This is a genomic window from Burkholderia sp. Bp9140 (assembly GCF_003853425.1).
Lineage (GTDB): Bacteria > Pseudomonadota > Gammaproteobacteria > Burkholderiales > Burkholderiaceae > Burkholderia.
The window spans coordinates 1-115343 of sequence record NZ_QTPQ01000011.1 but is presented as its reverse complement, the minus strand read 5'-3'; the positions used below and the strand labels follow the sequence as shown (position 1 = coordinate 115343).

At 66.8% G+C, this 115343-nt stretch carries 100 protein-coding genes and 2 pseudogenes (1 of these 102 running past the window's edge); 48 read left to right on the top strand and 54 right to left on the bottom strand.

Annotation, left to right across the window (positions count from 1 at the left end):
• From DIE21_RS11805 to DIE21_RS11750, 12 genes and pseudogenes are all read left to right on the top strand, one after another.
• Positions 1-1033, top strand: the 3' portion of a protein-coding gene (locus DIE21_RS11805; RefSeq protein WP_124497870.1) for a thiamine pyrophosphate-binding protein. The gene continues 638 nt to the left of window position 1, outside the view; only the last 1033 of its 1671 coding nucleotides appear in the window; its start codon lies off the left edge, out of view; it ends in the stop codon at positions 1031-1033.
• Positions 1026-1865 (top strand): aspartate dehydrogenase, encoded by an 840-nt coding sequence (locus tag DIE21_RS11800; RefSeq protein WP_124497869.1) that lies wholly within the window; start codon positions 1026-1028, stop codon positions 1863-1865. Before DIE21_RS11805 ends, DIE21_RS11800 begins: the two co-directional genes overlap by 8 nt.
• Before the next feature lie 98 nt (positions 1866-1963).
• Complete coding sequence (locus DIE21_RS11795) at positions 1964-3454, top strand: aldehyde dehydrogenase (RefSeq protein ID WP_124497868.1); 1491 nt, start codon at positions 1964-1966, stop codon at positions 3452-3454.
• Positions 3455-3472: 18 nt separating this feature from the next.
• Complete coding sequence (locus tag DIE21_RS11790) at positions 3473-4435, top strand: VOC family protein (protein WP_124497867.1); 963 nt, start codon at positions 3473-3475, stop codon at positions 4433-4435.
• Positions 4432-5676: an NAD(P)/FAD-dependent oxidoreductase gene (locus DIE21_RS11785; RefSeq protein WP_124497866.1), complete on the top strand. Its 1245-nt coding sequence runs from the start codon at positions 4432-4434 to the stop codon at positions 5674-5676. Before DIE21_RS11790 ends, DIE21_RS11785 begins: the two co-directional genes overlap by 4 nt.
• 38 nt (positions 5677-5714) lie before the next feature.
• Complete coding sequence (locus tag DIE21_RS11780) at positions 5715-7115, top strand: MFS transporter (RefSeq protein WP_124497865.1); 1401 nt, start codon at positions 5715-5717, stop codon at positions 7113-7115.
• Positions 7116-7180: 65 nt separating this feature from the next.
• Positions 7181-7390, top strand: a pseudogene (locus DIE21_RS11775) (N-acetyltransferase); the annotation flags it as partial.
• Positions 7391-7491: 101 nt separating this feature from the next.
• Positions 7492-7719 (top strand): DUF3079 domain-containing protein, encoded by a 228-nt coding sequence (locus DIE21_RS11770; RefSeq protein WP_124497864.1) that lies wholly within the window; start codon positions 7492-7494, stop codon positions 7717-7719.
• 194 nt (positions 7720-7913) lie between these two features.
• Positions 7914-9581, top strand: a complete 1668-nt coding sequence (gene hcp, locus DIE21_RS11765) for a hydroxylamine reductase (protein WP_124497863.1) — start codon at positions 7914-7916, stop codon at positions 9579-9581.
• A 13-nt stretch (positions 9582-9594) separates the two neighbouring features.
• Entirely contained in the window at positions 9595-10617 is a 1023-nt protein-coding gene (locus tag DIE21_RS11760) for a 2Fe-2S iron-sulfur cluster binding domain-containing protein (RefSeq protein WP_124497862.1), read from the top strand.
• Positions 10618-10740: 123 nt separating this feature from the next.
• Complete coding sequence (locus DIE21_RS11755; RefSeq protein WP_124497861.1) at positions 10741-11142, top strand: PPC domain-containing DNA-binding protein; 402 nt, start codon at positions 10741-10743, stop codon at positions 11140-11142.
• A gap of 65 nt (positions 11143-11207) precedes the next feature.
• A complete protein-coding gene (locus DIE21_RS11750; protein ID WP_148092754.1) occupies positions 11208-11624 on the top strand; it encodes a tetratricopeptide repeat protein in 417 nt (138 codons plus the stop codon).
• Positions 11625-11805: 181 nt separating this feature from the next.
• Here the strand turns inward: DIE21_RS11750 and DIE21_RS11745 are convergent, their stop codons facing one another.
• From DIE21_RS11745 to DIE21_RS11730, 4 genes are all read right to left on the bottom strand, one after another.
• A complete protein-coding gene (locus tag DIE21_RS11745) occupies positions 11806-12054 on the bottom strand; it encodes an adhesin (RefSeq protein ID WP_124497859.1) in 249 nt (82 codons plus the stop codon).
• Positions 12055-12724: 670 nt separating this feature from the next.
• A complete protein-coding gene (locus DIE21_RS11740; protein WP_124497858.1) occupies positions 12725-13159 on the bottom strand; it encodes a universal stress protein in 435 nt (144 codons plus the stop codon).
• Between the two features lie 524 nt (positions 13160-13683).
• Positions 13684-14292 carry a short chain dehydrogenase gene (locus DIE21_RS11735; protein ID WP_124497857.1) on the bottom strand — a complete coding sequence of 203 codons (609 nt, stop codon included), beginning with the start codon at positions 14290-14292 and terminating at the stop codon, positions 13684-13686.
• A 129-nt stretch (positions 14293-14421) separates the two neighbouring features.
• The gene (locus DIE21_RS11730) at positions 14422-15132 is read right to left on the bottom strand and encodes a GntR family transcriptional regulator (RefSeq protein ID WP_124497856.1); all 711 of its coding nucleotides are present in this window, start codon (positions 15130-15132) and stop codon (positions 14422-14424) included.
• Positions 15133-15476: 344 nt separating this feature from the next.
• Here DIE21_RS11730 and DIE21_RS11725 point away from each other — a divergent pair, with 344 nt between their 5' ends.
• From DIE21_RS11725 to DIE21_RS11690, 8 genes are all read left to right on the top strand, one after another.
• Positions 15477-16265 carry an aldolase gene (locus DIE21_RS11725; protein ID WP_124497855.1) on the top strand — a complete coding sequence of 263 codons (789 nt, stop codon included), beginning with the start codon at positions 15477-15479 and terminating at the stop codon, positions 16263-16265.
• A 32-nt stretch (positions 16266-16297) separates the two neighbouring features.
• A complete protein-coding gene (locus tag DIE21_RS11720; protein WP_260432440.1) occupies positions 16298-17629 on the top strand; it encodes an FAD-binding oxidoreductase in 1332 nt (443 codons plus the stop codon).
• Between the two features lie 21 nt (positions 17630-17650).
• Positions 17651-18526, top strand: a complete 876-nt coding sequence (locus tag DIE21_RS11715) for a dihydrodipicolinate synthase family protein (protein ID WP_124497854.1) — start codon at positions 17651-17653, stop codon at positions 18524-18526.
• Between the two features lie 80 nt (positions 18527-18606).
• Entirely contained in the window at positions 18607-19458 is an 852-nt protein-coding gene (locus DIE21_RS11710; RefSeq protein ID WP_124497853.1) for a glycine betaine ABC transporter substrate-binding protein, read from the top strand.
• 98 nt (positions 19459-19556) lie between these two features.
• Entirely contained in the window at positions 19557-20651 is a 1095-nt protein-coding gene (locus DIE21_RS11705) for a glycine betaine/L-proline ABC transporter ATP-binding protein (protein WP_260432439.1), read from the top strand.
• Positions 20652-20674: 23 nt separating this feature from the next.
• A complete protein-coding gene (locus tag DIE21_RS11700; RefSeq protein ID WP_260432437.1) occupies positions 20675-21490 on the top strand; it encodes a proline/glycine betaine ABC transporter permease in 816 nt (271 codons plus the stop codon).
• Positions 21491-21500: 10 nt separating this feature from the next.
• On the top strand, positions 21501-22343 hold the full coding sequence (locus tag DIE21_RS11695) for a proline/glycine betaine ABC transporter permease (protein ID WP_124497851.1): 843 nt from the start codon (positions 21501-21503) through the stop codon (positions 22341-22343).
• A 91-nt stretch (positions 22344-22434) separates the two neighbouring features.
• Positions 22435-23910 carry an aldehyde dehydrogenase family protein gene (locus DIE21_RS11690; protein ID WP_124497850.1) on the top strand — a complete coding sequence of 492 codons (1476 nt, stop codon included), beginning with the start codon at positions 22435-22437 and terminating at the stop codon, positions 23908-23910.
• A gap of 259 nt (positions 23911-24169) precedes the next feature.
• Here the strand turns inward: DIE21_RS11690 and DIE21_RS11685 are convergent, their stop codons facing one another.
• The 5 genes from DIE21_RS11685 to DIE21_RS11665 all read right to left on the bottom strand — a co-directional run bounded on the left by DIE21_RS11685 (position 24170) and on the right by DIE21_RS11665 (position 31454).
• Entirely contained in the window at positions 24170-24793 is a 624-nt protein-coding gene (locus DIE21_RS11685; RefSeq protein ID WP_124497849.1) for a TetR/AcrR family transcriptional regulator, read from the bottom strand.
• A 97-nt stretch (positions 24794-24890) separates the two neighbouring features.
• A complete protein-coding gene (locus DIE21_RS11680; RefSeq protein ID WP_124497848.1) occupies positions 24891-25526 on the bottom strand; it encodes a TetR/AcrR family transcriptional regulator in 636 nt (211 codons plus the stop codon).
• A 22-nt stretch (positions 25527-25548) separates the two neighbouring features.
• A complete protein-coding gene (gene adeC, locus DIE21_RS11675) occupies positions 25549-27033 on the bottom strand; it encodes an AdeC/AdeK/OprM family multidrug efflux complex outer membrane factor (RefSeq protein WP_124497847.1) in 1485 nt (494 codons plus the stop codon).
• Between the two features lie 11 nt (positions 27034-27044).
• Positions 27045-30197 (bottom strand): efflux RND transporter permease subunit, encoded by a 3153-nt coding sequence (locus DIE21_RS11670; RefSeq protein ID WP_124497846.1) that lies wholly within the window; start codon positions 30195-30197, stop codon positions 27045-27047.
• Between the two features lie 15 nt (positions 30198-30212).
• The gene (locus DIE21_RS11665; protein ID WP_124497845.1) at positions 30213-31454 is read right to left on the bottom strand and encodes an efflux RND transporter periplasmic adaptor subunit; all 1242 of its coding nucleotides are present in this window, start codon (positions 31452-31454) and stop codon (positions 30213-30215) included.
• Positions 31455-31889: 435 nt separating this feature from the next.
• On the opposite strand from DIE21_RS11665, the gene DIE21_RS11660 reads away from it, so the two are divergent.
• From DIE21_RS11660 to DIE21_RS11645, 5 genes are all read left to right on the top strand, one after another.
• Positions 31890-33374, top strand: a complete 1485-nt coding sequence (locus DIE21_RS11660; protein ID WP_124497844.1) for an amidase — start codon at positions 31890-31892, stop codon at positions 33372-33374.
• A gap of 246 nt (positions 33375-33620) precedes the next feature.
• On the top strand, positions 33621-34313 hold the full coding sequence (locus DIE21_RS11655) for a hypothetical protein (protein WP_124497843.1): 693 nt from the start codon (positions 33621-33623) through the stop codon (positions 34311-34313).
• Between the two features lie 119 nt (positions 34314-34432).
• A complete protein-coding gene (locus DIE21_RS11650; RefSeq protein WP_124497842.1) occupies positions 34433-35266 on the top strand; it encodes an arylamine N-acetyltransferase in 834 nt (277 codons plus the stop codon).
• Between the two features lie 42 nt (positions 35267-35308).
• Positions 35309-35434 carry a hypothetical protein gene (locus DIE21_RS37750; RefSeq protein ID WP_260432434.1) on the top strand — a complete coding sequence of 42 codons (126 nt, stop codon included), beginning with the start codon at positions 35309-35311 and terminating at the stop codon, positions 35432-35434.
• A gap of 10 nt (positions 35435-35444) precedes the next feature.
• Positions 35445-36305, top strand: coding sequence for a class I SAM-dependent methyltransferase (locus tag DIE21_RS11645; protein ID WP_124497841.1), 861 nt, complete (start codon positions 35445-35447; stop codon positions 36303-36305).
• Between the two features lie 15 nt (positions 36306-36320).
• Here the strand turns inward: DIE21_RS11645 and DIE21_RS11640 are convergent, their stop codons facing one another.
• The 5 genes from DIE21_RS11640 to DIE21_RS11620 all read right to left on the bottom strand — a co-directional run bounded on the left by DIE21_RS11640 (position 36321) and on the right by DIE21_RS11620 (position 43536).
• The gene (locus DIE21_RS11640) at positions 36321-41162 is read right to left on the bottom strand and encodes an NAD-glutamate dehydrogenase (RefSeq protein WP_124497840.1); all 4842 of its coding nucleotides are present in this window, start codon (positions 41160-41162) and stop codon (positions 36321-36323) included.
• A 159-nt stretch (positions 41163-41321) separates the two neighbouring features.
• Complete coding sequence (locus tag DIE21_RS11635; protein ID WP_124497839.1) at positions 41322-41543, bottom strand: hypothetical protein; 222 nt, start codon at positions 41541-41543, stop codon at positions 41322-41324.
• A 105-nt stretch (positions 41544-41648) separates the two neighbouring features.
• Entirely contained in the window at positions 41649-41837 is a 189-nt protein-coding gene (locus DIE21_RS11630; protein WP_014898956.1) for a 4-oxalocrotonate tautomerase, read from the bottom strand.
• 54 nt (positions 41838-41891) lie between these two features.
• Positions 41892-42668 carry a class II aldolase/adducin family protein gene (locus DIE21_RS11625; RefSeq protein WP_124497838.1) on the bottom strand — a complete coding sequence of 259 codons (777 nt, stop codon included), beginning with the start codon at positions 42666-42668 and terminating at the stop codon, positions 41892-41894.
• The gene (locus tag DIE21_RS11620; RefSeq protein ID WP_124497837.1) at positions 42643-43536 is read right to left on the bottom strand and encodes an urea transporter; all 894 of its coding nucleotides are present in this window, start codon (positions 43534-43536) and stop codon (positions 42643-42645) included. Before DIE21_RS11620 ends, DIE21_RS11625 begins: the two co-directional genes overlap by 26 nt.
• Before the next feature lie 255 nt (positions 43537-43791).
• Here DIE21_RS11620 and DIE21_RS11615 point away from each other — a divergent pair, with 255 nt between their 5' ends.
• Positions 43792-44346: a putative glycolipid-binding domain-containing protein gene (locus DIE21_RS11615; RefSeq protein WP_124497836.1), complete on the top strand. Its 555-nt coding sequence runs from the start codon at positions 43792-43794 to the stop codon at positions 44344-44346.
• On the opposite strand, the gene DIE21_RS11610 is transcribed toward DIE21_RS11615, so the two are convergent.
• The 5 genes from DIE21_RS11610 to DIE21_RS11590 all read right to left on the bottom strand — a co-directional run bounded on the left by DIE21_RS11610 (position 44307) and on the right by DIE21_RS11590 (position 49586).
• Positions 44307-45218, bottom strand: a complete 912-nt coding sequence (locus DIE21_RS11610; RefSeq protein ID WP_124497835.1) for an alpha/beta fold hydrolase — start codon at positions 45216-45218, stop codon at positions 44307-44309. The two genes, DIE21_RS11615 and DIE21_RS11610, sit on opposite strands and share 40 nt — an antisense overlap.
• Before the next feature lie 4 nt (positions 45219-45222).
• Complete coding sequence (locus DIE21_RS11605) at positions 45223-46128, bottom strand: metal-dependent hydrolase (RefSeq protein WP_124497834.1); 906 nt, start codon at positions 46126-46128, stop codon at positions 45223-45225.
• Entirely contained in the window at positions 46125-47063 is a 939-nt protein-coding gene (locus DIE21_RS11600; RefSeq protein WP_124497833.1) for an SDR family oxidoreductase, read from the bottom strand. Before DIE21_RS11600 ends, DIE21_RS11605 begins: the two co-directional genes overlap by 4 nt.
• Positions 47064-47084: 21 nt before the next feature.
• Positions 47085-48668 carry an NAD(P)/FAD-dependent oxidoreductase gene (locus DIE21_RS11595; protein ID WP_124497832.1) on the bottom strand — a complete coding sequence of 528 codons (1584 nt, stop codon included), beginning with the start codon at positions 48666-48668 and terminating at the stop codon, positions 47085-47087.
• Between the two features lie 246 nt (positions 48669-48914).
• On the bottom strand, positions 48915-49586 hold the full coding sequence (locus DIE21_RS11590; RefSeq protein WP_124497831.1) for a lysoplasmalogenase: 672 nt from the start codon (positions 49584-49586) through the stop codon (positions 48915-48917).
• On the opposite strand from DIE21_RS11590, the gene DIE21_RS37745 reads away from it, so the two are divergent.
• A complete protein-coding gene (locus DIE21_RS37745; protein WP_260432432.1) occupies positions 49576-49698 on the top strand; it encodes a hypothetical protein in 123 nt (40 codons plus the stop codon). The genes DIE21_RS11590 and DIE21_RS37745 overlap by 11 nt on opposite strands.
• A gap of 219 nt (positions 49699-49917) precedes the next feature.
• Here DIE21_RS37745 and DIE21_RS11585 read toward each other — a convergent pair whose 3' ends face one another.
• The 4 genes from DIE21_RS11585 to DIE21_RS11570 form a co-directional block, all read right to left on the bottom strand.
• The gene (locus DIE21_RS11585) at positions 49918-50898 is read right to left on the bottom strand and encodes a sulfonate ABC transporter substrate-binding protein (protein WP_124497830.1); all 981 of its coding nucleotides are present in this window, start codon (positions 50896-50898) and stop codon (positions 49918-49920) included.
• Between the two features lie 123 nt (positions 50899-51021).
• On the bottom strand, positions 51022-51870 hold the full coding sequence (locus tag DIE21_RS11580) for a MerR family transcriptional regulator (protein WP_124497829.1): 849 nt from the start codon (positions 51868-51870) through the stop codon (positions 51022-51024).
• Positions 51871-51879: 9 nt separating this feature from the next.
• Complete coding sequence (locus tag DIE21_RS11575; protein WP_124497828.1) at positions 51880-52440, bottom strand: GNAT family N-acetyltransferase; 561 nt, start codon at positions 52438-52440, stop codon at positions 51880-51882.
• 101 nt (positions 52441-52541) lie between these two features.
• Complete coding sequence (locus DIE21_RS11570) at positions 52542-53450, bottom strand: LysR family transcriptional regulator (protein ID WP_124497827.1); 909 nt, start codon at positions 53448-53450, stop codon at positions 52542-52544.
• A 125-nt stretch (positions 53451-53575) separates the two neighbouring features.
• Here DIE21_RS11570 and DIE21_RS11565 point away from each other — a divergent pair, with 125 nt between their 5' ends.
• Positions 53576-54574, top strand: coding sequence for a quinone oxidoreductase (locus DIE21_RS11565; protein WP_124497826.1), 999 nt, complete (start codon positions 53576-53578; stop codon positions 54572-54574).
• A 93-nt stretch (positions 54575-54667) separates the two neighbouring features.
• Here DIE21_RS11565 and DIE21_RS11560 read toward each other — a convergent pair whose 3' ends face one another.
• The gene (locus tag DIE21_RS11560) at positions 54668-56182 is read right to left on the bottom strand and encodes an MDR family MFS transporter (RefSeq protein WP_124497825.1); all 1515 of its coding nucleotides are present in this window, start codon (positions 56180-56182) and stop codon (positions 54668-54670) included.
• A 228-nt stretch (positions 56183-56410) separates the two neighbouring features.
• Between DIE21_RS11560 and DIE21_RS11555 the strand changes: the two genes are divergently transcribed.
• Positions 56411-57970 (top strand): methyl-accepting chemotaxis protein, encoded by a 1560-nt coding sequence (locus tag DIE21_RS11555; RefSeq protein ID WP_124497824.1) that lies wholly within the window; start codon positions 56411-56413, stop codon positions 57968-57970.
• 51 nt (positions 57971-58021) lie between these two features.
• Here the strand turns inward: DIE21_RS11555 and DIE21_RS11550 are convergent, their stop codons facing one another.
• Both DIE21_RS11550 and DIE21_RS11545 read right to left on the bottom strand, forming a co-directional pair.
• Positions 58022-59689 carry an ATP-binding domain-containing protein gene (locus tag DIE21_RS11550; protein WP_124497823.1) on the bottom strand — a complete coding sequence of 556 codons (1668 nt, stop codon included), beginning with the start codon at positions 59687-59689 and terminating at the stop codon, positions 58022-58024.
• Positions 59690-59811: 122 nt separating this feature from the next.
• Positions 59812-60666 carry a helix-turn-helix domain-containing protein gene (locus DIE21_RS11545; protein ID WP_124497822.1) on the bottom strand — a complete coding sequence of 285 codons (855 nt, stop codon included), beginning with the start codon at positions 60664-60666 and terminating at the stop codon, positions 59812-59814.
• A gap of 532 nt (positions 60667-61198) precedes the next feature.
• Here DIE21_RS11545 and DIE21_RS11540 point away from each other — a divergent pair.
• The 8 genes from DIE21_RS11540 to DIE21_RS11510 all read left to right on the top strand — a co-directional run bounded on the left by DIE21_RS11540 (position 61199) and on the right by DIE21_RS11510 (position 69123).
• A complete protein-coding gene (locus DIE21_RS11540; RefSeq protein WP_124497915.1) occupies positions 61199-61408 on the top strand; it encodes a hypothetical protein in 210 nt (69 codons plus the stop codon).
• Between the two features lie 332 nt (positions 61409-61740).
• A complete protein-coding gene (locus DIE21_RS11535) occupies positions 61741-62016 on the top strand; it encodes a hypothetical protein (protein WP_124497821.1) in 276 nt (91 codons plus the stop codon).
• A 77-nt stretch (positions 62017-62093) separates the two neighbouring features.
• Positions 62094-62321 (top strand): hypothetical protein, encoded by a 228-nt coding sequence (locus tag DIE21_RS37185; RefSeq protein ID WP_185642756.1) that lies wholly within the window; start codon positions 62094-62096, stop codon positions 62319-62321.
• A gap of 499 nt (positions 62322-62820) precedes the next feature.
• Positions 62821-64155 carry an FAD-binding oxidoreductase gene (locus DIE21_RS11530; RefSeq protein WP_124497820.1) on the top strand — a complete coding sequence of 445 codons (1335 nt, stop codon included), beginning with the start codon at positions 62821-62823 and terminating at the stop codon, positions 64153-64155.
• A gap of 90 nt (positions 64156-64245) precedes the next feature.
• On the top strand, positions 64246-65340 hold the full coding sequence (locus DIE21_RS11525) for a TrkA family potassium uptake protein (protein ID WP_124497819.1): 1095 nt from the start codon (positions 64246-64248) through the stop codon (positions 65338-65340).
• Positions 65341-65485: 145 nt separating this feature from the next.
• Entirely contained in the window at positions 65486-66964 is a 1479-nt protein-coding gene (locus DIE21_RS11520; RefSeq protein ID WP_124497818.1) for a sensor domain-containing diguanylate cyclase, read from the top strand.
• A gap of 285 nt (positions 66965-67249) precedes the next feature.
• A complete protein-coding gene (locus tag DIE21_RS11515) occupies positions 67250-68677 on the top strand; it encodes an MFS transporter (RefSeq protein ID WP_124497817.1) in 1428 nt (475 codons plus the stop codon).
• Between the two features lie 113 nt (positions 68678-68790).
• A complete protein-coding gene (locus tag DIE21_RS11510; protein WP_124497816.1) occupies positions 68791-69123 on the top strand; it encodes a cupin domain-containing protein in 333 nt (110 codons plus the stop codon).
• Positions 69124-69136: 13 nt separating this feature from the next.
• On the opposite strand, the gene DIE21_RS11505 is transcribed toward DIE21_RS11510, so the two are convergent.
• The 3 genes from DIE21_RS11505 to DIE21_RS11495 all read right to left on the bottom strand — a co-directional run bounded on the left by DIE21_RS11505 (position 69137) and on the right by DIE21_RS11495 (position 72073).
• Positions 69137-70114, bottom strand: coding sequence for a helix-turn-helix domain-containing GNAT family N-acetyltransferase (locus DIE21_RS11505; protein ID WP_124497815.1), 978 nt, complete (start codon positions 70112-70114; stop codon positions 69137-69139).
• A 139-nt stretch (positions 70115-70253) separates the two neighbouring features.
• Positions 70254-71012: an SDR family oxidoreductase gene (locus tag DIE21_RS11500; RefSeq protein WP_124497814.1), complete on the bottom strand. Its 759-nt coding sequence runs from the start codon at positions 71010-71012 to the stop codon at positions 70254-70256.
• A gap of 116 nt (positions 71013-71128) precedes the next feature.
• Positions 71129-72073, bottom strand: a complete 945-nt coding sequence (locus DIE21_RS11495; protein WP_124497813.1) for a LysR family transcriptional regulator — start codon at positions 72071-72073, stop codon at positions 71129-71131.
• Positions 72074-72246: 173 nt separating this feature from the next.
• Between DIE21_RS11495 and DIE21_RS11490 the strand changes: the two genes are divergently transcribed.
• Positions 72247-73461: an NAD(P)/FAD-dependent oxidoreductase gene (locus tag DIE21_RS11490; RefSeq protein ID WP_124497812.1), complete on the top strand. Its 1215-nt coding sequence runs from the start codon at positions 72247-72249 to the stop codon at positions 73459-73461.
• A gap of 113 nt (positions 73462-73574) precedes the next feature.
• Here DIE21_RS11490 and DIE21_RS11485 read toward each other — a convergent pair whose 3' ends face one another.
• Both DIE21_RS11485 and DIE21_RS11480 read right to left on the bottom strand, forming a co-directional pair.
• On the bottom strand, positions 73575-74975 hold the full coding sequence (locus DIE21_RS11485; RefSeq protein WP_124497811.1) for an LLM class flavin-dependent oxidoreductase: 1401 nt from the start codon (positions 74973-74975) through the stop codon (positions 73575-73577).
• On the bottom strand, positions 74972-76237 hold the full coding sequence (locus tag DIE21_RS11480; protein WP_124497810.1) for an acyl-CoA dehydrogenase family protein: 1266 nt from the start codon (positions 76235-76237) through the stop codon (positions 74972-74974). Before DIE21_RS11480 ends, DIE21_RS11485 begins: the two co-directional genes overlap by 4 nt.
• 294 nt (positions 76238-76531) lie before the next feature.
• Here DIE21_RS11480 and DIE21_RS11475 point away from each other — a divergent pair, with 294 nt between their 5' ends.
• Positions 76532-77770 carry an SfnB family sulfur acquisition oxidoreductase gene (locus tag DIE21_RS11475; protein ID WP_124497809.1) on the top strand — a complete coding sequence of 413 codons (1239 nt, stop codon included), beginning with the start codon at positions 76532-76534 and terminating at the stop codon, positions 77768-77770.
• A 103-nt stretch (positions 77771-77873) separates the two neighbouring features.
• Here DIE21_RS11475 and DIE21_RS11470 read toward each other — a convergent pair whose 3' ends face one another.
• Positions 77874-78809: an esterase family protein gene (locus tag DIE21_RS11470; RefSeq protein WP_124497808.1), complete on the bottom strand. Its 936-nt coding sequence runs from the start codon at positions 78807-78809 to the stop codon at positions 77874-77876.
• A 61-nt stretch (positions 78810-78870) separates the two neighbouring features.
• Complete coding sequence (locus DIE21_RS11465) at positions 78871-79974, bottom strand: OpgC domain-containing protein (RefSeq protein ID WP_124497807.1); 1104 nt, start codon at positions 79972-79974, stop codon at positions 78871-78873.
• 379 nt (positions 79975-80353) lie between these two features.
• Between DIE21_RS11465 and DIE21_RS11455 the strand changes: the two genes are divergently transcribed.
• Complete coding sequence (locus tag DIE21_RS11455) at positions 80354-81508, top strand: porin (RefSeq protein WP_124497806.1); 1155 nt, start codon at positions 80354-80356, stop codon at positions 81506-81508.
• Between the two features lie 47 nt (positions 81509-81555).
• Here DIE21_RS11455 and DIE21_RS11450 read toward each other — a convergent pair whose 3' ends face one another.
• Positions 81556-82467, bottom strand: coding sequence for a LysR family transcriptional regulator (locus DIE21_RS11450; RefSeq protein WP_124497805.1), 912 nt, complete (start codon positions 82465-82467; stop codon positions 81556-81558).
• A 144-nt stretch (positions 82468-82611) separates the two neighbouring features.
• Here DIE21_RS11450 and DIE21_RS11445 point away from each other — a divergent pair, with 144 nt between their 5' ends.
• Both DIE21_RS11445 and DIE21_RS11440 read left to right on the top strand, forming a co-directional pair.
• Entirely contained in the window at positions 82612-83628 is a 1017-nt protein-coding gene (locus tag DIE21_RS11445) for an aldo/keto reductase (protein WP_124497804.1), read from the top strand.
• Positions 83629-83770: 142 nt separating this feature from the next.
• The gene (locus DIE21_RS11440) at positions 83771-84520 is read left to right on the top strand and encodes a sulfite exporter TauE/SafE family protein (protein WP_124497803.1); all 750 of its coding nucleotides are present in this window, start codon (positions 83771-83773) and stop codon (positions 84518-84520) included.
• 12 nt (positions 84521-84532) lie between these two features.
• Here the strand turns inward: DIE21_RS11440 and DIE21_RS11435 are convergent, their stop codons facing one another.
• Together DIE21_RS11435 and DIE21_RS11430 are read right to left on the bottom strand one after the other, a co-directional pair.
• Positions 84533-84919 (bottom strand): ester cyclase, encoded by a 387-nt coding sequence (locus tag DIE21_RS11435; protein WP_124497802.1) that lies wholly within the window; start codon positions 84917-84919, stop codon positions 84533-84535.
• 52 nt (positions 84920-84971) lie between these two features.
• Positions 84972-85865: a LysR substrate-binding domain-containing protein gene (locus DIE21_RS11430; RefSeq protein WP_124497801.1), complete on the bottom strand. Its 894-nt coding sequence runs from the start codon at positions 85863-85865 to the stop codon at positions 84972-84974.
• 535 nt (positions 85866-86400) lie between these two features.
• On the opposite strand from DIE21_RS11430, the gene DIE21_RS11425 reads away from it, so the two are divergent.
• The 3 genes from DIE21_RS11425 (at position 86401) to DIE21_RS11415 (ending at position 89354) form a co-directional block, all read left to right on the top strand.
• Positions 86401-87240, top strand: coding sequence for a peptidoglycan DD-metalloendopeptidase family protein (locus tag DIE21_RS11425; protein ID WP_124497800.1), 840 nt, complete (start codon positions 86401-86403; stop codon positions 87238-87240).
• A 208-nt stretch (positions 87241-87448) separates the two neighbouring features.
• Entirely contained in the window at positions 87449-88348 is a 900-nt protein-coding gene (gene bla / locus DIE21_RS11420; protein ID WP_124497799.1) for a class A beta-lactamase, read from the top strand.
• A 133-nt stretch (positions 88349-88481) separates the two neighbouring features.
• Positions 88482-89354 (top strand): LysR substrate-binding domain-containing protein, encoded by an 873-nt coding sequence (locus DIE21_RS11415; RefSeq protein ID WP_124497914.1) that lies wholly within the window; start codon positions 88482-88484, stop codon positions 89352-89354.
• Positions 89355-89379: 25 nt separating this feature from the next.
• Here DIE21_RS11415 and DIE21_RS11410 read toward each other — a convergent pair whose 3' ends face one another.
• From DIE21_RS11410 to sapR, 13 genes are all read right to left on the bottom strand, one after another.
• Entirely contained in the window at positions 89380-89715 is a 336-nt protein-coding gene (locus DIE21_RS11410) for a type 1 fimbrial protein (protein WP_124497798.1), read from the bottom strand.
• Between the two features lie 375 nt (positions 89716-90090).
• A complete protein-coding gene (locus tag DIE21_RS11405) occupies positions 90091-90345 on the bottom strand; it encodes a GlsB/YeaQ/YmgE family stress response membrane protein (RefSeq protein ID WP_124497797.1) in 255 nt (84 codons plus the stop codon).
• Between the two features lie 159 nt (positions 90346-90504).
• Entirely contained in the window at positions 90505-91449 is a 945-nt protein-coding gene (locus tag DIE21_RS11400) for a fimbrial protein (RefSeq protein ID WP_260432426.1), read from the bottom strand.
• A 63-nt stretch (positions 91450-91512) separates the two neighbouring features.
• Positions 91513-94110 carry a fimbria/pilus outer membrane usher protein gene (locus tag DIE21_RS11395; protein ID WP_124497795.1) on the bottom strand — a complete coding sequence of 866 codons (2598 nt, stop codon included), beginning with the start codon at positions 94108-94110 and terminating at the stop codon, positions 91513-91515.
• 210 nt (positions 94111-94320) lie between these two features.
• Positions 94321-95061, bottom strand: a complete 741-nt coding sequence (locus tag DIE21_RS11390; protein WP_124497794.1) for a molecular chaperone — start codon at positions 95059-95061, stop codon at positions 94321-94323.
• Positions 95062-95173: 112 nt separating this feature from the next.
• Entirely contained in the window at positions 95174-95725 is a 552-nt protein-coding gene (locus DIE21_RS11385; protein WP_124497793.1) for a fimbrial protein, read from the bottom strand.
• 412 nt (positions 95726-96137) lie between these two features.
• A complete protein-coding gene (locus tag DIE21_RS11380) occupies positions 96138-96914 on the bottom strand; it encodes an ABC transporter ATP-binding protein (protein WP_124497792.1) in 777 nt (258 codons plus the stop codon).
• Positions 96911-97825 carry an ABC transporter ATP-binding protein gene (locus DIE21_RS11375; protein ID WP_124497791.1) on the bottom strand — a complete coding sequence of 305 codons (915 nt, stop codon included), beginning with the start codon at positions 97823-97825 and terminating at the stop codon, positions 96911-96913. The genes DIE21_RS11380 and DIE21_RS11375 overlap by 4 nt, the downstream gene beginning before the upstream one ends.
• Position 97826: 1 nt before the next feature.
• Positions 97827-98741: a nickel transporter permease gene (gene nikC / locus DIE21_RS11370; RefSeq protein ID WP_124497790.1), complete on the bottom strand. Its 915-nt coding sequence runs from the start codon at positions 98739-98741 to the stop codon at positions 97827-97829.
• Positions 98742-98807: 66 nt separating this feature from the next.
• Complete coding sequence (locus DIE21_RS11365; RefSeq protein ID WP_124497789.1) at positions 98808-99878, bottom strand: ABC transporter permease; 1071 nt, start codon at positions 99876-99878, stop codon at positions 98808-98810.
• 10 nt (positions 99879-99888) lie between these two features.
• A complete protein-coding gene (locus DIE21_RS11360; RefSeq protein WP_124497788.1) occupies positions 99889-101490 on the bottom strand; it encodes an ABC transporter substrate-binding protein in 1602 nt (533 codons plus the stop codon).
• 65 nt (positions 101491-101555) lie between these two features.
• Positions 101556-102119, bottom strand: a complete 564-nt coding sequence (gene ddpX, locus DIE21_RS11355) for a D-alanyl-D-alanine dipeptidase (protein ID WP_124497787.1) — start codon at positions 102117-102119, stop codon at positions 101556-101558.
• 17 nt (positions 102120-102136) lie between these two features.
• Positions 102137-103018 (bottom strand): sap1 transcriptional regulator SapR, encoded by an 882-nt coding sequence (gene sapR / locus DIE21_RS11350; RefSeq protein WP_124497786.1) that lies wholly within the window; start codon positions 103016-103018, stop codon positions 102137-102139.
• An 84-nt stretch (positions 103019-103102) separates the two neighbouring features.
• Between sapR and DIE21_RS11345 the strand changes: the two genes are divergently transcribed.
• Positions 103103-104074, top strand: a complete 972-nt coding sequence (locus DIE21_RS11345) for an Nramp family divalent metal transporter (protein WP_409364631.1) — start codon at positions 103103-103105, stop codon at positions 104072-104074.
• A 76-nt stretch (positions 104075-104150) separates the two neighbouring features.
• Here the strand turns inward: DIE21_RS11345 and DIE21_RS11340 are convergent, their stop codons facing one another.
• From DIE21_RS11340 to DIE21_RS11320, 4 genes are all read right to left on the bottom strand, one after another.
• On the bottom strand, positions 104151-105740 hold the full coding sequence (locus DIE21_RS11340) for an ABC transporter substrate-binding protein (RefSeq protein WP_124497785.1): 1590 nt from the start codon (positions 105738-105740) through the stop codon (positions 104151-104153).
• A 137-nt stretch (positions 105741-105877) separates the two neighbouring features.
• Positions 105878-106210 carry a sugar ABC transporter ATPase gene (locus DIE21_RS11335; protein ID WP_124497913.1) on the bottom strand — a complete coding sequence of 111 codons (333 nt, stop codon included), beginning with the start codon at positions 106208-106210 and terminating at the stop codon, positions 105878-105880.
• A 325-nt stretch (positions 106211-106535) separates the two neighbouring features.
• Complete coding sequence (locus DIE21_RS11325; RefSeq protein WP_124497784.1) at positions 106536-107456, bottom strand: bestrophin family protein; 921 nt, start codon at positions 107454-107456, stop codon at positions 106536-106538.
• Positions 107457-107468: 12 nt separating this feature from the next.
• Positions 107469-109793, bottom strand: coding sequence for an FdhF/YdeP family oxidoreductase (locus DIE21_RS11320; protein ID WP_124497783.1), 2325 nt, complete (start codon positions 109791-109793; stop codon positions 107469-107471).
• A 155-nt stretch (positions 109794-109948) separates the two neighbouring features.
• Between DIE21_RS11320 and DIE21_RS11310 the strand changes: the two genes are divergently transcribed.
• On the top strand, positions 109949-111370 hold the full coding sequence (locus tag DIE21_RS11310) for a PLP-dependent aminotransferase family protein (RefSeq protein WP_124497781.1): 1422 nt from the start codon (positions 109949-109951) through the stop codon (positions 111368-111370).
• A 67-nt stretch (positions 111371-111437) separates the two neighbouring features.
• Here the strand turns inward: DIE21_RS11310 and DIE21_RS11305 are convergent.
• A pseudogene (locus tag DIE21_RS11305) lies at positions 111438-112178 on the bottom strand (mechanosensitive ion channel family protein); the annotation flags it as partial.
• A gap of 301 nt (positions 112179-112479) precedes the next feature.
• On the opposite strand from DIE21_RS11305, the gene DIE21_RS11300 reads away from it, so the two are divergent.
• The gene (locus tag DIE21_RS11300) at positions 112480-115143 is read left to right on the top strand and encodes a DDE-type integrase/transposase/recombinase (protein WP_124497780.1); all 2664 of its coding nucleotides are present in this window, start codon (positions 112480-112482) and stop codon (positions 115141-115143) included.
• Positions 115144-115343 lie beyond the last annotated feature (200 nt).

Below are 115343 nucleotides of genomic sequence, written 5' to 3'. Positions count from 1 at the left end.
CGGCGGTGCGCGCCATGCGCGTGCGGAAGTCGAACGCCTCGTGAAGCTCGGCTTCGGCGTCGTGACGAGCGTGCAGGGCCGCGGCGTGCTGCCGGAAGACCACCCGGCGACGCTCGGCGCGTTCAACGTGCATTCGGCCGTCGAAGCGTTCTACAAGACCTGCGACGCGCTCGTCGTGGTCGGCTCGCGCCTGCGCGGCAACGAGACGCTGAAGTACAAGCTCGCGCTGCCGCGGCCGCTGTTCCGCGTCGACGCCGACGCGCTCGCCGACAACCGCGGCTATCGCAACGAGCTGTTCGTGCACGGCGATTCGAAGCGCGTGCTGGCCGAGCTGGCCGACCGCCTCGAAGGCCGCCTGTCCGTCGATCCGCAGTTCGCGGCCGATCTCGCGGCGGCGCGCGAGCAGGCCGTCGCCAGCGTGGCGGAGGGCCTCGGGCCGTACAAGACGCTGGTCGACACGCTGCAGGGCGCGGTGGGCCGCGACTACAACTGGGTGCGCGACGTGACGATCTCGAACAGCACGTGGGGCAACCGCCTGCTGAAGATCTTCGAGCCGCGTGCAGGCGTGCATGCGCTCGGCGGTGGCATCGGCCAGGGTATCCAGATGGGCATCGGCGCGGCGCTGGCCGGTTCGGCCGCGAAGACGGTCTGCCTGGTCGGCGACGGCGGCCTGATGGTCAACGTCGGTGAGCTGGTGACGGCCGTGCAGGAAAACGCGAACGTGATGATCGTGCTGATGAACGACCAGTGCTACGGCGTGATCCGCAACATCCAGGACGCGCACTACGGCGGCCGCCGCTGCTTCGTGCAGCTGCACCAGCCCGATTTCGCGCAGTTCTGCGCGAGCTTCGGCCTCACGCACTACCGGATCACGTCGCTCGACCAGGCGGAAGCGATCGTGCGCGAAGGGATCGCGAAGGAAGGACCGGTGATGGTCGAGGTCGACATGCTGTCGGTCGGCTCGTTCGCATCGGCCTTCGCGGGTCCCCCGGTGAAGAAGGAGGAAACGCCGTCGGAGCGCCAATATGCTTAACGGACGCAACCCGGGCCACGCACACGCGCATGCGCCCGTCGACGTCGTGATGATCGGCTTCGGCGCGATCGGTGCCGCCGTGTATCACGCGGTCGAGCACGACGCGTCGTTGCGCGTCGCGCACGTGATCGTGCCCGAGCACCAGCGCGAAGCGGTGCAGCGTGAGCTCGGCGGTGCGGTGGAGGTCGTGTCGTCGGTCGACGCGCTGGCCCGCCGCCCCGAGTTCGCGCTCGAATGCGCCGGACACAGCGCGCTCGTCGATCACGTCGTGCCGCTGCTGAAGGCCGGCACCGACTGCGCGGTCGCGTCGATCGGCGCGCTGTCCGATCTCGCGCTGCTCGACGTGCTGTCGCAGGCCGCTGACGAAGGCGACGCGACGCTCACGCTGCTGTCCGGCGCGATCGGCGGGATCGACGCGCTGGCGTCGGCGAAGCAGGGTGGCCTCGACGAGGTGCTGTACGTCGGCCGCAAGCCGCCGCTCGGCTGGCTCGGCACGCCCGCGGAGGCACTGTGCGACCTGCGCGCGATGACCGAAGAGAAGGTGATCTTCGAAGGCACCGCACGCGATGCCGCGCGGCTGTATCCGAAGAACGCGAACGTCGCGGCAACCGTCGCGCTGGCGGGCCTCGGCCTCGACGCGACGCGCGTGCGCCTGATCGCCGATCCGGCCGTCGCGCGCAACGTGCACCGCATCACCGCACGCGGCGCATTCGGCGAGATGTCGCTCGAGATGAGCGGCAAGCCGTTGCCCGACAACCCGAAGACGTCCGCGTTGACCGCGTACTGCGCGATCCGCGCGCTGCGCAATCGCGCGGCCCGCTGCGTGATCTGAACGGACAACCCGGCCGGTCCGGCCATCCGGGCCATTGAACGGCCGCCTGCGCCACGGCACGGGCGGCTGCGCAGAGACAGATTTGTGGGACTTGTGACATGACTCCATTCGATACGCGCCTCGTACCCGACGGCGACATCCTGATCGGCGGCGAGTGGCGGCGCGGCCGTGGCGCGCCTTACGCGAGCCTCTATCCGGCCGACCAGTCGCTGAACATGGAAGTATCGACGGCGAACGCGGAAGACGCGGCCGAAGCCGTCGTGGCCGCCGACGCCGCATGGCGTCGCGCCGACTGGGCCGGGCTCAAGCCGCACCAGCGCGCGCTGGTGCTGTACCGGATCGCCGACCTGATCATGCAGCGTCACGAGGCGCTCGCGAACCTGCAGCGCCGCGACAACGGCAAGCCGATCGGCGAGACGCGCGTGCTGGTCGCGAGCGCGGCCAATACGTTCCGCTATTTCGCGGCCTGCCTCGAGACGCTCGACGAAGAACTGACGCCGTCGCGCGGCGAGTACCTGACGATGAGCGTGCACGAGCCGATCGGCGTGATCGCGGCGATCACGCCGTGGAACTCGCCGATCGCATCCGATGCGCAGAAGCTCGCGCCGGCGCTCGCCGGCGGCAACGCGGTGGTGCTCAAGCCGGCCGAGGTCACGCCGCTCGTGTCGCTCGCGCTGGCCCGCATCTGCGAGGAAGCCGGCGTGCCGAAGGGCGTGCTGAGCGTGCTGCCGGGCAAGGGCTCGGTGATCGGCGACGTGCTGGTGCGGCATCCGCTCGTGAAGAAGGTGTCGTTTACCGGCGGCACCGAAGTGGGTCGCGGCATCGCGCGCATCGCCGCGGAGAAGCTGATGCCCGTGTCGCTGGAGCTTGGCGGCAAGTCGCCGACGATCGTGTTCGACGACGCGGATCTCGATCACGCGGTCAACGGTGTGCTGTACGGCATCTTCAGCTCGTCGGGCGAGGCGTGCATCGCGGGTTCGCGGCTGTTCGTGCAGCGCGCGGTGTACGACGAATTCATGCAGCGCCTGGTGGCCGGCGCACGCAGGCTGCGCGTGGGCGACCCGACTCGGCCCGACACGCAGATGGGTCCGCTGATCACCGCGAAGCATCGCGAATCGGTGGAGCGCTACGTCGCGCTCGGGCTGGAGGAAGGCGGCCGCCTGCTGTGCGGCGGCGAGCGGCCGACGGGCGACGGGCGCGAGGACGGCTTCTTCTACCAGCCGACGATTCTCGAAGGCTTGCCGAACAGCGCGCGCATCTGCCAGGAAGAAATCTTCGGGCCGGTGCTGGTCGCGATGCCGTTCGACGACGAGGCATCGCTGATCGCGCAGGCCAACGACAGCGTGTTCGGCCTCGCCGCCGGCATCTGGACGCGCGACTACAAGCGCGCATGGCGCACCGCGCGCGCGCTCGAGACGGGCACCGTCTGGATCAACACGTACAAGCTGTTCTCGATCTCCACGCCGTTCTCGGGCTGGAAGGAGAGCGGGATGGGCCGCGAGAAGGGGCGTCTCGGCATCCGCGAGTACATGCAGCAGAAGAGCCTCTACTGGGGCTTGAACGACGCGCCGCTGCCGTGGGCGAACTGAGCGAAGGGGAATGACGCAATGAGCATCTTGGGTATCGAGCAGATCACGTACGGTGTCGACGACCTCGCGACGTGCCGGCGCTTTTTCGCCGACTGGGGGTTGAAGGAAGTCGCGCACGACGACACGCGCGCACGTTTCGAGACGCTGAACGGCTGCACCGTGCTGGTCGTCAAGGCCGACGATCCGTCGCTGCCGCCCGCGTTCGAAGCGGGCCCGACGCTGCGTGAAGTCACGTGGGGCGTCGCGACGCAGCAGGAAGTCGACGCGCTGCGCACGAAGCTGGCCGGCCAGCCCGGCTATTACGCGCAGGACGATGCGGTCGGCTGCATCGATCCGAACGGGATGGCGATCCGCGTCGAGGTCACGCGCAAGCGCGCGCTCGACATCACCGGCTCGCCGTCGAACGTGTGGGGCTGGACGGTGCGGGTCGACCAGCCGAGCGCGATCTATGCGCGCGCCGAGCCGGTCGAGGTCGGGCACGTCGTGTTCTTCACGAACTGCCTCGACGCGCAGGAAAAGTTCTATCACGAGCTGCTCGGCTTCGAGACGTCGGACCGCTATCCGGGCCGCGGCGCGTTCATGCGCTGCGCGCCGCACGGCGGCCACCACGACCTGTTCCTGCTCGCGCTGCCGAACGGCAAACGCGGCCTGAACCACGTCGCGTTCACGGTGCGCGACATCCATGAAGTGTTCGGCGGCGGCATGCACATCGACCGCTGCGGCTGGGAAACGCAGCTCGGCCCGGGTCGCCACCCGGTGTCGTCCGCGTACTTCTGGTACTTCCAGAATCCGGCCGGCGCGCTGATCGAGTACTACGCGGACGAGGACGTGCTGACGCCCGAGTGGCAGCCGCGCGAATTCGAACCGGGCCCGACCGTGTTCGCCGAATGGGCCGTCGACGGTGGCCTCGACGGCAACACGCGCCGGCAGAAGAACGCGAAGGCGCCGGAAGGCAAGTTCATGACGGAGCGCAAATCGTGAGCGAAGCGAACCCGCAGGAATCGGCCGCGCCGGGCACGGTCGTCGTGATCGGCGGCGGCCAGGCCGCCGGCTGGGTGCTGAAGACGCTGCGCGCGGAAGGGTTCGCCGGGCGCCTCGTCATGATCGCCGACGAGCCGCACCTGCCGTACGAGCGTCCGCCGCTGTCGAAGGCCGTGCTGGCCGGCGACGCCGACATCGAGACCGTGCGGGTCGTGCGCCCGGACGAATTCGACGCGCTGAACGTCGAGGCGTGGCAGCCGGAACGCGCGGCATCGATCGATCGTGCACGTCGCGTGGTGAAGACCGAAAGCGGCCGCGAGATCGACTACGACCGCCTCGTGATCGCGACCGGCGGCACGTCGCGCCGCTTGCCCGATGCGATCGTGAAGACGCCGAACCTGCACTACCTGCGCACGCTCGACGAAGCGGCCGCGCTCGGCGAGAAGCTGCGTGCGAGCCAACGCGTGCTCGTGATCGGCGGCGGCTGGATCGGCCTCGAGGTCGCGGCGACCGCGCGCAAGCTCGGCGTCGAAGCGGTTGTGGTCGAGGGCGCGCCGCGTCTGTGCGGGCGCTCGGTCCCGCGGATCGTGTCGGACTTCCTGCTCGACCTGCATCGCGCGAACGGCGTCGACGTGCGTCTCGGCGCGGCGCTCGCATCGCTCGACACGCAACCGGACGACGCATCGAAGGTGCGCGCGACGCTCGCCGACGGCACGACGATCGACGCCGATTTCGCGGTGGCCGGCATCGGCCTCGCGCTGAACGCGTCGCTGGCGAGCGACGCGGGGCTGGCGATCGACGACGGCATCGTCGTCGATGAATTCGGCGCGACCAGCGATCCGGCGATCTTCGCGTGCGGCGACGTCGCGAACCATCACAACGGCTGGCTGAAGCGGCGCGTGCGGCTCGAATCGTGGGCGAACGCGCAGAACCAGGCGATCGCGGCCGCGAAGGCGGTGCTCGGCGTGCGCGCCCCGTACGCGGAGATTCCGTGGTTCTGGTCCGATCAATACGACGTGAACCTGCAGATCCTCGGCGATCTGCCGGCCGATGCGCAGCTTGTCGTGCGCGGCGATCTTGCCGCGCGCCGCGCGACGCTGTTTTTCGTGGGCGATGGGCATGTGAGAGGTGTCATCGCCATCAACAACGCACGCGAGCTGAAGCTCGCACGCAAGTGGATGAACCAGGGCCGGGCAGTGGATACGGAAGCCCTGGCAGACACGACCAAAGCGCTTGCCTGACCGGCCAGGACGGCCAAAAGATCCAGGAGACAACCCGCATGAGCACTTTCGACAACGTCGTGGCCGGCAGGGCCACGATGGAAGCTGCCGCCTCCACGCCCGGCGCGATCATCGCGCGGCTCGAGCGGCTTCCGGCCAACGCGATGCAGATCCGCGCACGCGTGCTGATCGGCACCGCGACGTTCTTCGACGGCTTCGACGTGATCACGATCGCGGCGACGCTGCCGCTGCTGATTCACAAGTGGGGGCTGTCGCCGACGCAGATCGGCATGCTGATCGCGTCCGGCGCGATCGGCCAGCTGATCGGCGCGTTCCTGTTTCCCGCGCTCGCGGAGAAGCATGGCCGCGTGAAGGCGATCGCGTGGAGCTCCGCCGTGATCGGCATCACCAGCATCGCGTGCGGTTTCGCACCGACGTTCGAGGTGTTCGTGCTGCTGCGGATCCTGCAGGGGCTTGGGCTCGGCGGCGAGCTGCCGGTCGCGGCGACCTACATCAACGAAATCACGCGCGCGCACGGTCGCGGCCGCTTCGTGCTGCTGTATGAAATCGTGTTCCCGATCGGCCTGCTGGTATCGATGGCGCTCGGTGCTTGGCTCGTGCCGCGGTTCGGCTGGGAGATCATGTACTTCGTCGGCGGGCTGCCGCTGATCCTCGCGCTGGTGCTCACGCGCCTTGTGCCGGAGTCGCCGCGCTGGCTCGCGTCGCGCGGACGGCTCGCGGATGCCGGGCGCGCGGTCGGTGCGTTCGAAGCGTCGGTGCGCGGCGAGCTGCCGCCGGTCACGCAGGTGGCCGCGTTCGACGAGATGGTGCGTCAGCACCCGAAGCGCCGGATGAGCGACCTGTTCAGCGCCGCGTATCGCAAGCGCACGCTCGCGGTGGCGACGCTGTGGGCGACCTGCGGGTTCATCCAGTACGGGCTGTCCACCTGGCTGCCGACGATCTACAAGAATTTCTATCACGCGCCGCTGCAGCTCGCGCTGAATCTCGCGGTGATCGGCTCGGTGATGGGGGTGCTCGGTTCGCTCGCGTCCGCGCTGCTGGTCGACAAGCTCGGCCGCAAGCCGGTGATCGTGTGGTCGTTCGTGCTGTGCGCGCTGTCGCTGGCGCTCGCGGGCATCTATCACGCGTCGTCGGTGTATGTCGTCGCGGTCTTCTGCTCGCTGTCGCTCGGGCTGATGGCGTCGGGCTTCATCACCGCGTACGTCTATACGCCGGAGCAGTATCCGACGAGCATCCGCGCGTCCGGCTGCGGGCTCGGCAGCGCGTGGCTGAAGATCGCGTCGTTCGCCGCACCGATGATCGTGCCGCACGCGATCATCGGCGGCAATCTCGCGCCGGCGTTCTACCTGATCGGCATCGTGCCGCTGATCGCGGCGCTGACCGTTCATTTCGTCGGGATCGAGACGAAGGGCAAGGTGCTGGAGGCGCTGGAAGCGTAAGCGCGGCCGGCTGCAACGGCGGACATGGAAGGCCCGGGCAATTGAACTGCCCGGGCCTTTTGTGTCTGGGCGAATGCGTGCCGTTTCATGCGCATGAGCAACGCCGGCGAGCCGAGATCGGCTTCGGCCTGCGTCGCCGGTACTGGCGCGGCGGGTATATGCGCGAGCGGCTCGGCTTCGTCAGGGAAGGGCTGCTGCACGAAGGCCGGATCGTCGGCGACGGAGTGGCGGACCGCGCGCTGCACGGGTTGCGCGCGAGCGATCGACGCGGGTGATGCTGCGCCTCCGCTGCGAACGAATGTCGCATCGGCATCGTTTCGCGGTGGACTAGAGTCGAACGGTAGCGGACGCAACGATACCGGGAAGACGACGAATCATGGCCAAGAAATTTCCGCTGCATCCCAACCATCCGGAGCGGATCTGCTGGGGATGCGACAACTACTGCCCGACGCATGCGATGCGTTGCGGCAACGGCTCCAGCCGGACCCAGCACCCGTGCGAACTGCTCGGCGAGGACTGGTATCGCTACGGCGACTGGGGCATCGATTGCGAGGATGACGAAAGCGAAAAGGCAACCGCAGCGCCGGCGGGCGGGCAGTCGTAGCGACAAGTTGTCTCACCGTGCGCCGGTGGTTTGTTGATCTGCGTCACGGTGGCCGAAGGTGCGCCGAAACATCATGCGAAAAGATGCATAAAGCAAGCATCTTGAAGCGGGCGGGATGCCCGGCGGCCTGGAACACGCTTCCAGCCTGTCGTCCGAACCGGCCCGCGCCCCCATGATCGACAAAGGAGAACACCGTGTTTTGCTATCAATGCGAACAGACCGACCGGACCGGCGCACGGCCCGGCTGCGCGTCGGCGAAGGGCAACTGCGGCAAGGACGAGACGACGGCCGACTTGCAGGATCTGCTGATCCATGCGGTGAAGGGCATCGCGCAGTACGGCGCGATCGCGCGCACGATGGGCGTGCCCGACCGCGAAGCCGACCGGTTCGTGCTGTACGCGATGTTCACCACGCTGACCAACGTGAACTTCCATGCGGCGCGCTTCGTCGCGCTGCTGCGTGAGGCGGCGCAGACACGCGATCGCGTGAAGGCCGCGTGCGAAGCGCATGCACGCGCCGTGGGCACGGCCGTGCCGGTGCTGCAGGGGCCGGCCGCATGGCAGCCGGCCGACGATCTGGCCGGCTTGCTGAAGCAGGCGGCGACCGTCGGCATCGACGCGGGCCGCGACACGGTGGGCGCGGATATCGTCGGGCTGCGCGCGCTGGTGCTGTACGGGCTGAAGGGCGTGTGCGCGTATGCGCATCATGCGAAAGTGCTCGGCTACGAACGCGACGACATCTACGAAGGCGTCGAGGCCGCACTCGCGTTTCTCGCAAGCGATCCCACCGGCGTCGACGCGCTGCTCGCGCAGGCGCTCGATCTCGGCCGGCTGAACCTGACGGTGATGGAACTGCTCGACAACGCGAACACAGGCCGCTTCGGCGTGCAACAGCCGACCGCCGTGCGCGTGTCGCCGGTGGCAGGCAAGGCGATCCTCGTGTCGGGTCACGATCTCGGCGATCTGCACGCGTTGCTCGAACAGACGGCGGGCACCGGCATCCAGGTCTACACGCACGGCGAGATGCTGCCGGCGCACGCGTATCCGGCGCTCAAGGCGTTCCCGCATCTGGCCGGCAACTACGGCGGCGCGTGGCAGGACCAGCAGAGCGACTTCGCGCATTTCCCCGGGCCGGTCCTGATGACGTCCAACTGCATCATCGAGCCGCTGCCGCAATACCGGCAGCGCATCTTCACGACGGGGCCGGTCGGCTGGCCGGGCGTGCGCCATCTCGAGCATCACGATTTCTCGACGCTGATCCGCGCCGCGCAGGCACTGCCCGGGTTCGCGGCCACCGCGCCGGAGGAGACGATCACCGTCGGGTTCGGCCGGCATGCGGTGCTGGGCGTAGCCGACAAGGTCATCGACGCGGTGAAGGCCGGACAGATCCGTCACTTCTTCCTGATCGGCGGCTGCGACGGCGCGGCGCCGGGGCGCAACTACTACACCGAGTTCGCGGAACAGGCGCCCGACGATACGGTCGTGATGACGCTCGGCTGCAACAAGTACCGCTTCAACCGGCACGCGTTCGGCGATATCGGCGGCATTCCGCGCCTGCTCGACGTCGGGCAGTGCAACGACAGCTATTCGGCGATCCGGATCGCGACCGCGCTCGCCGATGCGTTCGAATGCGGCGTGAACGACCTGCCGCTGTCGCTCGTCATCTCGTGGTTCGAACAGAAGGCGGCGGCCGTGCTGCTGACGCTGCTCGCGCTCGGCATTCGCAACATCCGGCTCGGACCGACGCTGCCGGCGTTCGTCACGCCGGGCGTGCTCGCGGTGCTGGTCGATCAGTTCGGGATCCAGCCGATCGGTGACGCCCGTACGGACCTGGCCGCGGCGCTCGCGCGCCAGGCTGCGTGAGCGGGATCGTTCGATGAGCTACCGGATCGAGATCACGACGCGCGACGGCGTGCCGTTCGGCTTCGACTGCGAGCCCGGCCAGGATCTGCTCGCGGCGGCCGCGCAAGCCGACATCACGCTGCCGTCGCAATGCCGGCGCGGCAGCTGCGGCGCATGCCAGGCGACCGTTGTCGACGGCCCTTACGAGATGCAGGCGCACAGCGCCGACGCGTTGCCGGCCGGCCAGCCCGGCGCGGTGCTGCTGTGCCGGACGACGCCGCTCGGCGATCTGCAGGTTGCCGCGCCGTACGACCGGACCAAGGTGCTGCTGCAGCCGGTGCCCGTGCGCACCGCGCGGATCGCCGTGCTCGATACGATCGCGCCCGACACGCTGCGCGTCGAGCTGCAGATCGAGCCCGACGACGCGTTCGGCGCGGCGGCGGAGTTCGAGGCCGGCCAGTTCGCGGAGCTGGAGGTGCCGGGCAGCGGCTTGCGCCGGCCGTATTCGCTCGCGAACACGAGCAACTGGGACGGCCGTCTGGAATTCCTGATCCGGCTGCGGGCGGGCGGCTGGTTCTCGACCTATCTGCGCGAGCGCGCGCAGCCCGGCGATCCGCTGACCGTGCGCGTGCCGATGGGCGGGTTCGGCCTGTTCGCGGACAGCCTGCGGCCGCGCTGGTTCGTCGCGGGTGGCACGGGGCTCGCGCCGATCCTGTCGATGCTGCGGCGCATGGCCGAGTATCAGGAGATGGGCGACGCGCGGCTGTTCTTCGGCGTCAATGAGGAAAGCGAACTGTTCATGCTCGACGAGCTGGAGCGGTTGCGGGCCGAGTTGCCGCAGCTGCGGGTCGATCTGTGCGTGTGGCGACCGGGCATCGAATGGGCCGGGTTCCGCGGGACGCCGGTCGATGCGTTGCGCGCGGCGCTTGAGCAGGCGGACGTGCTGCCGGATGTCTACGTATGCGGGCCGCCGCCGCTCGTCGAAGGTGCGCGGGAAGTCGCCGTTGCGGCCGGCATGCCGGATGCGCAGTTCGCGAGCGAGCGGTTCACCGTGTAAGGCGGGCGTCGCGCGTGGCGGTGACGCACGCGCGGCGTTCCATCCGGCAGGCGGCCGCTTGCCGGATTGCCTGGTCGAACGTACTCTTGGTCGGAACCTTGGCCCACCAGCAGGTTTTCGACCATGCAAGCCCATCCTTTGCGCCTTTCTCCCGGTGACGATCTGCGCGCTGCCATCGAGCACGCATTGCGCGGGCTCGGCGCGCACGCGGCATTCGTGATCCAGGGGATCGGCAGCCTGAACGTCGCGCAATTGCGCTTTGCCGGCGTCGACGCACCGACCGAACTGCGCGGCGACCTCGAGATCCTGACGCTGGCCGGTTCGGTCTCGCCGGACGGCGCGCACCTGCACATGTCGGTGTCCGACGCACAGGGCCGTGTGTCGGGTGGACACGTCGCGAGCGGCTGCGTGGTGCGGACGACCGCCGAGATCCTGCTCGTGCTGTTGCCCGCGCATCGCTTCTCCCGTGAACCCGATGCGGGCACCGGGTTCAATGAATTGACGATCCGGCACGAGGGGGCATGAATGGCGAACGCCCGGTGCCGGTTGTGTCCGGACGTCGGTGAAAGCCGATTCGACACGACGATTCGATGCGTCGCCGCATGTCGAGCGAGGTGACTGTGAACGCTCAGTGCAGGATGCTCGTGACGTCGGCGCGAACCCTGGTCGATCGAACCTGGACGAACGATCCGGTGCCGTACGACGCGCTGCTTGGGGAAGCCCGGGCGTTGCTCGAAAGGGCGCTCGACGACAATCCCGACGAGGTCGCCGTGTTGACCTGCCTGGGGGCGGTGCTGTGCGGCCTTCGACTGCATGCCGAAGCGCGCGAGTACCTGGTGGAGGCGATCCACCTGGGATCGACGGACAGAAACACGTATTTCAACCTGTTTGTCGCGATGCTCGAGCGTTCGAGCATGAACGAAGCGCGGGCCGTATTGAAGCGTGGTGCGGCGTTCACGGCCGATCCCCTCACATGGGAAGCCTATTTCGATCCGCATGCGATGTAGGCGGCGGAGCGGGGCGATCGCGGTTCATTGCATCGAGGATCGCGAACCGACGTTCGACGTTGCCGGTAGTTGCGTCAGTCGAAGCATCGATCGGGAAAATGACGGCAAACACCGGAAACCGGCGCGGCATCGACTCGGGCGGCATGACGTACCGGCAACCTGCACCGCATGCCGAACCGCGTCAGTGCTTCGCCATCGCGACATCCTGATTGCCGCGCCCACTTACCAGGCAGCCGGACATGAAGGCCTCGCTCTGGCTGCTGGCGGCCGCGTTGCCGAAGCCCCGGCTGAGCGCGTCGTATTTCACCTGCTCGGCGCCCTGCGAGCACGCCGTCGGGCTGGCGTCGCGGCCTTGCGCGTGCAGCAGCGCGCGGTCGCCGATCAGGTAGGCCAGCAATGCGAAAAAAGCAATGTGTACGGCGCGTCTCATGATTCGTCTCCTCGTCGCTCGAGCGTAACGCGGACACGTTCGGCGAAGCACTTGGGGCTTCCCCCGGTAAACGTCTGTTGAAAGACCGGCTGGCCGGGCTGATCGCATCCTTTTTTTAACTGCGCGAGCAGGGAAAAAGGGTGGCAGTCGGCCGGACCGGCGGGCGATTGACGCGAGTTTGACGAATGTCAGTGTGCGGGCAGGGCGAGACGGTCGCGCTACCGGTCAAAGCGATAGCATGAATGCATGTTTAACGGAGCGCGATGTGCTGCAAGCGATGGACGCACCGGTTCCGGGTGAAGCAGGCTCGTATCGAACATCCCTGTCGAAATAGTGAGGAATCCAAATGCTCAACGTCTCTTCCGTCCTGATCAGCATGGCGCCGTTGTGGGTAATTCTGCTGGGCGCGTCTTCGTTGGCGACCTATCTCGTCTTCGTGCGCAAGGCCATCAAGTAACCATGTCGGCGCCGTGCGAAGGCGCACGTGTGGCGCATCGCGGCGTTCGTGCATGGCACACGACGGCTTGGCGTCGTGCAGGACGCATCGTTGCGTCGCCCCAAATGAAACGACCCGCCGAAGCGGGTCCATGACGACCTGGTCGCGCTGCGCGCATCGAGGTCTGCGGCGCGGTGCCGCCACCGCGACGGCGATGTGGCGGCGTTCAGCCGTTTAATGCACCGCCGTCACCGGCACATTCGAGATCCGCACGAGCCGGTCCATCACGCTGCGACGGAACATCGACAGCAGCGCGTGAAACGGATCGTGCCGCGGCGCGACGACGACGATTTCGTCGCAGCCGGTCTCGGCCGCGACGGCCGCGATCGTGTCGGCCACCGGCCCGACCTTCTTCACGATGCTGTATCGGACACCGGCCTCCCGCAACACCCGCTCGGCCATCGCCAGATCGTCGCACGCGAACTTGTCCTCGATCGAGCGCAGCCGCGACAGCGGGTGAAATGCCTCGAGCCGCGTCGCTTCGAGCGGCGCCTGTACGTTGATCAGCACGATCTCCGACGCGCACCGTTCGCGATACAGGAAGGTCGCGTGGCGGACCGCCTGCAGCGAGCGGGGCGAATGACCGACAGGAACCAGCAGCTTGAGCATGGACGATGCCCCGGAGTCGAGATGTTTCCAGCGTAGCGCGCCGCCGGAACGCCCGACCTAAAGAGATCGCGCGGCCGCATAAAAATGTCGTCAACGTAGGCCGTTGCGTGGCGCGCCTACTAGAAATATAAGAAATTTCAAGTTTATGCGCATAAACGTTTTCATCATCCGGTCGGCCAGTCGGCTATGGGCGTACAACAAGGTCTGCGGGAACGTAAGGCCTGCCGTTCGAATGCAACAAAGTCTGCGGCAACGGGATAAAACATGCTGCGTCGCGGCAATATTTGTGGACTAGGCGCTCTGCAAATCCAGACGTCCCCCCGCTACCATCGTCACGGGACAAAAGGCAAAAGTCTCACGGAGATTGCCGCTGAGTACTCACACTAGGATAGTTATGAAAACGGCTTGAGTTCGATGTCCCGAATGGATCTGCCGATCTACAACTTGTCCCGTGGGCGGACGCCGGGCGGCAGCAACAGAATTCGACCGCAGGGGCCGTGCAACCGACATGTCCATCGCGCAAATTAGCAGTAGCCGACTCGATAAACGCGTCCCGTCTCCGGGCCCTCAACGCTACGCACGTACGCAAGTCCAACGCGGGCTGAACTGACGGGCTCGAAACCGGGGAAGGCTGCGCTGAACAGTTCAACCGACTCTTCGAGCATGGTCGGGCTGACCAGATTGATCCGCATCCCGCGCTTTAGGTCGACGGCCGCACCTCGTACAAAACCCTCCAGTGCGAGGTTGACACACGAGGCGTTCGATCCATCGCGAACCGGCTCGTGAGCCGAGATACCGCTCGTCAGCGTGAACGACCCACCGTCGTTCAACCATGACTGGCCAACGAGCACGGTATTGACCTGGCCCATGAGCTTGTCGTGAAGGCCGATCAAGAAATTTTCGGACGTCATCTGTTCAAAGGGCCCGAAATGCACGGCACCCATCGATACGATGAGATGATCGACCTTGCCGATCGACTCAAAGAGACGCTGAATGTCCTTCGGATCGGTGACGTTCACCCGCCTGTCGCCTCTCGTTGCCCCGACTTCGATAATCTCATGCCGAGGCCGTAGCGCAGCGACCGCGGCTTTTCCGATAGTTCCTGTCGCGCCTATTACGACGATCTTGCTCATTTCAAACTCATAAATTAGTAACGCTAAAGAATATAAACGCCGCCTGTTAACGATGGTGCAATCATTATCGGCTGAACGGTAGCGGGTGGGCTGTGCTCGACGCTTGCTCCATTGCGCCAACGATGCGCGTCAGCCCGCACTCATCTGTTCGCGGCGTTCCGAGATGATCTTCTCGTAATCGATCTCAAGGCTCTGCTTGTTTATGTGCTCTGTCCATACGCGTTCGAGCTCGGCCAGGTCGCCTTTCTCGACTGCGTCATAAACCTCACGGTGCTCATCAACTGTCTTGCGCAGGTCAGCCATGCCGGTCGTCAATCCAAGAATGATGACCAACTGTCGTGCGGTACCTTCCCAGAGATGTCGGACCGCCTCATTGCCAGCGATGTCCACAATTTCCCTGTGAAAGGCGACGTCCGCCAGTGCGAGCTCATAGTAGTCCTGGCGCGTCACCATCAACTCGATGACGTCAATGCGATGTCGAAGGCGCTTTAGAAACTCCGGTGACTTTTGTTTTCCCCCTTCGACCATCCGGCGCAGCGCAACCAGTTCAAGCGCAATGCGTGCTTCGAGTAGATCCCTGACTCGTTCCCGCGTAACAGGTGTCAGCCGGATGCCTTTGTTGGGAATGCTGCTTACGATGCCCTGCATCTCAAGCATCCGTAGCGCTTCCCGCACGGGTACGCGACTCACCCCGAGCTTTTCGGCGATCTGGGACTCGATAATTCGATCACCCGGCAAGATCAGCCCTCGCGCTGCCCCGGCAACTATCGCGTCTACAGCCGCATCAACCATCGTGCGAGCCCGCACAGGCTCCCAGACCGGGGTTGCTCGATTATTCATCGCTTCTCTCTCATTGCCACTTGGCACCGACTCCGACGCGGATCAGCATAGTCCAGTTTCTCACGATTGTATACATGGATGCAATCGTGCAATGCGGGCGGCTGTTAAGCATGTGCTTGCAACACGCGCCTCTTCTACGTGGACTCCGGTGTTTACCCGTGAACCGCGCGTTAACCACTACGGTGATTTTTCGCCCGCCGCTTGACACGTGTATTCTGTCACGATTGTATACACGTATGCATTGTTGATTGAATGCAGCAGGAAGCCGGGTGATGCAAGCGCCCCGGCGCATTGCAACAAGGGTCTCTTTGACCTTTAACAGCCAGCGAAGCGAGGAAACGGCTATGGCAGTCGAACTTGTTGTGAAAAATGAAGGTGCGTCCACCGCGAACATCAGCGTCGATACAGCGGAAATCTGGCAGGCGCGAGTCGATCTTGCCGCGGCACTGCAGATCAGCGGTTATCACGGATATGGCGAGGGAATCGACAATCACTTTTCCGCAGTGGTGCCGGGCCGTTCGGACCTCTTTCTGATCAACCCCTACGGATTCGCGTTTCGGGAAGTGACGGCGTCGTCGATCGCGGTATGCGACTTCAATGGCAACGTCTTTGCGGGGGCAGCGCGTCCGGAGGCGACGGCTTTCTGGATTCACGCGCGCATTCACATGCTGCGCCCAGACATCAAGGCGTTGTTCCACACGCACATGCCGTACGCAACCAGCCTTTGCATGATCGATGCAGATCCGTTCGACTGGTCTTTGCAGACTTCGATGAAGTTCTACGGCCGTATTGCAATCGACCGTGATTACAACGGCTTCGCCCTGAGCGAGGACGAGGGCGACCGGATCGCTAAAGCGATGGGGACGAAGGCGATCGCTTTCATGCAAAACCACGGCGTGACCGTTGGCGCGCCGACCATCGCGGAAGCCTGGGACGACCTCTACTACCTCGAACGGGCCGCCGAGACGCAGGTGAAGGCGATGAGCACCGGGCGCAAGACCGTACCGGTTGACTTGGACATCGTCCGGAAGGTTGCAGAGGCCGAACGTGCGTGCGCGCACGATACAGCGCGGCTTCACTTCGCAAGTGTGAAGAGATTCCTGGACAAGCAGAAATCAGACTACGCGAGTTGATATCAAGGGGATCAATCGTGGTTGCTCGAACATTGAACAAGCGCATCGCAGTCGAACCTCCGAAGCCGGAAGCAACGCCGTCGGGCTGGTACCTGACCTCCGGCCCAGACCTTCCCCTGAATGCGCAGAAGGGTGACGTCAGTTGTGACGTTCTGGTGATCGGCGCGGGCTGGATGGGCCTCCACGCTGCCCGTCGTTATGCTGAAATCCGGCCACAGGCGAAGGTGGTGCTCGTCGATGCGGGACGAATCGGGAACAATGCATCCGGCCGCTGTATGGGCTTTGCGATCAACCTTTCGCACAACCCGCGCAAGCGTGATTTCCTCGAGGACGAGCAGGGCAATCGGGACGAATTTCACGTCAATTCGGAAGGCACCGAGTATCTGAGAACAGCCGTCGAAGAACTCGGTGTTGACTGTGACTGGGACCCGCAAGGCAAATATCATGCAGCCGCCACAGAAAGTGGCGTCGCCGACCTTGTTGCCTTCTCGAAGGCGCTCGACAGCCTCAAAGAGCCGTACAGCTGGGTAAGCCGCGAGGAGATGCAGGCGCTTACCGGAAGCAAGCATTACATTCGTGCGATTCATCAGCCGGGCACCGTGCTCCTTCACCCGGCCAAATATCTCAAGAACATGACTCGCAAGCTGCCGGCAAACGTCACGGTGTATGAAAACACGCCGGTCACATCGGCTGTGTTTGGTCAGTCAAGCCATACATTCGAAACACCGAATGGCACCATCAGGGCTCGGCAGGTGATCCTTTGTACTGCTGCTCATTTGCAGAACTTCGGCTTCTATCCGAAAACGGCAATCCCTGTCTACACCTACGCGAGCATGACGCGGCCGCTCACGGCGAGTGAACTCGAGCAAGTGGGAAACCAGCGGACTTACGGACTGATTCCCGCGAATAGCTTCGGCACCACAGTACGCCGCACTTTCGACAATCGTCTCTTTTTGCGTAACGTCTACAACTATGCAGACCACTTCACCGCGACGCTGGACAAGGTGATGAGTGCGCGAGAGCAGCAGCAGGTTTCCTTCAGACGCCGCTGGCCTGAACTGTCAAAGATGGGCTTTGAGGCGAGCTGGGGAGGCATGTTCACCCTGTCGCAGAACGGGGGAATGGTGTGGGGCGAGCTCGCGCCGAATGTGTACGGAGCGGCCTATTGCAACGGCACGGGCGTCGCACGCGGGACCGCCTTCGGAAAGGCCGTAGCGGAGCTCGCTGCAGGCGAAAGCAGCCGGTCGATTGAAATCTTGAGAAGGAAGGCGCCGCCGCGTCGGGCATACCCCGAGTTCATCACCTCGACAGGCGTCAATGTCGTGACGGGATGGCGGTTCAGGAAAGCAGGCATCGAAGTTTAAATTCATCAAGTGAGGTCTTAAATGGCAAAGCTGCTGGCAGGTATCAATCTCGCAATGCAAACCCCGTTCAACGCGGACGGTTCGATCAACTTCAATAGCTTCGAAGCGCTCATCGACCAATACATCGACGCCGGCGTTCACGGACTCGTGCTCGGCGCAGGGACCGGTCAACACCCGTATCTCACCGAGGCCGAGTGCAACAAGCTGTACGAAGTCGGTGTCAAGCGTATCAACGGTCGTTGCAACATCATCTGCCAGACGTCGGCCCTGATCGTGGATGAAGTGATCCGTCGGTCGAAGCACGCTGAGGCCATTGGAGCAGACGCGATCATGGTGCTTCCGCCGTACTTCGAAGGCCCCGCTGATGATGACGGCCTGCTTGCGTTCTACGAGGACGTTGACTCTGCGATCAAGGTCGATATCGTTGGCTACAACATCCCGCAGTCGACCGGAATCTCGGTTTCGACCTCGCTACTCAAGCGTCTGGCTCAGCTGCCGAATTTCAAGTACATCAAGGATAGTGGCGGCGATCTGGTCACGCACCAGGAATACCTCCAGACCAACGTCAACGTTCTGAACGGTGCAGACCCGATCGCGCCGTATGCATTCATGGCTGGGGCCGTGGGCACCATCTGGGGCGCGGCCAACTTCATGCCGAAGGAAGCGGTGGCGCTGTACAACCTGGTTCAGGAACAGAAGATCACCGAAGCGCTGCAGCTCTGGAAGAAGATGCTGCCCTCCATCCTCTACGTCTGGCGCAACAACTACCTTCCTTCCGTCGTGCATGCGGCGCACCTGCGCGGCTTCGGTACAGGCAATGTGCGTCGCCCGCTGCGTAAGCTGAACGCCGAGGAAGAAAAGGCGCTGAAGGAGGCGCTCGCACCGCTGCTCGGTTGATCGGCGGCGATATCTTCTGACAGTCGGCCGCATTCGCCACCAAACCAAGGTCATTAACCCGCGTTACAGAAGGACAAATCATGCGCAAGCTATGGAATCTGTTATTCGCCGTCGCGTTGATGTTCAGTTTTACCGCATATGTGAATGCGGCCGAAACAAAGGAACTCAAGATCGGCACGCTCGGCTGGGAAGATGTTGGAACGATCTCCTTGATTGGCAAGCGCTTCCTCGAGAAGGAGGGCTATTCCGTCAAGGTTACGACGTTCGCTGACTGGGGCGTCGCATTCGCCGCACTCACACGCGGTGACGTGGACGTGATGATCTCCCATATCAACTACGTCACGGCGGACTACTGGGCGAAGAACAAGGATCGCCTGGAGAAGCTTGCTCCGGTATCGCACGGCAACATTCAGGGCATCGTGGTGCCCAACTATGTGAACATCAAGTCGATCGATCAGCTGAATTCGATCAAGGATCAGATGGGCGGGAAGATTATTGGCATTGAGCCGGGCTCCGGTGCCATGCGCGAAGCGCATCAGGCGGTGACCCAGTACGGTCTGCAGTACAACCTTGTCGACGGGAGCACCGCAGCGATGACCGCCGAGTTGCAGTCATCCGTCGAGCGCAAACAGCCGATCGCCGTGATCCTCTGGGACCCGTCGTGGCAGTTCAAGAAGTTTCCCGTGAAAATGCTCGAAGATCCGAAGCATGTTTTCGCACCGACGCAGACCTACTACTGGATCGCCAAAAAGGGCTTCGCTGCAGCCAACCCTCATGCCCGTGAAGTCCTGGCGAGTATGTTCGTGCCGATCGAAGACGTCGGAACGATGACTGTCCGGATGAAAGACGGTTTGACCATGGATCAGGCTGTCAACGAATGGTGGCAGCAGCATCAGGTGCTGGTCAACAAGTGGTCCGTGATGTCGAAGTAAACGCAAGAGGAAGGGGCCGGCGGCCGGTTGATGTCCGAGAACTGCCTCCGGCAATTGGCACCCCACGAGAGCCTTTCACTTCGGATGGAAGTATGAACATGATGAACGACATTGCCCACGGGAAGCAGTCGGCGATCGTGGAGTGCCGCGGTGTATGGAAGATTTTCGGCAACGAAAGTCCGTCGGCCATGGAAGCCGCAAAGAGTGGTCGCTTCGGAAAGGACGAACTGCTTAAACGGCACGGTTGCATTGCCGCCGTTGCCGATGTGACATTCTCGGTGGCTGAAGGCGAGACATTTTGTATTATCGGTCTGTCCGGCAGTGGCAAGTCAACCCTTATCCGTCACTTCAACCGGCTCATCGACCCGACCAGTGGCGAGGTGATCGTACGGGGCAAGAACATCTGCAAGCTCCCATACCCGGAACTGCGCAAGCTGCGCTCTTCATGTATCGGTATGGTATTCCAGCAAGTGGCGTTACTGCCGTACCGCACCGTGCTCCAGAACGTGATGCTTCCGCTCGAAGTGCAGGGGTTGTCGGCGTCCGAATGTCGGCAGAAAAGTCAGGCGGCGCTCGCCACCGTCGGGCTCGGCAGCTGGGCAGATCGCTATCCGAGAGAGCTGTCGGGGGGCATGCAGCAACGCGTCGGCATCGCACGCGCGCTCGCGGCCAATCCGGAACTGTTGCTGATGGACGAGCCGTTCAGCGCGCTTGATCCACTGATCCGCAAGCAGCTCCAGATCGAATTCAAGCAGCTATCCACGAAGCTCAAGAAAACGACGATCTTCATCACGCACGATATAGAAGAGGCCATCCGCATCGGCGATCGCATTGCGATCATGCGCGAAGGAAAGATCGTTCAGATTGGTACGCCAGAAGAGATCGCGCTAAGCCCGGTGGATGACTACGTCACCAGTTTCATGGAAGGGATCTCGCGCCTCAAGCTGGTCAAGGCAAACTCGGTAATGCAACCGCTCGCTGCGGGGCGGCAGCCGGCTGAATCGCAGGCGAGCGTGGATATCAACGCCGACCTGGAAGAGATGATCGACCTGTCGCTCGCGAAGGGTAGCGAGAGCCTGACAGTCACCCAGCATGGATGCGTGGTCGGTACGGTCAGCCGGGAGGCAATCCTGAAAGCCGTACGCGGCATCGATGTGCGAACCGAGCGCTCGGGCGCCCTTGCAACCAATTGATGGATGGTGATGCGATGGCAAGCATGACAGAAGTCTTTGATGGGGCTGTCGATAACAGCCTCGGGTGGCTGACCGATCACGCCACGAACGTTTTCAACGGCCTGAGTTACGTTCTCAACGCGGCGTTCAACGGTATCAATGGATCCCTGACGTTTGTGCCATGGTGGGTCGTGGCTCTGGTCGCGGCAGTTTGCGGTTGGCGATTCGTCGGTCGCACGTTTGCCATCACGGCATTGATCGGGTTGTGGCTATGTCAGGCAATGGGGTTGTGGGCTGAAACCATGAGCACGCTGACACTCGTGTTCAGTTCAACGCTGCTTGCACTCGCGTTCGCGATCCCTGCGGGCGTCCTGCTGGGTCTCACCTCACGGTCCATCAAGGGCGTTGAGGTCTTTCTCGACTTTCTCCAGACAATGCCGCCGTATATCTACCTGCTTCCGGGTATCGCCTTGCTGGGTTACGGTCCGGCAACCGCAATGTGGGCCACATGGATCGTCGCGATTCCACCTGCAATGCGTCTTACGGCACATGGCGTACGTATGACGCCGATCCAGTACAGGGAACTGGGAACGGCTGTGGGTATGAACGTATTCGATCACCTTTTCAAGATTCGTGTGCCATTCGCGCGCCCGTCGATCTTCGCAGGAATCAACCAGAGTCTGATGCTGAGCTTCGGTATGGTGGTCATCGCAGGCATCGCCGGTTCGGGCGGGCTGGGCCAGGCAATTTACGATGCGGTTCGCAAACTGGAAATCGACCATGCGGTGAACGCAGGGATCGCAATCGTTGTTGTCACCATCGTACTGGACCGTTTTTCGCAACGGCTCGGTCAGCGATAAGGAGCGCGTGATGGAGTCACTGCACGTTTCACCCGGGGCGGTCGTCGCGCCCGTCCTGTCATACCTGAACGTTCACCATCACGACGCGTTCGTCGCGGTGGCCGCGTTCTTCAACCGCCTGATTTCAGCCATCGTTCACGTGCTTACGCTGGCGCCGCCTTCCGCGATCATCGGGGCACTTGCGGTGATCGCACTGATTGTCGCCGGCTGGCGGGGCGGCTTGCTCTGCGCGGCCGGCCTCGCGCTCTGTCTGGGGCTGGGAATGTGGGCGGCGACTGTCGAGACGCTCGCGGTGATCGCACTGGCGGTCGTGTTTTCCGTGGTGACGGGCGTACCCGTCGGCGTTCTCCTTTCCAGAAGCGAAAAGCTCAGGATTGCCGCTCGTCCCGTGCTGGATGTCATGCAGACGCTCCCGCCCTGGGTATACCTGGTGCCGGCGGTGATTCTGTTTGGACTTGGGGTTGTTCCCGCGTTGCTGTCCACGATCATCTACGGGATTCCGCCGATGGTCCGGCTTACCATTCTGGCAATGAGTCAGATTCCCGAGAGCCGTGTGGAACTGGGTCATGCCATGGGCGCAAGCAAGCGTTCGATCTTCTGGAAAATCGAATTGCCGTCAGCTATGCCGACGCTGCTGGTGGGCGTGAACCAGTGTGTCCTTTTCTCACTGGGCATGGTTGTTCTGGCGGGACTTGTCGGCGCAGGCGGGCTCGGCGCTGAAGTGACCCGTGGTCTTTCACGGATGGAGTTCGGACTTGGCATGCGCGCCAGTATCGCAATCGTGCTGCTCGCGATCGTGCTGGATCGCGTTTTCCGAGGTGCGTTCCCGAAAAGATTCCTGACACTGGCGTAATCGGCGGCTGCGCGTATCACTGAGTCATACGTACCGGTTCATGAGAGCACCATTCCGGCCTACGCTTTTCTCTCTTTAATCTCGTAAAGCTATGCAAACCAAACTTTATATCGATGGTCAATGGGTCTCACCGGCACTCGGCGGAGAACTGGACGTCGTTAATCCGGCGACCGGCAAGGTGTTTCACAAGGTTGCCGCGGGAACCGCACAGGACATCGATCGAGCCGTCAGGGCCGCACGCCGCACATTTGATAGCGGCGCATGGTCGAAGTTGTCTGGCCGTGAGCGCGGGAGCTATCTTCAGAAATTCGCGGATGCGCTTCGTGCCCGGCAATCAGCAATGGCGGAGATTGAAGTTCGGGACAACGGCAAGCCGCGTCCCGAGGCGGAAATGGATCTCGGCGATTCGGCCGGTTGCTTCGAGTACTACGCGAAGCTCGCCGAGGAATTCGACGAGAAGAGAAGTCAGCCGATCAGCGTGTCGGACGCACGCTTCAAGACGAAGGTGGTGCGCGAACCCCTGGGCGTCGTCGGGGCCATCATTCCGTGGAACTATCCGCTGTTGATGGCGGCATGGAAGGTCGCGCCGGCTCTCGCGGCTGGCTGCACGGTTGTTCTCAAGCCGGCAGAAGCTACGCCGTTGTCGGCGCTGGAATTGGCGGCGATCGCGGCAGAAATCGGGCTTCCGGCGGGTGTGCTGAATGTCGTTACCGGCTTCGGAGCGGACGCCGGTCAACCGCTTGTTGATCATCCGCTTGTCGACAAGCTTGCTTTCACCGGTTCCGGAGCGGTTGGGTCCAAAATCATGGCGGCTGCCGCCAAGGACATCAAACGGGTCACGCTGGAGCTCGGGGGTAAGTCTCCGTTCATCGTCTTCGACGATAGCGATTTGGACAAGGCTGTCGAATGGGTCATGTTCGGAATTTTCTGGAATCAGGGGCAGGTTTGCTCCGCGACTTCCCGCGTGCTGGTGCAAGAGGCTTTGTACCCGCGATTCCTCGAGCGACTGGTCGAACAGGCGAAGAAGATCACCATCGGAGATGGTATGAAAGAGGGTGTGCTTCTCGGCCCGTTGGTGTCCGCGATCCAGCTCGAACGTGTGAGCGCCGCGGTTGAGAAGGCTCGCAGCGACGGTGCCCGCGTACTGACTGGCGGCGGCCGGCCAGCAGGACTCGACGATGGTTACTTCTTCGAACCCACGGTTCTCGTCGACGTGCCACTCGATAGCAGCGCATGGACGGAAGAGATTTTCGGACCGGTCGTGTGCGTGCGCCCGTTCAATACGGAGGAAGACGCCATCAGACTGGCCAACGATAGCCGGTTTGGGCTTGCTGCGGCGGTCATGACCAAGGACACAGCCCGCGCGGAGCGCGTGGCCGATGCGTTGCGCGCGGGCATTGTGTGGATCAACTGCTCGCAACCGGGTTTCCCCGAGGCACCGTGGGGCGGTTACAAGCAGTCGGGCATTGGACGCGAACTCGGGCCGTGGGGGCTGGAAAACTACCTTGAAACGAAGCAGGTTACTGCATACGGCGCGGAAGAGCCTTGGGGCTGGTACATCAAGTAATCGTGTACGTCACCGGGGGACGCCTGGGCCGCTGACTACTCATTCGAGTAGCGCGGCCCTCGCCTTAAGGCAGTCCTGTCAATTGAAAGAACAGAACCCCGGTGCGCAACGTACCGAGTGACAACGTCTGGTTGCCACTCTTGCGCTGACCAACAGCAGAACCGCGTCGCCCCACGGGTTGGGTCGGAGCGCGGGAGATCGTGAGCCGTATGTGAACCGCTTGGGTTTTCTGGACAGAGCCGAGTGTTGGTGTTCGGCGTCAGCGTGCGCTGTCTTCTGTCTGAGGTGGGCCATATGCCGCCATGAATACGGCGACCGCGCGAGCGACGACCTCGGAAATCCTGGCATGGCCGATCTCGACCGCGACGCCCAGCAGACAAAATTCCACGCATTCGGCCTCGTAGAGGGCATGAAGGTGGGCGGCGGCAATCTCGGGCTTGGCGCGCTTGAGCGTACCGGCTTCCATCGCTGCGTCGAGCGCGTTTGTCAACATGGTCCACCCGATCTTGGGTCCGCGTTGGTAAAACGCGCGCCCCAAGTCGGAGCGATCACCTTCGCCGATCGCGAGGCGTCTGATCGAGAGCGCGGAGGGGCGCAGGATCGCGTTCAGGTAGTGCTCGCCGAACACGGTCAGCTTGTCGGCGATGGGGCCGGACGAATTCAGTTGCGCGAATGCCGCGCGGATCTCGTCCGCGGCCGTGCCGCTCATGATCTCCGCGAACATCTCCTCCTTCGATCTGAAGTAGTTGTACAGCGTCGCCTTGGACGAGCCCGAACGCGCGGCAATGTCCGACATCGAGGCCTGGTGGAAGCCGACCTCCTTGAATGTCTGGAACGCAGCGTCGATGATCGCCTGCCGCTTTTCTTCAGTCTTCTTGCGCATGCATGCTTCCTGAACCTGCGCCGCACCAGTGCGGCAAAACGAGAGTGTATGTCATCGGATGCGCACGGAGGGCGACCACCAATGGCGCGTGCGCGTGTCAGGCGGTTTCGATCGCCTCGTTGGGGGCGGCTATCCCGGCAAAGAAGAGCTGCAGGCATTGCCGGATGTCGACGCGTGTATCGTGCGCCAGCTTGCTCGCGTGGTCCGACAGCATTCCGACTCCGACCACGTGCAGGCAGCGCGCCGCGGCCACCGGCGCAATGCCCCGGCGCAGTTGCCCCCGTTCTCTCGCGATGACCATCACCCGGCACAGATCGGTCAGCGCGTTGACCTGCATGCGCATCGTCGGCTCAATCACGGCCGTTGGCCACGTCGGGCAACCCGCTTCGCGCAGCATCAGTGTGAGCACCGGCCATTGCGTCGGGTCTTGCAGGCAGCGCGTCATCTGCGTGTGCAACTGGGCTTGCAAGTGCCGCAGCGGCTGGGCGTGCGCCGGATAGGTCGACAGCGCGTCGCCGATGGCGAGCGGCCAGTGCACGCTGTCCACGATCGCCGCCACCAATGCGGGCTTGCCGGAGAAATGCCCGTATACGGCTCCGCGCGTGACGCCGGCGCGAGCCGCCACTTCCTCCAGCGTCGCGTGACGCACGCCGCGCTCGCAGAACACTTCGATGGCAGCCTTGATCACGCGAGCGCGCGTCTGCGCGGCACCGGCTTTTGTTTGTCTTGCCACCCATGCTCCTGTCCGCGGCACATCAGGAATGCGTCGCGAGCGGGGCCGTTGCGGGCGCAACGCTCGTGTTGGTGGTCTCGACCCAGCCCCCGCCCAGCGTCTTGTAGAAGGTCGCCAGGTTGGTGAAGCGCGACAGGCGCGTATTGATCAGGTTCTGCTGCGCCGTGTAGAGCGAGCGCTGCGCATCGAGCACGTTCAGGTAGCTGTCCACGCCGCGCCTGAAGCGCGCGGTCGCAAGCTGGTAGCTGTCGGCGGTGGCGTCGACCAGCGATTGCTGCGCTTCGAGCTGGCGGCCCAGCGTGCCGCGCTGGGCCAGCGCGTCGGACACTTCGCGGAACGCGGTCTGGATGGCCTTCTCGTACTGTGCCAGCGAGATATCGCGGCTCGTTCTGGCGATGTCAAGGTTGGCGCGGTTGGCGCCGCCATCGAAGATCGGCAACGTGATCTGCGGCCCGAAGTTCCAGATGCCCGAGCCGCCCTTGAACAGGCCGGACAGGCTGGCACTGGAGCTGCCGGCCGTGGCGGTCAGGCTGATGGTCGGGAAGAATGCCGCGCGCGCGGCCCCGATGTTCGCGTTGGCGGCCTTCAGGTCGTGCTCGGCCTGCAGGATGTCGGGCCGGCGCTGCAGCAGGTCGGACGGCAGGCCTGCAGGGATGGTCGCCAGCACGCTGGCGTTGGCGGCGGCGGTGTCGGGCAGCGACCTGGGCAGCAGTTCGTCGGGCACGCCGGCGCCCACCAGCAGCACCAGCGCGTTGCGGTCCTGCGCCACCTGCGCGGTGTAGCGCTCCACGTCCACACGCGCCGAGTCGACGCTGGTCTGCGACTGGCGCAGCGTCAGCCGTGAAGCCGTGCCCAGCTCGTAGCTGCGCTGGTTCAGGCGGTAGGTGTCGCTCTGGCTGGCGAGGGTGTCCTGCGCGAGCCTGAGCAGGTCCTGGTCGGCGGCCAGCGTCAGGTAGGCGGTGGCGATCTCGGCGATCAGGCTGATCTGGCTGCTGCGGCGCGCCTCTGCGGTGGAGAAGTACTCCTCGAGCGCCTGCTCGTTGAGGCTGCGTACGCGGCCGAACAGGTCCAGTTCATACGCGCTGAAGCCCAGCGTGGCGCTGTACGTATGGGACACCAGCGGCTGCCCGGTGCTCGACAGGTCGGCCGGCGTGCGGCTGGCGCTCTCGCTGCCGCTGGCTTTGACGGTGGGGAACAGCGCGGCGTCCTGCACGCGATACTGCGCGCGCGCCTTCTCGATGTTGAGGATGGCCACGCGCAGGTCGCGGTTGTTGGCGAGCGCCATGTCGATCACGCGCTGCAGCGACGGATCGGTGAACACGTCGCGCCAGCCAATCTCGGCCACCGGCGTGGACGCCTGGGCGCCCCCGGCGGCCTCGGCACCGGACGCGCCGGCGAAGGCGGCCGGCACCGGTGCGGCGGGGCGCTGGTATGCGGGCATCAGGGTGCAACCGGCCAGCATGGCTGCCAGCGCGAGCGCGGCCGGATAAAAGGGGAAGCGGGTCATGTCTGGAATCCTTAGGAAACGGCCGTGTCGGCCGATTGTTCAGCGGGGGCCAGCATGGCCGGCCGACGCTGGAACAGCCTGCGCACCAGCACGAAGAACAGCGGCACGAAGAAGATGGCGAGCACCGTGCCCGTGAGCATGCCGCCAATCACGGCGGTGCCCAGCGCGTGCTGCGCGCCGGCGCCGGCGCCCGTGCCCATCACCATTGGCACGACGCCGAGGATGAACGCCAGCGAAGTCATCAGGATCGGGCGCAGGCGCATGCGCACCGCGGCCATCGCCGCTTCGACCAGGCTCTTCCCGTGCTCGTTGAGCTCCTTCGCGAATTCCACGATCAGGATCGCGTTCTTGCAGGCCAGGCCGATGGTGGTCAGCAGGCCCACCTGAAAGTACACGTCGTTCATCTTCCAGGTCAGGATCGCGCCGAGCAGCGCGCCCAGCACGCCGAGCGGCACGACCATGATCACCGAGAAGGGGATCGCCCAGCTTTCGTACAGCGCGGCCAGACACAGGAACACGATCAGGATCGACAGCGTGTAGAGCAGGGTGGTCTGCCCGGTGGAGGCCTTTTCCTGCAGCGACAGCCCGGTCCAGGAATAACCGATGCCGGGCGGCAGCTTGGCCACCGCGGCCTCGACGATCGCCAGCGCTTCGCCGCTGGACGCGCTGCCCGGCATCGCCATGCCGAGGATTTCCAGCGACGGCACGCCGTTGTAGCGCTCCAGCCGCGGCGAGCCCGAGCTCCAGTCCACCTTGGCGAACGCGGTGAACGGCACCATGGTGCCGGCGCTATTGCGCACGTACCACTTGTCGACGTCCGCCGGGTTCATGCGGAACGGCGCATCGGCCTGCAGCATGACCTTCTTGACGCGGCCCCGATCGATGAAATCGTTGACGTAGCTGCTGCCCCACGCGGTGGCGAGCGTGTTGTTGATGTCGGAGACGGACACGCCGAGCGTCTCCGCCTTGTGCGCATCGATCTGCAATTGAAACTCGGGCGTGTCTTCCTGCCCGTTGGGGCGCACGGCCACCAGGCGCTTGTCCTGCGAGAGCGCGCCCAGCAACTGGTTGCGGGCCTGCATCAGCGCCGCGTGGCCGAGGTTGGCGCGGTCCTGCAGCATCAGGTCGAAGCCGGTGGCGTTGCCGAGCTCCGCCACGGCGGGCGGCGCAAACGCGAACACGCGCGCGTCGCGCAGGGTGGCGAAGAAACCGAAGGCCTTCGCCACGACGCCGTTGACGCTGAGCGCGTCGCCCTTGCGTTCGTCCCACGGGCGCAGCTTGACGAACGCGAAGCCCATGTTCTGGCCGCTGCCGGCGAAGCTGAAGCCGGCCACCGAGAACACCCCCGACACCGCTTCTTTCTGGTCGACGAGGAAATGATGCTCGACCTGGCGGAGCACGTCCTCCGTGCGCGCGTGGGTGGCGCCCGGCGGCAGTTGCGCCAGCACGAACAGCGAGCCTTGGTCCTCATCGGGCAGGAAGCCGACCGGCAGCTTCATGAAGCCGACGACCACCAACGCAAACAGTACGCCGTACACGAGCATGTAACGCCGGCCCTTGCCCAGCATATGGCGCACGATGCCCTGATAGCGGCGGTTGCCCCGGTCGAACGTGCGGTTGAACCAGCCGAAGAAACCGGTCGTGACCTGCGCATGGCCTTTTTCGACGGGCTTGAGCAAGGTCGCGCACAGCGCGGGCGTCAGCACCAGCGCCACCAGCACCGACAGCGTCATCGCCGACACGATCGTGATCGAGAACTGCCGGTAGATCACGCCGGTGGAACCATTGAAGAAGGCCATCGGCACGAACACCGCGGCCAGCACCAGCGCCACGCCGACCAGTGCGCCCGTGATCTGCCCCATCGACTTGCGCGTGGCCTCCTTGGGCGAGAGGCCTTCCTCGCTCATCACCCGCTCGACGTTCTCCACCACCACGATCGCGTCGTCGACCAGCAGGCCGATCGCCAGCACCATCGCGAACATCGTCAGCGTGTTGATCGTGAAGCCGAACGCGGCCAGCACGCCGAACGTGCCGAGCAGCACCACGGGCACCGCGATGGTGGGAATCAGCGTGGCGCGGAAGTTCTGCAGGAACAGGTACATCACCAGAAACACCAGCACGATCGCCTCGACCAGCGTGCGCACCACCTCTTCGATCGAGATGCGCACGAACGGCGTGGTGTCATAGGGCTTCTGCACCTTCATGCCTGGCGGGAAGAAGTGCTCCAGCTCGGCCATGCGGGCGTCGACGGCCTTCACGGTATCGAGCGCGTTGGCGCCGGTGGCCAGCTTGATGGCCAGGCCCGCGGCGGGCTTGCCGTTGTAGTGGGCGACGGTGTTGTAGCTCTCGCTGCCCAGCTCGATGCGGGCCACGTCGCGCAGGCGCACCTGCGAGCCGTCGGTCTGCGTGCGCAACAGGATGTTGCCGAATTCCTCGGGGGTCTTCAGGCGCGTCTGTGACGTGATGGTGGCGTTGATCTGCTGGTCGCCGAGCGCCGGCAGCGCGCCGAGCTGGCCGGCCGACACCTGCGCGTTCTGGGTCTGGATCGCGCTCTTCACGTCCAGCGGCGTGAGGCTGAAGTTCGACAGCTTGTTCGGGTCCAGCCAGATGCGCATCGCGTACTGCGAGCCGAACAGCGTGGTGTCGCCCACGCCTTCCACCCGGCTGATCGCGTCCTGCACGTTGGCGGCCACGTAGTCGGAGAGGTCGGAGCCGTTCATGCTGCCGTCTTCGGACGTGAACGCCAGCACGTTCAGGAAGTTGGTGGCGGACTTGGCGACCTGCACGCCTTGCTGCTGTACCTCCTGCGGCAACAGCGGGGTGGCCAGCGCGAGCTTGTTCTGCACCTGCACCTGCGCGGTATCCGGGTCGGTGCCGTTCTCGAAGGTCAGCGTGATCGTGGCCGTGCCGGACGATTCGCTGGTCGATGCCATGTAGCTCAGGTGGTCCAGCCCCTTCATCTTCTGTTCGATGATCTGGGTGACCGTGTCTTCCAGCGTCTTGGCCGATGCGCCCGGATAGGTGGCCGTGATGGCGACGGCCGGGGGCGCGATGCTCGGGTACTGCGCGATTGGCAGCGTCGCGATGGACAGCGCGCCGGCCAGCATCACGATGATGGCGAGAACCCACGCAAAGATGGGGCGGTCGATGAAAAAGCGTGCCATGGTGGAGTTCCGGGATCAGTTGGCGGCGACTGCGGTCTGCTTGACGGGCGACGGTGCGGCCACCTGCGAGGCCGGCGTCGCGTGGGGCGCAGCCGGACTCCGCGTGGCCGTTTTGGCCGTCCACGGCGTGGTCTTGACCTCGGCGCCCGGCGTCGCGCGTGGCAGGCCGTCCACCACCAGTTGGTCGCCGGCTTGCAGGCCGCTGCGCACCAGCCACTGGTCACCCACCGCGCGCTCGGTCTCGAGTGCGCGGCGCTGCAGCTTGTGCTCGCCGCTCACCACATACGCGAACGGCTTGCCGGTGCTGTCGCGCGCCACGGCCTGCTGCGGCACCAGCAGCGCGTCGTCCTTCACACCTTCCTGCAGCACGGCGCGTACGTACATGCCGGGCAGCAACGCGGCGTTCGGGTTGGGAAACACCGCGCGCAACGTCACCGAGCCGGTGTTCTGGTCCACCGTCACGTCGGAGAACTCGAGCTTGCCTTCGAGCGGATACGCGCTGCCGTCTTCCATCAGCAGGCGCACGGCGGCCGCGTTCGCGCCGCTCTTTTGCAGGTCGCCGCGGGCCATGGCCTGACGCAGGCGCAGCAGTGCGGCGCTGGGCTGCGTCACGTCGACATAGATCGGGTCGAGCTGCTGGATCGTGGCCAGCGAGGTCGTCTGGTTGGCCGTGACAAGCGCGCCCGGCGTCACGCTTGACTTGCCGATGCGCCCCGAGATCGGCGCATCCACGCGGGCGTAGGCGAGGTTGATGCGGCTGGTTTCCACATTCGCGCGGGCGGCGGCCACATCGGCTTCGCCCTGGGCCAATGCGGCATCGGCGTCATCGTAATCCTGCTGGCTGACCGCCTGGATCGCCACCAGCTCCTTGTAGCGCTCGGCCTTCAGGCGTGTGGTCTTGAGGTTGGCCCGGGCCTTGGCCAGTGCGGCCACATTGCTGTCGTAGGTGGCCTGGTAGGTGGCCGGGTCGATCTGGTACAGCGGGTCACCAGCCTTGACGTCGCCGCCTTCGCGGAACTTGCGTGCCTTGACGATGCCGCTGACCTGCGGTCGCACGTCGGCGATCAGGAACGGGACGGTGCGCCCGGGCAGTTCAGTGTCGAGCACCACGCGCTGCGGCTGGACGGTCATCACGCCGACCACCGGCGTGCCTTCCGCAGGGGGCGGGCCGCCCGGTGCCTTACCGCAGGCAGCAAGCAGGACGGCGGCCGCAACCGCGGCAAGAAGGGGCGACAGAACGTGCGGGGTGAGGCGCATGGCGGGTTCCTGAACAAAAAATTGACGCAAACACTCATAACTAAACCAAACGGTTCGGTATAGTATTTGGGTGTTTTTTGCTCGTCAATGGAAAACTGAACTCACTGGTTTGGAAATGGACTGTTGACGGGAGCCGGCCTTCTACGGCGCCATGTCGGAAGGCGCAGACTTCGTGAATTTCCTCAGATTATTGGCGCAAGGGTCGCTGCGGCGTTTCGACCGTTTTTTTGCGGCAGACTTTGATGTCTCCCAATACCGATTCAGTCGGATCCTCAATGAATCGCGGCGGAAAAAATCGGAGGCCGGCGATCCGGCGTCGCGTAGAGTAGAGCATCGGCCGCCGCGCGGCTTCCTCCCGGTCACTTCCCGGCCATTCGGGACGGAGCGCCGCCACCACGCGGCCCGCCATTCCATTCCGGTTCCAGGAGACCTCGCATGCCGCACGGCGCCCCGCAGCTTCTCGCCCCCGCTTCCATCACCGTCGACCCGATCGTACGCCTGCCGGCCGGCGAGCTCGCGTCGGCGATCCGCGGCAGGGCGGTTTCCTGCGTCGAGACGATGCGTGCGTATCTCGATCACATCGAGCGCGTGAACGGTGCGGTGAACGCACTGATCTCGCTGCGCGATCGCGCCACGCTGCTCGCCGAAGCCGCGGAAAAGGACGCGGCGCTGGCCCGCGGCGAGTATCACGGCTGGCTGCACGGGATGCCGCAGGCGCCGAAGGATCTCGCGATGACGAAAGGGCTGCGGACGACCTACGGCTCGCCGATCTTTCGCGATAACGTGCCGCAGGCCGATTCGGTCGGTGTCGGGCGGATGCGCGCGGCGGGCGCGATCTTCATCGGCAAGACCAACACGCCGGAGTTCGGCCTCGGTTCGCACACGTTCAACGAAGTTCACGGCGCGACGCGCAATCCGTACGACCTGACGAAGAGCGCGGGTGGCAGCAGCGGCGGCACGGCGGCGGCACTGGCGGCGCGCATGCTGCCGGTCGCGGACGGCAGCGACTTCGGCGGCTCGCTGCGCAATCCGGCCGCGTTCTGCAACATCTACGGGTTCCGTCCGTCGCGGGGCCGCGTGCCGCGCTGGCCGGGCGTCGACGTGTTCATGCAGCAGCTCGGCATCGAAGGGCCGATGGGCCGCACCGTCGGCGACGTCGCGCAACTGCTCGCGATCCAGGCCGGCTACGACCCGAACGATCCGCTGTCGCTCGCGGAAGATCCGGCGGTGTTCACGAAGCCGCTCGACACGGACCTGCGCGGCGAGCGCATCGCGTGGGTCGGCGACTGGAACGGCTATCTCGCGACCGAGCCGGGCGTGCTCGCGCAGTGCGAACAGGGGCTCGCGACGCTGCGCGAGATCGGCTGCGACGTCGATGCGGCGCTGCCGGCGTTCGCGCCCGACCGAATCTGGCGCCTGTGGCTCGCGCATCGGCACCTGCTGTCCGGCGGCGGGCTGCTCGCGCACTATCGCGACCCGGCGCGGCGTGCGCTGCTGAAGCCCGAGGCGATCTACGAGGTCGAAGGGCTGCTCGCGATGCAGGGTGCCGCGGTGTTCGACGCGAGCGTCGAGCGCACCGCGTGGCACCAGGCCGTGCTGAGTTTCTTCGATCGCTACGACTTCATCGCGGCGCCGACCGCGCAGGTGTTCCCGTTCGACGTCGACCAGCGCTGGCCGAAGGAAATCGCGGGCCGCATGATGGACACCTATCACCGCTGGATGGAAACGGTCGTGCCGTGGACGCTGGCCGGCTGCCCGGTGATCAGCGTGCCGGTCGGCTTCAACGATGCCGGGCTGCCGATGGGGATGCAACTGATCGGCCGGCCGCGCGCGGATCTGGCGGTGCTGCAGCTCGCGCGCGGCTACGAGCAGGCGGCGGACTGGGTCGGCCAGCGGCTGCCGGACTGGATGGCTGCGTAACGTGCGGTGCGGCATCGATTCCCGAGACCCGGAACAGGCGATATTGATGCGGAACAGGAACGAATCCTGACGCGCGCCTGATATCGCACGGCAAACGCGGATCAATGCCCGTGGCGACGCGAGACGGCGGCGCAATTGCAAGCGGCCGCGGCACGCGATTTCGTTTCGATGTGTTTCAGTCGTTGCGGCGGCGCGCGGCGCGCTTCGACAATATCGGCCTCAATCATTCGGGCACGAGGGAAACAGATGAAGCATATTCGCGCGACGGGCAAGCACCTGGCATCGGCGGGCATCGCATTCGGCATCCTGCTGGGCGTGAACAGCACCGCGCATGCGCAGCTCGACCTGCAGTCGATCGGCTCGGCGCTGCTCGGCGGCGGACAGCAACAGGCCGCACCCGCGCAGGGCGGGGTCGCGCAACTGATGCAGGCGTACGTCGGCGCGAACCAGCAGGTGCTGTCCGGCCAGTCGTCGCTTGCGTCGGCGATGGGGCTCACCGGCGCGGCCGGGCAGGCGCAGCAGGCCGCCGGCTTGCTCGGCGGCGGCAATGCGTTGACGCCGGCCGTGCTGTCGCAGATGGGCGGCGCGCAGCAGTCGGTGTCGCAGGCGCTCGGCCAGGCGTTCGCGAGCGGCGGTGCGACGCACGGCCCGATCGACAAGCAGGCGTTCAGCAACGGCCTTGCATCGCTCGGCCAGGGCCTCACGCAGTACTCGCAACTGCAGTCGGGGGTCGGCAGCCTCGGTTCGACCAGCGCCGCATCGCTGCTGCAGGCGGGCCTGGATCCGAAGAACATGCAGGCCGCGTCGTATATCGCGCAAAGCGCGCCCGGCCAGTTGCAGTCGCTCGCGTCGACGCTCAGCCAGGCCGTGCAGTTCGCGACGAGCCAGGGCATTTCGGTGCCGTCGGTCGCGTCGTCCGCGCTGAAGCTGCTGCCGTAACGTTGCCGGACCCGCGCGCCGCGGCGCCGGCAGCGCGCGGCGATCCGGGATGGCCCCGCGCAACATGGGGATTTCGCTCGATGCTATCGTGGCGTGTTCCCCGTTCCCGGTGCCGGTTCATGACTGACTCGTTCGACCTCCCGCGCTACTTCGCCCGCATCGGCTACGACGGCCCGGCCGAGCCGACGCTCGACGTGCTGCGCCGGCTGCATCTGCTGCACCCGCAGGCGATTCCGTTCGAAAACCTCAATCCGCTGACCGGCGCGCGTGTCGCGCTCGACCTGCCTGCGATCGTCGACAAGGTGATCGGGCGGCACCGCGGCGGCTATTGCTTCGAACTGAACAAACTCTTCCACACCGCGCTCACGACGATCGGTTTTCGCGTGACGCCGCTGATCGCTCGCGTGCGCTGGATGCGGCCGCCCGAGGTCGTCACCGCGCAGACGCACATGCTGCTGCGCATCGATCTCGACGGCGCGACGTGGCTCGCGGACATCGGCTTCGGCAGCGCGACGCTGACCGCGCCGCTGCGCTTCGTGCCGGGCGAGCGGCAACTGACGCCACATGGCGCGTTTCGCGTCGTCGGTGCGCCGGTCGACGGCGAGTTCGACATGCAGTTCGAGATCCCCGACGGCTGGCAGACGACCTATCGCTTCTCGCTGAAGCCGGCCGAGTGGATCGATTACGAGGCCGCGAACTGGTTCACGTCGACGTATCCCGAATCGATCTTCGTGAACGACCTGATCGCGTGCCGCGTGCTGCCGGACGGCCGCGCGGCGCTGCTCAACACCACGCTGACGCTGCGCGACGCGGCGGGCGCGGGGCGCACCGTCACGTTCGGCGACGCCGCCGCGTGGGGCGCATGCCTGCGCGATACGATCGGCGTCGATACGACCGGCTTCGATCTCGACACGCTGTTCGCGCGGGTGGCGGCGCGGGCGAACACGATATGAATACGTTGCGGGCAGGCGGCCCGGCCGCGGCCGATCATCGACGTGGCCACGCCGTTCGAGGATACGCACTGGAGCCCGCGCGACATGACCGTGCACGATCCCGACGGCCGCGTGTGGCGCCTGCAGGCGCCGGGCACACCGGGCACACCGGGCACACCGGGCGCGTGAGGCCGCGGCGATGACCGGCCTCCATCAGGACGCCCCCGACAGCACGGCCGCGCGCGTCGCGCTGTGGCGCGCGCTGCACGTCGAACTCGATGCGCCGCCGCACGTGCTCGCCGACGAAGTCGGCCTGCGCCTGCTCGCGCCTGCGCCCGGCTGGCAGCAGCGCGGCGACATGGATCCGCACTTCACGCGGCCGTTTCGCGCGTCGATCGTCGCGCGGGCGCGCTTCATCGAGGATCTCGTCGTCGCGGAGGCCGCGCGGGGCGTGAGCCAGTACGTGATCCTCGGCGCGGGCCTCGACAGTTTCGTGCAGCGCCGGCCCGAGATGGCGTCGCGCCTGACCGTGTTCGAAGTCGATCCGCCCGCGCCGCAGGCGTGGAAGCGCCGGCGTCTCGCCGAGCTCGGCTTCGGCGTGCCGGACTGGCTGCGGTTCGTGCCGGTCGATTTCGAGGCGAAGCAGTCGTGGCGCGACGCGCTCGTGCGCGCGGGCTTCGATGCGGGCAAACCGGCGGTTGTCGTGTCCACGGGCGTCAGCATGTACCTGACGCGCGACGCGAACGCGGCGGCGCTGCGCGAAGCCGCGTCGCTCGCGCCGGGCTCGACGTTCGCGATGACCTTCCTGCTGCCGCTCGAGCATGCGGATCCGGACGTGCGCCCGGGGCTCGAAATGGCCGCGAAGGGCGCGCGCGCGAGCGGCACGCCGTTCATCAGCTTCTTCATGCCGGCGGAGATCCGCGCGCTCGCGACGCACGCCGGCTTCGCGCAGGCCGGGCATGTGTCGGCCGCGGCGCTCACGCGCCGCTACTTCGCCGGTCGTAGCGACGGCCTGCGCCCGCCGAACAACGCGGAAGAGCTGCTGGTCGCGACGGTGTAACCCGGCGGTTACCCGTCACGCGCGCTCCAGCACGGCCACCTCGCGCACGACCACGAGCAGCACCGCGAGGCTCGCGCCACCCGATGCACGCAGGTCGGAAAGCAGATGCTCGTAGCGCTGCAGCGCGGCCTCGCGGCGTTCGCGCCACGCGTGGACGATCGTCTCGGGCGCCGTCGAGTCGGCCGATTCGGCGAGCGCGCTGGTCGCCAGCGTGCGCTTGAGCCGCGCGATTTCCGCGAGCGCGGCCGCGCGCGCCAGCATGTCCCAGTGCGTCGGGGTCGGCAGCGTGGCCGCGCGTTCGCCGATCCACCCGTAGTTCAGCAGCGTGCCGAGCGAGAAGTACACGCCCGCGACCAGTTCGAGGCTGCGGTCGCAGGTCGCGGCCACTTCGGCGATGTCGAGCAGCGCGGCGGAGATGTCGCCGTTCGCGACGCGCCCGGCGAGTGCACTGTCGACGCCGGCGTCGACCAATACGCGCTGCCGTTCGGACAGCGCTTCGAGATCGCTCGCCGGCAGCAGCGACGGCAATTGCGGCGCGATGCGCTGCACCGCGTCGCGGCAGCGCGCGATCAGTCCGGCGACGCCGCCGTCGGCCACCGCGCCCGACTGCAGGTGCCGCAGGAACCACAGCGCCGCGCGCTCCAGCAGCCGCGCGACGTCGACGAACATGCGCGCCTGCACGTCGTCGGCGACGCGGTTGTCGAGTGCGTCGATGTCGCGCCACACCGCATCGAGATCGAACACGTCGCGCGCCATGATGCAGGCGCGCACGATGTCGCCCGGCTTCGCGTCGGTTTCCTCCATCAGCCGGTGCACGAACGCGCAGCCGACGCGGTTGACGAGCGCGTTGGTCAGGTGCGTCGCGAGAATCTCGCGGCGCAGCGGGTGGCGCTGCATCGGTTCGCTGAAGCGCTGCTGCAGCGGCTTCGGGAAATAGTCGACGAGCATCGCGGCGACGAGCGGATCCTCGGGCACGTCGGAGTCGAGCAGCGCGTCGTACAGCCACATCTTGCTGTACGCGAGCAGCACCGCGCGCTCCGGCGACGTCAGGCCCTGTTGTGCGGCCTGCCGTTCCGCGATCTCGTCGTCGGTCGGCAGGAACTCGATCACGCGGTTCAGGCGGCCTGCGCGTTCGAGCCAGCGCATCAGGCGCGCCTCGGCGTCGAGCAGCTCGACGCTGTAGCGGCCCGCGATCGACAGCGCCTGCGTCTGGTAGTAGTTGTCGCGCAGCACCAGCAGCCCGACTTCGTCGGTCATTTCCGCGAGCAGCGCATTGCGCTGCTTCTCGGTCATCTCGCCGTCGGTGACGACGAGCCCGAGCAGGATCTTGATGTTGACTTCGTGATCCGAACAGTCGACGCCGGCCGAGTTGTCGATGGCGTCGGTATTGATGCGCCCGCCGCGCTGCGCGAACTCGATGCGGCCGAACTGCGTGCAGCCGAGGTTGCCGCCTTCGCCGACGACCTTGCAGCGCAGGTCCGCGCCGTTCACGCGCACCGCGTCGTTCGCACGATCGCCGACCTGCTGGTGGGTTTCGCGCGCGGCCTTCACGTAGGTGCCGATGCCGCCGTTGTACAGCAGGTCGACCGGCGCCTGCAGGATCGCGCGGATCAGCTCGGTCGGCGGCAGCGCATGCGCGTCGATGCCGAGCGCGGCCTGCACGGCCGGCGACAGCGGGATCGTCTTCGCGGTGCGCGGGTAGACACCGCCGCCCGCCGAGATCACGGACGCGTCGTAGTCGGCCCAGCTCGAGCGTTCGAGCGCGAACATTCGCTGGCGCTCCGCGAAGCTCGCCGCCGGGTCGGGGTTCGGATCGAGGAACACGTGCCGGTGATCGAAGGCCGCGACGAGCCGGATATGCGGCGACAGCAGCATGCCGTTGCCGAACACGTCGCCCGACATGTCGCCGACACCGACCACGGTGAAGGCGGTCGTCTGCGTATCGACACCCATTTCGCGGAAGTGCCGCTTCACCGATTCCCACGCGCCGCGCGCGGTGATCGCCATCTTCTTGTGGTCGTAGCCGACCGAGCCGCCGGATGCGAACGCGTCGTCGAGCCAGAAGCCGTATTCGTGCGAGATCGCGTTCGCATAGTCGGAGAACGTGGCCGTGCCCTTGTCGGCCGCGACGACGAGATACGGATCGTCGGGATCGTGCCGCACCACGTCGGGCGGCGGCACGATCGCGTTGCCGGCGAGATTGTCGGTCAGGTCGAGCAGGCCGCGCAGGAACGTCTGGTAGCACGCGATGCCTTCGCGCATCCACGCTTCGCGATCGCTCGGCGGCGGCGGGTTCTTCACGACGAAGCCGCCTTTCGAGCCGACCGGCACGATCACGACGTTCTTCACCATCTGCGCCTTCATCAGCCCGAGCACCTCGGTGCGGAAATCCTCGCGGCGGTCGGACCAGCGCAGCCCGCCGCGCGCGACGCGCCCGCCGCGCAGGTGCACGCCCTCGACGCGCGGCGAGTACACCCAGATCTCGAACATCGGCTTCGGCTCGGGCAGGCCGGGCACCTTCGCCGGATTGAACTTGAACGACAGGTACGGCTTCGATTCGCCGTTCGCGTCGTGCAGGAAATAGTTGGTGCGCTCGGTCGCGTTGATCACGCCGAGGAACTGGCGCAGGATCCGGTCCTCGTCGAGGTTCGGCACCTGGTCGAGGGCTGTCTCGATCGCCTTCAGCAGGCGTTCGGCCTGCACGTCGCGCGTGCCGCCAGTGGCCGGGTCGAAGCGCAGCAGGAACAGCTCGACGAGCTGCCGTGCGATCGCCGGGTTGCCGGTCAGCGCGCGCTCGATGTACGCGTCGCTGAACGTCGAGCCGACCTGCCGCAGGTATTTCGCATACGCACGCAGGATCGTGACCTCGCGCGCGCTCAGGTGTGCGCGCAACACGAGGCGGTTGAAGTCGTCGTTCTCGATCCGGCCGTTCCAGATCCGGTCGAACGCATCCTCGAACAGGCCCTTCACGCGCTCGATGTCGAACTCGGTATCGTCGGCGAGTTCAAGGCCGAAGTCATGCACCCACGCGGGCGCGGCATCCTGCGTCTGGATCCGGTACGGCCGCTCCTCGTCGACGCGCACGCCCAGGTGTTCCAGCATCGGCAGGCTGCGCGACAGCGCGATCGGGTCGCCCGCGCGATACACCTTGAAGCGGAACGCGCGCGGCCCGGCCTCGATCGGGCGGTACAGGTTCATCGCGAGCTGGCCCGACTCCTTCACGCGCTCGATCAGCTCGATGTCGCGCACGGCCGTGCGCGCCGGATAGTCGTCGCGATAGCCGGCCGGGAACGATTCCGCATAGTGCTGCAGCAGCCGGTTGCCTTGCTCTTCGCCGAACGCGTCGAGCAGCGCGTCCGCGAGATCGTCCTGCCAGCGGCGCGCGACCTGCACGAGCCGCGTTTCGAGCTCGCGCGTGTCGACGTCCGGCATCGTGCCCGGTTCCGCATGGACGACGAAGTGAATCCGCGCGATCGCCGATTCCGACAGCAGCGGCGTGAATTCGACGTTCACGCCGTTGTACGCGTCGACGAGCAGCTTCGCGATGCGACGGCGCAGGTCGGTGTTGTACTTGTCGCGCGGCACGAACGCGAGGCACGACACGAAGCGGTCGAAGCGGTCGCGCCGCACGAACAGGCGCGTGCGCTGGTGTTCCTGCAGCCGCAGGATGCCGAGCGCGATGTCGTAGAGCTGGTCTTCGTCGGCCTGGAACAGCTCGTCGCGCGGATAGGTTTCGAGCACCGTCACCAGCGACTTGCCGAGATGTCCCTTCGGCAAAAAGCCCGCCCGCTGCACGATGTTCGCGCACTTGCGGCGCACGATCGGAATCTCGGTGTACGAACCGAAATAGGCCGTCGACGTGTAGAGACCGATGAAGCGGCGCTCGCCGCTCACCTTGCCGTCGGCGCCGACCAGTTTCACGCCGACGTAGTCGAGGTAGCCGGGCCGGTGAACGGTCGCGCGCGAGTTCGCTTTCGTCACGAAGATCGGCCAGGGGCCGGTGATGATCTCGGCGGCGGCCGGCGGCAGCGGTGTCACGTCCGACGCGCCGGGCGGGCGCAGCGATTCGCGCAGCAGGCCGAAACCCGAGCCTTCGACGCCGCGCAGCCCGAAGCCGGTGCCGTCCGACACGAGCGCGTAATCGCGCTGGCCGAGGAACGTGAAGTGGTCGGCGGCCATCCATTCGAGGAACGCGCGCGCCTCGATGTCTTCCGCGGTCGATTCGCGGGCTTTCATGTCCTTGATCGTCGCGCGCGCGATGTCGACGATCTTCGGCCAGTCCTCGACCGATGCGCGCACGTCGCCGAGCACGCGCGCGATGTCGTCGCGCAGCGTGTCGAGCAGCGCGGCGTCGCCGCAGCGGTCGACTTCGAAATGGATGAACGACGCGAGCTGCGACTGGCCGTCGCCGGGCGTCGCGCCGCCGGCTTCGACGCGCTCGATCCCGCCGTTGCTGCCGCGCCAGATGCGGAACACCGGGTGCAGCGCGGAGTGCAGCGCGAGCCCGAGGCGGTTCACGGCCATCGTCACCGAGTCGACGAGGAACGGCATGTCGTCGTTGACGATCTCGATCACCGTGTGGTCCGAGTGCCAGCCGTGCTGTTCGAGGATCGGGTTGTATACGCGCAGCCGCTCGCTGCCGGGCACGAATTTCCGGGCGGTCTGCCAGTGCGCCATCGCGGCGCCGTACAGGTCGGCGATGCTGCGATTCTGCAGATCATCGGCGTCGACGAAATCGTAGTAATGACGCAGGAACGGTTCGACGATCCGGAACGTGGCCTCGGGCAGGCGCCCGCGCGCGCATTCGACGACATCGGAGAGCAGGTGTGCGACGACTTCTTCGTTCTTCGCTTCCATGGCGGTCTCCTGGTCGGTTTGCCACTGGCTGCTGCGTGTGTTCGGCATTATGCGCCGATTGATACGCCGGTTGCGTGACGGCGCGATGTGCGGGCGCAAAACAGGGAGCAGGGAAGGGCGGCTGCCTGCAACGCGCGTGCCCGGCGTTGCAGGAGAGGGTCAAGCCAGGTCCGGCGGCTTCAGGTCGGGGTGGCGCGCGTAGAGCGGGTTCATGAAGTCGAGCAGCATCGTGGTCAGCAGTTGCGACACGAATTCGCGATAGGCGATGAATTCGTGTCGCGGACAGGTCTCGTCGACCTGCCGAAGCGATTGATCCAGTTGCGCGCCCATCGACAGGATCATGTCGTTCAGTGCGGCGGCGATACGTTTGTCGTCGATCATGCGGTCTCCTTCGAGCGCCGCATCGCGTGGCGCGTTCGTACGGGTGTCACCGCGGTTCGAGCCCGTATCGCACAGGAGGTTCCGCCGCCGCCGGACGGGCCGGTATCAGCGCTCGTCGCTCCACAGCTTCCCGGCCGTCGCCCAGTTCTCCTTCTTCACGTCGGCGAGGATGATGTCGACCGAGCCCGGGTCGCAGCCGAGCGTTTCGCACGTGACACGCGTGATCGCTTCGACGAATGCGCGCTTCTGCTCGACCGTGCGGCCTTCGAACAACTGGATATTGAAAGTCGGCATGACTGGATGCTCCGATGGTTGGGGAAAGTGAAGTTCGTTTGGGGGGCGGCGACTTCAGTCGCGATACGACGGATCGATCCGGTCGAGGCGGCGCAGCAGCGCCGGCCATTCCAGCTCGCCCTCGATCGCGCCGCCGTCGCGCAGCTGTTCGGCGGTGCGATCGGCGACGGCCGGCTCGGGCAGCACGAGCGGCCCGCCGCCTGCCTGCGCGCGCACCTGGATGTCGCACGCCTTGATCAGCGTATCCATCAGCACATACGCCTCGGCGACGGTCCGGCCGACCGTCAGCGTGCCGTGGTTGCGCAGCAGCATCGCGGATTTCGCGCCGAGGCTGGCGGTCAGCCGCGCGCCTTCGGCCGGCGAGAACGCGAGCGCCTCGTAGTCGTGATACGCGAGGTCGCCGTGAAACCGCAGCGCGTGCTGCGATGCGGGCAGCAGCCCGTCGCGCTGGATCGACACGGCGATGCCGGGCGTATTGTGCAGATGCATCACGCAGACGGCGTCCGGCCGCGCGGCATGGACGGCCGCGTGAAGCGCGAAGCCCGTCACGTTGACCGCATGTGCGCTGTCGCCGATCCGGTTGCCGGCCAGGTCGATCTTCACGAGATTCGATGCGCGAACCTCGTCGAACGCGAGGCCGAACGGGTTGATCAGGAAATGGCCGGGCTCGCCGGGCACCGTTGCGGACAGATGCGTGTAGATCAGGTCGTCCCAGCCGTTCAGCGCGACGAGACGGTACGCGGCGGCGAGATCGACGCGCAGCCGGCGCTCGGCGTCCGAGATCGGGCCGCCGGGTTTCACGGTGTCAGGACGGTGTGCGAATGACGACATCGGGTTCTCCGAGGGTAAGGCGGCGCGCGACGGCCACCGTGATCCACGACGCGAGCGCGAACGGGGCCGTGAGCGCGGTGAGGCCCGCGCGCATCGCGAGCCACTGGATCAGTGCGGCCAGCGCCGCGGCCGCGAACGCCGCGCGCGTGCCGCGCGACATCAGCGCGAGCGCGGCGAGTGCGCCGTTGAAGCCGAGCAGGCCGTCGGTGAATCCGGCACCGCTTGCGCCGAGCGCAACCAGCAGCATGGTCGACACGATCGCGCCGCCGAGTGCGAACGCGGCTGCGCGGCGGGACGCGGCCGCGATGCCGGCGACGATCAGCATACCGGCCCACGCGCCTTGTGCGAAGGTGGTTTGTGCGACGCCCGACAGCAGTGCTGCGGCGACCGAGGAAAGTGTCAGTGCCGCGCCCGTCGCGGTATCGCTCGCATGCTGCACCGCGACAAACGGCAGCCACAGCGCGGTGGCCGCCAGGCACGGACTCGAATACGGGCACTGGCGCCACTTCGCGAGCGGGAGTCGCATCGCGCGCTGCACGAGCGCGGCGCCGATCGCGGCGAGCGGCACCAGCACGAGCGCCGCCAGCGGGGCGGGCGCAAAGCGCACTGCCACCAGCGCGGCGAGCGCGCCGTTGAAGCCGTGCAGACCCGGTTCGACGTCACGGCGCGCCGCGCCGGTCAGCACCGCGGTCAGGTTGGCGGCGGCCGCGCCGACCAGCGCCGCGCACGCGAGCCGCAGGTCGGTCAGCGCGAGTGCGGCGACCAGCATCGCGCCGGTGAACGCGTTCGCCTGCAGCACGATCTGTCCGATGCTGCGCAGCAGGATGCGCAGGTCGATCGACGGCGAAGCGGGGCGGACGGTAGGCATGGCGGCGGCGGAACTGGACGAGCCGCGAGCATAGGACACAATCCCATGCACCGGAATAGGGAATTCTGGATAGTCGGGATTTGTGGCGAGTGCCCTGAATTGGGGCGCGGCGAGGCGGTCGGCGCCTGTTCGGAACACGTGTGTTGGCGTTTTCGTGAGACTTTGGCAATTTGGTAGCAAATTTTGGTCATCGCTAATGTTTTCGTATGCAGGCTGACGCGTTAGCGTTTTGTCGGGCAACGAGGAGGCGGAACGATGCGGGAACTGCGCTGGGCGTCGCTCGAGGGCGACGGAATCGAACACCTGACGTTCGACCGGAGTGACACCGGCATCGTCGTCGAAAGCGCCGTGGTCGGCCAGCGGTATGGTCGCGCGTACGGGCTTGCGTACAGGGTCGAGTGCGATCCGCGGTGGCGGGTCAGGGTTGCGGTGCTCAGGGTGATGGGCGGCGGCACGCTCGAACTGCATGGCGACGGCGCCGGGCACTGGCGCGACGGTTCAGGCCGCGCGCTGCCGGAACTGGATGGCTGCGTCGACATCGACATCGCGGCGACGCCGTTCACGAATTCGCTGCCGATCGGCCGCCTCGGTCTCGCGCGCGGCGAGCGGTGGCCGATCGACGTCGCCTACATCTCGACGCCGGACCTGACCGTGACGCCGGTCAAGCAGGCCTACGCATGCATCGAGCCCGGCCGACGCTACCGCTACGAAGGCATCTTCCGGAATTTCACCGCGGAGATGGACATCGACGCCGACGGGCTCGTGATCGACTACGAAACGCTGTTCAAGCGCCTGCCGCCGTTGCGCTGAACGGCCGCGCCCGCTGTCGTGACGGCCGGTCGTTCATGCGCCGCCGCAAACCGGTCGATCCGCGCCGCGATCAGTTCCGGATCGCGCACCACGACCCAATGTGCGCCATCGATCTCCTCCCGCACGTGCTCGCCGAGCCAGCGATCGAGGCCGACCGACATCTCGGGCGTCACGTAGCGGTCGCGCACCGGCACGAGGATCTGCACCGGCGCCTGCGCATACCGCTCGCGGGGCTTTCTCGCCCGCGCGACGAAATTGGCGCGGTAGAGCTGCAAGCCGTTCAGCGCGTTCTTCAACTGTGCAGGATCGCGCTCGGGCCGCACGCGCTCGGTCAGCTGCAGCCAGCGCGGCCACAGTGCGGCGCCGCCGAGCCGCCACACCAGCGACGGCACGACCGGCAAGTGGAAGAACGCGATGTACCACGACTTCAGGCTTTGCTTGAGCCGCATCTTCGCGCGGAACACGTGGTCGAGGCACGGGCCGGAGATCGACGTGTACGACGCGATCCGGCCGCGGAACGCGGGATCGGTCACGGCCTCCCAGCACTGGATCGACCCCCAGTCGTGGCCGACCAGATGGAACGGCCGGTTGCCGCAGGTCGCGTCGGCGACGGCCTTCAGGTCCTCCGCGAGGCGCGCCAGCGCGTAGTCGGCGCGGCGGCGCGGCGCATCGGACGCGCCGGCGCCGCGCACGTCGTAGGCGATCACGCGATAGCGCTGCGCGAGCCGTGCGCGGACCGGCGCCCACACGGCGGCCGAATCGGGATAGCCGTGCACGAGGATTAGCGGCGGCGCGCGCCGCGGGCCGCTGACATGGACGGCGAGTTTCACGTCGCCGGAGCGGACGGTCAGCATCTCGTGGGCGCGCGCCATGACGTCATGCCTGCGCAACCGGATGCAGCGGCACGCGGCGCGGGGCGGCCTGCGCCGCGTAGCGCGCGTTGGTCGCGTCGATGTTCGCGAGCAGCGTGTCGAGCCCCTGCAGGTACCGATGGTTATCGTGGTCCCACGGATGGAAGCCCGGACGGAAATAGTCGAGCCATTCGCCCGCGATGCTCGGAAACACGCCGGTCCTCGGGCTGTACAGGTACTTCACGAGGCGCCACATGCCGCCGAACCCGCCGTGCTTGCGACGGTGCGACAGCATCAGACGCACGTGGAAGTCGAACACGATCGTCCAGAACAGCACGGTCGTCGTCAGCATCGTGCCGGTGCGCAGCAGGTAGCTGCCGAGGCCCGGCTTCATCACGGCGTTCCATACGTCGTACGACACCGCCTTGTGTTCGGTTTCCTCCATCGCGTGCCACATCCACATCTGCTGATAGCCTTCGACCGACCCGTCGATCCGGTGCTCGTGGCCCGACAGCAGCTGGTTCGCGAGGATCGCCGTGTAGTGCTCGAGCGCGATCGTGATCGCGAGCTGCATCGAATGCGGCAGCGTCTTCTTGAAGAAGCCGAGGATCGTCCACAGCCGCTTGTCGAGCTTGTGCGCGGGCAGGCCGGACGATTGCAGCAGGTCGTTGTATTCGATGTGCTCGCGCGTGTGCATCGCTTCCTGGCCGATGAAGCCGAGCACCTGCTTCTTGAGCGCCGGATCCTCGATGCGGTCGCGATAGTTGCGCACCGAATCCATGAAGAAGCGCTCGCCGGCCGGGAACAGCAGCGACAGCGCGTTCATGAAGTGCGTGACCGGCACGCCCTGGACGTGCCAGTCCTTCGCGCGTTCGGGCGGCAGCGCGAAACGGATGTCGCGCCGCACGGGCATCATGTTCGGGGTCCTCATGATTGTTCTCCTCCCTGATTGCCTGCGTTGTTGTAAGTGGCGTGCAGCGGCGCGGCCGCCGGCGTGCCGTGGCGGGCGGCCGCGCGGCGGGCCTTCGCGGCCTCGCGGCGCGTCGCGAGCACGACGAGCGCCTGGTATGCGGCCGGCAGGACGCGCGCCATCCAGTCCGCGCCTTTCGCATCGCGGCCGATCAGCACGCGGCGCTTGTTCTTGCGCACGCCGGCGAGGATCGTGCGCGCGGCGTCGTCGGCGGTCGTGATGAAGAATTTCTCGAAGCTGTCCTTGCCCTGCTGCTCGCTCTCGACGATGAAGCCGACCATGTTCTTCGCGACGCGGCTCGACTGTGCGATGTTGGTGCGGATGCCGCCCGGATGCACGCAGGTCGCCGACACGCCGCACTTCATCATGTCGAGTTCCTGCCGCAGCGATTCGGTGAAGCCGCGCACCGCGAACTTGGTCGCGTTGTAGCCGCTCATCCCCGGCTGCGCGAAGATCCCGAAAATGCTCGACGTGTTGATCACGTGGCCGTCGCCCGACGCCTTCAGGTGCGGCAGGAACGCCTTCGTGCCATGCACGACGCCCCAGAAGTTGATGTTCACGATCCACTCGAGATCGCTGTATTCCATCCCTTCGATCGTGCTCGACAGCGCGACGCCCGCGTTGTTGAAGATCAGGTTGACCTTGCCGTGTTGCTGCGCGGTGTCGTCGGCCCACGCGAACATCGCGTCGCGGTCGCCGACGTCGAGCACGCGCGTCGAGACGCGCACGTTCGGCGCGATCGCGCGGACGATCCGCTCGGTTTCGGCGAGGCCGATGGCGTTCTTGTCGGCGAGCGACACCTGGCAGCCGGCCTGCGCGAGCTGCACCGCGAGCGAGCGGCCCATGCCCGAGCCCGCGCCCGTGATCGCGGCGACCTTGTTGGCGAAATCTCTCATGTCGGTGGCTCCTTGTCTGACTCAGGCTGCTTCGGCGGACGTGGAAGCGGAAGCGGCGGGCGCGGCGACGGGCCGCGCGGTCGTGTCGTGCTGCGGCGCGCGATACGCGTGGTAATCGGCGATCGAGAACTGCGCGGTCGCCTGGCGGAAGCGCCAGGTGAAGCCCGGCCACAGCGTCGTGTTCTTGCCGGTGCGCGGATCGAGGTACCAGCTCTTGCAGCCGCCCGTCGACCAGATCGCCTTCTTGAGCCGGCCCTGCAGGTCGCTGTTGAACTGCGCCTCGACGAGCGGGCGCACCTCGATCGCCTCCGCGCGTTCTCGATGCATCGCCTGCAGCGCGCCGAGGATGTATTCGATCTGCGACTCGATCATGAACACCATCGAGTTGTGGCCGAGGCCCGTGTTCGGACCGACGATCATGAAGAAGTTCGGGTAGCCCGGCAGCGTCGTGCCGAGATACGCGTGCGCGCCGTCGCGCCAGGCGTCGACGATGTCGAGGCCGCCGCGGCCGATGATCGCGCCGCGCGGATACGGATCGGCGACCTGGAAGCCCGTGCCGTAGATCAGGCAGTCGACTTCGTGGCGGCGGCCGTCGGTCGTCACGACCGCGTCGGCCTCGATACGGTCGATGCCGGTCGTGATCACGTCGACGTTCTTGCGCGACAGCGCCGGGTAGTAGTCGTTCGAGATCAGCACGCGCTTGCAGCCGAGCGTGTAGTCCGGCGTGACGGTCTTGCGCAGTTCCGGATCGGGAATCTGCTTGCGGATGTGGCGCAGTGCGAGCTTCTGCACGTTCTTCATCAGCGACGGATGGATCGCGAAGCCGAGCACGCGCGATTCGAGCATCCAGTAGATGCTGCTGCGCACGGCCTTCTGCGTGAATGGCAGCGTGCGGAACAGCCATTTCTCGAACCCGGTCAGATTGCGGTCGGGCTTCGGCATGATCCACGGCGGCGTGCGCTGGAACAGCGCGAGTTCCTTCACGCGCGGGGCGATCTGCGGCACGAACTGGATCGCACTCGCGCCGGTGCCGATCACCGCGACGCGCTTGCCTTCGAGCGGGTAGTCGTGATCCCACTGCTGCGAATGGAACGCGCGGCCCTTGAAGTTCTCGACGCCGGGAATCGCCGGCAGCGCGGCGCGCGACAGCCCGCCCATCCCCGACACCAGCACGCGCGCCGACAGCCGCTTGCCGTTCGCGAACGTGAGGCGCCAGCGTTGCGCGGCTTCGTCGTATTCGGCGCGCTGCAACGCGTGGTTCATGCGCAGGTGCGGGCCGACGCCGAAGCGCTGCACGCAGTCTTCCAGATACGCGCGAATTTCCGGCTGCGGCGCGAACATGCGCGTCCAGCGCGGGTTCGGCGCGAACGAGAACGAATAGACATGCGATTGCACGTCGCAGGCACACCCGGGGTAATGATTGTCGCGCCACGTGCCGCCGACCGACGCGGCCTTCTCGAGGACGACGAAGTCGGTCACGCCTGTCTGCCGCAGGCGAATGGCCATCCCGAGACCGGCGAAGCCGGTGCCGATGATGGCGATGTCGGTCGTTTCGTCCAGGCCGTCGTGGCCGGGCGGGCCGAAAGGCAACGTGCGAGCATTCATCCGGGTGTCTCCGATTTGGCTCATTTTTTAATGTTACATTGGTTGATGTAACGATAGTGGGTGGACCCGGAAACCGCAAGAGGCTAGAAGCGGCGCTCTAAGGGCCGGGAGCCGCGCGGGAAAAGGCTGAGCGGGGTTTGGAACGACGTGGTTTCCGCATGGCGGAATGCGCGGAAACGGCCGTCGGCAGGGCGGGAGCGGCAGGAGACGAGGCCGCCGCCGTGCGGCGGCCTGTTTGAAACGCAATCAGGGACGGGGCGAGCGGGCGGCCGTCTCATGGAAAACCCCGGCCACGATCGTGACCTGCGCGAGCGCATAGAGGCCCCAGATCAGATAGTCGATGCCGGGAAAGCCGCCGAGGAAACGCCCGACGCCGATCAGCGTGTCGGAGCCGACGAAGATCAGGCTGCCGAGCGCGACCAGCGGGCCGCGCGTGCGGGCCGCGAGCGCGAAGCTCGCCATTGCGCACAGCACGAGCAGGTAGACGGCGACCGGCGCGAGCAACGCGCCCAGGTGCGGAAGAAATGCCGCGTAGAACGCCGGCGCGGCGATCCACAGCCCGATCAGCGCGACGATGCGCCAGCCCTGCGGCCGCGCGCGCCAGCGCACGAAGATCGCGCAGTAGCACAGGTGCGTAAGCAGGAATGCGCCGAGGCCGAGGACGAACGACAGCGGCCAGTCGGGCAGCGCGAGCAGCACGTCGCCGAGCACGGCCGTCGCCAGTGCCGCGCACAGCCACGCGCGCTCGCGCGGCGCGGCGCAGGTGCTGCCGGCCGCGAGCAGCAGGATGCCCATCGCGGCTTTCGCGGCGGCCTGGCCGGGATAGGGCGCGGCGGCGAGCGACAGTCCGTACAGCAGCGCGGCGGCGACGGCGAGCGGCCAGAGCCGGCGATAGGTGGCGGGAAGCGTGGCGATCAAGGCGGGTGTCTCCGGATTGTTGTTGTCTGCGGTGGACGACGCGCCGTCGTGGGCGCGGCTGCAGGCCATTATCCGGAAGAACGGCTGGGTGAAAACCGGCAAATCCTTCTAGGACGCGATCCCGGCCGCGCATGTTGCGTGCGGTTCGTCACGGTTGCGGCGGAAGAGGAAGGGGGCGGCCCGCCGGGACCGGGATGACGGAAATCGGGCACGTACCACGCCGGCGGCGCGTCGAGCGCGCGTCGGGAACAAGCGTTTCCGACAAACAAGACGGGCCGGCGGGCAGGGTGCCCGTCGGCCCGTTTCGGCTGCTTCGCGCTGCGTCCGCGCGTTACTTCGCCGCGAGCGCGCTGGCCACGGCCTTGTCGGTCCACGCGTTATCGGCCACGTTCAGTTTCTGCGGAATCAGCTTCGCCGCGAAGAACGCATCGGCGACACCCTGCTGGACCGCGACGATCTTCTCGTCGACCGGCACGGCGCCGAACGGGACGCGCTTGATCCACGTTTCCACGAGCGGCAGCGGCAGGCCGACCTTCGGCGCGATCAGCGCGGCCGTCTCGGCCGGATGCCCGTTGACCCACAGGCCGGTCTCGCGCAATTGCTTCAGGATCGCGCCGACCACGTCGGCATGCTGCTCCGCGAAATCCCGCGTTGCCTCGTAGAAGTTGTTCGCGGGCGTGAGGCCCGTATAGTCGGACAGCGTGCGGATCTTCAGCGAATTCTGGGCGGCCGCATAGTACGGATCCCAGACGGCCCACGCGTCGACGTTGCCGCTCTCGAACGCGGCGCGCGCGTCCGCGGGCGGCAGGTACACGGGACGGATCTCGTCGTAGCGCACGCCGGCTTTCTTCAGCGCTTCGAGCAGCAGGTAGTTCGCGCTCGAGCCCTTCTGCAGCACGACCTTCTTGCCGCGCAGGTCGGAAAGCGAGCGGATCGGCGAATCGGCCTTCACGAACACGGCCTCGTTGTGCGGCGACGGCGGCTCCGCGCCGACGTACACGAAGCGCACACCGGCCGCCTGCGCGAACACCGGTGGTGGCGCGCCCGTATAGCCGAAGTCGATGCTGTTCGCGTTCAGCGCCTCGAGCAGTTGCGGGCCGGCCGGGAATTCGAACCACTGGACGCGGTAGCCGAGCGGCTTGAGGTGTGTCTCGAGGGAGCCCTGCGTCTTGACGACCGACAGCAAGCCGGCCTTCTGGTAACCGATGCGCACGACCTTGTCGGCGCTGCCCTGCGCGAAGGCCGACGTGGCGGCGACGGCGACGAGCGCCGTCGCGGCGAGGCGGGTGATCCAGCGGGTGAAACGAATCATCGAACGGACTCCATGCGAAACGTCTTCGGGGAGCGGCGCGTGCCGCTCGGTTGGAAGAATCGTCGCACGGGCGATCGAGCCCGCAAACGAAGCATTGCCGATATGAATATGACGGCGGCGGCCCTATGCTTTGTCGCCGTTGTCTTGCGTGTCGGACGTATCGGACGTGCCGGCCTGTCGCGCGGCTTCGTCGCTGAGTTTCTTGTCGAGGATCGTCGCGACGCGGCCGCCGAGATACGCGCTTGCCGCGTTCTCGAGCGCGCGGTTCGTCTCGCCTTCGACGAACACGGCCGCGAGCGGGCGCAGGCGCCAGATCGCATCGACGAGCGCGGGCACGTCGGTGACCGGCGGCAGCGTGCCTTCGTCATAGCGGTCGAGGCGCTTGACGACGAGATCGACGAGCAGCCGCGCGATCGCGTCGAAATGCGGTCGCGCGAGGCTGATCACGTCGAGCAGTTCGCGCGGCGGGATGCCTTCCTTCGTCATCGCGGCCGCCGCCTCGAGCAGCGCGGGGCTTTTCGCGACGAACGACAGGCCGCGCCGTTCCAGCAGGCCGAGCTCGGTCACGCGCGACAGTTGCGACGCCGTCTGCGGGCCGAACATCTGCGCGAGCGCGGCGAGCGAATAGGTTTTCGGCAGTTCGTGCGACCAGCGGCCGCCGATCGCGTTTTCGAGGCCGAGGATCGAGCGCAGGTCGTGGCCTTCGTCGATTGCCTTGATCAGGTCCTGGATGTTCGACAGCGTGTAGCCGCGTGCGAGCAGGTGGTTGATCAGCTTCAGGCGTGCGACGTGCGTGTCGTCGTAGATGCCGACGCGCCCGCGCTTCTCGGGCGGGGCGAGCAGCCCGCGATCCTGGTACGCGCGAACGTTGCGCACGGTCGTGTCCGACACGCGCGCGAGTTCGTCGACCGTGTACTCGTTGCGGGCGTCCGCTGCGGCCTCGTCACGCGTGGTGGGAGTCTGTTTTGACATGCGGCCATTCTAGCGCGACGCGACAGGCTCGGGCGAGGCGGGGAGCGTGCGTGCGCCGTCGCCGAGCGCGCGCTGCATCAGCGCCGTATCGATCCAGCGGCCGTGCTTGAAACCGACCGCCTTCAGCACGCCCGCGGGCTCGAAACCGAATGCGCGGTGCAGCGACGTCGAGCCGCCGGTGCCGCCGTCGGCGATCACCGCGATCATCTGCCGCCACGGGCCGGCCTCGCATCGCGCGATCAGCGCCGCGAGCAGCGCGCGGCCGATGCCGCGGCCGCGCTGCGCGTCGTCGATGTAGATCGAGTCCTCGATCGTGTGGCGGTACGCGCTGCGCGTGCGATACGGCGTCGCATACGCGTAGCCGGCGAGGCGGCCCTCGCATTGCGCGACGAGATAGGGCAGCCCGTGACGCAGCACGGCGTCGCGGCGCGCACGCAGTTCGTCGACGTCGGGCGGCGTCTCCTCGAACGACGCGACGCTGTGGCGCACATGGTGCGCGTAGATTGCGTGAATGGCGGCGAGATCGGCATCGGTCGCATCGCGGACGACGCAAGCGGGAGCGGCGGGCATGGTGGCGGAGCGGGCGGATGAAATCGCTACTATGCCGGCGGTGGGGCGCCGCCGTAAAGGCGTTGGTCGCGGCGCGCGCCTGCAGAGCCGGGCGTACGGGCCTACAGGTGGCCGTCCGCGTCGCGAACCGCGTCGGCGATCGCGTCCGCGACGCGCTGTACGCGCGGCGAGCGCCGCACGTCCGGGTGGACGACGAGCCAGATCTCGCGCTCGACATCACAACGGGGCGCGGACGTCAGTTCGACGAGCGCTGCGGCGGCTGCCAGCGACGGATCGGCCGCGGCCGGGGTGCGTGCGTCCGTCGCCGGTGCGTCGACGAGAAAGCGCGGCAGCAACGCGACCCCCGCGCCGGCCACGCACGCACGATGCAGCGCGGCCAGGTCGTTGGCGACGAACGCGAAGCGGCGCCCGGCCGCGAAGCGTTCGAGCCACTGCTGTTGCGGCATTTGCGCGAGTGCGTCGTCGTAGCCGAGGAATGCCCAGGTGTCGGGCGGCGCGCCGGCCCAGTCGGGCGACGCGCACAGCGCGAAGCGCATCGTGCCGAGCCGGCGCGCGGCCAGACCCGGCTCGCTCGGCCGCGACAGGCGCACCGCGAGGTCGGCTTCACGTGCGTACAGGTTGGCCGCGTGCATCTCGCCCATCAGGTCGATCCGCAGTGCCGGCCATGCGCGCTGCGCGCGGGCGAGCCGCGGCGCGAGGAAGTGGCTTGCAAACACCGGCGACGCCGACACGCGCACGACGCCGTCGAGCGCCGTCGCCCCCTGCGCGGCGCGCGCGAACGCATGCACGTCGGCTTCGACGCGGGCCGCGTGCTCCGCGAGATGCAGCCCTTCGTCGGTCGGCGGCCAGCCGCGCGGCAGCCGGTCGAACAGCCGGATGCCGAGCGCGGATTCCAGCGCTTCGATGCGCCGGGCGACCGTCGAATGCTGCACCTGAAGCGCCCGCGCGGCGGCCGACAAACTGCCGCCGCGCATCACCGCGAGGAAATAGCGGAGGTCGTCCCAGCTCATCGGCAGCGCGGATGCTGGCGTCGGATCGGTCGAATTTTGCACAGTAGATGGGCGCACAACAGGAATTCCGATCGATTATGCACGATGAGATGATCGTGTCACTTCATTCGATTGTGAGGAACGTCATGCCCCACGTTGTTACCGCCACCCGGATCGGCATCGACCGCTACGGCGACGCCGGCGTGCTGCGCCGCGTCGATGGACCCGTCGTGCCGCCCGGCGCCGGCGAGGTGCGGATTCGCCAGACCGCCATCGGTGTGAACTTCGTCGACATCTATTTCAGGACCGGCGCGCATCCGTTGCCGGCGCTGCCGGACGCGCTCGGCGTCGAGGCGGCCGGCGTGGTCGACGCGGTCGGCCCTGGCGTGACGGCGCTCGTCCCGGGCCAGCGCGTCGCCTATGCGGGACTGCCGACCGGCAGCTACGCGAGCCTGCGCACGCTGCCCGCCGAGCGGGTGGTGGCCGTGCCCGACGGCGTGAGCGACGACGCGGCCGCGGCCGGGCTGCTGAAAGGGATCACCGTCTACATGCTGCTGCACCGCGTGCGGCAGGTCGGCGCCGGCGACGCCGTGCTCGTGCACGCGGCAGCCGGCGGCGTCGGGTTGCTGGCGACGCAGTGGGCGCGCACGCTCGGCGCGCGGGTGATCGGCACGGTCGGCTCGGCCGCGAAGGCGGCGCTGGTGCGCGCGCACGGCGCGGAAGCGGTGGTCGATTATCGCGAGGCGGATTTCGTCGAAGCGGCCCGCGCGTTCGGCGGCGGTGCGGGCGTCGACTATGCGATCGACGGGATCGGCGGCGACGTGCTGACGCGCACGCTCGGCGCGGTCCGGCCGTTCGGGATGGTCGCGAGCATCGGGCAGGTTGCCGCGATCGGCGCGCGGCAGACGATCGATCTCGACGAACTGGGCCCGGCCCGCTCGATCGCGCTGGCGCGGCCGAGCGTGCTCGGCTTCATTGCGCGCGACGTGGCTGGGTATCGGGAAGCGGCGCGCGTGACGCTCGAACGGCTCGCCGGCGGGATGCATGTGGAGATCGGCGCGCGGCTGCCGCTCGGGCAGGCGGCCGACGCGCACCGGTTGCTGGAGTCGCGGCAGACGACGGGCGCGGTGGTGCTGGTGCCGTGACGGCGGCCGGCGCGGCGACTGCGGATCGCGAGATCGGTCGCCGCGCGGCTTCGCTCGCGGGCAGGCGCCGCCGCGCTGCCGCCCGCGCGCGAATCAGCGCTGCGTGCGCAGCGGCGCACGCTCGACGAACCACGCGAGCACGAACGCGATCGCGATCACGCCCGCCGCCGCCAGATACACCACATGCAGCGCCCCGGCGAATGCATGCAGGTACGCATCGCGCACCGCATCCGGCAACTGGTGCACGGCCGCCGGGCCGAGCGCGGGCGGCAGCTCCGTGCCGGCCGGCAGCGCCTGCGTGATGCGCGACTGCAGCCCGTGCGAGAACAGTGCGCCGAACGCGGCGACGCCGAGCGAGCCGCCGATCGAACGGAACAGGGTCGCGCCCGAGGTCGCGACACCCATGTGGCGGAATTCGACCGTGTTCTGCACGGCAAGCGTCAGCACCGGCATCACCATGCCGAGCCCGATCCCGAGCAGCGCCATGTACGCGTACATCGTGTGCAGCGGCGTGTCGAGCGACAGCGTCGACAGCAGCGCCATCGCGATGCCGCCGATCAGCGTCCCCGCGATCGGAAACGGGCGATACGTGCCGAGCCGCGAGATCAGCCGGCCGCTCGCGACCGACATCGCGAGCATCCCGCCCATCATCGGCAGCAATTGCATCCCGGCCTGCGACGGCGTCGAGCCCTTCACGACCTGCAGATAGAGCGGAATGAACGTGACCGAACCAAACAGCGCGATGCCGACGACGAAGCCGATCAGGCTCATCAGCACGAAGGTGCGCTGGCGGAACAGTTCGAGCGGCATGATCGGCTCGGCCGCGAGCCGCTCCTCGTAGACGAAGCCGCCGACCGCGACCACGCCGAGCACGAGCGTCATCCACAGCTGCGGCGATGACCACGGCAGCAGCGAACCGCCTTCGCTCGTGAACAGGATCACGCAGGTGAGGGCCGTCGCGAGGAACGCGGCGCCCATGTAGTCGATCCGGTGCTTCACGTGCGCGGTGTGCGGCCGGAACGCGATGCCGATCACCGCGAGCGCGACCAAGCCAAGCGGCAGGTTGATCGTGAAGATCCAGCGCCACGACAGGTGTTCGACCAGGAAACCGCCGAGCAGCGGCCCGACGATCGTCGCGAGGCCGTACACGCCGCCGAACATTCCCTGATAGCGTGCCCGGCGGTCGGGCGGCACCAGGTCGCCGATCGCGGCCATCGTGACGACCATCAGCCCGCCGCCGCCGAGCCCCTGCAGCGCGCGCAGCACGATCAGCTGCGTCATGTCCTGCGCGACGCCGCACAGCGCGGAACCGGCGAGAAACAACACGATCGCGGCCTGCAGCACGATCTTGCGGCCGTACAGGTCGCCGAGCTTGCCGTACAGCGGCAGCACGACCGTCGACGACAGCAGGTACGCGGTGACGACCCACGACAGCTGGTCGAGGCCGCCGAGCTCGCCGACGATGGTCGGCAGCGCGGTCGACACGATCGTCTGGTCGAGCGCGGACAGCAGCATGACGAGCAGCAGCGCGGCGACGATCAGCCCGGTCGGCGCGTCGCGGCGGGCCGCGTCGGCGGCCGGCGGAGCAGGGAGGGTATCGGTTCTCATCGAGATATCTGCCATGGCAGGGAATTGACCGGAATATAGAGTCAATTGATTGACCAGTCAATTTCTGCCGGGCCTCGATTTGTTGCATCGGTAACGGGAGATTGCCGGCGCGGAAATTGATCGCGATCAGTCCGCAAGAGGGCCGGACTCAAGTTTTTTGCAGGCAAACCGTAATCCAGAATGCCGCGGACCGATTGCCGCGGCACTTTTCATCGCTCACGTGCCGTCATGAACCTGAACGCCCTGTTTTCCCGTTTCTCGATCCGTACGCGGATTTTTTCCACGCTCGGCCTCGTCGCCGTGCTGCTCGTCGTGTCGGGCCTGATCGGCCTCACCGGCATGCAGAGCTCGAATCGTGCGCTCGACGAGGCCTATACGCGCCAGCTGGCCGCGAAGAACGCGCTGTCCGCCGCCAGCCTGAACCTGACGATCGTGCGCACGACGCTCGATCGCGCGCTGCTGCATCCGGAGGCGCAGGAAGTGCCGGATCTCGTCAAGAAGGCCGAGAGCTATCTCGCGAAGGCCGACGCCGCGTGGCGCATCTACGCGGCCATGCCGCACGACGGCGACGAAGGTCCGCTCGCGACCCGGCTCGACGCCGCGCGCCAGGCGCTGATCGGGCAGGGATTGAAGCCGCTGGTCGACGCGATCCGCGACGGACGTCGCGACGACGCCGACCGGCTGCTGATGACCGTCGCGCCGCCGCTGTCGGTCGCGCTCACGCAGGCGACCGATGCGCTCGACGCGTACCAGGCCGCACGCGGCAAGGACGTCTACGACACCGCCCAGACCTATTACGGCTGGATGCGCGCGGGCGCGATCGCCGGCATTGCGTTCGGCCTGGCCGCGTGTCTCGGCTGTGCCGTCGGCCTGCATTTCGCGATCACGCAACCGGTGAACCGGCTGCTGTCGCATTTCCGCCGCCTGTCGGACGGCGACCTGACGTCGGAGGTGCGCTGGTCGTCGCGCGACGAGATGGCCGAGCTGGTCGAGGGCGTGACGGGCATGCAGCGCAGCCTCGCCGATACGGTGCGCCAGGTCAGCCAGGGCTCCGAAGCGATCTCGACCGCGACGCACCAGATCGCGGCCGGTAACACCGACCTGTCGCAGCGCACCGAGGAGCAGGCATCCGCGCTGCAGGAGACGGCCGCGAGCATGGAACAGTTGACCGCGACCGTGAAGCAGAACGCCGACCACGCGCTCGAGGCCCAGGCGTGCGCGGACAATGCAAGCGAGATCGCGACGCGCGGCGCGACGGTCGTCGGCGAAGTGATCGGCACGATGAACGAGATCGACCAGAGTTCGCAGAAGGTGGCCGACATCATCGGCACGATCGAGGGCATCGCGTTCCAGACCAACATCCTCGCGCTGAATGCGGCGGTCGAAGCCGCGCGCGCGGGCGAGCAGGGCCGCGGTTTCGCGGTGGTCGCGGGCGAAGTGCGCACGCTCGCGCAGCGCTCGGCGTCGGCCGCGAAGGAAATCCGCACGCTGATCGGCGAGTCCGTCGAGCGTGTCGCGACGGGTTCGCGACTGGTCGGCACGGCCGGCGCGACGATGCAGGACATCCAGCAGGCGATCGGCCGCGTGACGGGCATCATGACCGAAATCGCGGCCGCGTCGAACGAGCAGCGCGACGGGATCGAGCAGGTGAACCGCGCGGTGTCGCAGATGGATCAGGTGTCGCAGCAGAACGCGGCGCTGGTCGAGCAGGCGGCGGCCGCGGCTGCATCGCTCGAGGAGCAGGCCGACGGGCTGCGGCGCGCGGTGGGGGCGTTTCGCGTCGCGTGACGCGGGGAGCCGCGGGCGGGGCGCTCGGTCCGACGCGCGCCCGCCACCGTGTCAATCGTTCGCGAGCTGCGCGGCCGAGCGCGCCGACGCGACGAGCAGCAGCTTCATCGTCGCGCGCGTCGCGCCGACGAACAGCTTGCGGGCCGCGCGCGCATCGAGCGTGTCGAAGTCGATCTCGGTGAGGATCACGCACGGCGCCGATTGCCCCTTGAAGCGGTAGATCGAATCGAGCAGCACGTCGCCTTCGCGATATTCAGGGTTGCCGAACAGATCGTACTTGCCGGTGAAGCGCTTGACCCGATGCGGGCCGAGCTGGTCGAGCCGCGCGAGCACCGAGCTTTCGCGGCCGCGATACGACAGCACCGCGATGTCCTGCTTGCGGAAGCCGAGCGACAGCGCGTGCGTGATCGCGCGCTTGGTCGCGTCGATGCAGGCCGCGGCGAGCGCGTCGCCCGACGCGCCGTCTTCCCCGTATGACGACACCGACGGATCGGAACCGTCGAACGGGCTGCCCGAGCGCAGTTCCGCCGCGAGCGGCTCGACGCGGCCGACGACGTCGCGCACGAATTCGAGCAGGTCGCGCGGGCTGCGGTAGTTCGTCAGCGCCTTCAGCGTGACCCAGCCGGGCAGCGCGACGCTCTCGCGCAGATAGAGGTTCTGCAGCGGGTCTTCCAGCCACCACCATGCGCCGTCCGGTACCAGCAGGCGCTCCAGCGCCGCTGCCCACGGCGCGTGGAAATCCTGTCCTTCGTCGACGATCAGCACATCGAAGCGCCAGCGTTCCGGAACCGGCGCTTGCGCAAAACGCGCCTCGAGCCGCTCGAACGCGCCCGGCGCGTCGAAGTCGGGCGTGTAGCCGCCGTCGCGTGCCACCCAGTCGCACAGCTGATGGTAGTTCGCGATCGTCGCGCCGGGCAGCGCGATGCGCGCGATGTAGTCGGCGAGCGGCCGGTTGAAGCACACGTAGAGCACGCGCTTGCCGGCCGCGACCGCATCGCGCATCGCCTGCACCGCGAGCTGGGTCTTGCCCGAACCGGCGGTGCCCGTCACGCGCAAGCGGAACGGCGTGAACTCGAGCTGCCGCGCCCACGCGGCGAGCCCGCCCGACAGCCGCGTGACGAGCGTGCCGGCCTGCCCGACGAGCGCACTCGTGTCGGGCGTGAGCGCCAGCTCGTCCGCGAGGAAATGATGCAGCTTCGCGGCGTTCGGCAGCGCGTCGTCATGCTCGGGCAGGATCTGCAGGATCACCTGCGCGAGCTGCGCCTTGCGCGACGCGTCGACGATGCGGTCGGCCGCGACGCCGGCAATCGCCGTCTCGCGGATCGAGTAGTCGGGGCAGTACAGCAGCGCCTCGACGCCGTAGACGCCCGCGCCGAGCGCCGCGGTCAGCCGCCGGTGCAGCGTTTCCTGCGTGCGCGCGAGCTGGATCGGGACGTTGCGCTCCTTCTGCAGGTAGACCTTCACCAGCCCCTTCGGCGTTTCGCGCAGGAAGCCGGCCTTCTGCTCGATCAGCAGCACGCGGCCGGCCGGGCTCACGACGACGAACGCCGCTTCGCCGAATACCGAGAAGCCCTGGTCGGCACGCGTCCAGTGCACGCCGTGGTAGACGGTGTAGTCATCCGGCAGCGCGTGTTCGAGCGCCGCGAGCGTCTCGCGCTCGCGTTCGGCCGCGCCGGTGGCGGCGAGGCTTTTCCAGTCGTCGGGAATGAGGCGGGCCATGAAGTCGGGCGGCGGATGCCGGTCGTGAACAGGGTCCGGCTATTGTACTGAGGAACCTGTGCACGACCGCCGCGCCGCGCGGGCGCCGGCGATGCGAAGCAGAAGCGCGCGGCGGGCGGGCGTTACCCGCGTGCGAGCCGCTTCGCGAGATCGGCGCTGAGGATTGCCATGCGCGCGGGTTTTTCATAGCAGACGACGTCGAACGCGCGGATCACTTCGCTGATGTCCGCTTCGCTCGCGCGGCCCGTGAGCAGGTCGCCCGTCAGCACGAAGATCGGCGCGCCCGGATTGTCGGACGTGCGCACCGCCTTGATCGCGGTGGCGGCCGTGCTGTCGTCGAACAGCCATTCGGTGACGACGGCGTCGAACGCCTGGCCCTGCAGCGCGTCGACGAACGGCGCGAGGCCATCGAACGTGGCCGTCGCGAAACCCTGCAGCTCGAGATAGCGGCACAGCTCGGTCGCGCTGACGCGATCGGGATCGATCACCGCGACGACGAGCTTGTCGCTCTCCGCGCGGCGCGGATAGATCTCGATCTTGTGCACGTCGTATGCGTTCTGGTACAGCACGCCCGTATGGCGCAGCACGCGCCAGCGGCCGTTCTGTTCGTACGCGACGAACTCGGGGCGAGCGCCGGCTTCGAGCGGCGCGCCGATCCAGGCGGTGCACGGAATTTCGGCGACGCCGGCGTAAAGGACGGCCTCCTGCGAATAGGCGCCGACCATGCCGGGGTCGAGCGTCTGCGCGCCGAACAGTTGAGCGGCGGGCTCGCCATAGGCTTCGGCGACTTTCTTGATCTGCGCGAGCGTCCAGGGGCTGCTGCCGCGCAGTTTGCGGTGACCTTGCGAAAAGCTCAGGTCGAGGATGCGGCACAGCTCGGTGGTCTGCTGGCGCTTGCCGATGCCGTTGCGGGTCATCAGCTCGCGCACGCGCTCGGCAACCGCGAGGGAATCCGTGGTGATTGCTTCAGTGGTCATGCTACGGGAACGGATCGTGACGTTCAGAACGACGCCTTGCGGCAGTCTCGGCGGACAGTCTTGATGACGTCCGGTGGCGAGCCGACCGGCCACGCGCGGAAAAGATAACTTTACCGCAAAACAGCTGTCATTCCGTGTCGCGAAAGGTGCGTTTCTGTGAAAGATGTGTCACGACGTTACGCCTGGCCCGGCGGCGTGTGCCGGGCGCCGCTGGCCCGGTCGCAAGCTTCCGGTGCGGATCGCGAGGCGCTGGGACATGATTCCTCGCACGGCGGCGCGTAATCGCACCCCGCGGCCGGCGCGATGCACCAGGGCAGGGCACATTCGCAGTCCGGAGCAGGGAATCGTGCCGCCCGGCCGGCCACAAATCTTTACATGACAGTCCGCGTCGGGCCAGGCGGAACCGCATCTTATACGCGGATCGTTTGATGGTTTACTCTAATGAACCGATGCGGGCACCTGTTCGGAAGAGGGCATGAACGCGGAGGGGCACCATGCTACGATTCCCCCGTCTCAAAATAGCGTTGAAGCGATGCAGAAGAAATTTGTGATGCGCGGGTACGAGATGAACTGCGAGCCGCGCGTGACGGAGGACGGCAAGTACGCCGCCCAGGTCGAGGTCACGAAGCTGGGTTTCAGCCGCGAGGCGGCTTTCCGCAAGCTGGGCGAATTCGATGGCGAAGCCGAAGCCGTCGCCTATGCGAAAAAATTCTCCGAAGAGTGGTTGAGCCGCTACGCGTAGCGCGTCGTTCGCCCGTGCAGGACGGGCGCCGGCACGACCGGCAGGCGCATGCATCATGAGCCGCCGGGCCCGGACCGAGGGTCATTGAAGGCGAAACACGACGGACGCGCCGAACGCCCGTGCGGATGGCGCGCGCCATTGCTCCATCACGCCTTTGCCTCGTTGCGACGTCGGTATCGCCGTGCCGATCGATGGCCCGCGGCGTGAACGCGCGGCCGCCCCGGATTCACTCCTGATCATTGTCAATACCCGGGGAAGTTTGTAGATTAATTTCCCACATAGTGAGGTATCGTTCGGCGATCGATTGACGGCAACGTAACTGGAGACTGCGAATGACCACCTTGTCCATGCAGACCGCCGTTCACGGTAAGACTGTCCAGGTCATGTTGTCGCTGGAGCGTCGTACCGTCAGGATTGACATCGTCGACGACGAAGCGGGCAGCCATCCGCCGCGTACGATGAGCATCGAACAGTATGTCAACGCCGGTATGGCGGACGACGAAATTGCCCGGCATGTGCTCGAAGTCGTCGCGATGTCGCTCGAACAGCTTGCGCGGCTTCGGCCGTACGACCGCGCGACAGGCGCACGCATGCGCTATTCACACTGATGCCGGTCGCGCCGGGATCGCTCGGCCACGTCTCGCGGCTATCGCACCTTCAGTATTCGTCCGCAAGCCGATAAGCGGTGACCGCACGCCTGGATGCGTCGTCGGCGATCGTCGACACGTGGCGGCCGGCGTGTCGCGACAGCAACCGCTGCAGCGCGGCCGCGGCGGCAGCCGTTCTTGTGATGCTCACATCCCGGGACAACCGCATCATTTCTTCCCCTTCGATCAGGTATCAATCGGCGAAGCGACGCAAGGTCGTCGATTACATGGCGAGCAACGTATTTCTCTGTTTTAAGAAGTACTAACAGAGAGAGCGGCGCGAATGTTCGCTGCGGATACGGAATCCGTCAAAGAGAATAAATCGGGTCCAGGAAAGCGAGCGATGTCGGCATGCGCGACGTGACGATCGACGTGCGGCGCGCTCCATCGCCACCATTCATCCATTACCGCCAAATTCAATCGACTTGCGCCGGCATATACGTGAACGGCTCGCCATCTTCCCGCCCGACGGACAGCCGCCGCTTGAGTTGATCGAGCGCGAAGATCGTTTCTACTGCAGCGGCACTGTGTGGTTATACAGTCCACCGCGAGTCCACCGCGCGATAACATAGCGCCGTCAAGGCGAAAAATGGGGACGGCCGACGGGCCGCGATGACCGGCGGTGGGGCCGCTGCCGGCCGGCCGAACCGTTCATCGACCTTCCCGCACGTTCGCCAGCTACATCCGGAACCTGACAGCATGATCCGGTGCCGCCATCGCAAACGTCGATGGATGCGCCGGATGGATCGACGCCAACAGAGAACAATGACGACCACCTATCCGCTGCATGACGCATTGACGCACGCCGACACGGCGTTTCCGGCCGAAGCCGACATCGTGATCGCCGGCGCCGGCATCATGGGCTGCGCGGCCGCGTACTACCTCGGCCTGCGCGGCCTGAAGGCCGTCGTGCTCGACAAGTCGCGCATCGCCGGCCAGCAATCGACGCGCGCATGGGGCTTCGTGCGGCAGCAGGGCCGCGAATCCGCCGAAGTGCCGCTGATGATGGCCGGCATGCGGATCTGGGAGGGGCTCGAGCAGGCGCTCGGCTTCGACCTCGAATGGCGGCAGGGCGGTTGCCTCTACATGGCGGACAACGAAGACGACTGGGCGTCGTTCCAGGCGTGGCTTGCCGTCGCGCACGAACACGGGCTCGACACGCGCACGCTGACGCGTACGGAGATCGACGCGCGCGTGACCGGCCTGTCGGCGCAAGCGCGCACGCTCGGCGGGTTGTACACGGCGACCGACGGGCAGGCCGAACCGCGCCGCGTGGCCGCCGCGTTCGCGGCGCGCGCGACCGAAGCCGGCGCGCGTTTCTTCGAAGGCTGCGGCGTGACGGCGATCGAGACGGCCGGCGGCGCGGTCGTCGGCGTCGTGACCGAGCGCGGCACGATCCGCACGCGGCGCGTGATCTGCGCGGCCGGCGCGACCAGCTTCCGGCTGCTCGACGGTGTCGGCATCCGGCTGCCGCAGCAGGCCGTGCGCGGCACCTGCATGCGCACCAACGTGCTGCCCGACGTGTCCGCGTCGACGATCTGGGGGCACGGCCTCGGCATTCGGCAACGCAGGAACGGCGCGATCAATCTCGCCGACGACATGCAGGTCGACGTCGACCTGACGCTTGGCCATCTGCGCGGCTTGAGCCTGTTCTGGCCGGAATTCTGGTCGCAGCGCGAGAAATTCCGGCTGCATCTGAATGCGGCGGCGTGGCGGGATGCCTGCGCGCGCATCGGTGGCGCAACCGGGCCGATCGAGCCGCGCGATCCGCAGCCGCAACCCAATCGTGCGCATGCGCCGCGCGCGCTCGCGAAGCTGAAGGCGATCTTCCCCGCGCTGAAGGACGCGCAGGTCGTCGAGGCGTGGGCCGGCCTGATCGACGTGCTGCCGGACGGGATTCCGGTGATCGACGCGCCCGGCACCCCGGCCGGGCTCGCGATCGCGACCGGCTTCTGCGGGCACGGCTTCGCGATGGGGCCGATCGTCGGGCGGCTGCTGGCCGAATGGGTCGACACGGGCGAGCCGTCGCTCGACCTGTCGGCGTTCCGTGCACGGCGTTTCGCCGACGGAACGATGGTCCGGCCGCGCAGCATGCTGTAGCGGACGGCCGGTTGCGGAGGGCCGGTAGCGGACGGGCCCGCGTGTTCCCGTCGTAGAATCGAGCCCGCATCCTTCAGGAGATTTCCCCCGTTGGCAACGCCTTCCGACACGCGCCGCTCGTTGCGCTCACGCCTGCGTCGCGCCCGCAACCCGTGGCAGGCGCCGCGTGCGCGCACGCTGTTCACGCGCCCCGCGACGTCGCCGCGGCGCACGCTGCTGTTCCGTCTCGGCGCGGTCGTGGTGCTGTGCGTGCTCGCGTTTCTCGTGCTGTATCTCGATCGCGACGGCCTGCGCGATTCGACCAAGAGCACGCCGATGAACGTCGCCGATCTCGTGTACTTCACGATGGTCACGGTCGCGACGGTCGGCTATGGCGACATCGTGCCGGTCACGGCGCGGGCGCGCCTGATCGATGCGTTCTTCATCGTGCCGATCCGCATCGGCATCTGGTTCATCTTCCTGGGCACGGCGTATCAGTTCGTGATCCAGCGCGTCATCGAGGAATTCCGCATGAAACGCCTGCAGAAGCAGCTGTCCGATCACATCGTCGTTTGCGGCTACGGCCTGTCGGGGTCGATCGCCGTGCGCGAACTGCTCGAGAGCGGCGTCGATCCGTCGACGATCATCGTGATCGATGCGCAGCAGCAGGCGCTCGAAGCCGCGGCGTCGCTCGGCGTGACCGGGCTGCTCGGCGATCCCGCGCACGAGGATCTGTTGCAGCAGGCGCAGGTGCGCGCGGCGAAGGCCGTGATCATCTCGGTGACCGACGATCCGACCGCGATCCTGCTGACGCTGTCGGTGCGCAGCATCGCGCCCGAGACGAAGATCGTCGTGCGGATCCAGGAGAACCTGTATCAGCGGCAGCTGCGGCAGGCGGGCGCGGACGTGATCGTGTCGTCGACGAAGATCGGCGCGCTGCTGCTCGCGGATGCGGTGCACAGCCGCTACATCGTGCCGTTCGTGAACGACATGCTGTCGACGCGCGGGCGGGCGACGCTGCTGGAGCGCGAGGCGTTGCCGCACGAGATCGGCTGCATGACGAACGTCGTGCCGGGCGCGATCGTCGTCGGGCTCGATCGCTGCGGGAAGATTCAATCGTTCTACGAGGATCCGCCGTGCCGGATCGAGGCGGGCGATACGCTGGTCGTGATTCAGTCGGCGCGGATTCCGGATCCGGATGCGTGAGGATCGGGTGTGACATGACCCGGCATCGAGACGCCCATGTCGCGCCATGACCGATACCTCGGCCGCCAGTTATGGCACCATCCGTTTTTAGTATGAAGTAATCGCGGCGTGCGCCTGCGCACAAGCTGGGTCATCGAGGAGACACATGCAATCCAGGTCGGCGGCTCCCCACACCATCGTCGTGATCGGCATCGTGATCGCCTGCGCGCTAATGGGCCTGTGCGTGCTGCAGTTGTTCCAGAGCCGCAACGACGCGCGCGAGCGGGCGAGCGAAACCTCGCGCAATCTCGGCCTGATCGCCGAGCGCGACATCGAACGCAACTTCGAACTCTACGACCTGTCGCTGCAGGCGGTCATTGAAGGCCTCAAACGTCCCGACGTGATGAATGCGCCCGCGAGCTTGCGGCGCGCCGTGCTGTTCGATAACGCGATGACAGCTCAATTTCTCGGCTCGATGCTGGTACTCGATGCCGCCGGCAACGTCGTCCTGGATTCGGCCAACGACGTGCCGCGCCGCGGCAATTTCGCCGATCGCAAGTACTTCACCGTCCACCGCGACAATCCGGATGCAGGGCTCTATCTCAGCGACCCGTACCCGTCGCGCCTGCGCGGGGGCTCGCTCAGCATCGGGCTCACGCGGCGGATCTCGAACCCGGACGGCTCGTTTGCCGGCGTCGTGCTCATTGCGGTCAACCTCGAGTATTTCCATCAGCTGTTTGCCGGCCTGTCGCTCGGGCAGCACGGCTCGATCTCGCTGATCGGCAACGACGGCATCATGGTGATGCGTCAGCCGTACGACGTCCACACCATCGGTCGCGACATCAGCCAGGCCGCGACCTTCAAGCGGTTTCAGACCGCGCGGGAAGGCGTGTTCTCGGAGACCTCGTCGCTCGACGGAGTGCGCCGTCTCTACTATTTCAGGCACTTGCCGAAGCTGCCGCTGGTCATCATGGTCGCCGAGGCGGAGCAGGACATCTATGCGGCGTGGCGGCACCGGGCCGTGACGATCGGCGCGCTGGTGGCGATGTTCGGCGCCGCGTTCATCGCGGTGTCCATCATGCTCGGTACGCAGCTCCGGCGCCGGATGCGCGCCGAGTCGGAACTCGTGCTGCTCGCACGCACCGACGGCCTCACCGGGCTGAACAATCGCCGCAGCTTCGGGGAAGTGCTGGATCGCGAATGGCGTCGTGCACGGCGAGCGCGATCGGTTTTCTCGTTGTTGTTCGTCGATGTCGACCGCTTCAAGGCCTATAACGACACCTACGGCCACCAGGCGGGAGACGACGCGCTGGCGGCGGTTGCGCGCTGCATCGGCGACAACATCCGCCGGCCGGTCGATACCGCGGCCCGCTACGGCGGGGAGGAATTCGTCGTGCTGCTCCCCGATACGCCCGCGACGGGCGCCGCCCAGATCGCCGAGCGAATTCGCGCGGCGATCGATGAGCTGGCGCTCGAGCACGCCGGCAGCGAGCATGGGCACGTCACCGCCAGTATCGGCCTCGCGAGCTGGACGCCCGAGCACGACGAGGAGGCCGGCAGCGTGATCAAGGCCGCCGACGAGGCGCTCTACTACGCGAAGGCGACCGGCCGGAACAAGGTCTCTGCCTTTCAGCCACCGGTGTGACGCGTCGCTGCATGGCAGCGTCGTGGCAGCCGGCGGGCACGTATCACAACCCGTGGGCGAGGTGGGCGGATACCTGCATGACAGATGCGTTACCGACGCGGTAACGAGGGAATCCGCGTTTCCACATGCGTGCTGCCGCCAGGCGAATTCGGCCGCAAACTTTATGACGCACGCCGAATAATTTATCGATTTATATCGGTTGGGATAACCGCATCGCAAGAACAGAATCGTCGCTTCCAGAACCAGAAGGCTCGCGCCGGATCTCCGGCCAAACAAGGGAATGCGATGAGTTCGATCGATCTGAACGCTGTCACGCCGGTTTCCGCGCCCATCCGCTCCGCGAGCGACGTGGCGCGCCTGATCAATACGACGGACAGCTCCGTCAGCCATGCACGGATGATCGTGCTGCTCGCGCTCGGCGGCGTGTTTCTCGATGCGTACGACCTGACGACGCTGTCGTACGGCATCGACGACGTCGCGCGCGAATTCGGCCTGACACCCGAGCTGACCGGGCTGGTCGGCTCGGCGATCATGATCGGCACGATCTTCGGCAGCCTGATCGGCGGATGGCTGACCGACAGGATCGGCCGCTATCAGGTGTTCATGGCCGACATGCTGTTCTTCGTGATCGCGGCGATCGCGGCCGGGCTCGCGCCGAACGTCTGGGTGCTGATCGGCGCGCGCTTCGTGATGGGGCTCGGGGTCGGCATCGACCTGCCCGTCGCGATGGCGTTTCTCGCCGAGTTCTCGAAGTTCAGCGGCCGCGGCAACAAGGCGTCGCGGCTCGCCGCGTGGTGCCCGATGTGGTACGTGGCGTCGTCGGTCTGTTTCCTGCTGATCTTCGGCATGTATTTCCTGCTGCCGGCCGGGCATGCGGGCTGGCTGTGGCGCGCGTCGCTGATCTTCGGCGCGGTGCCCGCGCTCGTCATCATCCTGGTCCGGAATCGCTTCATGAACGAATCGCCGTTGTGGGCCGCGAACCAGGGCGACCTGGCCAATGCCGCGCGCATTCTGCGCGAATCGTATGGCATTCACGCACACGAAGCGGAAGACGCGCCGCGCGAGCCGAGCCCGCCGCCCGTGCGGATTCGCGTGCTGTTCCAGCGGCCGTATCTCGGCCGCACGATCGTCGCCAGCGTGATGAACCTGTGCATTCCGTTCGAATACACCGCGATCGCGTTCTTCCTGCCGTCGATCCTGTCGCAGTTTCTCGGCGCGGGCGTGTTCGAGACGATCGCGGCGTCGCTCGCGCTGAACGTGCTGTTCGCGTTGACGGGCGGCTTGCTGGGCATGCGCCTGGCGTGTCGCTATCCGTCGCGTCATGTCGCGATCGCGGGTTTCGCGCTGCAGTTCGTCGCCCTCGTCGCGCTCGCCCTGGCGGGGCATCCGCACGGCGCACTCGCGGTCGGCCTCGTGCTGCTGATGCTCGGCACCTGGCTGTTCGCCGAGGGCTTCGGGCCGGGTGCGCAGATGATGATCTATCCCACGCTGTCCTATCCGGCGGCGATCCGCGGCACCGGCGTCGGCTTCGGGCGCTCGCTGTGCGGAATCGGCCAGGCGCTCGCGCTGTTCGTGCTGCCGATCCTGCAGGCTCGTCTCGGCACGGACATGTTCTGGGTCGTCGCGGTCAGCGCGGCCACGCCGATCGTGTTCCTGTTGATCGTGCGCCATGAACCGACGGCGCGCGATATCGACGACGAGGCGGCCGCCTGAGTGCCGGTCTTGCCGGGACCCGCAAACAAGTTCGCCGCAACGACGGCTGCCGCGCTACAGTGAACGTCAACCGCCGACGAACGACGAGCGACGGGCTACGCGAGGGGCGCATCATGCAACTTCAAACCGGCAATCTGTTCAACACTGACGCCGTGCGCGGCGACGACGAACGGATCGACATACTCGTCGCGGGGCCGAGCCTGAACGTCGAGCGCATCGTGTCGATGGGGCACACGAGTCCGGACGGGTTCTGGTACGACGATCCGCGTGCCGAATGGGTCGTGCTGCTGTCAGGCGCGGCCGTACTCGAGTTCGAGGCGGACGCGACGCTGCAAGACATGCGCCCCGGCGACTACGTGCTGATCGAGCCGCATTGCCGGCATCGCGTCGCATGGACGCATCCGGAAGAGCAGTCGGTCTGGCTCGCGATCTATCACGATCGATGAAGCGTGCGGCGGCTTACTGGCTTGGCCGGCACCGGCTGAAGCGCTGCTCGACGACGCGGGTTCCCCATTGCGCGCCTTCCGATTCGCTGGTCAGCGTGAAGCCGAACGATTCATACAAGTGACGTGCCGAATCCAGGCCCTTGAAGGTCCACAGGTAGGTCTCGCCGAACTGCTGCTCGTCGACGAAATGCATGGCGCGCGTCATCAGTTGCCGCCCGATACCGGCGCCGCGCAATCCGTCGTCGACGATGAACCAGCGCAAATGTGCGATGCCCGTGGCCGGATTCCCGTCTATCGCGACAGAGGCGAGCGCGCGGCCGTTTTCTGCATGGAGCCACAGAGCCTTGCCTTCGGCTGGCAGTGTGCCGGCAAATTCCGCGAGCTCGGTCGCCACCTTTTTCTCGAAGAAAGCGCCAAACCCCCAGTGTTCCGCATAGAACCGCGCGTGAAGGCTTGCTATGTCGCCGATACAGCCGGGCTGGTAGCCGTCGACAATCCGCGCGGCGTCCGGTTTCGGCGGGGGGGCCACGGCAACGTTGTCTTGCGCGAGCGCATCGCTGTAAAGCGCGAGGGAGCGGACGAGGGTTTGCTGGTCCGCCGGCACCATCCGGCGTAGCGCATTCGACACCTGGCGTGTCGCAAACTGGTCGATCCTGTCGCGAAGTGCTTGCCCGTCGGCAGTCAGGTACAACTCGGTCGCACGCGCATCGTCGGGCGAGATGCGGCGCGTCACGAAGCCGGCCGTCTCGAGCCGGGAAAGCTGCCGGCTCGTATTCGATTTGTCCAGGCGCAGAATGCTGCCCAGATCCTTTGCACTGATGCCGGGCGCCATGCCTATTTCGAGAACGGCATGAACGGCAGATGGCGCCAGATCGCTATCGGCCAATGTCGCGCGCATGAAACCCAGTTCGCGAACCAGCTTGCGGGAAAAGTCGCGCAGCTCGAGGATCGTCGCCTCGCGAGGCTTTGCCGGAATATCGATGAGGTCCATGACCGATCCAATGGAAAGTTGCGCGTCGCAAGTCATATTAGTTGCGACTCGCAACTTGTCAAGGACGATTTCGTCGGCGTGCCGGGCCGCGTGACCGATATCGCCGGCCCGCGCGCTGCAAAAGGCGCGGCGACTCGACCTATCCGCGCCCCACGAACGGCATCGTGGTCGCCATGATCGTCATGTTCAGGATGTTGGTATCCAGCGGAAGATTCGCCATCTGAACGACGGCGTTCGCGACATGCGCGACGTCCATCCGCGCTTCGGGCGCCGTGCGTCCGTCGGCTTGCAGAACGCCTTCCGTCATCCGGTCGGTGAGCGACGTCGCCGCGTTGCCGATGTCGATCTGGCTGCACGCGATGTTGTACGCACGGCCGTCGAGCGCGAGCGACTTGGTGATGCCGGCCACCGCATGCTTGGTGGCCGTGTATGCGATCGTGTTCGGGCGCGGCGTATGGGCGGAGATCGAGCCGTTGTTGATGATCCGGCCGCCCTGCGGCGTTTGCGCTTTCATCAGGCGCCACGCTGCCCGCGCGCACAGAAAGACGCCCGTCAGGTTCGTCGCGACGACGTCGTTCCACACGTCGAACGCGTATTCGTCGAGCGGAACCGCCGGCGCATTGCGGCCGGCGTTGTTGAAGAGGACGTCCAGCCGGCCAAACTGCCGCGCGATCCGCGCGAACGCGTGTTCGACCGAGGCTTCGTCGGCGACGTCGGCCGGAAACGCGTGTGCGTCGCCGTGGGCGGCGACGATCGCGTCTTTCGTTTCACGCAGCGATGCTTCCTTGCGTCCGATCAGCGCGACGGCAAATCCGGCGTTCGCGAGTGCGATGGCCGCGGCACGACCGATGCCGGAGCCGGCGCCCGTCACGGCGGCGACTTTCTTCGAGGCAGACATGGCTTGATTCCCTGCGGGTTGGGGTGAGGAAAGCGGCGGCGGGGGCGCGAGATCGTCGCCGAGCGCCGGTTGACGCGACATCGTAACGCGCGCCACGGGCTTCGCGGCGCGCGCCGCTATTTCCTGCGCGCAGGCGCGGCCTTCCGTCCACGTGTCCCGGCTTCCGCGAACAGGTTGACCACGACCTCCCGCAGCCACCGGTTGCCTTCGTCCTGGTTCACGCGCGCATGCCACAGCATGTGAATCGGCGCGCCCGGCAGGGTGACCGGCAACGCCCGCCAGCCCAGCGCAAACGGTGCGGCGAGCTGAAGCGCGAGGTGTTCCGGCACGGTCGCGATCAGGTCGGTGCGCTGCAGGATATAGCCGACGCTCATGAAATGCGGCACCGTCAGCCGCACGCGGCGCTTCACGCGGCGCCGCTTCAGCCATTCGTCCACCTGACCGTGACCGGTGCCGGCCGACACCACGACCAGATGCTCGGCGTCCCGCCACGCGTCGATCGTCAGCGGCGCGTCTTCGAGCGGATGGCCGCGCCGGAACAGGCACACGTACCGCTGATCGAACAGCCGGCGCTGATAGAACCCGCCCTGCAGTTGCGGCAGCAGCCCGATCGCGAGATCGACGCGGCCGTCGGCCATCTCGTCGCCGAGGTTGACGCTCGTGTTGCGCACGGTGTTGAGCGCGATGCCCGGCGCCGCGCGCGAAAGATGTTCGAGCAACGCGGGCAGGAACACGACTTCGCCGATGTCGGTCATCCCGATCGTCATCGTGCGCGACGCGCGCAGCGGATCGAAACCGGTCTCGGGATTGAGCGCGGCATGCAGCGTCGACAGCGCCTGCGCAACCGGTTCGGCCAGGCGCAACGCGAACGGCGTCGGGACCACGCCGCCCGGCCCGCGCACGAACAGCGGATCGCCGAGCCGGCGGCGCAGCTTCGCGAGCGCGTTGCTGACGCCCGGCTGGCTCATGTTCATCTGCCCGGCGACGGTCGACACGCGCCGCTCCTGCATCAGCCGCTGGAACAGCAACAGCAGGTTGAGGTCGATTTCGCTCAGTTCCATGGTTCGGTGATCATTCCGTTCAGTGATGAAGCAGATTCCCTCCATTTTATTGTGGGATGAGGGTGCGCTGCTGACAATACCGGTACGGCGCCTGCCTTCGGCGGGCGCGCCGGGCAGGCCACGCGCGCCGCGGCCTCGACCACTCACTATCTGAATATCGGAGCACGTTCATCATGCAGACGAATCTGAGGATCGCGATCGTCGGTGCCGGCATCGGCGGCCTGACGCTGGCGCTCGCATTGCGCGAGCAGGGCATCGACGCGCAACTGTACGAGCAGACCGACGTGCTGCGCGAGGTGGGGGCGGCCGTCGCGCTGTCGGCCAACGCGACGCGCTTCTACGAACGGATGGGATTACGTCCGGCTTTCGACGCGGTGTGCGCGGAGATTCCGGGTCTCGTCTATCGCGACGGGCGCAGCGGCGCGGTGATCGGCCATCATCGCGGCGAGCCCGATTATCGCCGGCAGTTCGGCGGCTCGTACTGGGGCGTGCATCGCGCGGACCTGCAGGCGATCCTGTCGAAGGCGGTCGGTGCCGGGCAGATTCATCTCGGCCACCGGTTGGTCGATCTCGCGCAGCATCCGGATCGCGTCACGCTGACCTTCGAGAACGGCGAGCGCGTCGACGCCGATCTCGTGATCGGCGCGGACGGCGCGCGTTCGATCACGCGGCGCTGGATGCTCGGCTACGACGACGTGCTGTATTCGGGGTGCTCGGGCTTTCGCGGCGTGGTGCCGGCCGAACGGACGGACCTGCTGCCCGATCCCGAGACCATTCAGTTCTGGGTCGGCCCGCACGGCCATCTGCTGCACTATCCGATCGGCGACAACGGCGACCAGAACTTCCTGCTGGTCGAGCGCCATCCGTCGCCCTGGCCGTCGCGCGACTGGGTCATGCCGGCTGAAGAAGGCGAGCAGTTGCGACTGTTCAAGAACTGGCATCCGGCGGTGGTGCAGATGATCACGGCGGTGCCGATCAGCCAGCGCTGGGGGCTGTTCCACCGGCCGCCGCTCGGCCGCTGGAGCCGCGGGCGCGTGACGCTGATCGGCGACGCCGCGCACGCGCTGGTGCCGCATCACGGGCAGGGCGCGAATCAGTCGATCGAGGATGCGATGGTGCTGGCCGCGCAACTGGCGAAGGCCGGGCCCGGCAACTGGCGCGAAGCGCAGGAGGCGTACGAGCGGCTGCGGCGCGGCCGCACGCGCAAGGTGCAGTACGCGTCGATCTCCGCGGCCGACGTGCTGCATTTGCCCGACGGGCCGGCTGCGCAGGCGCGCGATGCGCGGCTCCGCGAGCGCGACAGCGTGCTGCATCACCTGGACTGGATTCACGATTTCGATGCGCTTGCCGACGAGCCGAACGAGCGGCAGGGCGGGACGTGGCTTTGAGCGGCAAGATGCAGTGCGATCAGCGGTAGCGTGCCGGGCAACCGGTGCGGCAGTCGCGCGGCGGTTCGTCGGGAATGCCGGCCGTCCCCCGCGCGGGCCAGCCGGGATGGCCATCACGCGTAGTCGGCGACCTGTTCCGTAGTGCGCTTGACCTGCTCGATGTCGCGGAACCGTGCGGCCGGATGCGCGTCCGGCAGCCGTGCCGAGCCGCCGAACAGCTTCTCGCGCAGCGCGCCGGGCGCATATCCGGTCGGATAGACGCCGCGCCGCTGCAACTCCGGCACGAGGTAGCGCACGATGTCCTCGAAGGTTTCGTGTGCAACGGCATACGCGAGGTTGAAGCCGTCGACATCGGTCGCGGCGACCCATTCCTGCAGGATGTCCGCGACGGTCTGCGCCGAGCCGACGAACACGGGCCCCATCCCGCCGATGCCGCCCCAGGCAGCCAGTTCCTCGATCGTCCACGCGGTATCGCCGCCGGCCAGATGCTCGACGGCCGACACGATCGCATTCGTCTCGACGCGCCTGACGGGATCGGTCGGCGCGTACTGGCCGAAATCGATGCCGGTCCAGCCGGACATGAACACCAGCGAGCCGTCATACGATACGTAGCGGCGGTATTCGTCGAACTTCGCCTGCGCCTTCTCGTCGGTCTCGTCGACGATCACCGTGACGAGGTTGTAGATCAGCACGTCGTGCGGATCGCGGCCGGCGGCCGCCGCCTGCGTGCGCACGTCGGCGACATAGCGTGCGAGCTGCGGGCGGGTCGGCGCGGCGACGAACACGCATTCGGCGTGCTGCGCGGCGAACGCCTTGCCGGGGCCGGACGCGCCGGCCTGGAACAGCACCGGCGTGCGCTGCGGCGACGGCTCGCACAGGTGATAGCCGGGCACGTCGAAGAAGCGCCCCTTGTGGCCGATCTCGTGCACCTTCTCCGGATGCGTGAACACGCGGCCGTCGCGATCGCGCACGACCGCGCCATCTTCCCAGCTGCCCTCGAACAGCTTGTACAGCACCTCGACGTATTCGGCCGCGACCGCGTAGCGGTCGTCGTGCGTGCGCAGCCCGTTGTCGCCGACATTCTTCGCGCCGCTTTCCAGGTACGACGTGACGATGTTCCACGCGAGCCGGCCTTTCGTGTGATGGTCGGCGGTCGACAGCCGGCGCGCGAACGTGTACGGATGCTCGAACGTCGTCGACGCGGTGATGCCGATGCCGAGATGCTCGGTCGCCATCGCGATCGGCGCGGCGAGCTGCAGCGGATCGTTGACGGGGATCTGCGCGGCCTGGTGCAGCGCGTGGTAGTTGCTGCCCTGGTAGACGTCGTAATAGCCGATCACGTCCGCGATGAAGATCGCGTCGAAGATCCCGCGTTCGAGCACGCGCGCGAGATCGGTCCAGTAGTCGAGATCCTTGTATTGCCACGAACGGTCGCGCGGATGCGCCCACAGGCCGGGCGACTGATGGCCGACGCAGTTCATCTCGAACGCGTTGAAGCGGATGGTCTTGCTCATCGTGCGGCTCCCGTTGCCGTGCCGGCGTCAGCACTTGCACCGTTGCCGACGCGCCAGACGAACGGCGGCGTGCGACCGTTGATGACCCAGTCGCCGACGATCCGCGCCTTGTAGACGAGCGGATTGTGCGACGACACCGTGCGCGCGTTGCGCCAGTGACGGTCGAGCGCCGTCGTGCTGCGCGTCGCGGACGCGCCGAGCGCGTCGAACAGGCGCGTGGCCGCGCGCAGCACGAGTTCCGACACGACGAGCTGGCTCTGCGCGGATTCGATTTCGGCCGCGACGTTCGCGGCATGTTCGGCTTCGTCGTCGCCGCCGAAGCGCGCGACGTATGCATGCTGCAGCGGCTGCGCGGCACGCAGCGCGAGCGCATCCGCGGCATAGGCCCACGATGCGATTTCGCCGATCACCTGCTGGAGTTGCGCATCGTCGCCGGCGCGCGCCGCGTTGCCGTGGCTGTACACGCGCGTGCGGTTGCGCACGAGCTCGCCGGCGTCGCGCACGATCGCATGGCCGATGCCGGCCAGCGTGGCGACGTGGAACAGCTGGTAGAACGCGGTCTGGTATTTGAAGCGGCGCGCGAAGTCGATCACGTTGCCGGCGTCGACCGCCGCATTCTCGAAGCGCGTGGTGCCGCTGCCGGTCGTTCTCTGGCCGAAGCCGTCCCAGTCGTCTTCGAGTATCACGCCGGGCTGCGCGGTGGCGATCGCGACGATCACGTCGCTGCCGTCCTGTTCGCGCTGCGCGAATACGTCGATCCAGTCCGCGAACAGGCTGCCCGTGCTGTAGAACTTCCGGCCGTTCAGCACGAGCTGGCCGTTCCGTTCCGCTACCCTGGTAATCGTCTGGCCGAGCGGGACGTCGCCGGCTTCCGACCATGCATTGCCGACGAGCTGGCCGCTCGCGAAGCGGTCGAACCACGTCGTGCGCTGCGGCCCGGCAGGTACGTTCAGCCAGTCTTCGACGAACGCGAAATGGCCGCGCAGCGCCTGCGGCAGATTGGAATCGGCGTCGGCAAGCTCGGTCAGCAGCCGGAACAGCTGCGGCAGCGATGCGCCGGCGCCGCCGTCGCGCACCGGCAGCCGTACCGCGCCGAACCCGGCGGCTTTCAGCCAGCCGATCGCTTCGTGCGGCAGTTCGCGGCGGCGTTCGCGCTCGGCGGTGCCGGCCGCGATCCGGTCGAAGAGGGGGCGAAACCGGCTGGCGAGCGCGTCGTAGTCGGTGCCGGTGGAAAGATCGGTATCTGCGTGCGACGAAGTCATGCGGTGTTCCTCGAAAGGCGGGGCCGTTTGCACCGGGAGGCCAGTATAGGAAGCGCGGCGCGCGCGTTCCAATAACGGATTCGCAGATCGTTATCGTCGCTGCGCATTACGCGGATCAACGACGGGCGGCTTCGACGCCCGGGCATCGATTGCGACGCCGAAGCGCGGAATCGAGCGCCGGGCGATGCCATGTCGTTTGTTGTCCGAAGGAATATCGTTACGAGAATCGCTCGGTTGGCCGGCCTGCGGCGCGCTGCTAGATTGAATGCTTTCGTCAATCGACAGGAGAGCCCGATGTCAGATACGCGCGCGACGATTCAGGAGCGACCGGCCGACGCGAAACCGCAGGTGGCCCGCGTGATCGCCGACGACGCGCAGGCGATCGCGGTTGCGCATGCGCTCGCGCAGCGGCTCGCGCAAGGGGCGGCCGAGCGCGATCGCGAGCGCCGGCTGCCGCGCGACGAGATCGAATGGTTCTCGCAGTCGGGGCTGTGGGCGATCACGGTGCCGAAGGCCTACGGCGGCGCGGGCGTATCGCACGTGACGCTCACCGAGGTGATCAAGATCGTCGCGGCGGCCGATGGGTCGCTCGGGCAGTTGCCGCAGAACCATTTCGGGCTGGTCGACGTGATCGCACTGATCGGCACCGACGCGCAGAAGCGCCATTTCTTCGCGGAAATCCTGAGTGGCAAGCGCTTCGGCAACGGCTTCTCGGAGAAGGGCACGAAGCACGTGCTCGACCTGAAGACGCGCGTGTGGCGGGACGGCAACGACTATGTCGTCGACGGCACCAAGTTCTATTCGACCGGTGCGCTGTTCGCGCATTACGTGCCGGTGCTCGGCCTCGACGATGCACGGCAGGCGTGGCTCGCCTACATTCCGCAGCCGACGCCGGGGCTGACCGTGATCGACGACTGGTCGGGCTTCGGGCAGCGCACGACCGCGAGCGGCACGGTGGTGCTCGACGGCGTGCGCGTGCCGGCTTCACATGTGCTGCCCGCGCAACGCGTGTCGGACGAGCCGACGCTCAACGGCCCGCTGTCGCAGATCATCCAGGCGGCGATCGATGCCGGCATCGCGAAGGCCGCGATCGCCGATACGGAGGCGTTCGTGCGCACCCGCACGCGGCCGTGGGTCGACAGCGGCGTCGAGCGGGCGGCCGACGATCCGTTGATCGTCCGCGAGATCGGCCGTCTGCATATCCAGCTGCATGCGGCCGAGGCGCTGCTCGAACGCGCGGCGCGCACGCTCGACGAGATCGGCGCGCGCGGCACGGTGACCGACGACGATGTCGCCCGCGCGTCGGTCGCGGTCGGCGAGGCGAAGGTGCTGACGACGGAGATCGCGCTGCTCGCGGGCGAGAAGCTGTTCGAGCTGGCCGGCACGCAGTCGACACTCGCCGAGCACAATCTCGACCGGCACTGGCGCAATGCGCGCACGCATACGCTGCACGATCCGGTGCGGTGGAAGTATCACCTCGTCGGCAACTACTACCTGAACGGGGTGTGGCCGGCGCGCCATGCGTGGAACTGAGGCGCGGGCGCCGATGCGCGCAGTGTGCCGGAGTCCGCGGCGCAGCGGGGAATGAAGCGTCAGGCAGCCGGTGAGCGGTTGCCTGACGCGTAATGCGGCCTCGTTACTTCACGCATTCCAGCGCATACTTCAACCCCTGCCCGAGCAGCCCGCGCCACACTTCCCACGTATGCCCGCCGTCGACGATGCGCAGCTCGGCCGGGTTCTGCGCGCGGCGCAGGTGCGTATACAGCACGCTCGACTCGGCCTGGATCGTCAGGTCGTCGTCGCCGGTCGCGATGAACATCGGCACGCGCCAGTTGCGCGCGAAATAGCCGCGCATCAGTGCCGGGTAGTTGAACTCGTGCCACACGCGCGGATCGAACTGCCGGTCGCCGAACACGCCGACATAGCGCGCGGCCGAATTGAGCGGCGGCTCGTTCGCGTAGATCGCGGGGCTCAGCAGCATCGCGCCGCAGAACAGGCCCGGCTCGAGCAGCGAGAAACGCAGCGCGCCGAAGCCGCCCATCGATACGCCGCCGATCGCGCGGCCCGCGCGCTGGTTCGACACCGCGAAGTGCGCCTCGACTTCCGGCAGCAGGTCGTTCAGGAACGCGCTCTGCATCTTCTCCTTGCGGTCGACGTACCAGTCGGTGCCGCCTTGCGGCATCACGATCACGACGGGCGGGATCTCGTGGCGCTCGATCAGCGTGTCGGTCGTGGCCTGCAGCCGGCCCTGCGTGATCCAGTCGTTCGCGTTGCCGGCATTGCCGTGCAGCAGGTACAGCACCGGATAGCGCGCGCCTTCCGGGTTGTAGCCGGGCGGCAGGTAGACCGTGTATGACCAGTCGCGCTTCAGCGACGCCGACCGGAACGCGCGCAGCACGACGCTGCTGCCCGGATTGACCGGCGGCTCCTGGGCGGCCGGCGCGGCCGTTGCGGGCGGGACGGTCGCGGCCGCGGGCGCCGGCGAAGCCGCGGGCCCGCCCGGCGTGGCGTGGGCGGTGGCCAGGGAGCCGGCGAGCAGGGCGACGGCGAACGGAAGGGCGAGTCGGCGCATGGCGAATCGTTTCAGGAAAGGCGCCCGCTATCGTAGCAGCGGCGCATGACGGCGCGGCACGTCATCGCCGCGCACGGAACGGGAACGGCAGCCGCGACATCAGCGGCGCGTGGAGCTTCGCGACGAGATACAGCAGCGCCATCGCGACGACGTCGGCGGTCAGGCCGAGCGGCACGTTCAGATAGCCTTCGGTCGCCTGGTAGAGCAGCGAGTCGACCGCGAGCGAGATGCCGGTGCCGGCGACGAAGCACAGCAGCCCCTGGCGGCCGATCGTGCCGATCCATGGCATCGCGTGCGCGACCTTCTTCATCCACCCGAGGTGCACGAGCTTGGCCGCGAGCCACGCGATCGCGAGGAAGTTCGCAAGCCGCAGCGCGCCGAGGTTCTGCTTGATCGACGGATCCGTCGGGAACGGCTCGATACGCAGCCGGTAGTACGCGCCGGCTGCGACGATCGCGAGCGACACGGCCGTCAGCAGCCAGCCCTGCGGCTTCGGCGCGAGCGTCTGGTAGACCGGCTGGCAGCGTGCGATCACGCCGAGCACGAACAGGAGCTGCCACGCGAACGGGTTGAAATCCCACGGCGCGCCTTCGACGGTCGGCAGGAAGCGCGCGACGTGCGGCGCCGCGTACCAGAGCGAGCCGCTGAACGCGAGCATCAGCCACGGCTGCGTGCGCGCGAGCGGCAGCGCGAGCGGGACGAGCAGCGCGAAGAACGCATACATCGGCAGCACCGACGCGAGATACGGCTGGCGCCGGAACAACAGGATGTCGCGCAGCGCGGCGAGCGGCCGGTGAAGCAGGCCGTCGAGATCGTTGGTCGGCATGTTCGGGCCGTCGATCGAGAATGCGTTCAGCGCGGCGGTGATCAACAGCATCAGGCCGGCCGTCACGAGGAAGGCCCGGTAGATCTCGAAGGCGCGGCGGATGAAACGCTGGCGCGCGGCGGCCTCGTCGTGGCGCTCGGCGAGCGAGTTGTATGCGATCGCGGTCGCGAAGCCGCCGAGGAACACGAACACCTCGGCCGCGTCGCACAGCGCGTACGCATGCAGCGTCACGCGCGACAGGATGCTGCCGCCGATGTGGTCGATGACGATCACGAGCAGCACGAGGCCGCGGAAGAAGTCGAGCTCGGCGTAGCGGCCGGCCCGGGCTGCGGCGGTCATCGGGCCGCCTCCCGGCGCGCGCCGCGTGCGCGGCCGGCACCTGCCGCGCATGAATCGGGGTGAAGCATGACTTCGTGAAGAAATGACGAACGGATGCGCATTGTGCCACCGATGCGACGCCGCCCGGGTTTACGCGGATGGCGGGCCCGTCAGCCGTTGCCGGCAAGCCTGCTCACGCAGTCGGCCGCCCGGGCAGTTGGACGAGCGCAACGCTTTGTGCGCCGCGCCCACGCCCCGATGGACGGGCGGTTTGCGACGTGACACCATTTTGTCCTCGCGGCCGCACACCGCGCAGTCCGCCCTGCGGGCCACCCTATAAAACAGACCAAACGATCGCCGGGCGCAAGGCCTGCCCGGCACCCGGCTCCGGAGATCCGTCATGAGGAAGCATGTCATTTTTGCCGCCGCGCTGGCTGCCTTCGCCGCGCCGGCCTTCGCGCAGGACAGCGTGACGCTGTACGGCCTGATCGACGAGGGTTTCAACTACACGAACAACGTGAACGTGAATGGGGTCGGAAAAGCGAATTACCAGCTCGCGAGCGGCTATGCACAGGGCAGCCGCTGGGGCCTGAAGGGCAGTGAGGACCTGGGCGGCGGGCTGAAGGCGATCTTCACGCTGGAAAGCGGCTTCGACGTGAACAACGGCCGGCTCAACCAGGGCGGCCGGATGTTCGGCCGCCAGGCGTTCGTCGGGCTGAGCGCGTCGCGATTCGGCACGCTGACCTTCGGCCGCCAGTACGATTCCGTCGTCGACTATCTCGCGCCGCTGACCGCGAACGGCAACTGGGGCGGCACGCTGTTCTCGCATCCGTTCGACAACGACAACACGGACAACTCGTTCCGCGTCAACAACACGGTCAAGTACGCGAGCCCCGACTGGAACGGGCTGTCGTTCGGCGGCACTTACAGCTTCAGCAACAGCACGGGCTTCTCGACCAACCGCCAGTACAGCATCGGTGCGCAGTATTCGCTCGCCGGGCTGCAGGTCGCGGCGGCCTATCTGCAGGCGAACAGCCCGGGCGTCGGCAGCGCGGGCGCGATCGCGGCCGACGACGCGAATTTCGTCGCCGATCGCCTGCGCATCTTCGGCGGCGGCGTCAACTATACGTTCGGCCCGGCGACGGTCGGCTTCGTGTATACGAAGACGGACGTGAAGAACCCGGTGTCGACCGTCTACCTGCCGGCGTCGACGTTCTCGGGCCTCGGGCTGACCGCGACCAAGTTCCAGAACTTCGAGATCAACGGCAAGTACCAGCTCACGCCCGATTTCTATCTCGGCGCGCAGTACGTGTACACCGACGGCAAGTTCGACGCCGCGGCCGGTTCGTTCAAGCCGAAATATCACACCGTCGGGCTGATGGCCGACTACAGCCTGTCCAAGCGCACCGACGTCTACCTGCAGGGCGCATGGCAGAAGGCCGCCGGCGACAAGACCGGCACCGCGGCCGACGGCGGCTACGTGGTCGGGACGGACGGCCCGTCGTCGTCGTCGAACCAGTTCGCGGTGCGCGCCGCGATCCGGCACAAGTTCTGAGTGCGCGATACCGGGCCGGGGCCTGATCGCCCCGGTGCCGGTTGCCGTCATTCCGCCCGGTGTGTGTCGCCGAGCGTTGCCGCGAGCCAGTCGACGAAGATCCGCACGCGCGGCGCCAGATGCCGGCTGTTCGGAAACACGACCGACACCGGCAGCGGCGCGGCATGCCATTCGGGCAGCACCTGGACCAGCGAGCCGTCCTCGAGCAGCGGCTCGAGTCCTTCGCGCGGCGCCTGGATCAACCCGAGGCCCGCGAGACAGCACGCGAGATACGCCTGCGAGCTGTTCACCGCGACGATGCTGCGCATCTTCACGGTCTGCAGCGCGCCCGAATCCATGTCCGCATATTCCCAGTCCAGTTCACGGCCCGTGCGGCTCGAGAAATAGCCGACCGCGACGTGGTCGGGCAGGTCGTCCGGCGAGCGCGGCGTGCCGTGCCGAGCGAGATACGCGGGCGACGCGCAGTTGATTTGCGCCAGCTCGCCGACGCGGCGCGCGACCAGCGACGTGTCGGACAGCACGCCGACCCGCACCGCGCAGTCGATGCCGTCGGCGACGAGATCCACGAAGCGGTCGGTCGTGCTGAGCACGACGCGCAGGTCGGGATAGCGCGCATGGAAATCCGGCAGCGCCGGAATCACGTGGTTCAGCGCGAAGCGCTCCGGCAGATCGACGCGGATCAGGCCGCGCGGCGACGCACCGGTGTCGTCGAACAGCGTCTCGGCGTCGTCCAGATCGGCCAGCAGCCGCGTGCAGCGCTCGTAGTAGGTCGAACCTTCGGCGGTCAGGGCGACGCGCCGCGTGGTCCGCTGCAACAGGCGGACCTTGAGGTGCTTCTCCAGATACTGGACGGCATTGCTGACGGTCGGGCGCGGCAATTGCAATTGCTCGGCCGCTTTCGTGAAGCTGCCGAGATGGGCGACGCGCGCAAAGATGCGCATTGCATGCAGGTGGTCCATGCGGGGCGGTGGCGGGGGCGGATGGGAACAGGCTCCATTGTTAATCAGCGTCGAATGATTTGGTTGGGCGTTTCGCGTTTATCGCGCGGCGCAATGCGCCCAGAATCCGGTTCATTCACTCACCACCACCGCAAGGAAACGGACATGGACAAGCGTCAACTGGGCCGCACGGGCCCGCGGGTTTCGGCGATCGCACTCGGCTGCATGGGGATGTCGGATTTCTACGGGCCGGCCGATCGCGACGAAAGCATCGCGACGCTGCACGCGGCGCTCGACAACGGCATCACGCTGCTCGACACCGGTGACTTCTACGGGATGGGCGACAACGAGATGCTGATCCGCGACGCGCTGCGCGGCCGTACGCGCGACCAGGTGCTGATCAGCGTGAAGTTCGGCGCGCTGCGCGACCCGGCCGGCGCGTTCGCCGGCTACGACGCGCGGCCGGAGGCGATCCGCAATTTCGTCGCGTACTCGCTGAAGCGGCTCGGCACCGACCATATCGACATCTACCGGCCGGCGCGCGTCGATCCGGCGGTGCCGATCGAGGAGACGGTCGGCGCGATCGCCGATCTCGTGAAGGCCGGCCACGTGCGCCATATCGGGCTGTCGGAGCTCGGCGCCGACACGATCCGCCGCGCGGCGGCCGTCGCGCCGATCGCCGACCTGCAGATCGAATACTCGCTGCTGTCGCGCGGGATCGAGACGGACATCCTGCCCGTGTGCCGCGAACTCGGGATCGGCGTCACGGCGTACGGCGTGCTGTCGCGCGGCCTGCTCGGCGGCGGCTGGAGCGCGGCGCGGCAGGGCGAGCGCGATTTCCGCGCGGCCAGCCCGCGTTTCCAGGGCGAGAACCTCGCGCACAACCTCGCGCTGGTCGATGCGCTGCGCGCGATCGCGGACGAGAAGGGCGGCAACCCGGCGCAGATCGCGATCGCATGGGCGCTGTCGCGCGGCGACGACATCGTGCCGCTGATCGGCGCGCGCAAGCGTACGCAACTCCAGGACGCGCTCCAGGCGTCTAAATTGCAACTAACGGTCAATGATCTCGCGCGCATCGAAGCGGCGGTTCCCGCCGGGGCGGCGGCCGGCACACGCTATCCGGCCGCCCAGATGGCGCACCTCGACAGCGAGCAGGGCCGGGGGGCGGGTCACGGCGGCTGAGCGTCCGTGCGGCGAGCATGGCGAGGTCACGAGGTGGCGGGGCAGCCGGACGGGCATGAGCCAGCCTCAGGCAAAACCAGATGGCGGGCGGCGTGACGGGGGTTCACCATCGGCGCCGGATTCAACCGACGGAACGCCCTCCATGCAAACGCATACGCCGACGATCATCGTGCTGGTCTTCCTGCTGGCCGGCGCGGTCAAGGGCATGATCGGCCTCGGGCTGCCGACGATCGCGATGGGGCTGCTGACGCTCGCGATGCCGCCGTCGGCCGCCGCGAGCCTGCTGCTCGTGCCGTCATTCATCACCAATGTGTGGCAGTTGTGGCTCGGCCCGTCGTTCGGGCCGCTGTTGCGGCGTCTGTGGCCGCTGCTCGCCGGGTTGACGATCGGCACGCTGACGGGCGGGCTGCCCGCGCTCGCGGCCGGCAGCGCGTGGACCCACGCGGCGCTCGGCATCGTGCTGGTCGCATACGGCTGCTGGGGGCTCGCGGCCGCGCGGCTGCCCGCGCCCAGGCGCCACGAGAAGTGGCTGTCGGCCGCGGTGGGTTACCTGACCGGCGTCGTGACGGCCGCGACCGGCGTGTTCGTCGTGCCGGCGGTGCCGTACCTGCAGGCGCTGCGCCTGGCGAAGGACGACCTGATCCAGGCGCTCGGGCTGTCGTTTACCGCGTCGACGATCGCGCTCGGCCTGCAGTTGCGCGTGACGGGCGCGCTGCAGACGGTCGATCTCGGCGTATCGGCGCTGGCGCTCGTGCCGGCGCTCGCCGGGATGATCGGCGGGCAATACGCGCGGCGCGTGATGAGCGAGAAGGCGTTCAGGCGCTGCTTCTTCGTCGGGATGACCGCGCTCGGCGCCTACATGGCCGTGACGGGGTGGCGGCCCGCGCCGTGACGGCCCGCGGCGTCACAGCTGCGCTTCGATCGCGGCCTTGTCGATCGCCGACCAGACCTGCCGGATCCTGCCGCCGTGAAATTCGTAGAACACGTTTTCGGCGAACGTGACGCGCGCGCCGTCCACGGCGAGCCCCATGAACCTCCCTTTTGGCGCACAGGCGAAGCGAAGCCGGCATGCAACGCGCGGCGGTTCGCACACGAGCAGCCGGATCTCGAAACGGAGATCCGGAATGTCGCGGAAATCCTGCTCCAGCATCGCGCGGTAACCGGCCAGGCCGAGCGGCCGGTCGTTGTGGATCACGTTGCCGGCGACGTACTGGCCGAGCGCCAGCCAGTCCTGCCGGTTCAGGCAGTCGATGTACGCGCGGTAGCGCGTGGCGAGGTCGGGTTCGGTCATGGCTGCGGTGCCTCCTCGTGTATCGCCTGGTCGTTCCGGATGACGCGGACGTTCAGCGCGGCGTTTCGCCCGACAGGTACGACACGAACGCCTGCGTGTATTTCGGCAGCGCATCGAACGATCGCGCGCAGAGCGTCAGCTTGCGGTGGCTCCATGCGTCGGACAACTCGACGAGCCGCACGTCCATCGTCTGCATCGCGCGCTCGCCCGCATGGCGCGACACGATGCCGATCCCCACGCCGCTTTCGATCACGCGGCAGATCGCATCGAAACTCTTCAGTTGCACACGGTAGCGAATCCGTTTGCCGAGCGCACGCGCCTGGTCCGCGAGATGGACCTGCAGCGCGCTGCCGTCGGTCAGCCCGATGAAATCGGCGTCGGCGATCTCGTCGAACGCGACCCTGTCGCGCGCGGCGAGCGGATGCCCGGCCGGCACGACCGCGATCAGCCAGTCCTCGCGGAACGGCTTCTGTTCGAGCCCGCCGAGCCCGACCGAATCGGCGACGATGCCGACCTCGGCCGTCTTGTTGCGGATCGCATGCACGATCTCCTGGCTCGAGCGCTCCTCGACGCTGATCGACAGTTTCGGATGATGCGGCAGATACGCGGCGAGCGCGTCGGGCAGGTATTCGCTCAGCGACGCCGTGTTGCACAGCAGCCGGATATGCCCGCGCAGCCCCTGGCCGTATTGCTGCAGTTCGCCGCGCATGTGGTCGATCTGCTGCAGCACCGTGCGCGCGTGGTGTTCGAGTGCGCGGCCGGCGTCGGTCACCTGCGTGCCCGACCGGGTCCGGTGCAGCAGCGGCACGCCGAGCTCGTCCTCCATCCCGCGGATGCGCTCGCTGGCCGCCTGCAGCGTGATGTGGGTCCGCTCGGCGCCGCTCGTGATCGTGCCGGCTTCGCAGATGTTCAGGAAGAGCCGCAGGTCGGTCAGGTCGAAGCGCATGGTCGGTCGGGGCGCGTAAGGATGGGTATGGCCGATAAGTTAGCAGGAACCGACGCGCCGGTCTCAGGCCGGGCTTGAGGCCCCGTTCGCCGGTTCCGCATTTTCGGGGCGGGATCGATGCCGGATCATGACCGCATATCAACCGGGGGAGACTGTCATGCGGGTCGATTCGTCATGGGGCGTGTCGTTCAAGATTGCGTTGCACCTGCTGTTCCTGTGCATCGGCGTCGCGTGGGCCTGCGCGGAGCTGGTCGACTGGCTGCGTTGAGCGGGCGGCCGGCGCAGGCCGGTTCGGCGGTTCGGCGCGACCGTCTGCGCATCGAAAGCCATTCGAAATAAAGGCGCGATGCGAAATTTCTTCCGCCTCGTGCGCAAAAAACCGTCAAGTTTTTCCGAGTTCGACCGTATTACCGGTAACAAGCGTCTGCCCGCGTCCGGTTCGTGATCGTTTGTCATCATTGTTTGCATCCGGTTACACGTCAGCCGTTACATTTTTGAGATGCTTGAAAGATTGTCAAACCGGAGTCGATCGTCCATGAAACAGCGCGAGATTTGCCGCAAGTCGGCTTGGCTGTCTGGCCTGGCCGCCGTGCTCGTCATGGCCGGTTGTGCCAGCACGCAGTCCGTCCCGCCGAGCGACACGCTGGCGGGGTCGCCGTCGGGCCAGCCCGCCGCCGCGGCAGCGTCCATGCCCGCGCCGCCGCCGCCGGCGCCCATTCTTGTCGCGCAGAAGTACGTGGTGAAGCGCGGCGATACGCTGACGGGCATCGCTTCCGCGAACGACTGCAGCGTCGCCGACCTGCGGACCTGGAACAAGCTCGACACGCGCGGCAAGCTGCGCATGGGGCAGGTGCTGCGCATCGTCCGGCAGCAGCCGTTGCAGGCGCGGACTGCGAACGTCGGCACGCAGGTCGCCGCGAATAATTCGGCGGGTGCCGCGCAGGCGAGCGCGTCGACGGCGAGCGACCGGCAGGTCGTGAAGGAAACCAAGCGGCATGCGGGCGCGGTATCGCTCACGTGGCCCGCGCAGGGCAAGATCGTCGATGCGTTCCGGCCGGGGCAGAACCGCGGCATCCAGATCGCCGGCCGGTCGGGCGACCCGGTCCGCGCGGCGGCCGACGGCCGCGTGATGTATGCGGGCACGGGCCTGAACGATTACGGCAGCCTGATCATCGTCCAGCACAACGCGGATTTCCTGACCGCGTATGCGCACAACCGCAAGCTGCTCGTGAAGACCGGCGACATCGTGCGCCAGGGCGACGAGATCGCCGAGATGGGCGACCTCGACAACTCGCGGGTCGCGCTGCTGTTCGAGGTGCGGCGCGACGGCAAGCCCGTCAATCCGATGCCGTACCTGCCTTCGTCGCAAGGCTGAGGCGGGCCGCGCCGCTGGAATGCGGCAGCGGTCGCTGCTACGCTAGGGTCTGTTCATGCGAGTCCTGCCGCGTGCGGGGCCGACGGACGTCTTCGGGGATGCGCGGCGCATGCCGTCGCGAGCCGGCCGTCGGCGTGAACGCGCGCGCATCGCCGATGCGCGCGTGCGTTGCTCCGTGCCACCGTTTCCGACAGGCCACCACAGATCCATGGAACACTCTCCGACACGCCGCTCGCTGCTGCTTGCCGCCGTCGCCGCGCCGTTCGTCGCCGCGTGCTCGTCGGCGCCCGTCGCCGACCAGGGGCGCGCCCGTGCCGCGCAGGCCGAACTCGCCGCGCTCGAAACAGCATCGGACGGCCGGCTCGGCGTCGCCGCACTCGATACGTCGAACGGCACGCGCATCGCGCATCACGCGCGCGAACGCTTCCCGCTGTGCGGCACCTATGCGGTCGCCGCCGCCGCCGCGATACTCGCGCGCGGTTCGCTCGACGCCTCGCTGCTGCCGCGCCGCATCCTGTATCGCCGCTATGACGTCGTGGCCGGCTCGCCGGTGACGGAAAGCCATGTCGACACGGGGATGACGATCGCGCAGCTGTGCGCGGCGATGCTGCAGGCAGGCGACAAGGGCGCGGGGAACCTGGTGATGGGCGTGCTCGGCGGCCCGCAGGCCGTCACGTCGTTCGCGCACGAAAGCGGCGACTCCGCGTTCCGGCTCGACCGCTGGGAACCCGAGCTGAACCAGGTCGCGCCCGGCGACGTGCGCGATACGTCGACGCCGGTCGCGATGGTCGACCTGCTGCAGCGGCTGCTGCTCGGCGACACGCTGCGCGAGCCGCAGCGTGCGCAGCTCACCGAATGGATGACCGGCGGCGCGCGCGGCGCGGCCGGGATCGCGGCGGGCGTGCCGCCCGGCTGGCGCATCGCCGACAAAACCGGCACCGGCGGCTACGGCACGACGACCGACGTCGCGGTGCTGTGGCCGCCGTCGCGTGCGCCGATCGTGCTGGCCGTGTCGTTTACGCAGCCGCGAGCCGACGCCGCGGTACGCGCGGACGTCGTCGCATCGGCGGCGCGCATCGCGACGGGCGCGTTCACCGCGGCGGCCTGAGCGCCCGGCGCATCTCGCGTAAAGCCCGCGTTTGGCTTATCGTGTCGGTCAGCGCGCGCCGGTGCCGGCGCGCGGTCTTGCCGCGCCGTTCTTCGGCGCGGTCGATCCGTTTACCCGGTTTACCCGCTTCGTCATGCGCCGACTTCTGCCCCTGCACGCGCTGCAGATCTTTTCGACGGTGGCCCGCCACCGCAGCTTCACGCGTGCGGCCGAGCAGCTGTGCCTCACGCAGGGCGCGGTGAGCCGGCAGATCCAGACGCTCGAGGCGCACTACGGTTTTCCATTGTTCAAGCGGCACGCAAAGGGCCTCACGCTGACGGCGGAGGGCGAGCAATTGCTGCCGGTGGTCAACGAGAGCTTCGCGCGGATCGAGGATATCTCGATGAAGCTCACGCGGCAGCGCACCGACCTCGCGCTGAAGGTGCCGACCTGCGTGATGCGCTGGATGCTGCCGCGCATCATGCGCTTCCAGGGCGAGCATCCCGATCTCCATGTGCAGATCACGACCGCGTGGCAGCACGTCGTCGATTTCTCGACCGAGCCGTTCGATGCGGCGGTCGTCTACGGCACGTCACCGGGCGCGGGTGTGTTCGCGCTGCCGCTGTTCGACGAGCGGTTGACGCCGGTATGCGCACCCGAGCTGCGGCAGGCCGCGCCGCTCGATGCGGTCGGCGATCTCGCGCGCCATACGCTGCTGCATCCGACGCGCGACCATCGCGACTGGCGCGCGTGGCTCGATCATGCGGGCGAGCGCACCGTCGACGCGGAGCGCGGGCCGACCTTCGACACGCTCGATCTCGCGACGAACGCGGCGATGCAGGGTTTCGGCGTCGCGATCGGCGACGTGACGCTCGTCGACGACGACGTCAGCGCGCGCCGGCTCGAACGGCCGTTCGACATCGTGCTCGAGACGGGCGCCCGTTATTTCTTCGTCTATCCCGAGAACATCGGCAGCCAGCAGAAGATCCGCGCGTTCAGCGACTGGATCGCCAGCCATCGCGACTGACGCGCGACAGCGCCGGCAACACGTCTTACTGGTAGGTCACGACAGCGATCATCGGTGCACGCGCGTTGCCCGGACGGTCAGGTAAAACGATTGCGCGCGAGGCCTGCGTAAAGCGGGCGGTCTTGATCGTGCGCAGGCTGGCCGCGTCGACGAACGCGACTTGCCCGCTCGCCGGGCGCGGGCAGTCGGGGCGCACGTGCGCATGCACGGTGTCGGCCGTATCGAGCGCGAACGAGCACGGCGGCTCGACGATCATGCCGGTGAAGTGGATGATGCCGGACGTGCCGGCGGCAAATGACGAGGACGAGGCCAGAAGCGAGGCAGCCAGGGCAAACGAGGCGGCAAACAGGCGATGCTTCATGACAGGCTCCAGAGAGGACGCGCGTCGCAGCGGGGCCGCTTGAATGGCAGTCCGTCAACGCTGCGATGCTGTATGCGTAAACGGCAGATCCGTCGAGTCCCTTGAATCGAAAATCATAAATATGGGATATAAGAAAATAACGCGGCTTTTCCAGAATCAATGTATGCCGTATTTTCGAGATAGCAAGTCAGGGTAATGCCGGTGTGGTACGTGCAACGGGCGGGCGGTCGTCCGGCGCCAGTCGTTCCCGAGGTCGTTGTGAGGTCAACGAATTGACGCGCCGCTGAGGCGGTGCGCGGGCGAAGGGCGGTGCGCCAAAGAAAACGGCCGCTCAGTGACGAGCGGCCGTTTGGCGTGGAGCGGTGTGGCGGCGGATCAGCCCGCGCGCTTGCGCACCGCGCCGACGATCACGAGCAGCACGATCGCGCCGATGATCGACGCGATCCAGCCCGCGCCCTGGCCGGGCGAGTACCAGCCGGCCGCGCGGCCGACGTAGCCCGCGACCAGCGAGCCGACGACGCCGAGCACGACGGTCATCAGGATGCCCATCTTGTCGTCGCCGGGCTTGAGTGCACGGGCGAGGAGGCCGACGATGAGCCCGACGACCAGGGTTTCGATGAATTGCAGCATGAACGCCTCCCTATTGCTGTTGAGCTGTTGACGAAAGGAAATGGACTCGTGCGGCGCGCCGGGGTTCCCTGCGGCGGCAAACCGGCGCGCGGCGTGCCGAGTATCGCACGCCGCCGCGTCACGTGGCGCAGGTCGCTGCGGGGCGCGCGCCGCCGTCGTTCATTGATAGTCGAGCAGAACCTGCGCCGCGGCATGAACGGAGCCGCCGCCGACTTTCGCGTCCGTTTGCAGGTAGGACGCGCGGAGCCGAATCGAAGGCGATCCGCCGGTGGCCTGGTTGTAGTTCGTCACGGTGTGCGATTTTCGCAGCACCAGCGGCTGGCCCGTCGTGGCATCGGCGATATGGATGCCGACGCCGGTGGCCTTGGCATCCGGGCGCAGTTGCATCCCGCCGGGCGTGCCGGCTACCACGTCGTCCAGCGGCGTCAGTTGATAGCCGATCCGGTTGTAACCGGCCGGACAGTTGTTCAACTGCACCTGAAAATCCGTCGCGCCGGCGGTCGAACCGACGCCGTTGAACTCGCGATGCTGCACGGGCGGCAGCGTGACGGTCTGATCGGGAATCGAGCACGTTCCGTTGATGAAGCTGACCTTGGCGGCCAGGTTGACCGGGTTCGACCCGCCGAGGAGGCCGGACTTGTAGTAGATCGTGTAATAGGCGCTGGCCAAGCCCGAATTGAGCGACCCGTCCTGCGGCGGCCGGCTGTCGCGAAACAGCATGATTTCGAGCGTGTTGCGCAGTGTCGTCTTCGTCGACGCGACGGCGACGTTACCGTCGACGATCATGCGTGTCGACAGGCCGGACACGTTGGTTTCCAGGTCGGGGCCGTCGGACACCCACACGCTTCCTTTGGGATACATCGCGATGCTCGTGATCTCGCAGGTGCTCTTGCCGCAAACGTCCTGCGGTGTGAAGTAATGACGCGCGACGACGGTGCCGGGCGTGGCGTTCCCGGGGCTGGCAACGGTTGCCTGTCCGAACGCATAGAGTGCGGCCGCGTCGGTCGAGAATGCGACGCATGCGAGCAGAAGCGACCAAGGGACCGCAATCTGGCGAAACGGGTGGCGAGCAACGCAGCCACGTGCGTCGCGCGTGCGCGCCATGACTGCCGGGATCGTGAGTCGGGTCAATACGGACGATTGGCGAAAGTGGGACATAGGGATTCCTTACTGAATGTCGGCGGTCGTCGAATCGGGCCGGCAAATGCTCTGCACGGTCTGAATGCCCGGCGCTTGCCGGCGGTGTTCCGCGACGGGCAGGTCGTACGCGATCCGGCAGATCGAGCCGGAATCGGCGCCCCACCGCACGGTCAGCGAGCCGCTGTCGTTGAGCCCGCGCGTGAAGATCTTGCTCGCCTGGCCGACGACGCCGACTTCCTTGCCGGTCTCGTCGTGCACGGCGGCGCCGAATGGCAGCGGCGTGCCGTCGGCCTGGCGCGCCTGAACGAGCGCCGCGCGGCCGGTGGCGGTCGCAAAGCGGATCAGCGGCACCGCGCCGGCGCGCGGTGCGATCTGCCGGCTGGTTTCCTTCAGATCGACATCCATCGAGATGCCCTTCGGATCGAGCGCGACCGTATTGAGGCTGTATGGCGTCAGGTACGGCACGACCGCGTAGCCGCTGCCATCGACCTTGACGCCGGACGCGTTCGTGATGCGCGCGCCGGCCGCGCCCGGCGCCTCGACGATCGCGAACGTCTCGGATACCGGCTGCGAGAACGTGATGCCGCCGCGGTGCGCGACCAGCGCGCCGCGCACGCCGAGCGAGCCTTGCTGGAACTCCGTGCCCGCGCCCGCGCTGGCGCTGACTTCCGCCAGGCGCGTGCGGTACGTGACGTTGGCGCTGCCGTCCGTGGACGAATTCGGTCCGGACGCGTGGTTCGCGCTGACGCTGTACGACAGCGCATGGTCTTCGCCGAGCGATCCGGACAGCGTCGACTGCAAGCGGGTGCGGCCGAGCGTATCGCGCGACACGTTGCCCGAGACGGTCATCGGGCGCTCGCGGCCGAACGGAATCGTGACGCTGGCGTAGTAGAGCGTGCTCATGTCGCCGCCGGCATTGCGCTGCCGCGTGGCCGTCAGGCTGTAGGACACGTTGCGGAACTGGTTCGTATAGCCGACCGAGTAGTTGACGTCCGAGCCGGGGCGGTTCCAGTAGTTGACGGCGGACGCCGTGGCGTTGATGCGCCCGCCGGTCGCGCCGAGGCGCTGCGTCAACGCCAGCGATGCGCGATGGCGCTGACGCCAGAGCGACTGGGTCGAGCGACCGTCGCGCGCGGCATCGCGCGCCTGCATCGCGTCGTCGAGGCCGAAATAGCCGTCCGTCGAATAACGATATGCGGCGAGCGCGATGTCGGTGCCGGTCGTTTCGACCGACTTCGCATAGCTGACGCGCACGCTCGAACCGCTGTAGCGCTTCGCGCCCGGGATTGCGGTCAGCGCATGCGTGACGTCCGCGCCGAACGCGCCGAACGTCGTGTTGAACGCACCGCCCAGCATCGCCGACGCGTAGCCGCCGGCGAGCGTGACGCCGCCATAGGCCGTCAGCAGGTTGGTCAGGCCCCGCTGGTACGTGGCCTGCGTGAACAGCGGCTGGCTCGAGCCGTGAGGATTGCGCAGCGTGCCGGCGACGAAGCTGTAGCGGCCGATGCCTGGCCGCAGCGACATCGGCACGGCGGCGTAGGGCACCGAGAACGAGTGCACGGAGCCGTCGGCTTCGGTAACCGACACCTGCAGGTCGCCGCCGTATCCGGTCGGATACAGGTCGTCGATTTCGAAATTGCCGGGCGCGACCGTCGTCTCGTAGATCGTCACGTCGTTCTGGCGGATCGTCACCTTCGCGTTGCTGTTCGCGATGCCGCGCACCACCGGCGCATAGCCGCGCAGCGAGTCGGGCAGCATCCGGTCGTCGGTCGACAGTCGCACGCCGCGGAATTGCGTCGAGTCGAACAGCTCGCCCGACGTGTAGCTTTCGCCGATGACGAGCTGCGACGACAGCGACGGCAGGTCGCGCTGCAGATAGGTCGCGAGGCCCTGGTACCGGCTCTCGCCGCGCGACGACCATGAATAGGACCCTTCGTGGCGAAAGCGCCAGGTGCCGATGTTCACGCCGCCGTTCAGGCCGAGATAGCCTTGCGTTTGCGCGGTGTGGCCGCTGGCCTTCGACGTGTAGAGGTTGAAGTTGTAGCCGAGCAGGCCGACGGTTTCGCCGGAGGTCCATTGATCGGGGCTCACGTAGCCGCGTGCCTTGCGCGCGAGCGACGCCTGCGGGATCGACAGCCGCAGCGTCTGTCGCGTGAAGTCGAATGCGGCACCGGCGCCCGGCACGACTTCGTCGAGTCGCAGGCAGGCGTCGTCGCCGTCCAGTCGCGCGACGACGTCCGGCGCGAGCTTGCCGAAATCGACGCCGACGCGCTCGAGCAGCGTGCGGTCGAAGCACGGACGCGCGTCGCCCGAATCCGGCGCGGCCACGAAGCGCACGTCGTAGCGGCCGATCCAGTCGGGACCGACATGCACGTCGGCGGTGTACATACCGGGCGCCGTCACGTTGCGCCGGGCGAAGCGCGACACGTCGAAATCCCTGCCCAGGCGGTTCTGCATGAATGCGCCGTCGAACTCGACTTGCGCGAGCGTGCTTTCCGCGGCGGCCGGTGTCGTCGCGCGGCCATCGGCGGACCACGCGGCGACGCAGGCCGCCACCAGCAGATGGATCGGCTTGACGCGTGGCATGTCGGCCGCGCCGCGGCGCGGCAGTCGAGTCGGGATCATGCTCAGTACTCCACAAGGTTTCGGATCGAGCGGGCGCGTTCGACGGGGTGCAGGCGCACGGGCGTGCGCGTTGTGCGGCGCGGCGCTGCGGCGGCGAATGGTCAGTCCGGGATGTCCGTGCCGGTCGTCTGGACGGCCAAACGACGGTGGACGAAAAGAGGTGAAGCGGCCGGCACGCGCCGTTGATGCGCGTTGACGGCCTCGATCGCGTTACGGTGCGACGCTGACCGGACGTTCGATGTCGGTTGCGCGGCCCCAGTCGTTGATACTGCCGAATTCGACCGTCGCGCCCGCGGCAGGCGCGCCGGCGAGATCCTTGATCGGGAACCGCTGCGTGCCGCGCGGCAGCACGTAGCCCATGCCGGCGTCATGCTTGCGCCCGGCCGACTTCAGCAGCACGTTGCCGAAATTGACGACGAACGGCGTCGGATTGCTGGCCTCGAGCGCGTAGCCGCCGTCGACGCGCACCACGCGCCAGTCGAGCTGCATGGGGGCGTCGTCCACGTTGCCGGCCAGCCCGGCGGGGCGATACATGATCTTGATGCGCGAGCGGAACGCCAACTGGATGCGGTTGCGGTCCTCCGTCGCGGACGCCTTCGGCGGCACTTCGAGCACGTTCAACCAGAACAGCGATTCCCGATCGGCAGGAAGCGGTTCGCCGGTATGCACGAGACGCAGCGTCTGGCCGTTGCCGGCTTCCATCCGGAAGATCGACGGTGTCAGCGTGAACGGCACGTCGATGTTCTCGGGCAGCGCGCGGCTGTCGCCGTCGTCGAGCCATGCCTGCACCAGCGCCGGACGCTTGCTGTCGTTCGTGAGCTGGATCGTGACTTCGCGCTCGCTGGACGGGAAGATGACGCGCGTGCCGGCGATCACGACGCTCGCGTCGGCCTGCGACGCGAACGCGGTGACGGCGAGGGTCAGCGTACGGAAGAGCTTCAACAGTTTCATGGGCGTGGAGAGTCGGATCGTTGGGGCAGGGAGCGGGCGGAAGCGGCACTTGCCGCGCCGCACGGCATGACGCGTGGAGATCGCCGGGGCGGCGACCTCCGCGCACGCGTCCTTACTGGTAGATCAGCGAGTACTCGACACGCGATTTGACGTCGCCGGCCTTCACGGCGCCCGCGGCGTAGTACTCGGCGAAGTAGTTCAGCTTTGCCTTGCCGTCGGCATCGATCGTGGCCATCTCGGTGCTCGCGCCGGTTTGCGCGCCAACCGGAATCGGCTTCTGCTGCGAATCCAGCACGTTGATCTGGACGCCTTCGGCGGCCTTGGCGCCCGTGTCGATCGTCAGTCGGCCGCTCGACTGATCGACGTTCGTGCCGTTTTCGAACATGACGCCGACCTTCACCGGGTTGCCATCGCCGACCGCGCAGCCCGTGAGCGCCAGCGAGAGCGCGCTGCGGCCGGCGACGGAGCCGACATCGGCGAGCGCGGTGGTGCTGACCGGCGGCAGCGGGACGGTGAGATCCGATCCGCCGGTGACGCTGCACGTCGACGCGATGACGTTGCCGTAGAAGTTGATGGTGCCGTCCGCCGCGTAGGCCGCGGACGAACCGGCTGCGCTCGCGACGACGAGCAGGAACGGAATTGCGCTGCGCTTGATGATGTGCATATTTAAATCTCCAAATAAACGTCGGTTTTCGAAAGCGCGAATTGGATTTAAATATCCGGGTGGCGCGTTTCGGTTGAAATTATCGCGGTTATGTAATGAGTTTGTAATACGATAAGTACGAAGTGATATTTGTTTTTAATAGGACAAGTACTAAATCGTTTTTGCCGGGATCGGCATTCAGGCAGGGCGCGGCGTGCGGGCCGGCGGGCGAGGGGCGCGCGAGCGCACGGGCCCCCGTCATCGGAAATCGATCGGGGGCCGGCGGTATCGGTCGGCGCTATTCGAAGCGGACTGGAATTGAAATAACGGGAGGGTGGTGGGCGAGGGCGCTCGGCATGTCGTGCCGCGCGATCACGTCATGCCGGGAAGGCTCGCGCGATCGCGCGGCTGCAATCTCGTTGTGCGCCGCGGGTCAGGCCGCCGGCGCGTCGATGGCCGGGTCGAGGCGGCGATAGCCTTCGGTCGCGCGCAGCAGCGTGCGCGTGTAGTCGCGTGCGACCTGTCCGGCGCGCACGTCCTCGATCCGCAGCTGTTCGACGATCTCGCCGTGCTGCATGACCGCGACGCGCTGGCACAGGAAGCCGATCACCGCGAGGTTGTGGCTCACGAGGATCATCGTCAGGTTGCGTTCGCGATGCAGGCGGCGCAGCAGGTTCAGGATCTCGGCCTGCACCGACACGTCGAGCGCGGAGGTCGGCTCGTCGAGCAGCAGCACGCGCGGCTCGACGATCAGCGCGCGCGCGATCGCGACCCGCTGGCGCTGGCCGCCCGACAGCTGGTGCGGATAGCGGAAGCGGAACGCCGGGCCGAGCCCGACTTCGGACAGCGCGCGGGCGATGCGCGCGTCGGCGTCGTCGATGCCGTGAATCGACAGCGGCTCGCGCAGTGTCTGGTCGACCGTGAAGCGCGGATGCAGCGACGCGTACGGATCCTGGAACACCATCTGCACGTGACGGCGGAATGCGCGGTCGGGCGTGCCGCCGACCGGCCGTCCGTCGATCGACAGGCTGCCGCCGGCGAGCGGCACGAGGCCGGTCAGCGCGCGCAGCAGCGTCGACTTGCCGGAGCCCGACTCGCCGACGAGCCCGAACACCTCGCCGTCGCGCACCGCGAAGCTCGCATCGCGCACGGCGTCGACATGGCCCGTGCGGGTCGGAAAACGGATCGAGGCGTGATCGACGTCGATCATCGTGCGGCCTCCCGGGGTGGGTTCGATGACGGCGCGGGCGAAGCGGCGTCGAGCCACGCCGGATCGCGCCGCAGCACCGGCAGTTCGTCGGGCGGGTTCGCGAGCGGCGGATTCGCCGCGAGCAGCCCGCGCGTGTACGGATGCGTCGCATCGCGCAGGTCGCGCGCGGCGCAGGTTTCGACGACGCGGCCGGCATACATCACCGCGACGCGATCGCAGAACGACATCACGAGCGGCAGGTCGTGGCTGATGAACATCAGGCCCGTGCCGTGTCGCGCGATCATCGCATCGAGCACCGCGAGCACCTGCATCGACACCGCGACGTCGAGCGCGGACGTCGGTTCGTCGGCGATCAGCAGGCGCGGACCGGTCGACACCATCATCGCGATCATCACACGCTGGCCCATGCCGCCCGACAGTTCGTGCGGATACGCATCGGCGACGCGCGCCGGATCGCGAATCTGCACGGCCGCGAGCGCATCGACGATCCGCTCGCGCAGCGCGCGGCCGCGCAACCCCGGCTCGTGCAGCCGGAACGCCTCGCCCATCTGCTTCGCGACAGTCATCACCGGGTTCAGCGAATACTTCGGATCCTGCAGGATCATTCCCATCTGGCTGCCGCACAGGCGCCGGCGCTCGCTCGCCGACATCGCGAGCAGGTCGTGGCCCGCGAAGCGCATCGTGCGGGCCGACCAGCGCGCGGCCTCGGGCAGCAGGCCGAGCAGCGCACGGCCTGTCAGCGACTTGCCGGAGCCTGATTCGCCGACGATGCCGAGCCGCTCGCCGGGCGCGAGCGTCAGCGACAGGTCGCGCACCGCGTCGGACACGACGCCGTCGTGACCGCGAAACCCGATCTTCAGGCCGTCGATCTCGCAGAGCGGCGCGGCGGCGTTGACGGAATTCAGTGGCATGTCACGCTCCATGACGCGGATCGAAGACGTCGCGCAGCCCGTCGCCGAGCAGGTTGAACGCGAGGCTGACGAGCAGGATCGCCGCGCCGGGCAGCGTCGCGACCCACCACGCGTCGAGCAGCACGTTGCGGCCGGACGCGACCATGAAGCCCCATTCGGGGCTCGGCGGCTGCGCGCCGAGGCCGAGGAAGCCGAGGCCCGCGACGGTCAGGATGATGCCGGCCATGTCGAGCGTCGCGCGCACGATCACCGACGACATGCACAGCGGCACGATGTAGCGCAGCAGGATCCGCGGGCCCGAGGCGCCTTGCAGCCGCGCCGCATGGATGTAGTCGGCCTGCGCGATGCGGATCGTCTCCGCGCGCGCGAGCCGCGCATACGCGGGCCACGCGGTGATCGAGATCGCGACGACCGCGTTGATCACGCCGGGCCCGAGCGCGGCCGCGAACGCGAGCGCGAGCACGATCTTCGGGAATGCGAGCGCGATGTCGGTGATGCGCATCAGCACGCTGTCGACGAAGCCGCCGCAATAGCCGGCCGTCGTGCCGATCAGGAGACCGATCGGCACGACGATCACGACGACGAGCAGCGCGATGCCGAGCGTGAGGCGCGAGCCGCCGATCAGCCGCGAGAGGATGTCGCGGCCGAGCTGGTCGGTGCCGAGCCAGTGCGATGCCGAGCCGGGCGGCAGCAGACGGTCGGACAGCACCTGGCGCAGCGGATCGTGCGGCATGATCAGCGGGCCGACGATTGCGACGACGATCAGCGCGACCAGGATCGCGAGCCCGAACAGGTTGAGCGGATTGACCGCGAAGCGGCGCCAGCGGCGGTACGCGAGGCCGAACGCGGCCTGCGAGCGCGACGCGGGTGCATCGGAAAGAAGCCACGCGCGCAGCGTGAGACGCTCGGCATTCATGTTCGGACGGCCTTCGGCATGGACGGGGAAAGAAGCAGGGTGGATGCGCTCATGTCGACGCGGCCCTCAGCGCGCACGCGGATCGAACACGCGGTACAGCGCGTCGGTCAGCAGGTTGACGGTGATGAACATCGCGCCGATCACGAGCGTCGCGCCGAGCACCGCGTTCATGTCGGCGTTCAGCAGCGCGCCCGTCAGGTACGAGCCGAGCCCCGGCCACGCGAACACGATCTCGGTGAGCACCGAGCCTTCGAGCAGGTTGCTGTACGTGAGCGCGATCACGGTCAGGAGCGGCACCGCGATGTTGCCGAACGCATGCCGCCAGATCACGCGGCGCTCGGACAGGCCCTTCGCGCGCGCGGTGACGATGTATTCCTGGCTCAGCTGGTCGAGCATGAACGAGCGCGTCATCCGGCTCAGGTAGGCGACCGAGTAGTAGCCGAGGATCGCGGCCGGCAGCGCGATGTGCGACACCGCGTTGCGGAACACGTCCCACTCGCCCGCGAGCGCCGAGTCGATCAGCAGGCTGCCCGTGCGCGGGTCGACCATGCCGTCGTACACGGGATCGAGCCGGCCGGGGCCGCCGACCCAGTGCAGCCGCGCATAGAACAGCAGCAGCCCCATCAGGCCGAGCCAGAACACCGGCACCGAACTGCCGATCAGTCCGACGAAGCGCGCGATGTGGTCGATCGGCCGGTTGTGCTTCACTGCGGCCGCGACGCCGAGCGGCACGCCGATCGCGATGCCGATCAAGGTCGCGATCGTCGCGAGTTCGAGCGTGGCGGGGAAGACGCGCCGGATGTCGTCGAGCACCGGGTTCGACGTCAGCAGCGACATGCCGAGATTGCCGTGCAGCACGTCGCGCGCATAGATCAGGAATTGCGTGACGAGCGGCTTGTCGAGACCGAGCGCGATGCGCTCGGCCGCATACGCCTCGGCCGACGCGCGATCGCCGAGGATCGCGAGCACGGGATCGATCGGCACCTTGCGGCCGATCACGAACGTCAGCGCGAGCAGGCCCGTGAACGTGACGGCGAGCGTGAGCGCCCAGCGCAGCACGCGCAGTGCCCAGCGCACGGCCGGGCGCCGCGCGGGCAGCGTGCGCAGTGCTTCGAGGGAGGAGGCGGGAGTCGACATGCGGTGAATCTTACGGCTTCTTCAGGTTACGGTACGACACGAGATCGTTGATCGGCCCGACGTCGAGCCCGCTCACGCCGGGCCGCGTCGCGACCTGCGCGACTTTCTCGAACATGATCGCGAACGGCGAGCGTGCGAGCATGTCCTTCTGCATCGCCTGATACCGTTGCGCGCGCTGCGCGGCGGTCGGCTCGGCGAGTGCGGCGTCGGTCTCCTTCGTCAGTTGCGGGATGTCCCAGCTGTTGCGCCAGGCCAGCATTTTATAGCTCGACTTGTCGGAATTGTCGGGGTTCCATGCAAAACCCTGCGCGTTGCTGTGCGGGTCGATGTAGTCCGCCGACCATTCGCCGATGTAGATGTCGTGCTGGCGCGCGCGGTATTTCGCGAGCGTCTGCTTGTTGTCGCCGGGGATCAGCTGCACCTTGACGCCGGCCTGCGCGAAGTTCGCCTGCACGGCCTGCGCGATCTCCGTGTACGGATAGTCGTTGCGCACGTCCATCGTCACCGGGAAGCCGTTCGGCACGCCGGCCTTCGCGAGCAGCGCCTTCGCCTTCGCGACGTCGAGCTTGTACGGGTTCGACTTCAGCGTGCCGAGGAAGCCTTCGGGCAGGAAGGTCTGGTGCACCTTGTAGGTCGTCTTCACGACGTTGGCCTGGATGCCCGAATAGTCGATCAGCCACTTCAGCGCTTCCTGCACCTCGGGCTTCGCGAGCGTCGGGTTCTTCGTGTTCAGGCCGAGATACAGCAGCGTCGCCTGCGGCGATGCCGCGACCTTCGCCTTGCCGGATTTCACGACCGCCGCGAGATCGTCGGGGCTCAGGTCGCGCGCCGCGTCGACGTCGCCGTTTTCCAGCAGCAGGCGCTGGCTCGCCGCTTCGGGCACATGGCGCAGCACGATGCGCTTCATCGCGAGCGGCAGCCGGTAGCCGTCGAAGCGCTGCAGCACGAGGCTGTCGCCGGCGCTCCACTTGACCAGCCTGTACGCGCCGGAGCCGGCCTCGTTGGTCTTCAGCCATGCGTTGCCGAAGTCGTTGCCCTGCTGGTGCGACAGCAGCAGCTTCTTGTCGACCACCGACGCGGGCCACGAGCCGAGCACGTTCAGCACGAAGGTCGGCGCGTACTTGTGGTCGGTCGTGATCGACACCGTCTGGTCGTCGAGCTTCTTCACGTTCGCCGCGACGTTCGCCTTCGTGAGGCCGATGCCCGTCAGCACGGCGGCCGGCCCCTTGTCGAGCAGCACCGCGCGCTGGATCGACCATGCGACGTCGTCGGCCGTCAGCGGGTTGCCCGAGTGGAACTTGAGACCCGGGCGCAGCTTGAACGTATAGGTCAGCCCGTCGGGGCTCACCGTCCACGACTGCGCGACATCGCCGTTGAATTTCGACGGATCGCGCAGGTCGACGCGCACGAGCCGGTCGTATGTGTTCGCGACGTATTCCTCCGGCACCAGCTCGTAGATCTCGCCGGGATCGAGCGTCGTGAATTCGTCGAGCAGCGTGGCCATCACGAACATGTCCTTCGGCGTTTCAGCGTGTGCGGCGCGAAGCGGAACGGCGGCGAGAACGGACGCGGCGGCCAGCGCCGCGACGAGCCGGGAGGTCAGGGGTTTCATGGGGCGCTTCTCCATCTGTCGTTGAAGTCGTTGAACGTGAACGGTGAGGGGAACATGCATCGTCGTTACATCAGCCGCCACGGGCCGCTCGCGGCGTTGTCGATCTGCGGCAACGCGCGCGAACCGGGCAGCTCGTAGTGCCACCACTCGCTGTCGATATGCGCGAAACCGGCCGCATGCATCACGCCGAGCAGCAGCAGCCGGTTGCGCTGCACGGCTTCGGGCAGCCCCGCGTGGAAGTGGCCTGACGCGGCCACCATCTCGTCGAAAGCGGTGCCCATGTCGAGCGGCTCGCCGTTCGCGTCGACAAGCGTCAGGTCGAGCGCGGTGCCGCGGCTGTGGTTCGAGCCGCGGCCGAGATCGGCGACGAAGTTCGGATCGGGCAGGAAATCCCACAGCACCTGCTGCGCCTGCGGCGGCCGGTACGCGTCGTAGATGCGCAGCGTGAAGCCGGCCTGGGCGGCGACGTCGACCGCGCGGCGCAGCGCGGCTTCGGCCGGCTCGAGCAGCAGGCAGTGCGCGTGGCGGTAGATCGGCTTGCCGGTCAGGTTGCGCTCGGTCGCATAGACGAGATCGATCTCGACGTGATGCGTGGCGGGCGTGATTTCGACGAGGCGGTGGCGGTTCATCGGCGGTCCGGGTTCGCTCAGGATTCGAATTGGTCGAACGTGCGCTGCAGCTCGCGGTTGCGCGCGACGCGCCGGTCGATCGCGGGACCGAGGCGGTCGACCACGGCGGTGATCAGCAGGTTGAACAGGCAGGTGAGCGGCGAGAGCGAATCCCAGAACTGCCCGACGTCGGTCTTCACCTGCAGCAGGTCGGCCGGCCATTCGCGCGCCCACGGGCAATAGAGATCGGTGACCAGCGCGAACGGCTGGCCGCGCTCGGCGGCCGCCTGGCAATAGCGGCGCGCGCTGCGCGAATAGGCGCGCGTGTCGGTGACGATGCAGTACGGCCGCTCGAACTCGGAATTCAGCGAATCGACGTACGAGCCCGACTGGCCGTCGGAATAGAACACGCGCGGGCGCAGGTATTCGAGATAACTGCTGAACGCGTTGCTGATGCCGCGGGTCGACTGGATGCCGAGGATGAACACGGCATCGGCATGCGCGATCCGGTCCGCGACCTGCGCGAACACCGGTTCTTCGGCGAGCCGGTACACGTGGCGGATCGCGTCGAGCTCGCGATCGAGCGACGATGCAAGCGTGCCGTCGCTGCGGCTGCTGTCGCTGGCGGTCGTGTCTGTGCCCGTGCTGCGGCGATATTCGTCGAGGCGATCGGTGATCATCCACGGGCGGTCGCTGCCGCCGCGCAGCTCGCGTTTCAGGTCGTCGAGATTCCGGTAGCCGATGCTGCGCAGGAAGCGCCCGACCGAGATGCCGCTGGTGCCGGCCTGCTGCGCGATCTGGTCGGCCGTTTCGAGCCCGAGCCGGTCGAGGTTCGCGAGCATGTAGCTCGCGATGCGCTTCGCGGTCGGCGTCAGCTCGGCAAAGCGGGATTCGACGGTATGGGCGAACGCGCAGGTCATCCGGCTGTTAGATGTTTGTCATTGGATGATTCGATGTCATCCATCTGACAAAGCCAAAATCATTCGCGCCAGCAGATAAAAACTATGGCTTGGCGGAAGGTGATAGGGTCGAACTGGCATGCCCAACGACAGCGGAGCGATGTACGGCAGCGGCAAATTATTCGTGGCAGACATATTTTTTGGTTATCTCTGACAGGAATAATTTGCGTTTATGCCTGTGCGCTCGCGACCAGCGCGATCCTCGCGCTCGAGAAGCGCGGCTTCCGGCCGCTGGAAGCCGCGATCGCGGCGCTGGTCGGCGTGATCGGTGCGTGCTATCTCGGCGAGCTGCTGATCGCGCCGCAGGACTGGCACGCGGCTGCGTTCCATCTGATCGTCCCGCAGATTCCCGATCATGCGGCGCTGACGATCGCCGTGGGAATCATCGGCGCGACGATCATGCCGCATACGCTGTATCTGCATTCGGGCCTCACGCAGGATCGCATCGCGCCGCGCGACGACACGGAGCGGCGCCGGCTCATGCGGTTCTCGAACCGCGAGGTCGTCGTCGCGCTTGGCCTGGCGGGGTTCGTGAATCTCGCGATGGTGATGATGGCGTCGTCGGCGTTCCATGCGAGCGCGCCCGGCATGACCGACATCGGCGACGCGTATCACACGCTGATCCCGGTGCTCGGGCCGGCGGCCGGCGTGCTGTTTCTCGTCGCGCTGCTGACCTCGGGCGTGTCGAGTTCGGTGGTCGGCACGATGGCCGGGCAACTCGTGATGCAGGGCTTCATCCGGCGCCGCCTGCCGGTCTGGGTGCGGCGCGCGGTGACGATCGCGCCCGCGTTCGCGGTGGTCGCGCTCGGCTGCGACGTCACACGCGCGATGATCGCGAGCCAGGTCGTGCTGAGTTTCGTGCTGCCGATGCCGATGATCGCGCTGCTGATGCTGTCGGCGCGCGGGGACGTGATGGGGCACTACGCGATGCGCATGCCGCTGCGGATCGTCGCGGGCGCGGCGACGGTCTTGATCGTCGGGCTGAACGCGTATCTGGTGTGGGCGGCGCTCAGCTGAACGGCGGCCGGAGGGCATGCGGGACGACGACGCCCGCGCGGCAGCCCGGATCGGCCGCGCGGGCGGTGTCGCAAACCTACTTTTTCAACGTCCGGTAGGAAACGAGATCGTTGATCGGCCCGATCTCCGGCCCGGTCGTGCCGGGGCGCGTCGCGACCTGCACGACCTTCTCGAACATGATGATGAACGGCGAATTCGCGAGCACGGACTTCTGCAGCGACTCGTAGCGCTGCGCGCGCTTCGCGGGCGACGGCTCGACGAGCGCGGCCTCGGTGTCCTTCGTCAGCTGCGGAATGTCCCAGCTGTTGCGCCACGCGAGCATCTTCGTCTTCGACTGGTCGGAATTGTCAGGATTCCATGCGAACCCGCGCGCGTTGCTGTTCGGGTCCATGTAGTCGGGCGACCATTCGCCGATGAAGATGTCGTGCTGGCGCGCGCGGTATTTGCCGATCGCCTGCTTCGCATCGCCCGGGATCAGCTTCACGCGGATGCCGCCCTGCGCGAAGTTCGCCTGCAGCGCCTGCGCGATCTCGATGTACGGATAGTCGTTCGGCATGTCCATCGTCACGTCGAAGCCGTTCGGCAGGCCGGCCTTCGCGAGCAGCGCCTTCGCCTTCGCGACGTTCTGCTTGTACGGGTTCGAATTCAGCGTGCCGAGGAAGCCTTCGGGCAGGAAGGTCTCGTGCACCTTGTAGGTGGTGCTGACGATGTTGTGCTGGATGCCGTCGTAGTCGACGAGCCACTTCATCGCCTGCTGCACGTCGGGTTTCGCGAGGTTCGGGTTCCTGGTGTTCAGGCTCAGGTACAGCAGCGCGGACACGGGCCACGACGCGACCTTGATCTTGCCGGCCTTGGTCAGCGCGGCGAGGCTGTCGGGACTCAGGTTGCGCGCGGCGTCGGCGTCGCCGTTTTCCAGCAGCAGCCGCTGCGCGGATGCCTCGGGCACGTGGCGCAGCACGACGCGTTTCATCGGGTACGGCGTGCGGTACTTGTCGAAACGCTGCAGCACGATGCTTTCGTTCGGCGTCCACTTGACGAGCTGGTACGGGCCCGAGCCCGCGTCGTTGGTTTTCAGCCAGCCGCTGCCGAAATCGTTGCCCTGCTGGTGCGACATCAGCAGCTTCTTGTCCAGGACCGACGCCGGGCATGCGCTCAGCACGTTGAGCACGAAGCTCGGTGCGTACTTGCGGTCGGTTTCGAGCACGAAGGTCTGCGGGTCGACCGCGCGCACCTTCTGCATCACGTTCGCCTTCGTGAGGCCGAGATCGGCGAGCACGCCGGCCGGGCCCTTGTCGAGCAGGGTGGTGCGCTGCAGCGACCACGCGACGTCGTCGGCGGTGACCGGGTTGCCGGAATGGAAGGCGAGGCCCGGGCGCAGCTTGAACGTGTAGGTGATGCCGTCGGCGCCGACCGACCACGATTGCGCGATCTGCCCGTCGAAGCGCGTCGGGTCCTTCAGGTCGACCCGCACGAGCCGTTCGTAGGTGTTTGCGACGTACTCGGACGGCACGAGCTCGTAGATTTCGCTCGGATCGAGGGTCGTGAATTCGCCGAGCTGGGTGGCGACGACGAAAATGCCGGGCGGCGTCGCGGCCTGCGCCGGCAGCGCCGGAACGAGGGCGACGAGCGTGGCGCTGACGAACAACCGGGACAGCAGATGCTTCATGCGGGCTCCATGAGAAAGGAATCGTGGTGCGATTCTCTCATCGACCGCGGCCCGGATGAAAATATTCGAAGGGCGCGCATGACGGCGCCCGCGGTGCGGCTTGCGGGCAGGGCGGGGGCGCCCGGCGGCGGCGGCGCTCAGATCACGCAGCGCGCGATCGCGAAGCGCATCGCTTCCTCGGCCGGCTCGCTGCCCGAGCCGCGCACGACCTTGACGACCGAACCGTGGCCCGACGGCGTGAGCGTGACGAAGTACGAGCGCGACCCGACGGTGATGTCGGTCACGCCATTGTGCTGCGACTGCTCGGTGCCGGACAGGCGGCTGTCGAGGCAGTTGGCGATCGCGTGGGCCGGGCGCGCCGACGACACGTAGATCATCGGCGCCGAGCCGGACGCGGCCGAGTCGGTCGAGGGTGCGGAACCGCAGGCGGCGAGCAGGGCGGCGGGAAGGAGCAGCAGGAATCGTTTCATGATCGGAATCGTCGTGTGTCTCGTGTCGAGGCTGGGGCGCGGGGTACGCGAAACGCGGAGCTTCGCGACGAAACCGCCGGAACCGTGCCGATTTTGGCGGTCGATGCGGGTGGCGGATGACGTCGGAGTATACCCGCGGCACTTGACGCGTACGGCCTGCTGAAACGATTCGATACAACAACAGGCGCCCGCTGGCGCACGAGCGCGACGGCTTGGTGACCAGGATCGGCGGAATGATCGCAATGAAGATGATCGCCGACACGAGAAAATGTCGTTCAGTCCCATCACGGCCGCCTGCGAATCGACCGACGCGTTGGAGTCGGACTCAGGTGAGCCGATACGCCGGGCCGGGCTTCACGTCATCCGGCAGCGGCTCGCGGTTCAGTTCGAGCAGCGTGCGCTCGATCGTCCGCGTCATCGCATCGAGTGCGAGGTGGTTCGGCCCGTCGCCGAACGGCTCGGCGATCGCATGGGCAATTGCGTCGAGCGCGATCAGCGTATAGGCGACGAACACGGTGACGAACGGCGTCGCCGCGCCGATCGAGTCGACGAGGCCGAACGGCAGCAGCACGCAGTACGCGTAGATGGTCCGGTGCAGCAGCACGTCGTACGAGAACGGGATCGGCGTCGATGCGATGCGTTCGCAGCCGCTCACCATCGACACGAGTTTGTCGAGGCGCGCGTCGAGCATCCACAGTCGCGTATCGGCGAGGCGGCCCGCGTCGGCGCGTGCGGCGAATGCTTCGCGCAGTTCATGGACGATCGCGATCGGTGCAAACCGGGCGGCGACGATGCGCGCATGGGTAGCGCCGTCGAGCAGCGCGCGCAGGTCCGCCGCCGGATCGGTGCCGCGCAGTTGGTGCTTCAGCGCATGGACGAACGCGACGACCTTGCGCACGAACGCCCGCCGCGCAGCGTGGTCGTCGTCGATCGCGCCGTAGCAGAGCGTCTGCGACACCAGCGTGCGCGTGGCGGTCAGCACGCCGCCCCACAGCTGCCGGCCCTCGCGGTAGCGTTCGTAGCTCGCGTTGTTGCGAAACCCCGCGAAGATCGCGAGCGTGAGGCCGATCAGCGTGAACGGCGTCGGGTTCAGCGGCACCTTCTCGCCGAGCACGCGGCCGCCGCCCCACACCGCGACGAGGCTGATCGCGAGCGTCAGCACGAGTTGCGGCAGGATGGTCGGCAGCACCGACCCGTTCCAGACGAGCAGCATCCGCAGCCAGTGCTCGCGCGGCCGAACGATCATCGCCGCGCTCCGTCAGGCGACAGACGCCGCCGGCGCGGCCGCGCGATGCAGCAGGACCGGCACCGACTTCGACGTCGGTGTGTTGCACACGTCGCCGACGCTGTCGAGCGGCACCAGCGGGTTCGTTTCCGGGTAGTACGCGCCGATGCAGCCGCGCGGGATGTCGTATTCGACGAGCAGGAAGCCGTCCGCGCGCCGCGCGATGCCGTCGTGCCACACGGTTTCCAGGTCGACCCGGTCGCCGGCCTGCAGGCCGAGCATCGCGAGGTCGTCGCGGTTGACGAACACCACGCGGCGCTGGCCGAACACGCCGCGATAGCGGTCGTCGAGCCCGTAGACGGTCGTGTTGTACTGGTCGTGCGAGCGCGTCGTCATCAGCGTCATCAGGCGCTCGCCGTGCAGCGCGCGGGCGCGCTGGATCGGCGTGTCGGTCGGCAGCGCGTGCGCGATGAAGTTTGCCTTGCCCGTCGGCGTCAGCCATTCGCGGTCGCGCGACGCGACACGCAGGTGGAAGCCGCCGGGCCGCGCGATGCGCGCGTTGTAGTCGTGGAAGCCGTCGACGGTCGCTTCGATCGCATCGCGGATCGTCGCGTAGTCGTCCTTGTACGCGAGCCAGTCGATCTCGCCGCTGCCGAACAGCGCGTGGCCCATGTGCGCGACGATCGCCGGCTCCGACATCAGGTTCGAGGAAGCCGGCTGGTTCATCCCGTACGACACGTGGACCATGCTCATCGAGTCCTCGACCGTCACGCCTTGCGGCACGTTGTCCTGCAGGTCGATCTCGGTGCGGCCGAGCGTCGGCAGGATCAGCGCATCGCGGCCGTGGATCAGGTGGCTGCGGTTCAGCTTCGTCGTGATGTGCACGGAAAGATCGCAGCGGCGCATGCCTTCCCACGTGCGCGGCGTGTCGGGCGTCGCCATCGCGAAGTTGCCGCCGAGACCGATCAGCACCTTCACGTGGCCTTCGCGCATCCCTTCGATCGTCTCGACGACGTCGTAGCCGTGGTGGCGCGGCGGCTCGAAGCCGAACACGTGGCCGAGCCGGTCGAGGAACGCCTGCGACGGCTTTTCCTCGATGCCCACGGTGCGGTTGCCCTGCACGTTCGAGTGGCCGCGCACCGGGCACAGGCCCGCGCCGGGCCGGCCGATGTTGCCGCGCATCAGCATCAGGTTCGTCAGCATCTGCACGGTCGCGACCGAATGCTTGTGCTGCGTGATGCCCATCCCCCACGTCGCGATCACATGCTCGCTGCGCGCATAGCGCTGCGCGAGGCCGTCGATCTGCTCGTACGGCACGCCGCTTTCGGCCGTCAGCGCCGACCAGCTCTCGTTGCGCAGGTCGTCGGCGAATGCGTCGAAGCCGGTCGTGTGCTCGCCGATGAACGCGGTGTCGAGCACGCGCGGCGCACCGGCGGCGCGCGCGGCATCGTCGAGTTCGAGCACGCGCTTCGCCATCCCCTTGATCAGCGCGAAATCGCCGCCGATCGTCGGCTGGACGAACGTCGATGCGATCTTCGTGCCCGACATCGTCAGCATCTCGAGCGGGCTTTGCGGATCGGCGAAGCGCTCGAGCCCGCGTTCCTTCAGCGGGTTGATCGACACGATCGTCGCGCCACGCTTCGCGCATTCGCGCAGCTCGCCCATCATTCGCGGATGGTTGGTGGCCGGGTTCTGGCCGAAGATCAGCAGCATGTCCGCATGCTCGAAATCGTCGAGCGTGACGGTGCCCTTGCCGACGCCGACCGACACAGGCAGCCCGCGGCTCGTCGCCTCGTGGCACATGTTCGAGCAGTCGGGGAAGTTGTTCGTGCCGTACCGCCGCACCAGCAGCTGGTAGAGGAACGCCGCCTCGTTGCTCGCGCGGCCGGACGTGTAGAACGCGGCCTGGTTCGGGTCCGGCAGTGCACGCAGGTGGCGCGCGATCAGTTCGAACGCGTCGTCCCAGGCGATCGGCACGTAGCGGTCGGTCCGCGCGTCGTACACCATCGGATCGGTCAGGCGGCCGTGCTGTTCGAGCGCGAAATCCGACTGTTCGAGCAGCTCGGTGACCGTATGCGCGGCGAAGAATTCGGGCGTCACGCGCTTGCTCGTCGCTTCGGCGGCCACGGCCTTCACGCCGTTCTCGCAGAATTCGAACGTCGATGCGTGCTGGCGGTCGGGCCACGCGCAGCCCGGGCAGTCGAAGCCGTCCGGCTGGTTCTGGCGCAGCAGCGTGCGGTAGTTGCCGCCGGTGACCTTTTCCTTGATCAGGTTGATCGCGACGGCTTTCAGCGCGCCCCAGCCGGCGGCCGGGTGGTGATACGGTTCGATGCGCGCGGTGGCGGATTTCTTTTTCATGGTGCAGCGGGTGTCGGGGTCGATGCGTGCAGAGTACGCGGCGCGCTCGCCCGGCTGTATGTACACCTGGTCACTTCAAAAAAGAGTACAGTTGCGGCCATCCAGGCAGTGCGGATCGCAACTGTGTTGTTGAAGGGAAGTTGAAAGGGAGGCGCGTGAAGCGTTACGAACAACTGGCCGACGATCTGCAGGCGCAGATCGAGCGTGGCGTGTACCGGCCCGGCGAGCGGATTCCGTCGGTGCGGCAGGCGAGCCGGCAGCAGCAGCTCAGCGTCACGACCGTGCTGCGCGCGTATCTCGTGCTGGAGAGCCGCGGCCTGATCGAGAGCCGGCCGCAATCGGGCTACTTCGTGCGGGCGCGCGCGTCGGCGCCGGCCGAGGCCGAGCTGCACGTGTCGGCGCCGGCCGCCGAGCCGTCGGCCGTGGACGTGAGCCGGCTCGTGCTGTCGACGCTGCGCTCGATCGCGCGCGACGACGCGGTGCCGCTCGGCTCGCCGTATCCCGATGCGTCGCAGTTCCCGGTGCAGCGCCTCGCGCGCTACGCGCAGGCGATCGGCCGCCGCCGCACGCGCTGGGGCGTGATCGACGATCTGCCGCCCGGCAACCAGGAGTTGATCCGCCAGATCGCGCGCCGCTATGCGGAGCGCGGGATCGCGGTCGAGCCGGGCGAGATCGTGATGACGATCGGCGCGACCGAGGCGATCAACCTGTGCCTGCAGGCCGTCGCGCGGCCGGGCGACACGATCGCCGTCGAGTCGCCGACGTTCTACGCGATGCTGCACGCGATCGAGCGGATGGGCATGCGTGCGCTGGAGGTGGCGACGCATCCGGGCGACGGCATCGATCTCGACGCGCTCGAACGGATCCTCGGGCGCGAGCGTATCGCCGCGTGCATGGTGATGCCGAATTTCCAGAATCCGCTCGGCTTCCAGATGCCCGATGCGCGCAAGCGCGCGCTCGTCGAGCTGCTCGCGAAGCACGGCGTGCCCGCGATCGAGAACGACGTCTATCACGAACTGCATTTCGGCGACGCGACGCCGAGCGCGCTGAAGTCGTACGACCGCGACGGGCTCGTGCTGCATTGCGCGTCGTTCACGAAGAGCCTGTCGCCGCGCTACCGGATCGGCTGGGCGATGCCGGGCCGCTACCGCGACCAGGTCGAGAAGCTGAAATTCCTGAACACGCTCGCGACGCCCGCGATCGAGCAGCTCGCGATCGCCGAATACCTGAAGCACGACGGCTACGATTTTCACCTGCGGCGGATGCGCAAGCAGTACGCGCAGCAGGCGAGCCTGATGAGCGCGATGGTGCGGCGTTTCTTCCCGGAAGGCACGCGGCTGTCGCAGCCGCAGGGCGGGTACGTGCTGTGGGTCGAGCTGCCGTCGCGGGTCGATGCGATGAAGCTGTATGCGCTCGCGCTCGCGCAAGGGATCACGGTCGGGCCCGGCCACATGTTCTCGGCGAGCGCCGATTACCGGCATTTCATCCGGCTCAACTACAGCTATCCGTGGTCGCGGCAGATCGAGGACGCGTTGAAGGTGCTGGGGCGGCTCGCGTCCGAGTGCGCGGGGCGGTGAGCGGCGCCGCGCGCGCCGCGATACGCGGCTGCGGGCGGCGGCCCGTCGCAGGCCGCCGCGGGTAGCATTACCGCGCGTGCGGCGCCTGCAGCTCGGCTTGCGCCGTGCCGGCCATCCGCCGCATGTCGAAGCCCGACGGGTGCTGGTACACGCGCAGCCCGAATTCAGGCAGCACCGCGATCAGGTGATCGAACAGGTCGGCCTGGATCGTCTCGTAGTCGACCCAGGACGTCGTGTCGGTGAAGCAGTACAGTTCGAGCGGAATGCCTTCGGCGGTCAGCGGCAGCTGGCGCGCCATGCACGTCATGTCGCGGCGGATGCGCGGATGGCCCTTCAGGTAGTTCGCGACGTACGCGCGGAACGTGCCGAGATTCGTCAACTGGCGGCGGTTCGCCGGGCATTCGCCGGCCGCGCCGAGCGTGCCGTTCCATTGCGCGATCGCGTCGACCTTGTCTTCCAGGTAGTCCTTCAGCAGCGTCAGGCGTTCGAGCCGTTCGATCTCGTCGTTGCCGAGAAAGCGCACGCTCGTCGCGTCGACGAACAGCGCGCGCTTGATGCGGCGCCCGCCGGCTTCGGTCATCCCGCGCCAGTTCTGGTAGCTCTCGGTGATCAGCTTCCACGTCGGCACCGTGATGATCGTGTGATCGAAGTTCGCGACCTTGACCGTGTTCAGCGTGATGTCGATGACGGTGCCGTCCGCGCCGGCCGACGGCATCGTGATCCAGTCGCCGATCCGCAGCATGTCGTTCGACGACAGCTGCACGCCGGCGACGAGGCCGAGCAGCGTGTCCTTGAAGATCAGTGTGGTGGAACTCATAAAACCGGCCTTATGGAAAGGAATTGGTTCACTGGCGCTTACAAATTGCGCAAATTGTTACAAATTAGCGTGTCGGATCTGCGTGTCTGCTGATTGCGTCAACTATTGTGGATGCATGCGCTGACTAGGGTTTAGCCCCGCAACGCGGGCGAATGTGTCACCGAAACATAATGGAAGCGCATCGGCCAGTCGTCGCGCACGACAGGAGGTTCGACATGATGGTCGAGGTAGCGCAAAACAGCGAGGAGTGGGCTGAAGTAGCGTGTGTGGCGACGGTAAAAAGCGAGTGATCATGTTGCGCTTTGATCCTGCCATGTTGTACTCGCTGTTCGATCGGTTGGATACCCCACCCGCGACACGTGAGCAAATTCTCGACGCTTTTCGGCAGCCCGCGCGCTGGATCGTGCCAACGCCTCACGCCGCGCCAAGTCGATTGCCCTGTCCAAAAATGGGGATGCATGTAAATGTGGCCAACGCCATTGAACGCCGGGCCGCGCTCAACTACATGTTTGACGACGAGATATTCGGCTATCTCGACGCCGCGGTTCCGCTATGTGTCCAGTACGTGGGGAGGAACGGGCGAACAGTACGCTATAACCATACCCCGTCGTTCCTGGTGATGACAGCCGAGGGACTTTATTTAGATGACTGGTTGCCGTGCTGTCGTGTAGAAAAGCTCGTCACGCAAGGTGGCAGTCGCATTGTTGCCGGGGATGATCAACCGCGCTCGCCTCCGTTCGAGAAGGCAGCGCTCAGCTTGGGCCTGACGTACCGTATCCGAACGGACCACGAATTGTCCGAGAGAGTAAGCCGTAACCAGGATTTCTTTCGGACTTATTTGCTCGACAGCATGTGCCCCAACCCGGGCTTCGACCGGGACATTGCCGAGTTCTTTCGCTGGAACGGATACGCGACTCTCGAAGAATTGTTCGATGCGATTCCGCATCGAACGAAGGATGAATTCTATTCGGCTCTGGCAAACCGAAGAATGATATCTGACTGGTCGAGTGCATTTGTCAAGGACTGCAATCGATTTATGGTGTTCCGGGACACGATCACGCTTGAGGTGTATCGATGTTCGAGCACGCGAGTTACATCGGAGCGTTTGCCACCTTGGCGTAGGGAATTGTTGTCCATTGGAACGAAAATCTCCCTTGCCGGAACGGTTTACACCGTAGCAGCGTCCGGGGATCTCGACGTGTTGCTTCAGTCGGACGAACTCCGAGAGCCACTTATACTGCGGCAGTCGTTCGTTGAACGGGCCTATGCGTCGGGAACCCTTGTACTGATCGATGACGTTGACGGTCCCCCCCAACTGGCCTTGGATTCGCCGTGGCGATATGCAACCACCGGCGCAGTATTGCATGCGCAGAAGATGCGAGACCTGTTGGCCGCTTGGGAGGCGGGGGTGCGCAGTGAAGCGGTCCGGCAATACACTGACCGGACGTACCGCGAGTACGCTCAAAAGAAGCGTAAAGCGTTGGCAAACGGAACGGACGTGTTGGCAGCGTTCCTGCCGCGCTGGCCAGCACGGGGAAATCGCTGCGTGAAAGTGAAGCCGGAGGTCAACGCGCTGATTGCCAAGACGATCGAGGAAAAGTACGAGACGCTAACTGGGAAGTCCAAATGGTTTGTGTACGCCGAGCTCTGTGATCGACTGGCGCAGATCGGTGAAACGGTGTCGAAGCAAACCTTCCTGAAGCGTATCAAACGAGAAGACGGCGCACGTGTGGCGCGGAAACGGCGCGGAAGGAAGGCCGCGTATCAGGTGACACCGCTGTATTGGACGATGAATCGAGAGACGCCCCTTCATGGGGACTACCCGATGCAATTTGTCCACATTGATCACACACCTCTGGAGATAGACGTAATCTCGATGGAGACCGGCGAACCGTTGGGGCGCCCGTATCTGACGTTGCTGATATGTTCATACAGCCGCCGAATTCTGGGTTTCTATCTTTCCCTGTTGAGTCCGCGATATTTGAGTTGCATGGCGGCCATCCTCGATATGATCCGTCGCTTCGGACGCGTGCCGTCGACCTTGATCTTTGATGGCGGAGCGGAGTTTGGCTCCAAGGACTTCATCGGCTTGCTGGACTTTCTGAGGGTCGAAGCCAAGAGTCGCCCCGCGTCTGCTTGCCGACACGGCACGGTGATCGAGAGGCATTTTGGTATTACACAGTCGATGCTGCTTCACAATCTTCCTGGTAATACGAAGATGCGTCGATGTGTTCGTGAATTGACGCAAGAAACAGACCCTGCGCGATTGGCCAACTTGACGTTGCCGGACTTATATGAGGGCCTAGAGAAATTCTTTTTCGAAATATACGATACCCGGCGTCATGGGACGTTGCTGGCATCGCCACGATCGATCTACGAGAGCGGCATACAAATTACCGGGGAGCGGCTCAATCGTCTGAAGCGCTATGAAGACTGCATACCCCATGCATTTCCGACCGTTCGGGGCACCACACGCGTTCTTGACGCACAGCGCGGTTTGAAATTGAACTATGACTGGTATCGCAATCCTCGACTGGAGTTGACGCGCTATCACCAACGAAGGGTCGAGGTCAAAATGCATTTGCTGAGACCGGAAATCGCGTATGCCCATGTCGACGGGGAGTGGATTCCCATGTATTCGACCCGCTGGCAGTTGGATGAACAAGCAACCGATTTCGTGAGCCAGGCCCGGGCCGAAGAGCGACTTGTCTTGTGCCGTAGGACCCAAGTATCCCACCTGAAGTCAATGGTCGAGACAACGCGCCTGGCCGGCGAAATGATTGAATCGTCGGGGCATCGAGCGTCGGTCGAAACGGTGCCGGAGGCTGCGTCTGCATTGCCGGCCGCCAGTTCGACTGGCGTGAAAACGCCCAACGTGTCGATGGAGTCGACGTTCGAGAAACTGGAAACAGGAGGTGTTCGTGGGTACCGGTACACGATCGAAGGCCCGCACTGATGTTTTGTATCCGCGCGAATTAGAGGCCGCCGCTGCTCCCGTGAGGTTGGCCTACTTCAAAGATTCAATTGTGGCCCATCCTATGTTCGATGCGAAGCTTGCCGAGCTACGATCGTTGGTCGGTGGGCCGGCCCCGGCGAAAACCGGACACGAGGTAACGCTTAAACTTTGAGGTAGTCTTCCGCCTATGTTTAAGCCTA

Coding starts and splice junctions, on each gene's coding strand:
- DIE21_RS11550 (WP_124497823.1), bottom strand. CDS start 59,689: ATGGCCCGCCTCATTCCCGACGACTGGAAAAGCCTCGCCGCCACCGGC.
- DIE21_RS11735 (WP_124497857.1), bottom strand. CDS start 14,292: ATGAGCAAGATCGTCGTAATAGGCGCGACAGGAACTATCGGAAAAGCC.
- DIE21_RS11415 (WP_124497914.1), top strand. CDS start 88,482: ATGCGCCGACTTCTGCCCCTGCACGCGCTGCAGATCTTTTCGACGGTG.
- DIE21_RS11560 (WP_124497825.1), bottom strand. CDS start 56,182: ATGAGAACCGATACCCTCCCTGCTCCGCCGGCCGCCGACGCGGCCCGC.
- DIE21_RS11645 (WP_124497841.1), top strand. CDS start 35,445: ATGACCGGCCTCCATCAGGACGCCCCCGACAGCACGGCCGCGCGCGTC.
- DIE21_RS11595 (WP_124497832.1), bottom strand. CDS start 48,668: ATGAATGCTCGCACGTTGCCTTTCGGCCCGCCCGGCCACGACGGCCTG.
- DIE21_RS11545 (WP_124497822.1), bottom strand. CDS start 60,666: ATGACCACTGAAGCAATCACCACGGATTCCCTCGCGGTTGCCGAGCGC.
- DIE21_RS11605 (WP_124497834.1), bottom strand. CDS start 46,128: ATGAGGACCCCGAACATGATGCCCGTGCGGCGCGACATCCGTTTCGCG.
- DIE21_RS11730 (WP_124497856.1), bottom strand. CDS start 15,132: ATGAATAATCGAGCAACCCCGGTCTGGGAGCCTGTGCGGGCTCGCACG.
- DIE21_RS11575 (WP_124497828.1), bottom strand. CDS start 52,440: ATGCCCGCCGCTCCCGCTTGCGTCGTCCGCGATGCGACCGATGCCGAT.
- DIE21_RS11655 (WP_124497843.1), top strand. CDS start 33,621: ATGAAGCATATTCGCGCGACGGGCAAGCACCTGGCATCGGCGGGCATC.
- DIE21_RS11745 (WP_124497859.1), bottom strand. CDS start 12,054: ATGAGACGCGCCGTACACATTGCTTTTTTCGCATTGCTGGCCTACCTG.
- DIE21_RS11770 (WP_124497864.1), top strand. CDS start 7,492: ATGGCCAAGAAATTTCCGCTGCATCCCAACCATCCGGAGCGGATCTGC.
- DIE21_RS11325 (WP_124497784.1), bottom strand. CDS start 107,456: ATGATCGTTCGGCCGCGCGAGCACTGGCTGCGGATGCTGCTCGTCTGG.
- DIE21_RS11445 (WP_124497804.1), top strand. CDS start 82,612: ATGGACAAGCGTCAACTGGGCCGCACGGGCCCGCGGGTTTCGGCGATC.
- DIE21_RS11580 (WP_124497829.1), bottom strand. CDS start 51,870: ATGTCAAAACAGACTCCCACCACGCGTGACGAGGCCGCAGCGGACGCC.
- DIE21_RS11685 (WP_124497849.1), bottom strand. CDS start 24,793: ATGCGCAAGAAGACTGAAGAAAAGCGGCAGGCGATCATCGACGCTGCG.
- DIE21_RS11360 (WP_124497788.1), bottom strand. CDS start 101,490: ATGAAACCCCTGACCTCCCGGCTCGTCGCGGCGCTGGCCGCCGCGTCC.
- DIE21_RS11700 (WP_260432437.1), top strand. CDS start 20,675: ATGACAGAAGTCTTTGATGGGGCTGTCGATAACAGCCTCGGGTGGCTG.
- DIE21_RS11755 (WP_124497861.1), top strand. CDS start 10,741: ATGCAAGCCCATCCTTTGCGCCTTTCTCCCGGTGACGATCTGCGCGCT.
- DIE21_RS11570 (WP_124497827.1), bottom strand. CDS start 53,450: ATGAGCTGGGACGACCTCCGCTATTTCCTCGCGGTGATGCGCGGCGGC.
- DIE21_RS11660 (WP_124497844.1), top strand. CDS start 31,890: ATGCCGCACGGCGCCCCGCAGCTTCTCGCCCCCGCTTCCATCACCGTC.
- DIE21_RS11380 (WP_124497792.1), bottom strand. CDS start 96,914: ATGATCGACGTCGATCACGCCTCGATCCGTTTTCCGACCCGCACGGGC.
- DIE21_RS11485 (WP_124497811.1), bottom strand. CDS start 74,975: ATGAGCAAGACCATCCGCTTCAACGCGTTCGAGATGAACTGCGTCGGC.
- DIE21_RS11790 (WP_124497867.1), top strand. CDS start 3,473: ATGAGCATCTTGGGTATCGAGCAGATCACGTACGGTGTCGACGACCTC.
- DIE21_RS11715 (WP_124497854.1), top strand. CDS start 17,651: ATGGCAAAGCTGCTGGCAGGTATCAATCTCGCAATGCAAACCCCGTTC.
- DIE21_RS11500 (WP_124497814.1), bottom strand. CDS start 71,012: ATGTCTGCCTCGAAGAAAGTCGCCGCCGTGACGGGCGCCGGCTCCGGC.
- DIE21_RS11430 (WP_124497801.1), bottom strand. CDS start 85,865: ATGCGCTTCGACCTGACCGACCTGCGGCTCTTCCTGAACATCTGCGAA.
- DIE21_RS11665 (WP_124497845.1), bottom strand. CDS start 31,454: ATGCGCCTCACCCCGCACGTTCTGTCGCCCCTTCTTGCCGCGGTTGCG.
- bla (WP_124497799.1), top strand. CDS start 87,449: ATGGAACACTCTCCGACACGCCGCTCGCTGCTGCTTGCCGCCGTCGCC.
- DIE21_RS11385 (WP_124497793.1), bottom strand. CDS start 95,725: ATGCACATCATCAAGCGCAGCGCAATTCCGTTCCTGCTCGTCGTCGCG.
- DIE21_RS11535 (WP_124497821.1), top strand. CDS start 61,741: ATGACCACCTTGTCCATGCAGACCGCCGTTCACGGTAAGACTGTCCAG.
- DIE21_RS11690 (WP_124497850.1), top strand. CDS start 22,435: ATGCAAACCAAACTTTATATCGATGGTCAATGGGTCTCACCGGCACTC.
- DIE21_RS11780 (WP_124497865.1), top strand. CDS start 5,715: ATGAGCACTTTCGACAACGTCGTGGCCGGCAGGGCCACGATGGAAGCT.
- adeC (WP_124497847.1), bottom strand. CDS start 27,033: ATGACCCGCTTCCCCTTTTATCCGGCCGCGCTCGCGCTGGCAGCCATG.
- DIE21_RS11470 (WP_124497808.1), bottom strand. CDS start 78,809: ATGCGCCGACTCGCCCTTCCGTTCGCCGTCGCCCTGCTCGCCGGCTCC.
- DIE21_RS11495 (WP_124497813.1), bottom strand. CDS start 72,073: ATGGAACTGAGCGAAATCGACCTCAACCTGCTGTTGCTGTTCCAGCGG.
- DIE21_RS11490 (WP_124497812.1), top strand. CDS start 72,247: ATGCAGACGAATCTGAGGATCGCGATCGTCGGTGCCGGCATCGGCGGC.
- DIE21_RS11510 (WP_124497816.1), top strand. CDS start 68,791: ATGCAACTTCAAACCGGCAATCTGTTCAACACTGACGCCGTGCGCGGC.
- DIE21_RS11440 (WP_124497803.1), top strand. CDS start 83,771: ATGCAAACGCATACGCCGACGATCATCGTGCTGGTCTTCCTGCTGGCC.
- DIE21_RS11475 (WP_124497809.1), top strand. CDS start 76,532: ATGTCAGATACGCGCGCGACGATTCAGGAGCGACCGGCCGACGCGAAA.
- DIE21_RS11340 (WP_124497785.1), bottom strand. CDS start 105,740: ATGAAGCATCTGCTGTCCCGGTTGTTCGTCAGCGCCACGCTCGTCGCC.
- DIE21_RS11610 (WP_124497835.1), bottom strand. CDS start 45,218: ATGGCGCGCGCCCACGAGATGCTGACCGTCCGCTCCGGCGACGTGAAA.
- DIE21_RS11725 (WP_124497855.1), top strand. CDS start 15,477: ATGGCAGTCGAACTTGTTGTGAAAAATGAAGGTGCGTCCACCGCGAAC.
- DIE21_RS11565 (WP_124497826.1), top strand. CDS start 53,576: ATGCCCCACGTTGTTACCGCCACCCGGATCGGCATCGACCGCTACGGC.
- DIE21_RS11615 (WP_124497836.1), top strand. CDS start 43,792: ATGCGGGAACTGCGCTGGGCGTCGCTCGAGGGCGACGGAATCGAACAC.
- DIE21_RS11740 (WP_124497858.1), bottom strand. CDS start 13,159: ATGCTCAAGCTGCTGGTTCCTGTCGGTCATTCGCCCCGCTCGCTGCAG.
- DIE21_RS11400 (WP_260432426.1), bottom strand. CDS start 91,449: ATGGCGCGCACGCGCGACGCACGTGGCTGCGTTGCTCGCCACCCGTTT.
- DIE21_RS11640 (WP_124497840.1), bottom strand. CDS start 41,162: ATGGAAGCGAAGAACGAAGAAGTCGTCGCACACCTGCTCTCCGATGTC.
- DIE21_RS11760 (WP_124497862.1), top strand. CDS start 9,595: ATGAGCTACCGGATCGAGATCACGACGCGCGACGGCGTGCCGTTCGGC.
- DIE21_RS11540 (WP_124497915.1), top strand. CDS start 61,199: ATGCAGAAGAAATTTGTGATGCGCGGGTACGAGATGAACTGCGAGCCG.
- DIE21_RS11455 (WP_124497806.1), top strand. CDS start 80,354: ATGAGGAAGCATGTCATTTTTGCCGCCGCGCTGGCTGCCTTCGCCGCG.
- DIE21_RS11465 (WP_124497807.1), bottom strand. CDS start 79,974: ATGACCGCCGCAGCCCGGGCCGGCCGCTACGCCGAGCTCGACTTCTTC.
- DIE21_RS11345 (WP_409364631.1), top strand. CDS start 103,103: ATGGCTTGGCGGAAGGTGATAGGGTCGAACTGGCATGCCCAACGACAG.
- DIE21_RS11480 (WP_124497810.1), bottom strand. CDS start 76,237: ATGACTTCGTCGCACGCAGATACCGATCTTTCCACCGGCACCGACTAC.
- DIE21_RS11375 (WP_124497791.1), bottom strand. CDS start 97,825: ATGCCACTGAATTCCGTCAACGCCGCCGCGCCGCTCTGCGAGATCGAC.
- DIE21_RS11710 (WP_124497853.1), top strand. CDS start 18,607: ATGCGCAAGCTATGGAATCTGTTATTCGCCGTCGCGTTGATGTTCAGT.
- DIE21_RS11585 (WP_124497830.1), bottom strand. CDS start 50,898: ATGATTCGTTTCACCCGCTGGATCACCCGCCTCGCCGCGACGGCGCTC.
- DIE21_RS11390 (WP_124497794.1), bottom strand. CDS start 95,061: ATGAAACTGTTGAAGCTCTTCCGTACGCTGACCCTCGCCGTCACCGCG.
- DIE21_RS11750 (WP_148092754.1), top strand. CDS start 11,208: ATGCGTCGCCGCATGTCGAGCGAGGTGACTGTGAACGCTCAGTGCAGG.
- DIE21_RS11695 (WP_124497851.1), top strand. CDS start 21,501: ATGGAGTCACTGCACGTTTCACCCGGGGCGGTCGTCGCGCCCGTCCTG.
- DIE21_RS11515 (WP_124497817.1), top strand. CDS start 67,250: ATGAGTTCGATCGATCTGAACGCTGTCACGCCGGTTTCCGCGCCCATC.
- DIE21_RS11650 (WP_124497842.1), top strand. CDS start 34,433: ATGACTGACTCGTTCGACCTCCCGCGCTACTTCGCCCGCATCGGCTAC.
- ddpX (WP_124497787.1), bottom strand. CDS start 102,119: ATGAACCGCCACCGCCTCGTCGAAATCACGCCCGCCACGCATCACGTC.
- DIE21_RS11530 (WP_124497820.1), top strand. CDS start 62,821: ATGACGACCACCTATCCGCTGCATGACGCATTGACGCACGCCGACACG.
- DIE21_RS11625 (WP_124497838.1), bottom strand. CDS start 42,668: ATGTCGTCATTCGCACACCGTCCTGACACCGTGAAACCCGGCGGCCCG.
- nikC (WP_124497790.1), bottom strand. CDS start 98,741: ATGAATGCCGAGCGTCTCACGCTGCGCGCGTGGCTTCTTTCCGATGCA.
- DIE21_RS11450 (WP_124497805.1), bottom strand. CDS start 82,467: ATGGACCACCTGCATGCAATGCGCATCTTTGCGCGCGTCGCCCATCTC.
- DIE21_RS11410 (WP_124497798.1), bottom strand. CDS start 89,715: ATGAAGCATCGCCTGTTTGCCGCCTCGTTTGCCCTGGCTGCCTCGCTT.
- DIE21_RS11435 (WP_124497802.1), bottom strand. CDS start 84,919: ATGACCGAACCCGACCTCGCCACGCGCTACCGCGCGTACATCGACTGC.
- DIE21_RS11600 (WP_124497833.1), bottom strand. CDS start 47,063: ATGAGAGATTTCGCCAACAAGGTCGCCGCGATCACGGGCGCGGGCTCG.
- DIE21_RS11505 (WP_124497815.1), bottom strand. CDS start 70,114: ATGGACCTCATCGATATTCCGGCAAAGCCTCGCGAGGCGACGATCCTC.
- DIE21_RS11705 (WP_260432439.1), top strand. CDS start 19,557: ATGATGAACGACATTGCCCACGGGAAGCAGTCGGCGATCGTGGAGTGC.
- DIE21_RS11365 (WP_124497789.1), bottom strand. CDS start 99,878: ATGTCGACTCCCGCCTCCTCCCTCGAAGCACTGCGCACGCTGCCCGCG.
- DIE21_RS11520 (WP_124497818.1), top strand. CDS start 65,486: ATGCAATCCAGGTCGGCGGCTCCCCACACCATCGTCGTGATCGGCATC.
- DIE21_RS11635 (WP_124497839.1), bottom strand. CDS start 41,543: ATGATCGACGACAAACGTATCGCCGCCGCACTGAACGACATGATCCTG.
- DIE21_RS11300 (WP_124497780.1), top strand. CDS start 112,480: ATGTTGCGCTTTGATCCTGCCATGTTGTACTCGCTGTTCGATCGGTTG.
- DIE21_RS11795 (WP_124497868.1), top strand. CDS start 1,964: ATGACTCCATTCGATACGCGCCTCGTACCCGACGGCGACATCCTGATC.
- DIE21_RS11670 (WP_124497846.1), bottom strand. CDS start 30,197: ATGGCACGCTTTTTCATCGACCGCCCCATCTTTGCGTGGGTTCTCGCC.
- DIE21_RS11620 (WP_124497837.1), bottom strand. CDS start 43,536: ATGCCTACCGTCCGCCCCGCTTCGCCGTCGATCGACCTGCGCATCCTG.
- DIE21_RS11800 (WP_124497869.1), top strand. CDS start 1,026: ATGCTTAACGGACGCAACCCGGGCCACGCACACGCGCATGCGCCCGTC.
- sapR (WP_124497786.1), bottom strand. CDS start 103,018: ATGACCTGCGCGTTCGCCCATACCGTCGAATCCCGCTTTGCCGAGCTG.
- DIE21_RS11320 (WP_124497783.1), bottom strand. CDS start 109,793: ATGAAAAAGAAATCCGCCACCGCGCGCATCGAACCGTATCACCACCCG.
- DIE21_RS11630 (WP_014898956.1), bottom strand. CDS start 41,837: ATGCCGACTTTCAATATCCAGTTGTTCGAAGGCCGCACGGTCGAGCAG.
- DIE21_RS11395 (WP_124497795.1), bottom strand. CDS start 94,110: ATGATCCCGACTCGACTGCCGCGCCGCGGCGCGGCCGACATGCCACGC.
- DIE21_RS11405 (WP_124497797.1), bottom strand. CDS start 90,345: ATGCTGCAATTCATCGAAACCCTGGTCGTCGGGCTCATCGTCGGCCTC.
- DIE21_RS11335 (WP_124497913.1), bottom strand. CDS start 106,210: ATGAAACGATTCCTGCTGCTCCTTCCCGCCGCCCTGCTCGCCGCCTGC.
- DIE21_RS11555 (WP_124497824.1), top strand. CDS start 56,411: ATGAACCTGAACGCCCTGTTTTCCCGTTTCTCGATCCGTACGCGGATT.
- DIE21_RS11425 (WP_124497800.1), top strand. CDS start 86,401: ATGAAACAGCGCGAGATTTGCCGCAAGTCGGCTTGGCTGTCTGGCCTG.